Annotated in this window: 105 protein-coding genes and 10 pseudogenes (2 of these 115 running past the window's edge); 56 read left to right on the top strand and 59 right to left on the bottom strand. The window is 60.0% G+C overall.

All coding sequences use genetic code 11. The features are described 5' to 3' along the window. Positions 1-1,171, top strand: partial view of an HlyD family type I secretion periplasmic adaptor subunit gene (locus tag FHX09_RS06490; protein ID WP_132588948.1) — the 3' portion only. The gene continues 137 nt to the left of window position 1, outside the view; the window shows 1,171 of its 1,308 coding nt (coding positions 138-1,308); its start codon lies off the left edge, out of view; its stop codon occupies positions 1,169-1,171. 58 nt (positions 1,172-1,229) lie between these two features. After that, a complete protein-coding gene (locus FHX09_RS06485) occupies positions 1,230-2,666 on the top strand; it encodes a family 16 glycosylhydrolase (protein ID WP_184449544.1) in 1,437 nt (478 codons plus the stop codon). A 69-nt stretch (positions 2,667-2,735) separates the two neighbouring features. Here FHX09_RS06485 and FHX09_RS06480 read toward each other — a convergent pair whose 3' ends face one another. Continuing rightward, positions 2,736-3,512 carry a FadR/GntR family transcriptional regulator gene (locus FHX09_RS06480; protein WP_246699395.1) on the bottom strand — a complete coding sequence of 259 codons (777 nt, stop codon included), beginning with the start codon at positions 3,510-3,512 and terminating at the stop codon, positions 2,736-2,738. A gap of 244 nt (positions 3,513-3,756) precedes the next feature. Between FHX09_RS06480 and kduI the strand changes: the two genes are divergently transcribed. Genes kduI through kduD form a run of 3 tightly spaced genes read left to right on the top strand, consistent with a single transcriptional unit; the run spans position 3,757 to position 5,707 of the window. Further along, positions 3,757-4,599, top strand: coding sequence for a 5-dehydro-4-deoxy-D-glucuronate isomerase (gene kduI, locus FHX09_RS06475; protein ID WP_184449540.1), 843 nt, complete (start codon positions 3,757-3,759; stop codon positions 4,597-4,599). 9 nt (positions 4,600-4,608) lie between these two features. After that, a complete protein-coding gene (locus tag FHX09_RS06470; protein WP_184449539.1) occupies positions 4,609-4,947 on the top strand; it encodes a cupin domain-containing protein in 339 nt (112 codons plus the stop codon). Between the two features lie 7 nt (positions 4,948-4,954). After that, complete coding sequence (gene kduD, locus FHX09_RS06465) at positions 4,955-5,707, top strand: 2-dehydro-3-deoxy-D-gluconate 5-dehydrogenase KduD (protein ID WP_184449537.1); 753 nt, start codon at positions 4,955-4,957, stop codon at positions 5,705-5,707. Between the two features lie 299 nt (positions 5,708-6,006). On the opposite strand, the gene FHX09_RS06460 is transcribed toward kduD, so the two are convergent. Continuing rightward, the gene (locus FHX09_RS06460) at positions 6,007-6,339 is read right to left on the bottom strand and encodes a HipA domain-containing protein (protein ID WP_348649158.1); all 333 of its coding nucleotides are present in this window, start codon (positions 6,337-6,339) and stop codon (positions 6,007-6,009) included. A gap of 135 nt (positions 6,340-6,474) precedes the next feature. After that, positions 6,475-6,765 (bottom strand): response regulator, encoded by a 291-nt coding sequence (locus tag FHX09_RS06455; RefSeq protein WP_244423782.1) that lies wholly within the window; start codon positions 6,763-6,765, stop codon positions 6,475-6,477. A 391-nt stretch (positions 6,766-7,156) separates the two neighbouring features. Between FHX09_RS06455 and FHX09_RS06450 the strand changes: the two genes are divergently transcribed. Both FHX09_RS06450 and FHX09_RS06445 read left to right on the top strand, forming a co-directional pair. Further along, on the top strand, positions 7,157-7,933 hold the full coding sequence (locus FHX09_RS06450) for a hypothetical protein (protein ID WP_132588953.1): 777 nt from the start codon (positions 7,157-7,159) through the stop codon (positions 7,931-7,933). Continuing rightward, positions 7,930-8,571: an RES family NAD+ phosphorylase gene (locus FHX09_RS06445; protein WP_184449536.1), complete on the top strand. Its 642-nt coding sequence runs from the start codon at positions 7,930-7,932 to the stop codon at positions 8,569-8,571. Before FHX09_RS06450 ends, FHX09_RS06445 begins: the two co-directional genes overlap by 4 nt. A 111-nt stretch (positions 8,572-8,682) precedes the next feature. On the opposite strand, the gene FHX09_RS06440 is transcribed toward FHX09_RS06445, so the two are convergent. Continuing rightward, positions 8,683-9,636 carry a sulfonate ABC transporter substrate-binding protein gene (locus tag FHX09_RS06440; RefSeq protein ID WP_007797228.1) on the bottom strand — a complete coding sequence of 318 codons (954 nt, stop codon included), beginning with the start codon at positions 9,634-9,636 and terminating at the stop codon, positions 8,683-8,685. A 562-nt stretch (positions 9,637-10,198) separates the two neighbouring features. Next, positions 10,199-11,524 (bottom strand): FAD-binding oxidoreductase, encoded by a 1,326-nt coding sequence (locus tag FHX09_RS06435; RefSeq protein ID WP_132588956.1) that lies wholly within the window; start codon positions 11,522-11,524, stop codon positions 10,199-10,201. A gap of 234 nt (positions 11,525-11,758) precedes the next feature. Here FHX09_RS06435 and FHX09_RS06430 point away from each other — a divergent pair, with 234 nt between their 5' ends. Beyond that, positions 11,759-12,235: an Lrp/AsnC family transcriptional regulator gene (locus FHX09_RS06430; protein WP_007797235.1), complete on the top strand. Its 477-nt coding sequence runs from the start codon at positions 11,759-11,761 to the stop codon at positions 12,233-12,235. 68 nt (positions 12,236-12,303) lie between these two features. Here the strand turns inward: FHX09_RS06430 and FHX09_RS06425 are convergent, their stop codons facing one another. From FHX09_RS06425 to FHX09_RS06395, 7 genes are all read right to left on the bottom strand, one after another. Next, positions 12,304-13,959 carry an ABC transporter ATP-binding protein gene (locus tag FHX09_RS06425; protein ID WP_184449534.1) on the bottom strand — a complete coding sequence of 552 codons (1,656 nt, stop codon included), beginning with the start codon at positions 13,957-13,959 and terminating at the stop codon, positions 12,304-12,306. After that, on the bottom strand, positions 13,959-14,822 hold the full coding sequence (locus FHX09_RS06420) for an ABC transporter permease (protein WP_007797239.1): 864 nt from the start codon (positions 14,820-14,822) through the stop codon (positions 13,959-13,961). Before FHX09_RS06420 ends, FHX09_RS06425 begins: the two co-directional genes overlap by 1 nt. Further along, positions 14,819-15,769 carry an ABC transporter permease gene (locus FHX09_RS06415; RefSeq protein WP_184449532.1) on the bottom strand — a complete coding sequence of 317 codons (951 nt, stop codon included), beginning with the start codon at positions 15,767-15,769 and terminating at the stop codon, positions 14,819-14,821. The genes FHX09_RS06420 and FHX09_RS06415 overlap by 4 nt, the downstream gene beginning before the upstream one ends. A gap of 86 nt (positions 15,770-15,855) precedes the next feature. Continuing rightward, positions 15,856-17,466 carry an ABC transporter substrate-binding protein gene (locus tag FHX09_RS06410; RefSeq protein WP_184449531.1) on the bottom strand — a complete coding sequence of 537 codons (1,611 nt, stop codon included), beginning with the start codon at positions 17,464-17,466 and terminating at the stop codon, positions 15,856-15,858. 70 nt (positions 17,467-17,536) lie between these two features. Continuing rightward, positions 17,537-18,250 carry an HAD-IA family hydrolase gene (locus tag FHX09_RS06405; protein ID WP_132588960.1) on the bottom strand — a complete coding sequence of 238 codons (714 nt, stop codon included), beginning with the start codon at positions 18,248-18,250 and terminating at the stop codon, positions 17,537-17,539. Between the two features lie 239 nt (positions 18,251-18,489). Then, positions 18,490-19,866, bottom strand: a complete 1,377-nt coding sequence (locus FHX09_RS06400; protein ID WP_132588961.1) for an aspartate aminotransferase family protein — start codon at positions 19,864-19,866, stop codon at positions 18,490-18,492. A 13-nt stretch (positions 19,867-19,879) separates the two neighbouring features. Continuing rightward, a complete protein-coding gene (locus FHX09_RS06395; protein WP_132588962.1) occupies positions 19,880-20,716 on the bottom strand; it encodes a GNAT family N-acetyltransferase in 837 nt (278 codons plus the stop codon). 317 nt (positions 20,717-21,033) lie between these two features. Between FHX09_RS06395 and FHX09_RS06390 the strand changes: the two genes are divergently transcribed. Together FHX09_RS06390 and FHX09_RS06385 are read left to right on the top strand one after the other, a co-directional pair. Next, positions 21,034-21,702 carry a haloacid dehalogenase type II gene (locus FHX09_RS06390; RefSeq protein ID WP_132588963.1) on the top strand — a complete coding sequence of 223 codons (669 nt, stop codon included), beginning with the start codon at positions 21,034-21,036 and terminating at the stop codon, positions 21,700-21,702. Positions 21,703-21,717: 15 nt separating this feature from the next. Beyond that, on the top strand, positions 21,718-22,992 hold the full coding sequence (locus tag FHX09_RS06385) for an FAD-binding oxidoreductase (RefSeq protein ID WP_184449529.1): 1,275 nt from the start codon (positions 21,718-21,720) through the stop codon (positions 22,990-22,992). A gap of 334 nt (positions 22,993-23,326) precedes the next feature. Here the strand turns inward: FHX09_RS06385 and FHX09_RS06380 are convergent, their stop codons facing one another. The 6 genes from FHX09_RS06380 to argE form a co-directional block, all read right to left on the bottom strand. After that, positions 23,327-24,781 carry an NAD-dependent succinate-semialdehyde dehydrogenase gene (locus tag FHX09_RS06380; RefSeq protein WP_184449528.1) on the bottom strand — a complete coding sequence of 485 codons (1,455 nt, stop codon included), beginning with the start codon at positions 24,779-24,781 and terminating at the stop codon, positions 23,327-23,329. Positions 24,782-24,799: 18 nt separating this feature from the next. Further along, on the bottom strand, positions 24,800-25,843 hold the full coding sequence (locus FHX09_RS06375; protein WP_184449526.1) for a tartrate dehydrogenase: 1,044 nt from the start codon (positions 25,841-25,843) through the stop codon (positions 24,800-24,802). 8 nt (positions 25,844-25,851) lie between these two features. Beyond that, positions 25,852-27,315: an aldehyde dehydrogenase family protein gene (locus FHX09_RS06370; RefSeq protein WP_184449524.1), complete on the bottom strand. Its 1,464-nt coding sequence runs from the start codon at positions 27,313-27,315 to the stop codon at positions 25,852-25,854. A gap of 349 nt (positions 27,316-27,664) precedes the next feature. Beyond that, positions 27,665-28,018, bottom strand: a complete 354-nt coding sequence (locus FHX09_RS06365; RefSeq protein WP_057249992.1) for a cupin domain-containing protein — start codon at positions 28,016-28,018, stop codon at positions 27,665-27,667. 26 nt (positions 28,019-28,044) lie between these two features. Then, positions 28,045-28,968 carry a glyoxylate/hydroxypyruvate reductase A gene (locus FHX09_RS06360; protein ID WP_184449523.1) on the bottom strand — a complete coding sequence of 308 codons (924 nt, stop codon included), beginning with the start codon at positions 28,966-28,968 and terminating at the stop codon, positions 28,045-28,047. A gap of 19 nt (positions 28,969-28,987) precedes the next feature. Next, positions 28,988-30,112, bottom strand: coding sequence for an acetylornithine deacetylase (argE, locus tag FHX09_RS06355; RefSeq protein WP_184449521.1), 1,125 nt, complete (start codon positions 30,110-30,112; stop codon positions 28,988-28,990). Between the two features lie 238 nt (positions 30,113-30,350). On the opposite strand from argE, the gene FHX09_RS06350 reads away from it, so the two are divergent. Then, positions 30,351-31,244, top strand: coding sequence for a GNAT family N-acetyltransferase (locus FHX09_RS06350; RefSeq protein WP_184449520.1), 894 nt, complete (start codon positions 30,351-30,353; stop codon positions 31,242-31,244). 435 nt (positions 31,245-31,679) lie between these two features. Further along, a complete protein-coding gene (locus FHX09_RS06345) occupies positions 31,680-32,051 on the top strand; it encodes a hypothetical protein (RefSeq protein WP_007797316.1) in 372 nt (123 codons plus the stop codon). Positions 32,052-32,322: 271 nt separating this feature from the next. Here FHX09_RS06345 and dut read toward each other — a convergent pair whose 3' ends face one another. Next, positions 32,323-32,589 carry a dUTP diphosphatase gene (gene dut / locus FHX09_RS06340; RefSeq protein ID WP_246699394.1) on the bottom strand — a complete coding sequence of 89 codons (267 nt, stop codon included), beginning with the start codon at positions 32,587-32,589 and terminating at the stop codon, positions 32,323-32,325. Between the two features lie 643 nt (positions 32,590-33,232). Between dut and FHX09_RS06335 the strand changes: the two genes are divergently transcribed. Together FHX09_RS06335 and FHX09_RS06330 are read left to right on the top strand one after the other, a co-directional pair. Then, entirely contained in the window at positions 33,233-34,201 is a 969-nt protein-coding gene (locus FHX09_RS06335) for a DMT family transporter (protein ID WP_184449517.1), read from the top strand. A gap of 401 nt (positions 34,202-34,602) precedes the next feature. Beyond that, positions 34,603-36,384, top strand: a complete 1,782-nt coding sequence (locus FHX09_RS06330; RefSeq protein WP_184449515.1) for an adenylate/guanylate cyclase domain-containing protein — start codon at positions 34,603-34,605, stop codon at positions 36,382-36,384. Between the two features lie 130 nt (positions 36,385-36,514). Here the strand turns inward: FHX09_RS06330 and FHX09_RS06325 are convergent. Then, positions 36,515-37,194, bottom strand: a pseudogene (locus FHX09_RS06325) (peroxiredoxin-like family protein). Positions 37,195-38,084: 890 nt separating this feature from the next. Between FHX09_RS06325 and FHX09_RS06320 the strand changes: the two are divergent. The 3 genes from FHX09_RS06320 (at position 38,085) to FHX09_RS06310 (ending at position 39,648) form a co-directional block, all read left to right on the top strand. Then, entirely contained in the window at positions 38,085-38,441 is a 357-nt protein-coding gene (locus FHX09_RS06320) for a metalloregulator ArsR/SmtB family transcription factor (RefSeq protein WP_007797290.1), read from the top strand. Then, complete coding sequence (locus FHX09_RS06315; RefSeq protein WP_184449513.1) at positions 38,425-38,928, top strand: SRPBCC family protein; 504 nt, start codon at positions 38,425-38,427, stop codon at positions 38,926-38,928. Before FHX09_RS06320 ends, FHX09_RS06315 begins: the two co-directional genes overlap by 17 nt. A gap of 210 nt (positions 38,929-39,138) precedes the next feature. Then, positions 39,139-39,648: a nucleoside kinase gene (locus tag FHX09_RS06310; RefSeq protein WP_132589073.1), complete on the top strand. Its 510-nt coding sequence runs from the start codon at positions 39,139-39,141 to the stop codon at positions 39,646-39,648. Positions 39,649-39,885: 237 nt separating this feature from the next. On the opposite strand, the pseudogene FHX09_RS06305 reads toward FHX09_RS06310, so the two are convergent. After that, a pseudogene (locus tag FHX09_RS06305) lies at positions 39,886-40,517 on the bottom strand (tyrosine-type recombinase/integrase). Positions 40,518-40,855: 338 nt separating this feature from the next. Here FHX09_RS06305 and FHX09_RS06300 point away from each other — a divergent pair. From FHX09_RS06300 to FHX09_RS06295, 3 genes are all read left to right on the top strand, one after another. After that, positions 40,856-42,628 (top strand): adenylate/guanylate cyclase domain-containing protein, encoded by a 1,773-nt coding sequence (locus FHX09_RS06300; RefSeq protein WP_184449511.1) that lies wholly within the window; start codon positions 40,856-40,858, stop codon positions 42,626-42,628. A 9-nt stretch (positions 42,629-42,637) separates the two neighbouring features. Beyond that, on the top strand, positions 42,638-42,889 hold the full coding sequence (locus FHX09_RS29435; protein ID WP_210301513.1) for a hypothetical protein: 252 nt from the start codon (positions 42,638-42,640) through the stop codon (positions 42,887-42,889). Positions 42,890-43,234: 345 nt separating this feature from the next. Then, positions 43,235-43,774, top strand: coding sequence for a DUF3800 domain-containing protein (locus FHX09_RS06295; RefSeq protein ID WP_184449509.1), 540 nt, complete (start codon positions 43,235-43,237; stop codon positions 43,772-43,774). Positions 43,775-44,005: 231 nt separating this feature from the next. Here FHX09_RS06295 and FHX09_RS06290 read toward each other — a convergent pair whose 3' ends face one another. After that, a complete protein-coding gene (locus FHX09_RS06290; RefSeq protein ID WP_184449507.1) occupies positions 44,006-44,287 on the bottom strand; it encodes a hypothetical protein in 282 nt (93 codons plus the stop codon). Positions 44,288-44,459: 172 nt separating this feature from the next. Then, positions 44,460-45,569, bottom strand: coding sequence for a sulfite oxidase (locus tag FHX09_RS06285; protein ID WP_184449505.1), 1,110 nt, complete (start codon positions 45,567-45,569; stop codon positions 44,460-44,462). A 637-nt stretch (positions 45,570-46,206) separates the two neighbouring features. Here FHX09_RS06285 and FHX09_RS06280 point away from each other — a divergent pair. Both FHX09_RS06280 and FHX09_RS06275 read left to right on the top strand, forming a co-directional pair. After that, positions 46,207-47,202, top strand: a complete 996-nt coding sequence (locus tag FHX09_RS06280; protein ID WP_184449503.1) for an ornithine cyclodeaminase family protein — start codon at positions 46,207-46,209, stop codon at positions 47,200-47,202. Then, positions 47,199-48,176 carry a threonine/serine dehydratase gene (locus FHX09_RS06275; RefSeq protein WP_184449501.1) on the top strand — a complete coding sequence of 326 codons (978 nt, stop codon included), beginning with the start codon at positions 47,199-47,201 and terminating at the stop codon, positions 48,174-48,176. The genes FHX09_RS06280 and FHX09_RS06275 overlap by 4 nt, the downstream gene beginning before the upstream one ends. Before the next feature lie 823 nt (positions 48,177-48,999). On the opposite strand, the pseudogene FHX09_RS06270 reads toward FHX09_RS06275, so the two are convergent. Beyond that, positions 49,000-49,354, bottom strand: a pseudogene (locus FHX09_RS06270) (chromate transporter); the annotation flags it as partial. A 160-nt stretch (positions 49,355-49,514) separates the two neighbouring features. On the opposite strand from FHX09_RS06270, the gene FHX09_RS06265 reads away from it, so the two are divergent. Together FHX09_RS06265 and FHX09_RS06260 are read left to right on the top strand one after the other, a co-directional pair. Next, complete coding sequence (locus FHX09_RS06265) at positions 49,515-49,796, top strand: GYD domain-containing protein (protein WP_245505422.1); 282 nt, start codon at positions 49,515-49,517, stop codon at positions 49,794-49,796. 116 nt (positions 49,797-49,912) lie between these two features. Next, a pseudogene (locus FHX09_RS06260) lies at positions 49,913-50,011 on the top strand (DUF2277 domain-containing protein); the annotation flags it as partial. Positions 50,012-50,241: 230 nt separating this feature from the next. On the opposite strand, the gene FHX09_RS06255 reads toward FHX09_RS06260, so the two are convergent. Then, a complete protein-coding gene (locus FHX09_RS06255; RefSeq protein ID WP_132588981.1) occupies positions 50,242-50,640 on the bottom strand; it encodes a RidA family protein in 399 nt (132 codons plus the stop codon). 155 nt (positions 50,641-50,795) lie between these two features. Between FHX09_RS06255 and FHX09_RS06250 the strand changes: the two genes are divergently transcribed. The 3 genes and pseudogenes from FHX09_RS06250 to FHX09_RS29670 all read left to right on the top strand — a co-directional run. Continuing rightward, positions 50,796-51,389 (top strand): TetR/AcrR family transcriptional regulator, encoded by a 594-nt coding sequence (locus tag FHX09_RS06250; RefSeq protein WP_132588982.1) that lies wholly within the window; start codon positions 50,796-50,798, stop codon positions 51,387-51,389. Positions 51,390-51,503: 114 nt separating this feature from the next. Continuing rightward, positions 51,504-51,845: pseudogene (locus FHX09_RS06245) on the top strand (pyridoxamine 5'-phosphate oxidase family protein); the annotation flags it as partial. A gap of 19 nt (positions 51,846-51,864) precedes the next feature. Next, positions 51,865-51,951, top strand: a pseudogene (locus FHX09_RS29670) (alpha/beta hydrolase); the annotation flags it as partial. Between the two features lie 469 nt (positions 51,952-52,420). Here the strand turns inward: FHX09_RS29670 and FHX09_RS06240 are convergent. Beyond that, positions 52,421-52,786, bottom strand: a complete 366-nt coding sequence (locus FHX09_RS06240; RefSeq protein ID WP_132588983.1) for a hypothetical protein — start codon at positions 52,784-52,786, stop codon at positions 52,421-52,423. A 211-nt stretch (positions 52,787-52,997) separates the two neighbouring features. Between FHX09_RS06240 and FHX09_RS06235 the strand changes: the two are divergent. Continuing rightward, a pseudogene (locus FHX09_RS06235) lies at positions 52,998-54,346 on the top strand (IS1182 family transposase). A gap of 165 nt (positions 54,347-54,511) precedes the next feature. On the opposite strand, the gene FHX09_RS06230 reads toward FHX09_RS06235, so the two are convergent. Then, positions 54,512-54,856 carry a helix-turn-helix domain-containing protein gene (locus FHX09_RS06230; RefSeq protein WP_132588984.1) on the bottom strand — a complete coding sequence of 115 codons (345 nt, stop codon included), beginning with the start codon at positions 54,854-54,856 and terminating at the stop codon, positions 54,512-54,514. Positions 54,857-54,964: 108 nt separating this feature from the next. Between FHX09_RS06230 and FHX09_RS06225 the strand changes: the two genes are divergently transcribed. Further along, positions 54,965-55,711 carry a glucose 1-dehydrogenase gene (locus FHX09_RS06225; protein ID WP_007797323.1) on the top strand — a complete coding sequence of 249 codons (747 nt, stop codon included), beginning with the start codon at positions 54,965-54,967 and terminating at the stop codon, positions 55,709-55,711. A gap of 214 nt (positions 55,712-55,925) precedes the next feature. On the opposite strand, the gene FHX09_RS06220 is transcribed toward FHX09_RS06225, so the two are convergent. From FHX09_RS06220 to FHX09_RS06200, 5 genes are all read right to left on the bottom strand, one after another. Beyond that, positions 55,926-56,723, bottom strand: coding sequence for an ABC transporter ATP-binding protein (locus FHX09_RS06220; RefSeq protein WP_132588985.1), 798 nt, complete (start codon positions 56,721-56,723; stop codon positions 55,926-55,928). 11 nt (positions 56,724-56,734) lie between these two features. Continuing rightward, entirely contained in the window at positions 56,735-57,628 is an 894-nt protein-coding gene (ntrB, locus tag FHX09_RS06215) for a nitrate ABC transporter permease (protein WP_132588986.1), read from the bottom strand. Positions 57,629-57,687: 59 nt separating this feature from the next. Beyond that, positions 57,688-59,001: a CmpA/NrtA family ABC transporter substrate-binding protein gene (locus FHX09_RS06210; protein ID WP_132588987.1), complete on the bottom strand. Its 1,314-nt coding sequence runs from the start codon at positions 58,999-59,001 to the stop codon at positions 57,688-57,690. 353 nt (positions 59,002-59,354) lie between these two features. Then, positions 59,355-60,395 (bottom strand): DUF3095 family protein, encoded by a 1,041-nt coding sequence (locus FHX09_RS06205; RefSeq protein ID WP_132588988.1) that lies wholly within the window; start codon positions 60,393-60,395, stop codon positions 59,355-59,357. A gap of 67 nt (positions 60,396-60,462) precedes the next feature. Beyond that, on the bottom strand, positions 60,463-60,858 hold the full coding sequence (locus tag FHX09_RS06200) for an Ohr family peroxiredoxin (RefSeq protein ID WP_132588989.1): 396 nt from the start codon (positions 60,856-60,858) through the stop codon (positions 60,463-60,465). Between the two features lie 228 nt (positions 60,859-61,086). Between FHX09_RS06200 and FHX09_RS06195 the strand changes: the two genes are divergently transcribed. The 6 genes and pseudogenes from FHX09_RS06195 to FHX09_RS06170 all read left to right on the top strand — a co-directional run bounded on the left by FHX09_RS06195 (position 61,087) and on the right by FHX09_RS06170 (position 66,603). Continuing rightward, positions 61,087-62,394 carry an epoxide hydrolase family protein gene (locus FHX09_RS06195; protein WP_132588990.1) on the top strand — a complete coding sequence of 436 codons (1,308 nt, stop codon included), beginning with the start codon at positions 61,087-61,089 and terminating at the stop codon, positions 62,392-62,394. A 54-nt stretch (positions 62,395-62,448) separates the two neighbouring features. Further along, positions 62,449-62,856 carry an Ohr family peroxiredoxin gene (locus FHX09_RS06190; protein WP_132588991.1) on the top strand — a complete coding sequence of 136 codons (408 nt, stop codon included), beginning with the start codon at positions 62,449-62,451 and terminating at the stop codon, positions 62,854-62,856. 96 nt (positions 62,857-62,952) lie between these two features. Then, positions 62,953-65,823 carry a winged helix-turn-helix domain-containing protein gene (locus FHX09_RS06185; RefSeq protein WP_132588992.1) on the top strand — a complete coding sequence of 957 codons (2,871 nt, stop codon included), beginning with the start codon at positions 62,953-62,955 and terminating at the stop codon, positions 65,821-65,823. A gap of 42 nt (positions 65,824-65,865) precedes the next feature. Beyond that, positions 65,866-66,212: pseudogene (locus tag FHX09_RS29665) on the top strand (DUF6428 family protein); the annotation flags it as partial. Then, positions 66,137-66,358, top strand: coding sequence for a hypothetical protein (locus tag FHX09_RS06175; RefSeq protein ID WP_132588994.1), 222 nt, complete (start codon positions 66,137-66,139; stop codon positions 66,356-66,358). The pseudogene FHX09_RS29665 and the gene FHX09_RS06175, both read left to right, overlap by 76 nt. Before the next feature lie 74 nt (positions 66,359-66,432). After that, positions 66,433-66,603, top strand: a complete 171-nt coding sequence (locus tag FHX09_RS06170; protein WP_165933055.1) for a hypothetical protein — start codon at positions 66,433-66,435, stop codon at positions 66,601-66,603. A 90-nt stretch (positions 66,604-66,693) separates the two neighbouring features. Here the strand turns inward: FHX09_RS06170 and FHX09_RS06165 are convergent, their stop codons facing one another. The 4 genes from FHX09_RS06165 to FHX09_RS06150 all read right to left on the bottom strand — a co-directional run bounded on the left by FHX09_RS06165 (position 66,694) and on the right by FHX09_RS06150 (position 70,990). Continuing rightward, positions 66,694-67,926 carry an alpha/beta hydrolase gene (locus FHX09_RS06165; RefSeq protein WP_183719367.1) on the bottom strand — a complete coding sequence of 411 codons (1,233 nt, stop codon included), beginning with the start codon at positions 67,924-67,926 and terminating at the stop codon, positions 66,694-66,696. Between the two features lie 124 nt (positions 67,927-68,050). Then, positions 68,051-68,263 carry a hypothetical protein gene (locus tag FHX09_RS06160; protein ID WP_007797336.1) on the bottom strand — a complete coding sequence of 71 codons (213 nt, stop codon included), beginning with the start codon at positions 68,261-68,263 and terminating at the stop codon, positions 68,051-68,053. Next, positions 68,260-69,066 (bottom strand): DUF2092 domain-containing protein, encoded by an 807-nt coding sequence (locus FHX09_RS06155; protein WP_132588996.1) that lies wholly within the window; start codon positions 69,064-69,066, stop codon positions 68,260-68,262. Before FHX09_RS06155 ends, FHX09_RS06160 begins: the two co-directional genes overlap by 4 nt. A 121-nt stretch (positions 69,067-69,187) precedes the next feature. Next, positions 69,188-70,990: an adenylate cyclase gene (locus FHX09_RS06150; protein WP_132588997.1), complete on the bottom strand. Its 1,803-nt coding sequence runs from the start codon at positions 70,988-70,990 to the stop codon at positions 69,188-69,190. A 338-nt stretch (positions 70,991-71,328) separates the two neighbouring features. Between FHX09_RS06150 and FHX09_RS06145 the strand changes: the two genes are divergently transcribed. The 11 genes and pseudogenes from FHX09_RS06145 to FHX09_RS06095 all read left to right on the top strand — a co-directional run. Then, a complete protein-coding gene (locus tag FHX09_RS06145) occupies positions 71,329-72,954 on the top strand; it encodes a DUF1254 domain-containing protein (RefSeq protein WP_184449499.1) in 1,626 nt (541 codons plus the stop codon). A gap of 56 nt (positions 72,955-73,010) precedes the next feature. After that, entirely contained in the window at positions 73,011-75,254 is a 2,244-nt protein-coding gene (locus FHX09_RS06140; protein WP_246699401.1) for a DUF3604 domain-containing protein, read from the top strand. Between the two features lie 79 nt (positions 75,255-75,333). After that, entirely contained in the window at positions 75,334-76,521 is a 1,188-nt protein-coding gene (locus tag FHX09_RS06135) for a hypothetical protein (protein ID WP_132588998.1), read from the top strand. A gap of 14 nt (positions 76,522-76,535) precedes the next feature. Beyond that, positions 76,536-77,507: a peptidylprolyl isomerase gene (locus FHX09_RS06130; RefSeq protein ID WP_132588999.1), complete on the top strand. Its 972-nt coding sequence runs from the start codon at positions 76,536-76,538 to the stop codon at positions 77,505-77,507. Then, the gene (locus FHX09_RS06125; RefSeq protein WP_184449497.1) at positions 77,504-78,529 is read left to right on the top strand and encodes a HupE/UreJ family protein; all 1,026 of its coding nucleotides are present in this window, start codon (positions 77,504-77,506) and stop codon (positions 78,527-78,529) included. Before FHX09_RS06130 ends, FHX09_RS06125 begins: the two co-directional genes overlap by 4 nt. A gap of 116 nt (positions 78,530-78,645) precedes the next feature. Continuing rightward, positions 78,646-78,915 carry a hypothetical protein gene (locus tag FHX09_RS06120; RefSeq protein WP_132589001.1) on the top strand — a complete coding sequence of 90 codons (270 nt, stop codon included), beginning with the start codon at positions 78,646-78,648 and terminating at the stop codon, positions 78,913-78,915. Between the two features lie 60 nt (positions 78,916-78,975). Then, entirely contained in the window at positions 78,976-79,404 is a 429-nt protein-coding gene (locus FHX09_RS06115; protein WP_184449493.1) for a cysteine rich repeat-containing protein, read from the top strand. A gap of 27 nt (positions 79,405-79,431) precedes the next feature. After that, on the top strand, positions 79,432-80,001 hold the full coding sequence (locus tag FHX09_RS06110) for an OmpA family protein (protein ID WP_132589077.1): 570 nt from the start codon (positions 79,432-79,434) through the stop codon (positions 79,999-80,001). Positions 80,002-80,032: 31 nt separating this feature from the next. After that, entirely contained in the window at positions 80,033-80,725 is a 693-nt protein-coding gene (locus tag FHX09_RS06105; protein ID WP_184449491.1) for a hypothetical protein, read from the top strand. 96 nt (positions 80,726-80,821) lie between these two features. Beyond that, on the top strand, positions 80,822-81,331 hold the full coding sequence (locus FHX09_RS06100; RefSeq protein ID WP_007797373.1) for an ion channel: 510 nt from the start codon (positions 80,822-80,824) through the stop codon (positions 81,329-81,331). A 134-nt stretch (positions 81,332-81,465) separates the two neighbouring features. Further along, a pseudogene (locus FHX09_RS06095) lies at positions 81,466-81,597 on the top strand (IS110 family transposase); the annotation flags it as partial. Between the two features lie 238 nt (positions 81,598-81,835). Here the strand turns inward: FHX09_RS06095 and FHX09_RS06090 are convergent. The 14 genes from FHX09_RS06090 to FHX09_RS06025 form a co-directional block, all read right to left on the bottom strand. After that, complete coding sequence (locus tag FHX09_RS06090; RefSeq protein WP_184449489.1) at positions 81,836-83,458, bottom strand: DUF1254 domain-containing protein; 1,623 nt, start codon at positions 83,456-83,458, stop codon at positions 81,836-81,838. A gap of 878 nt (positions 83,459-84,336) precedes the next feature. Beyond that, positions 84,337-85,329 carry a dihydroxyacetone kinase subunit DhaK gene (locus tag FHX09_RS06085; RefSeq protein ID WP_184449487.1) on the bottom strand — a complete coding sequence of 331 codons (993 nt, stop codon included), beginning with the start codon at positions 85,327-85,329 and terminating at the stop codon, positions 84,337-84,339. 59 nt (positions 85,330-85,388) lie between these two features. Beyond that, the gene (locus FHX09_RS06080; RefSeq protein ID WP_007797384.1) at positions 85,389-85,799 is read right to left on the bottom strand and encodes a hypothetical protein; all 411 of its coding nucleotides are present in this window, start codon (positions 85,797-85,799) and stop codon (positions 85,389-85,391) included. Between the two features lies 1 nt (position 85,800). Beyond that, complete coding sequence (locus FHX09_RS06075) at positions 85,801-87,381, bottom strand: putative PEP-binding protein (RefSeq protein ID WP_132589007.1); 1,581 nt, start codon at positions 87,379-87,381, stop codon at positions 85,801-85,803. Continuing rightward, positions 87,365-87,709, bottom strand: a complete 345-nt coding sequence (locus tag FHX09_RS06070) for an HPr family phosphocarrier protein (protein WP_132589008.1) — start codon at positions 87,707-87,709, stop codon at positions 87,365-87,367. The genes FHX09_RS06075 and FHX09_RS06070 overlap by 17 nt, the downstream gene beginning before the upstream one ends. Next, the gene (gene dhaM / locus FHX09_RS06065; RefSeq protein ID WP_132589009.1) at positions 87,709-88,107 is read right to left on the bottom strand and encodes a dihydroxyacetone kinase phosphoryl donor subunit DhaM; all 399 of its coding nucleotides are present in this window, start codon (positions 88,105-88,107) and stop codon (positions 87,709-87,711) included. Before dhaM ends, FHX09_RS06070 begins: the two co-directional genes overlap by 1 nt. Beyond that, the gene (dhaL, locus tag FHX09_RS06060; RefSeq protein WP_132589010.1) at positions 88,104-88,718 is read right to left on the bottom strand and encodes a dihydroxyacetone kinase subunit DhaL; all 615 of its coding nucleotides are present in this window, start codon (positions 88,716-88,718) and stop codon (positions 88,104-88,106) included. The genes dhaM and dhaL overlap by 4 nt, the downstream gene beginning before the upstream one ends. 26 nt (positions 88,719-88,744) lie before the next feature. Next, a complete protein-coding gene (locus FHX09_RS06055) occupies positions 88,745-90,385 on the bottom strand; it encodes a dihydroxyacetone kinase subunit DhaK (RefSeq protein WP_132589011.1) in 1,641 nt (546 codons plus the stop codon). A gap of 48 nt (positions 90,386-90,433) precedes the next feature. Continuing rightward, positions 90,434-91,441, bottom strand: a complete 1,008-nt coding sequence (locus FHX09_RS06050) for an ABC transporter ATP-binding protein (protein ID WP_132589012.1) — start codon at positions 91,439-91,441, stop codon at positions 90,434-90,436. Further along, positions 91,434-92,531, bottom strand: coding sequence for an ABC transporter ATP-binding protein (locus tag FHX09_RS06045; protein ID WP_132589013.1), 1,098 nt, complete (start codon positions 92,529-92,531; stop codon positions 91,434-91,436). The genes FHX09_RS06050 and FHX09_RS06045 overlap by 8 nt, the downstream gene beginning before the upstream one ends. Before the next feature lie 3 nt (positions 92,532-92,534). Next, the gene (locus FHX09_RS06040; protein ID WP_132589014.1) at positions 92,535-92,747 is read right to left on the bottom strand and encodes a hypothetical protein; all 213 of its coding nucleotides are present in this window, start codon (positions 92,745-92,747) and stop codon (positions 92,535-92,537) included. Continuing rightward, positions 92,744-93,697 (bottom strand): carbohydrate ABC transporter permease, encoded by a 954-nt coding sequence (locus FHX09_RS06035; RefSeq protein ID WP_132589015.1) that lies wholly within the window; start codon positions 93,695-93,697, stop codon positions 92,744-92,746. Before FHX09_RS06035 ends, FHX09_RS06040 begins: the two co-directional genes overlap by 4 nt. Continuing rightward, complete coding sequence (locus FHX09_RS06030; protein WP_184449615.1) at positions 93,694-94,662, bottom strand: sugar ABC transporter permease; 969 nt, start codon at positions 94,660-94,662, stop codon at positions 93,694-93,696. The genes FHX09_RS06035 and FHX09_RS06030 overlap by 4 nt, the downstream gene beginning before the upstream one ends. Positions 94,663-94,763: 101 nt before the next feature. After that, a complete protein-coding gene (locus tag FHX09_RS06025; RefSeq protein WP_132589017.1) occupies positions 94,764-96,089 on the bottom strand; it encodes an ABC transporter substrate-binding protein in 1,326 nt (441 codons plus the stop codon). A gap of 261 nt (positions 96,090-96,350) precedes the next feature. On the opposite strand from FHX09_RS06025, the pseudogene FHX09_RS29660 reads away from it, so the two are divergent. The 4 genes and pseudogenes from FHX09_RS29660 to FHX09_RS06005 form a co-directional block, all read left to right on the top strand. Continuing rightward, positions 96,351-96,542 (top strand): annotated as a pseudogene (locus FHX09_RS29660) (GntR family transcriptional regulator); the annotation flags it as partial. A gap of 91 nt (positions 96,543-96,633) precedes the next feature. Then, positions 96,634-96,897 carry a PbsX family transcriptional regulator gene (locus FHX09_RS06015; RefSeq protein WP_132589018.1) on the top strand — a complete coding sequence of 88 codons (264 nt, stop codon included), beginning with the start codon at positions 96,634-96,636 and terminating at the stop codon, positions 96,895-96,897. Then, positions 96,897-97,259, top strand: coding sequence for a type II toxin-antitoxin system PemK/MazF family toxin (locus FHX09_RS06010; RefSeq protein WP_132589019.1), 363 nt, complete (start codon positions 96,897-96,899; stop codon positions 97,257-97,259). Before FHX09_RS06015 ends, FHX09_RS06010 begins: the two co-directional genes overlap by 1 nt. A 119-nt stretch (positions 97,260-97,378) precedes the next feature. Then, the gene (locus FHX09_RS06005) at positions 97,379-97,768 is read left to right on the top strand and encodes a RidA family protein (RefSeq protein WP_132589020.1); all 390 of its coding nucleotides are present in this window, start codon (positions 97,379-97,381) and stop codon (positions 97,766-97,768) included. 18 nt (positions 97,769-97,786) lie between these two features. On the opposite strand, the gene FHX09_RS06000 is transcribed toward FHX09_RS06005, so the two are convergent. The 6 genes from FHX09_RS06000 to FHX09_RS05975 form a co-directional block, all read right to left on the bottom strand. Further along, on the bottom strand, positions 97,787-98,368 hold the full coding sequence (locus tag FHX09_RS06000) for an NAD(P)H-dependent oxidoreductase (protein WP_007788723.1): 582 nt from the start codon (positions 98,366-98,368) through the stop codon (positions 97,787-97,789). Continuing rightward, entirely contained in the window at positions 98,365-99,774 is a 1,410-nt protein-coding gene (locus FHX09_RS05995) for an FAD-binding oxidoreductase (protein WP_132589021.1), read from the bottom strand. The genes FHX09_RS06000 and FHX09_RS05995 overlap by 4 nt, the downstream gene beginning before the upstream one ends. Position 99,775: 1 nt before the next feature. Then, positions 99,776-101,089: a cytosine deaminase gene (locus tag FHX09_RS05990; protein ID WP_184449485.1), complete on the bottom strand. Its 1,314-nt coding sequence runs from the start codon at positions 101,087-101,089 to the stop codon at positions 99,776-99,778. Continuing rightward, on the bottom strand, positions 101,089-101,934 hold the full coding sequence (locus FHX09_RS05985) for an ABC transporter permease (protein ID WP_132589023.1): 846 nt from the start codon (positions 101,932-101,934) through the stop codon (positions 101,089-101,091). The genes FHX09_RS05990 and FHX09_RS05985 overlap by 1 nt, the downstream gene beginning before the upstream one ends. Continuing rightward, the gene (locus tag FHX09_RS05980; protein ID WP_132589024.1) at positions 101,931-102,761 is read right to left on the bottom strand and encodes an ABC transporter ATP-binding protein; all 831 of its coding nucleotides are present in this window, start codon (positions 102,759-102,761) and stop codon (positions 101,931-101,933) included. Before FHX09_RS05980 ends, FHX09_RS05985 begins: the two co-directional genes overlap by 4 nt. Positions 102,762-102,826: 65 nt before the next feature. Next, positions 102,827-103,837 carry an ABC transporter substrate-binding protein gene (locus tag FHX09_RS05975; protein WP_132589025.1) on the bottom strand — a complete coding sequence of 337 codons (1,011 nt, stop codon included), beginning with the start codon at positions 103,835-103,837 and terminating at the stop codon, positions 102,827-102,829. 185 nt (positions 103,838-104,022) lie between these two features. Between FHX09_RS05975 and FHX09_RS05970 the strand changes: the two genes are divergently transcribed. Next, a complete protein-coding gene (locus FHX09_RS05970) occupies positions 104,023-104,973 on the top strand; it encodes a LysR family transcriptional regulator (RefSeq protein ID WP_184449483.1) in 951 nt (316 codons plus the stop codon). Positions 104,974-104,976: 3 nt separating this feature from the next. On the opposite strand, the gene FHX09_RS05965 is transcribed toward FHX09_RS05970, so the two are convergent. Next, positions 104,977-105,774 (bottom strand): creatininase family protein, encoded by a 798-nt coding sequence (locus FHX09_RS05965; RefSeq protein WP_132589027.1) that lies wholly within the window; start codon positions 105,772-105,774, stop codon positions 104,977-104,979. 579 nt (positions 105,775-106,353) lie between these two features. On the opposite strand from FHX09_RS05965, the gene FHX09_RS05960 reads away from it, so the two are divergent. Then, complete coding sequence (locus tag FHX09_RS05960; RefSeq protein WP_132589028.1) at positions 106,354-106,764, top strand: cupin domain-containing protein; 411 nt, start codon at positions 106,354-106,356, stop codon at positions 106,762-106,764. 107 nt (positions 106,765-106,871) lie between these two features. Then, complete coding sequence (locus FHX09_RS05955) at positions 106,872-107,630, top strand: SDR family oxidoreductase (protein WP_184449481.1); 759 nt, start codon at positions 106,872-106,874, stop codon at positions 107,628-107,630. A gap of 173 nt (positions 107,631-107,803) precedes the next feature. On the opposite strand, the gene FHX09_RS05950 is transcribed toward FHX09_RS05955, so the two are convergent. After that, entirely contained in the window at positions 107,804-108,289 is a 486-nt protein-coding gene (locus FHX09_RS05950; RefSeq protein WP_132589030.1) for an adenosine-specific kinase, read from the bottom strand. Between the two features lie 278 nt (positions 108,290-108,567). Beyond that, positions 108,568-109,518 carry a LysR family transcriptional regulator gene (locus tag FHX09_RS05945; protein WP_132589031.1) on the bottom strand — a complete coding sequence of 317 codons (951 nt, stop codon included), beginning with the start codon at positions 109,516-109,518 and terminating at the stop codon, positions 108,568-108,570. 96 nt (positions 109,519-109,614) lie between these two features. On the opposite strand from FHX09_RS05945, the gene FHX09_RS05940 reads away from it, so the two are divergent. The 3 genes in view from FHX09_RS05940 to FHX09_RS05930 are tightly spaced (at most 32 nt apart) and all read left to right on the top strand, a layout consistent with a single transcriptional unit that may run on beyond the window. After that, positions 109,615-110,490 carry a dioxygenase gene (locus FHX09_RS05940; protein ID WP_184449479.1) on the top strand — a complete coding sequence of 292 codons (876 nt, stop codon included), beginning with the start codon at positions 109,615-109,617 and terminating at the stop codon, positions 110,488-110,490. Then, on the top strand, positions 110,487-111,548 hold the full coding sequence (locus FHX09_RS05935) for a maleylacetate reductase (RefSeq protein WP_184449477.1): 1,062 nt from the start codon (positions 110,487-110,489) through the stop codon (positions 111,546-111,548). The genes FHX09_RS05940 and FHX09_RS05935 overlap by 4 nt, the downstream gene beginning before the upstream one ends. A gap of 32 nt (positions 111,549-111,580) precedes the next feature. Continuing rightward, positions 111,581-112,734 carry the 5' portion of an ABC transporter substrate-binding protein gene (locus tag FHX09_RS05930; protein WP_132589034.1) on the top strand. It continues 130 nt past the right edge of the window, so 1,154 of the gene's 1,284 nt are visible here — the first part of the coding sequence; the start codon lies at positions 111,581-111,583; the stop codon falls past the right edge of the window.

The following is a 112,734-nucleotide window of genomic DNA, read 5'->3' as shown; positions in this document are numbered from 1 at the left end:
TCAGGGAGCACTTGTCGTCGACAGCTACGTCAAGCCGGTGCAGCACCAGAAAGGCGGCACCGTGGGGAAGGTCTTCGTCCGCAACGGTGATCGCGTCACGGCTGGCCAGATCCTCGTTCATCTCGACGACACGCAGACGAAGGCGAACCTTGCGATCATATCGCGACGGCTGAGAGAGCTTGCGGCGCGATCCGCCAGGCTTGCAGCAGAGCGCGACGGCCATGATGCCATCGCATTTCCGGCAGTCGTCAGCGGCACAGATGCTGCTCAGGCTGCCGCCCTTACGAGCGCCGAGCAGCGATTGTTCGATGACCGCCGCGCATCGCTTCGCGGACGCACGGCGCAACTGCGCGAGCGCGTGCGCCAGCTTGAGCAACAGGCCGAAGGTCTGACAGCGCAGCAGGACGGCAAGCGCCGTGCGATCGGCATCATCGACAAGGAACTCGCAAGCCTTGAGCCGCTGCTTCGACAGGGAGCCATTCCGGCAACACGGGTCTATGCCTTGCAACGTGATGCGGCCGATTTGACAGGAGAGGCCGGGAGCCTCGTTGCCTCGACAGCCGAAATCAACGGCAAGATCGCCGAAACAGAGCTGCAGATTATCCAGGTGGGCGACGACCATCGAAGCGAAGTGTCCGAGCAGCTCAGGCAGGCCGAGGGCGACAGTGGTGAATATGCCGAGCGCCGCATTGCGATAGAGGATGAGCTGCGACACGTCGACCTCAGGGCGCCGCAAGACGGCATCGTCCACCAGCTCGCCGTCCATGCGCCGGGGGCCGTGATTTCGCCCGGCGAGGCCATCATGCAGATCGTGCCCGATCATGATGTGCTCACGCCCGAACTGAAGCTGTCGCCACAGGATGTCGACCAGGTTGCTGTTGGCAAGGAAGTCGGCCTGCGGTTCTCTGCGTTCAGCTACAGCACCACGCCGGAACTGAGGGGACGCGTTGCGTCGATATCCGCTGACCTGACGACGGACACACATTCTGGTCAATCCTACTACACGCTTCGGGTCGCGGTGCCCGAGAGCGAATGGCAAAGGCTTGGCGCGCTGGCACCGGTTGCCGGAATGCCCGTCGAAGCCTTCATCGAGACGGGCGAGCGCACAGCACTCGGCTATCTTGCAAAGCCGTTCACGGACCAGCTGGCCCGTGCATTTCGGGAGGAATAGTTGCAGCCATGGGAGAAGCAAGACCCTTGAGACCTATCAAAACCCGAAGGAGTTGATAATGGCAAAGTCGATACAAAACGCCGTCGGCCTACCGCTGTTTTACAGTGGCGCCTCGACCGCATGGTTTTCCGCGACCGGCTCCGGCCCCGTGCTGAACGGAACGTCCGGTAACGATTCAATATGGGGTGACAGCTCCGTCAACGTGACCATGCACGGCGGAACCGGCGATGACATCTACTATCTCTATTCCAGCATAAATCGCGCGGTGGAGGCGCCTGGAGCAGGGATCGACACGATCAACACCTGGATGAGCTACACGCTGCCTGAGAATTTCGAGAACCTGACTGTGACCGGCAACGGGCGCTATGCTTTCGGCAACGCGCAGGACAATATCATCTCCGGAGCCTCGGGAAGCCAAACGATCGACGGCGGCGCCGGCAATGACGTGCTGATCGGGGGAGGCGGGGCCGATACATTCCTCTTCACTCGGGGCAACGGAAGCGACCTGATCGTCGATTTCAGCAGCGACGATACCGTGCGGCTGAACAGCTATGGGCTTTCGTCGTTCCAGCAGGTCCTGGCTCATACCGTTCAGGAGGGCGCCAATCTGCGGCTCGATCTCGGCGGCGGCGAGAGCCTCGTCATCGCCAATACCGTGGCGTCGGATCTGCAGGCGAGCCAATTCCAATTGACGCTCGACCGTTCTCACCTGGCGCTGACCTTCGACGACGAGTTCAACAGCCTGTCTTTACGCAGCGGAGATCAAGGGACATGGGATGCGAAATTCTGGTGGGCGCCAGAACGCGGCAGTCCGCTGACGGGCAATGGTGAGCTTCAATGGTACATCAACCCGTCCTACGCGCCGACCGCAGCGGCAAATCCGTTCTCAGTGAGTAACGGCGTATTGACGATTTCAGCGGAACCAGCCTCGCAGGCGATCCAGTCGCAGATCAACGGCTACGACTACACATCCGGTCTGCTGAACACGCATTCATCCTTCGCCCAGACCTATGGCTACTTCGAAATCCGTGCCGATATGCCGACAGAGCAGGGCGTTTGGCCTGCCTTCTGGCTGCTTCCGGAGGACGGATCCTGGCCGCCAGAACTCGATGTCGTCGAGATGCGCGGGCAGGACCCGAACACTGTCAATGTCACGGTACACAGCGACCACAGCGGTGCGCATACGATGACGTCCTTTCCTGTCAAAGTGGCGAGCACTCAAGGCTTCCACAACTATGGCGTCCTCTGGGACGAGGATCACATCACCTGGTACTTCGACGATGTCGCCGTTGCGCAGACGGACACACCCGAGGACATGCACGATCCCATGTACATGCTGGTCAATCTTGCTGTCGGCGGCCCCGCTGGAACGCCATCGAACGGTCTGGCAAATGGATCGGAAATGCACATCGACTATATCAGGGCGTATGCTCTTGCGGATAGTTCAGTGCACGCAGCCACGGAAGCCAGTGCGGGCAACGATTGGCACATTTGATGGATGCAGACCGTATCGTAGGGTCATGATGAGGCCAGTCGACCCGGACCGATTGAACGCCGTTATCCGTTAGGTCGCCTCGACAACGCCTTGATATCGCGTTCGCCGATCCCGCAGGCGTTCGCGATATCGTTCCTGGCTTGCCGAGAGATGAGCGCGCATGGCATCGCGCGCACCAGCAGCATCGCCTGCAGAAATTGCGTTCAGTATTGCGAGATGCTCTCTCTGCAATCCGGCCTGATAGTTATACGAGAGCACATCTTCGGTGGCATAGGGCGAATTGACGTCGCACGGGATGGTACGCTCGCCGAGCGCGTCGAGAACTTCGACATAGAAAGGATTGTTGGTTGCCTCTGCAATGGAACGGTGGAAGGCGAAGTCAGCCTGGCCCGTCGGTTTGCCAAGTTGCAGGAGGCGATCGAATTCGAAAAAACTCTCCTGGATCTGCGCTTCCTGCGACGCATTTCTGCGGGTTGCGGCCAGCGCCGCACTTTCGGCCTCGAGCGCGATGCGAACTTCAAGCACGTTCAGCGCGTGCGATATATTGCTTGATCTATCCTGCCTCAAGATCGGACTGGACGACTGATGGCCGATCACGAAGGTGCCGGCGCCCTGCCTCGTTTCCAGCAATCCATCGGCGACGAGGGCGGCGATTGCTTCGCGAATGACGGTTCTGCTGACATCGAAGGTTCCGGCGAGCTGGGTCTCTGTCGGCAACTTCTGGCCAAGGGAGACCTGGCCCGAAAGGAAATCCTGGCGAAGAGAACCGGCAATCCGTTCGGAGAGCTTCTGCCGTCGGGATGAATTGAGATCGACCGGAGGGGGCGCGGTGTTCAAGGGCGTCATCATGTCCGTGAAAGATGCTTGAGCATATCGCGAGCGGCTCGTTGAGACAACTATGCCAGAAGTCATCATACAAAAATTGCAGCAACAAGGATTTTGTCCGGCTAATAATCAAATTTAATAAGGAAAAGCAATAATTCAGTGCGGTATTTCCCGCGTCTGTTGCTGATGCAATTGAAGGGTGTGTGTTGCCACACTGTGATCAATATGTATGATGACTTGAAATAAGAGGTTCTGGGAGGGCATGATGGGCCACACCGATTTTACCAACCGCTTCGCGATCGACCCGAAGACGGCGGCAAGGTTCAACACGGCCGAGCTGCGCGAGAATTTCCTCTTGCCGCCGCTGTTTGCGCCCGGGCGCATTCAGCTGCACTACACCAACTACGACCGCATGATCGTCGGCGGCGCGATGCCGACGTCTGCCCCGCTGGCACTGGAAACGATCAAGCCTACCGGAACCGACGCGCTACTTGCCCGGCGTGAGCTGATCGCGGTCAACATTGGTGGTGCGGGTATCGTTGTCGTCGACGGCGAGGAGTTTCAGGCCGGCGCCCGCGACATGGTCTATGCCGGGATGGGGAGTTTGGTAACGTTCCGTTCCGTTTCGGCCGAACAGCCGGCGAAGTTCTACCTTCTGAGTGCGCCGGCGCATGTCCGTCACGCCTCGAAACGCATCGGTATATCCGATGCCAAGCGTATCGACCTTGGCTCTCAGGCGACCAGCAATGAGCGCTCGATCTTCCAGTTCATCCATCCGCAGGGCGCCAGGACCTGCCAGCTCGTCGTCGGCATGACGACGCTTGCGGCGGGCTCGGTGTGGAACACCATGCCCTGCCACGTGCATGACCGGCGCATGGAGGCCTATCTCTACTTCGATCTGCCGGAAAAGGCCCGCGTCCTGCATCTGATGGGCGAGCCTGAGGAGACACGCCATCTCATCGTCAAGAACGAGGAGGCCATTCTGGCGCCCGGCTGGTCGATCCATTCCGGGGCCGGCACATCGAGCTATGCGTTCATCTGGGCAATGGCCGGCGACAATGTCGACTACACCGATGTCGATCTCATCGCCATCGAAGATCTGAAGTGAGGACGGACGATGACAGCGAGTGATCTTTTCGTATCGGCCGAGGGTACCGAGTGGATCAGCCCGGAGCCGGGCGTAAGCCGCCGTATCATGGCCTATCTGCCGGAGATGATGATGGTGGAGGTTGCCTTCGAGAAGGATGCCATCGGCGCGCAGCACTCGCATCCGCATATCCAGGCAAGCTACGTGGCGCAAGGCAGTTTCGAGGTGACGATCGATGGCCGCACCGAAACCCTCTATCAGGGTGGAAGCTTCATCGTGCCTCCCAACCTGGTGCATGGGGTCAAGGCGCTGGAAGAGGGTCGGCTGATCGATACCTTCACGCCGCATCGCGCCGAATTTCTGACGTGAGGCTGTCATGACCATGTTCGACCTTTCCGGCCAGGTGGCGGTGGTCACCGGTGCCAATACCGGCCTTGGCCAGGCGATCGCGGTCGCGCTGGCCACCGCCGGCGCTTCAATCGTTGCCGTCGGCCGCTCGGCGATGGACGAAACCGAAGCCGCGGTTCGCAAGACCGGCGCAGGCTTTCACGCCATCAAGGCCGATCTCGGTTTTATCGAGCCCGTCAAGGCAATCGTCGACGAAACGGTTGCGACCTTCGGCAAGCTCGACATCCTGGTCAACAATGCCGGCATCATCCGTCGGGCCGATGCCATCGACTTCACGGAAGCCGATTGGGATGCGGTCATGGACATCAACCTGAAGAGCGTCTTCTTCCTGTCGCAGGCTGCTGCCCGGCATATGCTGGAAAGAGGCAGCGGCAAGATCATCAACATCGCCTCGCTGTTGTCCTTCCAGGGCGGCATCCGCATTCCCTCCTACACGGCCTCAAAGAGCGGACTTGCCGGATTGACGAGATTGCTGGCCTGCGAATGGGCCGGCAAGGGCATCAACGTCAATGCCATTGCGCCGGGCTATTTCGTGACCAACAACACCACTGCCCTGCGCGAGGATGCGGACCGCAGCGCCGCCATCCTTGCCCGCATCCCGGCTGGCCACTGGGGCGACCCCGCACAACTCGGCGGCGCAGCGGTCTTCCTGGCATCACAGGCATCCGATTATATCCACGGCATCGTCCTGCCAGTCGATGGCGGATGGCTGGCGCGGTAACGGTTCAGTGTCCGCTCCACCAACGAGGCAGCTCTCTTCAACCGCGTCACGAACCGCCCTGCTGACGAGGATCGAGGTTTTCTAGTCACGGGTTCGGGCCCTCCAGCCGCGAGCCGATGTTTACCCGTGTCGCCGATGGCGGTGTATTGCCGACGGGTCCCGGCGCCCACACTGCCAGCAACGGCCGGGGACGTTTCGTAGTCGTTGCCCACAAAGGATCGATTGCAATTGCTCAAGACCGTCGAGCAGGGTCTGTTGGCCGCTGTCACCTGCGCGCATTGAAGGGGCGTCCACCCCCTTCAATAGCTGGCGCCCCCGGTTCCGAAGACGTAAGCCAGAGACGCTTCCCTGGAGACGGTCAGCAGGTGCTGCATACCTGCACTTCTTCCTTCGCCCGCGACATCAGCGCTGTGTTCTCCTCCTGGCCCTGAGGAGAAGGTGAGATCGTAAGTAGGAGAGAGTGTCCAGAAAGGGTGGTTCTTTGCGTGGTCGTCTTGGTTTCGAGCATACACGTCGAAGACCATGCGCTGAAATATTTGAAGGACTTCGGAACTGTCGCGGGTCATCATGAGCGTCAGCTTGTGGAGTTGTTCGTAGTTCAGCGACGCTTCCCGATGGCTGGCGTGCATCAAGTACGCGCATGCGTTCCCCCAGAAAGTACGATGGTTCGGGACGAACGGTGACACCGCACGCGAAGCTCGCGCAGGCTCTCTCAGGCGCAGAAACTCCTGAGTGAAATGGGCGATGGTCGCAATGTTTGTGCCATTTCAACACCCCAGCAAGAACCTGAAGCACTTGATCGCCTCGGCGCTATTGTACGGTTTCTTCAGAAAACGGCACCGTTCGGGCAACGAGGACTGCCGCAAGCTCACGACGGCGGACGTAATGACAATGGCGAGTTCGGGCCATTGCCGGTGGATCCTCACGGCGAGATTTACACCATCTACGTTGCCCGGCATGTTTATCGCCGTGAAGACCAAGTCGATGTCGTTCCGGCGATCCAGGATGCGCAAAGCTTCCTCGCCGCCGGCGGCATCCACGGCCGCCAGACCGGCCATTTCGATCGCCCGCCGCATCGCTGCTCGCAGTTCGGCGCTGGCCTCGACAACCAGAACCGTGGGGAGCGTTTTCGACTGGAGAGCTACTTGGGACATGGTCGATATCCTTGCTCAGATAACGAACTAAAGCACGAATGTTGCGATGCAGCAATACGTATGCGCAAGAACTTGCGCCGCCTGAGTGGTATAAAATAAAATCTGAAGACCCGAGTCTGGTTCCTTTCGCATTGCGGCGTGTAATGCCATCCGCAGGAGAACGGCTGCGCCGTTTTCGACCGCGTGCGGCAACTTTGCCACGACCCACGGGCTCCATCCTGGCCGGCCACTTGATATCGACGCGGCGTGACATAAGTGATATAGAGGATTTATCACTAAACTCATGAGGCTCCCAATGCAGCCACTGTTCGACCATGCCATACTGATAGATGACCTGGCTTCACCGGCGATCGCCAGCAAGGATACAAGCGCTGTCCAGGCGAAACTATCGGCTGCGATTTTTGAGGCCCTCGGTTCTTTGCGGAAAGGCAAGACTTTGAGGGTCGGAGGAACTGAGCAAGAGCTACAGCGGTTCGCCAATGCGGTGGCCGAAATCGCATTCGGCGACTCCGTCATTCTGCGTCTCCACCGGAATTTATCCGGGGCCGGCAAGGAGTCGGTAAAAACTTTCGCTGACGCACTGGTCCGGGTAAGCGGGTCGGTCGAAGAGAATCGACTGGAAGCAGCAATAGGCAAACTAGCGGAAGTGCTTTTGCCGGACGAACTCGAAGATGCGCGCGGCGTGCTTGCGGCAGACAATCTTGCGTTACGTGATCGCTTTGTCCAGGAGTTGCCTCAACTAAATAGTATCGATGTTGGAAAGCAGTCTGGATCCAGCGCAAAGAACAGTTACGCAACAGCAGCGCGCTGGAAGAAGAATGGCGAAATCATTTCCGTTCAGCATCGAGGCTCTGAGTTTTTCCCGGCGTTTCAGTTCCAGGACGGCCGACCGCACCCAACCATAAAGCAGGTTCTGGCGGCGCTTCCTCAATCCATGACAGCCTGGCAGAAGGCGTTGTGGTTGGTGTCTTCGAACGGCTGGCTGGAAGATGCCGCACCTATCGATCTCCTCGACAATGCCGACGCCCTGGTGGCTGCAGCGAAGAAGGAACATGAGGAGGTTATTGGGTGAGGGGGAACAGTGTTCCTCCTCCACCGGCTGCATTCGCGACCGTCAATGTCGCGACGATCAGCGCTGGATCGGTACTTCATCGGACACACTCATCTGCGTTTCGTCCGGGTCAGTTCAATCCGTGCCTCGGGCAACCGACAAGATTTGCGCCATTCGCAGACGTGACTGGCACATGTGTTCCATCGCTTTATGCGGCGACCAGCCGGGAGGCTGCCGCGTTCGAGAGCATATTTCATGATATTGCTCCTACCGCGCGATTTAAAACCACTCGCTTAAGCACGGTCAAATCGCGGAGCGTCAGCAGAATCGTTCCAAATAAAGACCTCCCTGTCGTCAATCTTTATTCCCCGGACCTCAAAGCCTGGGGTATCGCCCGCACGAATTTGATAGAGACACCAAAGTCGACCTATCTGAAAACAGTCTTGTGGGCGCAGGCGCTTCACAGAGCGTATCCGGATATCAAAGGCATGATCTGGACGTCGCGCCAATGCGATCCGGAGAGCTGCCTGGTCTTTTTTGGAGATCGTGTCCGAGAGAGCGACTTTGATGTCTTGGATTGTATCGATGTTGCTACAAATCCCAACCTTCTTCTGGAGCTGAGAGGCTGGGGTAAGCGCGCAGGAATTACGATTATCTGACGGTCGTCTCTCAGCTGGCGGCCTTCAACCTTTTTCCGAAAGGCTGCGACTCCCGACAGAAGCGGAACTCTTTTATCCATCGGTCGACGTGATACGTGCAGCCGCCGGGTATCAGGCCTTGCCCTTGCGGACAACGTCGGCAATCGTCACCTTCTTGGGAATAAGCTTGAGTTTGAAAAAGGTGTCGGCGATGTCTTGCTGCTGCGCGACGACAGAGTCATCAAGGTTCTTGACCCCGTAGGATTGACGCTCGAGCGCCTTGACGAGGACAGGTTCAGGGATGCCAACCGATGGGGATAGCTCTGCAGCCGCAGCCGTCGTGTCGGACTTGGTCCATTCGTCAATCTCAGAAATGGCGTCGATCAAGACATCGATCGCCTGGGCGTGGCCGTCGACCAGCGTCCTGGTGCCGAGATAGAACTGGTGATTGGGAACGATACCCTCGCCGTTTCTGAGCTCTCGCGCTTCGATCGCCACTTCCGCAGCTGCCTGGAAGGGATCCCAGATGACCCATGCGTCCACCGCGCCCTTTTCGAAGGCTGCGCGACCGTCGGCCGGGGCGAGGAAGGATGACGTCACATCCTCATAGGACAAGCCAGCTTCTTCGAGCGCCTTGACGAGCAGGTAATGCACGTTCGAGCCCTTGTTGAAGGCGACCTTCTTGCCCTTCAGGTCCGCAACAGACTTTATGGGGCTATCCTTCGGGACAAGTATGGCCTCGCCGCGCGGGGCGGGCGGCTCGTGTGCGATGTAGACCAGCGGAGCGTTCGCGGCCTGGGCGAAGATCGGCGGCGTTTCGCCTGTCGATCCGAAATCGACAGCACCAGCATTCAGAGCCTCGAGGAGCTGGGGACCGCCCGGAAACTCGGTCCATTCAACCTTGTAGTCGATGGATTCAAGTTTCTTCTCCAGCGTCCCTTTGCCCTTGAGAAGCACCAGAGTCCCATATTTCTGGTAGCCGATACGTACGACCTTGTCAGCAGCGCCAGCCAGTCGAACATGCGTCAAAGGTGTCGCGATGGCACCTGCCACCACCGCAGTGAAAGCTCGTCTTGTGATTTTCATCATACCCTCCGGAATAAGACGACGCCAAATTAAAGTGTCTCTACATTTTTACTAGAATATACGTACTCCCGCGTCCGCTTTTCCGGGATTCACTTTTTGTTCTGTCCCGACAGCGAGCAAAAAGTACTCGCCTCATGCTGATCCGGATTTTGACGCAGGGGCCGCTTGACCATGGTGTCAAAGTCCAGGCCGTCACCGGCACTGGAAACGCGCCTTGATCACAGCATCCAAGAAGCTTTGCTTCACGGCGGCCATCCGAAATTAGTCCGTTGGTTCTTTGCTACAGGCGCAGAATGAGCAAAAGCCCTGCCAGGCCGGAAGCTGATCGATCGGCGCGCGGTTCTCGAGCCGTTCGCTCCCCACCCGATGATCTGTGCGATACCAGTCCCGGCAATACATTCCTCCAGCATCTATTTGGGTTCTATGAACCTCACGAGGCCGCTGGCCGACCGTCACGTGCTATCGCGCCAAAGGCGCCATTCGTGGCCTGCCGCCAGGACTGGATCGTCGCAGTCGGGCCCGACTTCAGCATCTTCGCTACGGCACCTCGGGCCTCGCCTCCCTAGAACTCGGCGACCTTACCCCAGGCAGATTTTCGGAAGCGGTCCGGATGGTAGGCGCGGGGGTCGACGATTGGCTCGTCACCAGTGACGATGTCGGCGATCAGGTGACCGGCGCCGGGACCAATGCCGAAGCCATGCCCGCTGAAGCCGGCGGCGAGGATGAACCCCGGTATGGCGGCGATTTCGCCAATGCCGGGCACACCATCCGGCGTGCTGTCGATATACCCCGCCCATGCGGCCGTGATGCTGGTGTTCTTCAGGTCGGGCAGGAGGTCGAGCGCGCGCGAATGGGTGAGGCGAATAGTGTCCTTATCGACGGCAGGATCAAGGATGCGCATGCGCTCCATTGGCGTCGGGGCATCGAGGCGCCAGTGAGTCAGGCTCTCGTGACCGGAGCGGAAGCCTTCGAGGCCGCCGGGTGCAAGGCTGCGCCAGCGCCGAGCGAACATCGGCAGAAACTGCGGCGCGAAACGCAATTGCTGCGGCGTCGGATCGACACGGCCGCGGCCGCTGATGGCGAGCGTGTAGCCGCCGTCCCCGCGACGCGTCACCGAAACGGCGGCCGTATGCAGCGCATCCGGAAGGCTGATGGCGCCTGGCGAGACGGCAAGAATCGACGAGCGGACCGACGCCTGGGGAAAGCGGATGCCGAGCTGCCGGCAGAAGGAGGAGGCCCAGGCGCCGCCGGCAAGGATCGCCGTCTTCGTGCGGATGGTGCCATGCTCGGTGACAACACCGGAAAGGCGACCGCCTTCTGTCTGTATGCCGCGGGCGGCGCAGGACTGATGCACGGTGCCACCAAGCTTGAGGATCGCACGCGCGACCGCGGGTGCTGCACTTGCCGGATCGGCGGTGCCGTCGGTCGGCGAAAAGACGCCCCCCTTCCATGGCTTTCCGGTGGCGCCGCCGCGTTCGCTCGCCTCGGCACTGTCGAGCATATGCGTTGTGACGCCGAGTGTGCGGGCAAAGTCGCGCCACCGGGCCCAGCCGGCCAGTTCCTCTTCACTATTGCTGAGGTAGAACAACCCGCAGCGTCGGAAGCCGGTGTCCTCGCCGCTCTCGGCGGAAAAACGCTCCCAAAGATCGAGGCTCTTCGTCGCCATTGGCAATTCGCGGGCGTCACGGTTCTGCTGGCGGCACCATCCCCAGTTGCGGCTCGACTGCTCCGCGCCGATCCGGCCCTTCTCGACGACGGCTACCTTCAATCCGCGGCGGGCAAGATAGTAGGCCGCAAACACGCCGACAATGCCGCCGCCGATGACGACGGCATCGGCGGCTTCGGGCAACTGCGGCGTTGTGTCGATGAATTTCAGCGGTGCGGGCATGGCGTGACCTCCGTTACCAGCACAGTCTAGCGGCTATTACGCAATGGCGTTGCTGGACTGCGGCTGGCGCGCAGCAGAAGATTCCGTCTTGCGGGAGCAATGCCGCCCTTTCTGCTTTGACCCGTTGTGCCAAACGAATTCGACACGTCTCTCCAGTGTGTTAAGGTCATCATTGGGAAAGTCGCAGCACAATCTGCTGTCCCGTTGGCCACTTCAGCAAGGGGAAAGGGCGTCATGAAACTCGACCGCATCGATATCAAAATTCTGTACGAACTGCAGAAGAATGGCCGCATCACCAATGTCGAACTCGCCGAACTGGTCAACCTGTCGCCGAGCCCCTGCCTCATGCGGGTGAAGAAGCTGCAGTCGGAGGGCTATATTGAGGGTTATTCGGCACAAATCAACGTCGGCAAGTTGGGGCAGACCCTGACGGTCTTCACCGAGATCACATTGAAGAACCACCGGCAGATCGACTTTGCCCGCTTCCTTGCAGCGATCGAGAAGGTTGACCACGTGATCGAATGCCATCTGGTGTCCGGCGGCTACGATTATCTGCTGAAATTCGTCACGGCCGGGATCGGCGAATACCAGACGATCATGGAGCGCCTCACCGACATGGACGTCGGCATCGACAAGTATTTCAGTTTCGTCGTCTTGAAGTCGCCGATCGTCAAGGTGCACATGCCACTGACCAGCCTGTTTCGGATGTAGGATCTTCAAATCGGTTTGCGCCGGGTTGCGCAGCCGGGGCTTGCGATTTGGCCCGCTCCTGCGGCGCCTCAGCGCCGGCAATAGGCTCGCACGAGCTCCGGATCCTGTTCGAGCCCATCGAGCCACGTGGGATCGAGCCTCGGCACCGACGAGAAGAGCAACTGCGAATAGGGATGCTCAGGTGTCTTGACCTTCGCCGGCGTGATTTCCTCTACCTTTCTACCGCCATACATCACGACGATCTCGTCGCAGATGGCCTCCACCACGGAGAGGTCATGGCTGATGAAGATGTAGGAAAGACCGAGCTCGCGCTGCAATTCCTTGAGGAGATCGATGACAGCGGCCGCGACCACCGTGTCCAATGCAGAGGTGATCTCGTCGCATAGGATCAGCTTCGGCTCGGCGGCGAGTGCGCGGGCGAAGTTGACGCGCTGCTTCTGGCCGCCCGAGAGCTCCCCTGGGCGGCGATGGCGCAGGTTGCGCGGCAGGCGCACCATGTCGAGCAGCTCGTCGATGCGTGCACTGCGCGCCTTGGCATTCATGCCGTGATAGAAGCTAAGCGGCCGGGCTAAGATGTCCTCGACGGATTTCGCCGGATTAAGCGCCGTATCGGCATATTGGAAGACGATCTGCATTTCGCGCAGTTCATCGCGCGAGCGCGCGCGGGCGCTGCGCCCGAGTTCCTTGCCGTCGAAGACGATCTTGCCGACAGCGGCCGGCAGTATGCCGGCGATGGTGCGCGCGAGCGTCGACTTGCCGCAACCCGACTCGCCGATGATACCGAGGTTGCGCCCCTTCTCCACCTTGAGACTGACATGCTCGACGGCGCGCACGAGAGGCAGGCCGTCGGCCTGGGCCTGGCCGTAGCCCGCGACGAGATTTTCGATTTCGAGCAACGGGGCCGAACCACTCTGTGCCGCGCCCAGAGCGCCACGGGGTTTGGGCTCAAAAGCGGCGAGCAGCTCCCGCGTGTAGGGGTGCTTCGCGCCGTCGAGGATCTCTTTGGTGGTGCCGATCTCCTTGGTCTCTCCACCCTTCAAGACGACGATGCGGTCGGCGATCTGGGCGACCACGGCGAGGTCGTGCGAGACATAAACGCCGGCGATGCCGCCCTTCTTCATGACTGACTTGAAGGCGCGCAGCACCTCGATCTGTGTCGTCACGTCGAGCGCCGTCGTCGGCTCGTCGAAGATGACGAGCTTCGGGTCGCCGATCAGCGCCATGGCGGCCGAAAGGCGCTGCAACTGGCCACCGGAAACCTGGTGCGGATAGCGGCTGCCGATCGTTTCCGGCTCAGGCAGTGACAACGCCATGAAAAGCTCGACAGCGCGGAGGCGCGCCTCGTCGGCCGACATAAGCCCATGAATTTTGGTGACCTCGATGACCTGGTCCATGATCGTGGCGGCCGGGTTGAATGCGGCGGCGGCTGATTGCGGAACATAGGTGACCTCGGTGCCGCGCACCCTGGCGCGCTGCTTTTCGCTCAGCGTCACCATATCCTTTCCGGCGACGGAGACGCTGCCGCCGGAGATGCGACAGCCGGGGCGGGCATGGCCCATCAGCGTGAGCGCGATCGTCGTCTTGCCGGAGCCGCTTTCGCCGATCAGTGCCACGATCTCGCCCTCGGCAATGTCGAAGCTGACGCCGTTGATGATCTCGACGCGCCGGCCGGAATCGGTGGTGGCTTCGACCTTCAGGTCGCGGATTTCTACGAGATTGACCATCATTCGCTCCGATCGCGGATCTTCTTTGGCAGGTTATCGATCAACAGGTTGACGCTGATGGTGAGGCTGGCGATCGCAAAGGAGGGAGCCATCACCGCCGGTGCGCCAAAGGGCAGGCCGCCGATATTCTCACGCACGAGAGCCCCCCAGTCGGCGTAAGGCGGCTGGACGCCAAGGCCGAGGAAGGAGAGGCCGGAGAGCAGGAGAACGATGAAGACGAAGCGGATGCCGAGGTCGGCAAGTACCGGCCCGACGATGTTCGGCAGGATTTCCGAGCGGATGAGATAGAGGGTGCTTTCGCCGCGGATGCGGGCGACGGTGATGAAATCCATCGCGTTGATATTGACGGCAAGCGCGCGGGCGAAACGGTACGCGCCGGGGATATAGATCACCGACAGCGTCAGGATCAGCACGGGAATGGAGGAGCCGACGGCAGCGACGACCACAAGGCCGAACAGCTTGCTCGGGATCGAGTTGAGGGCGTCGAGGAGGCGGCTCAGGACCGTGTCGAGCCAGCCGCCGGCGACGGCTGCGATCATGCCGAGCATCACGCCGCTGAAGCAGGCGATCGTAACTGCCGCAAGCGAGATGCCGACCGTGTAGCGGCCGCCCATCAGGATTCGCGAGAGCATGTCGCGGCCGAGATAGTCGGAGCCGAGCCAGAAGTCGCGGCTCATCGGGCCGAAGTAATCGAGGTCGACAATCTCGCCAACAGGGTAGGGGATGATCAGCGGCGCGAATATCGCGATCAACACCCAAAAAAGGATGACCGAGAGACCGACCATGCCGATGATGTTGAAGCGATAGCCGAGCCGGGTTCCGGAAATCCGGTCGGACTTGGTCTCAGAACTGGTCATTGTCATCGGAGCCTCGGATTGGAAAGGATGGCTATGATATCGGCGGCCGTGATCAGGAGCAGGTAGCCGAGGCAGAAGATCATCGCGCAGCTCTGGATCAGCGGCAGGTCGCGCGTGGCGACGGCATCGACCATCAGCTTGGCAATACCTGGATAGTTGAAGATCGTCTCGACAATGATGACGCCGCCCAGCAGGTATGAGAGCGAAAGCGCGACCGCGTTGACAATCGGGCCCAGAGCGTTCGGCAGCGCATGCCGAAATACAATGCGCGGCCGCGAGGCGCCCTTGAGCAACGCCATCTCCACGTAAGGCGTGTTGAGGGTCTCGATCAACGCTGCCCGGGTCATACGGATCATTTGCGCCGAGATGACGAAGGTAAGGGTGATTACCGGCATGGCATAGATGCGCAGGAGGCCTGTCAGCGACGTGACTTCGTTGGCGAAGGAGAGCGCCGGCAGCCATTTCAGGTAGACGGCGAAGATCAACACCGCAGAGGTCGCTATCATGAATTCGGGCACGGAGATGACGCCGATCGTCAACACGGTGACGGCGCGGTCGTACAGCGAGCCACGTAGCATCGCCGCGGTGATGCCGAGCGTCAGCGCGATCGGCACGGAAAAGAGCGCGGTGATGCCCGCGAGCTGCAGCGTGTTGATGAAACGCCCCCCGATCAGTTTGGCGACCGGCATCTCATTGGCATAGGAGGTGCCGAGGTCGCCCTGCAGCAAACCAACGATCCAGCGCAGGAAACGGAAGATCGCCGGGTCGTCGAGATGCATGGCCTTGCGCAGACCTTCGACTGCTTCCGGCGTGGCAGCCTGGCCAAGCAGGATAGTCGCTGTGTCTCCCGGCAAGAGCGTCGTGGCGAAGAACACGGCGAAGGAGACGATCACCAGCGTAATGAAGGCGATGAGCAATCTGCTCAACACGAGTGATAGGACATGGTTGTTCACGCGCGTTCCCTTTCGGTATTCGAGATTTCAAACCAAAAGGACCAGGGCTGCAGCGGTGCGGCTGCAACCCCGACCGTTCGCTTTCATCAGGCTTCGAGCCAGACATATTCCGCGAAGGCATAACCCATCTGGCCGCCAAGCGGGTTGGCTTCCAAGCCCTTGAGCTTGGCGGTGATCGCGTCGACATTGGAGATATAGGCCGGAATGATGGTGCCGGCTTCGTTTGCGACCATCACCTGCATCTCGTTATAGATCGCTTTGCGCTTCTCCTGGTCGAGTGAGCCGCGCGCCTCGATCAGCATCTTGTCGAATTTCTCCGATTTGTACTGGCTTTCGTTCCACGGCGCATCCGAAGTATAGAGCAGCGAGAACAGGATGTCCGGTGTCGGACGTGGGTTGATGTTGCCAAAATGGACCGGCGCCTTGAGCCAATAATTGTCCCAATAGCCGTCGGCCGGAACGCGTTGAACGTCGAGCTTCAGTCCGATTTCGGCCGCGGACGCCTGGATGATCATTGCCATATCGATCGAGGAGTTTGCCGCCTCGGAAGCAATCACAGGGATCGACTGGCCAAGGACACCGGCCTTCTCGAAATGGAACTTCGCCTTCTCCGGATCGAACGCCCGCGGCTTCAGGTCCGCATTGTGGTAGAAGTTTGCCGGGGAAACCGGCTGGTCGTTGCCGATTTCGCCGAGGCCGCGGAGCGCCGATTTGACGATCTGCTCGCGGTTGACGAGGGACTTCATTCCCTCGACGAAGTCCCGCTTGCTGCCAGGCTCCAAGTCCATGCGTATGTTGAGATTGGTGTAGTTGCCGGAGGTCGTTTTCGAGAGCACGAAGCCGTCGCCTTGGGCCTCGACCAGGCGCATCGAGCGCGGGTTGATCGTAGCGGCGAGATGGATGTCGCCCGAGAGCAGTGCGTTGACGCGCGAGCTGTCGTCGCTGATTGCGAAGTACTCGAAGGAATCGACGTTCGGGCCGGACTTCCAATAGTTCTTGTTCTTGATGCCGATCGAGCGCACGCCGGGCTCAAAGAGCTCTCTGACGAATGGGCCGGTGCCGTTGCCCTTGGAAAAATCCGTCGTGCCATCGGCGACGATCATGAAGTGGTGCATCGACAAGATGGTCGGCAGGTCGGCGTTCGGATTTGCGAGTGTGATCTCGACCGTCTGCTTGTCCACGGCCTTGAAGCCTGTCATCTGCGCGGCGATCTTCGCGACCTTCGAACCGACGGAGGGATCGAGATGGCGTTTCAACGAGAAGACCACGTCGTCGGCGGTCAACGGCTTGCCGTCGTGGAAGGTGACGCCGCTCCTCAGTTTGACCGTCCAGGTCTTCGCATCCTTGGACTCGATAGCCTCGGCGAGCTCCATCTGCGGGCTCCCGCTCTTATCGAGGAAGGTGAGACGGTTGTAGAAGGAGCAGCAGCGCACATAGTCGGTGGAGAGCGATGCCTTGGCCGGGTCGAGCGTGTCTGCGGTCGAGGACGACCAGCCGGCCGCTTTGAGTGCGCCGCCGGAGACCGGCGTTGAGGCAACCGCGTTGGAGGCGCGGCCGAGCACTAGACTGCCGGCAGAGAGGGCGGCGCCACCGGCGAGCATCATCTGCAGCAGTTCACGGCGCGTTGCTCCGCGGCGGATGGCGTTTTCGACCATGGCGTCGTCGGATCTGGTCCAATTGGTGATCTTGTCGTTCATGTCATTCCCCTTTTCGTCTGTTGGCGGGCTGCCCGTCTTCCGCGGGCTTAGACCCAATCCGGTGAACTGGTCAGCTACGTGCGACGGCCACGGCATCGGCAAGGCCGGCCATGGAGGTGAAGTGGTAGTCGGGTTCGGTGAACTCGGCCGGCTCTATAGTGCCGCCGTAACCTTTCTGCGCGTGGCGCCGCTCGATCCAGCAGTTGGTCAGCCCAAGCTTCCGCGAAATGCCGATGTCGTGGTACTGGCTCTGAGCGACATGCAGGACGTCGTCCTTCGAATTGCCTTGCGAGCCGATGAAGTCGAAGACCTTGTCAAAGAAGGCGGGGTCAGGTTTTTCGGTACCGGTATCGTCGGCGGTGAATGCGGCGTAGAAGGGATCGCCCAGTTCCTTGGCGAAGAAATCGAACGCCCAGCGGCGCGCATTGGTCATAGCGACAAGCCGGTAATTCTTCGCAAGGCGCGCCAGCGCTTCGGCGCTGTCTCCGAAGGCCCTCCAGTTCGCGGCGGAGTCCCTGAGACGCTCGCCATATTTCCGCTCAGTCGGAAGGCCGAGCTTCGGCGCGATGTCAAGATAGACACGCACCAGATCGTCCGGAAAGAGGTCGGCGCCCTTGGAGTAGCGCGCCGCGCGGTAGAGGCTGAGCGCCTCCTCGCCATCGATGGCGACACTGGCCTCGGCGGCGATGCCGGCGAGGCAATCCTTGAGGCCGCCCTCGAAGTCGATCAGCGTGCCGACGACGTCGAAGGTCATGTATTTGAATTCGGGAAGGCTCTTATGCACATCGATTCCCCAGTTTTTTCGCGTTCCAGGCCGGAACGCCGACTTCAAGAAGAATATTCTGTTCCCGTCGGCGGGATGTTTTCCCCGCTCTTGCTGGAAAGGCCGCATATACCGGGATCCGGCCGCTTCCTTGATTTGAGTTTGGCAGTTGTGCCGCGCCGGAGTCTCCGAAAAGGCACCGTGGCGCGGCACAAAATTTCGAATATGGCGGTTCCGCGCTATATAGCGTCAGTCGTCCATCAGGCCCTCAAAGCCTGGCGAACATCCGGGTCTTTCAAGGTCTCGTCCAATGTCTGGCGGGTGCGCTCGACAATCGCGTCGATCTCCGTCGCAGTGCAGCACAGCGGCGGCGCATAGCCGAGCACGCCATTGGCGAAGGCGCGGATGACGAGACCGTTTTCCCAGGCACGGTCGAAGATGCGGCGCGCCGGCTCCGCGGCCGCCGGCAAAGGGGTCTTCCTCGACTTGTCGACGACGAGCTCGACGGCGGCCAGCATGCCGCGGCCGCGCACATCGCCAACAAGGGGATGGTCCCTCAGGCTTTCGAGACCTTCCATCAGCCGCGCACCGGCCGTGACGCCGTTTTCCAAGAGGCCGTTCTCGTAGAGCTTCAGCACCTCGAGACCGACAGCGGCGCTGACCGGATGCGCGGAATAGGTATAGCCGTGGCCGACGGCGGAAGCGCCGGCGCCGTCGGCAATCGTCTGATAAACGTGATCGGACATAAAGACCGCGCCCATCGGGACGTAACCAGACGTCAGCCCCTTCGCGACAGTCATGAAGTCCGGCACGATCTCGTCCTCGGTTGACGCAAAGAGCGGTCCGGTGCGGCCGAAGCCGGTGATCACCTCGTCTGCAACGAAGAGGATGCCGAGCTCGCGGCAGAGTTCGCGCATCGCCTTCATCCAGCCCTTGGGTGGCACCAGCACGCCGCCCGAGCCCTGGATAGGCTCCGCATAGAAGGCGGCGACACGCTCGGGGCCGATCTCCTCGACCTTGCGCCGCAGGGCGGCTAGCGAGGCCTCGATGATCGCCGAAGGGCTCTCTCCCACCGGATTGCGATAGGCATAGTGAGACGGAATTTTGTGCTGCCAGTCGAAGGGAATGCCGAAGCCAGCATGAAAGGCCGGCAGCGCGGTCAGGCCGGCGCCGACCGTCGATGAGCCGTGATAGCCTTGCTCCATCGAAATGAACTGATCGCGTTGCGGCTCGCCCCGGGCAATCCAATAATAGCGGATGAAGCGGATCGTGCTGTCGACGGCGTCGGAGCCGCCGAGCGTAAAATAGACGTGGTTGAGATCGCCCGGCGCGCGCTCGGCGAGTTCGGTGGCGAGGCGGATCGCGGGCTCGGAGCCGAACCCGAAATAGGCGGTCGCATAGGGAAGCTCGCGCATCTGGCGGGCGGCCGCTTCGACGATCGCTTCGTGGCCATAGCCGGCATTGACGCACCAAAGGCCGGCAAAGCCGTCGATCAGTTGCTTGCCCGAAGCATCGGTGACCGTCGCGCCTTTCGCCGAGGCGAGCACGCGCACGCCGAGTTTTTCATGGCCGCGATAGGAGGCGACCGGATGGATGAGGTGGGCGCGATCGAGTTCGATGAGGGAATTGCTGTACATGACGATCTCCGGATCAGCCGAGCGCCTGATTGACGAGGGCGAAGGTGGTAGCGGCCGGGTCGGCGGCGCGGTGGATCGGGGGCTTCATCATGGCGATACCCCCGCTGACATGGGCTAGACCCTGGCCGGCAAGCCAGAGAGAAAGGCCCGCCTCGGCAGTGGTATCGAGCCTGATGAACAGGCCGGTTCGCGTGGAAATGAAGTGGGCCACGAGCGCCTTGGCGTCTTCGAGACCTTCGGCGACGACGGGCCCGATGGCCTCGCCGCGGCCGAAGGGGCGGATGGCGCCGAACCCGCAAACGCGCCCGTCCCGGCGGATCACTGCAAAGTTGCCGACCTTCCCGAGATAGGCGATCATCCCTTCACGGTCGGCGCCGAAAGCGAGGCGGTCGAGCGCGACGATCGCTTCGATGTCGCCAGCGGCCGCCTGTTCGGTATGCCCAGGCTCGGCGATTGCTCCGACGATGCCTTGATGCTGCAAAACGCGACCCGTCTCGCGGAAGCCGAGCCTTTCGTATAGCGGCAGGCCCTCAGTCGTTGCCACGAGTCTGAGCGGACGATCGGCCGCTAGCCGCAACGCGGCGTCCATCAGCTTGCGACCGAGGCCGCGGCCGCGCATCGCCTCGTCGACGATAACCATGTTGATCGTCGCACAGTCCGACTTGTAAGGGGTGACGAGTACAGTGCCGACGACCCGGTCGCCCTCAATCGCGACGACGCCTTTGCTCAGGGTCAGCGCCATCTGCCAATCTTCAAGGCGATGCGGCCAGCCGGCCTGCCGGGAGAGCTTGACGGCGGCTTCCAGATGCTCAGGCCCGAAGGCGGCAATATCGATCTGACTTGTCTGCATGGCATTTCCTTCATTGTCTGCCCGCAAGTCTGAAGGAGTGCCGGCCGGCAGATCGTCTGAAGGCATTGGCTCGCGCGGTATCTTATAGCTTTGCACCTACCGGTCGCCGCATCTTATGCTGGCAGGCAAGAGCGCTGGGGGGGCGCCGGGGCGGAAGACACCATTGACGACCAGCAGGCCGCACAACCTTCTGCCAAAGCCGGCTCTCGATACGATAGATTCTGCTTCGAACGCGGCCAAATCAGGCGAAGCGATGGGAGGCGCAGAGTCTATGATCCTTACAGAATACCTGGTCCCGTTCTTTCAAGGATACGCACATGACGACATTCCGTCCGAAATACATCACCTTTGACTGCTACGGCACGCTTACGAACTTCCAGATGGCGGAAGCGGCCCGCGACCTCTATCGGGAGCAGCTCGACGAGGCGCGCATGGCTGAATTCATCAAGAATTTCGCGGCCTACCGCCTGGACGAGATTCTGGGCGCCTGGAAGCCCTATGCCGAGGTGGTGCACAATTCGCTGGAACGGACCTGCAAGCGCAACGGCATTCAGTTCCGCGATGAAGCAGCGAAGGTGGTCTACGAGCGCGTGCCGACATGGGGGCCGCATGCGGACGTGCCGGCGGGGCTTGCCAAGGTCGCCAAGGAGATCCCACTGGTGATCCTGTCGAATGCAATGAATTCGCAGATCATGTCGAATGTCGAAAAGCTTGGCGCACCCTTCCATGCGGTCTACACCGCCGAACAGGCGCAGGCCTACAAGCCTCGCTTCAAGGCTTTCGAATACATGCTCGACATGCTGGCCTGCGGCCCCGAGGACATCCTCCACTGCTCGTCCTCCTTCCGCTACGACCTGATGTCGGCGCACGACCTCGGCATCAAGAACAAAGTCTGGGTCAATCGCGGTCACGAGCCCGCCAATCCCTATTACGGCTATGTCGAGATCGCCGACATCTCCGGCCTGCCGGGCGTCGTCGGTCTTTAGAAAAGGCGGTGCGCCATGAAGTTCCTGTCCTACTGGCATGATACGGCCCCGGCCTTTGCCGGAGCTGCGCAAGGCCCGGTCGATGGCCATTACGACGTCGCCGTGATCGGCGGCGGCTTCACTGGCCTCAGTGCGGCCCGGCAGCTCGCCAGGGCGGGGGCGAAGGTCGTCGTTCTGGAGGCGGAGAAGGTCGGCTGGGGCGCCTCCGGCCGCAATGGCGGACACTTGAATAACGGGCTCGCCCATAGCTATCTCGCGGCCAAGGCGGAACTCGGCAGGGAGCGGGCGATTGCGCTCTACAAGGCGTTCGACGATTCAGTCGACACGATCGAGGCACTGATCACCGAAGAAGGTATCGACTGCAACTTCCGCCGCGCCGGTAAAGTGAAGCTTGCCTCGAAGCCTCAGCATTTCGAGGCGATCGCCCGCAACTTCGAGGCGGTCAACGCGGAGGTCGATCCCGAAACGGCGCTTCTCAGCGCCGAGGATCTGAAGCAGGAGGTCGGCTCGCCCTTCTTCGGGGCAATGCTCTCGAAGAAGAGCGCGATGATGCATATGGGGCGGTATGTCGTCGGCCTCGCCGAAGCGGCCACGCGCCATGGCGCCATGGTTTTCGAGAGCGCGGCGGTCACCGAGCATCGGCAGGCGGGCGGCCGGCACACATTGAAGACCTCCCGCGGCAGCGTCACCGCCGATGCGGTTCTTGTCGCCACCGGCGCCTACACGCCTTCGCTCTTTGGTTATTTCCGCCGCCGCATCATCGCCGTCGGCAGCTTCATCATCGCCACCCGATCGCTGACAGGCGCGGAGATCGCGGCGACAATGCCGGGTAGCCGCACCTGCGTCACGTCGATGAACATCGGTAACTATTTCAGGCTCTCGCCCGACAACCGTCTGATCTTCGGCGGCCGCGCGCGCTTCTCGGCGACGTCCGACCAGCGCTCGGACGCAAAAAGCGGCGCGATCCTCAAGGCGAGCCTTACCGCGATCTTTCCGCAACTCGCCAATGTCGAGATCGACTACTGCTGGGGCGGCCTCGTCGACATGACCAAGGACCGATTCCCCCGCGCCGGCTATCAAGACGGCGTTTGGTACGCCATGGGCTATTCCGGCCACGGGGCGCAGCTTTCGACGCATCTCGGCATGATTATGGCGGACGCAATTCTCGACCGGCCGGACCGCAACCCGCTGAAGGGTCTCGAATGGCCGGCCGTGCCGGGACATTTCGGCAAGCCCTGGTTCCTGCCGCTCGTCGGCATGTATTACAAGATGCTGGACACGATCCAGTAGACGACGCGGGGGTAGGAAGAAGGGCGCGGACCGGACAGGGGCGCGCCCTTCTTTGTTTGGATGATCTAGCCCGGCGTGCCGCGTCAAGTGTGCAGCGTCTTGCCAAAGAGCTGAAGCGCCTCGCGCGTTTGAGAGCGGGACGAAGAAACACGCCGGCTTTTCGCGCGCATCCCGCCCTACTCCTGGAACCGATCACGTCTTAGGCTTCGATTAGACCCAAGACCGTCGTGACCAACCTACAGCGCGTCGCGTTCAATCGAATCACGCGCCGTGGATCCCTTGTTTGTGCATGTCGTTGTCCCAAAAGCCGCGGCACACTTTTGGGCAACATGCATTAATCCAGTCCGCCGATGTGGAAGCTCTTCATCTCGAGATATTCCTCAATACCGACCTGGGCGCCCTCGCGGCCCAGGCCGGATTGCTTGACGCCGCCGAAGGGGGCGACTTCGGTGGAGATGGCGCCGGTGTTGAGGCCGACCATACCGAATTCCAGCGCTTCCGCCACACGCCACGAACGTTTCAGGCTCTCAGTGTAGAAATAGGCGGCCAAGCCGAAGGGCGTGCCGTTGGCGATGGCGATTGCCTCCTCCTCCGTCTCGAAGCGGAAGAGCGGTGCGACGGGGCCGAAGGTCTCTTCGCTGGCAAGCAGCATCTCGGTGGTGGCGCCCGTGAGCAAGATCGGGGGCCTATATTGTCTCCCCTCCGGCACCGACCTGCCGCGCGCCGCAAGCTTCGCACCCTTGGCAAGCGCGTCCTCGACATGGCGGTCGATCTTGTCGATCGCCGCCTCATTGATCATCGGTCCGATCGCGATGCCGGGTTCCGTCCCGGGGCCAACCTTCATTGCGTTAACGCGTGCGCCGAGCTTCTCTGCAAAGGCGTCATAGACGCCGGCCTGCACCAGGATGCGGTTCGCACAGACGCAGGTCTGGCCACCATTGCGGAACTTGGACGCGATCGCGCCCTCGACCGCCAGTTCAAGGTCGGCATCGTCGAAGACGATGAAGGGGGCATTCCCGCCGAGCTCGAGCGAGAGGCGCTTGACGCTGTCGGCCGCGCCTCTCATCAAGAGAGAGCCGACACGCGTCGAGCCCGTAAAGGAGATCTTGCGCACTGTTTCGTTCGCCATGAACTCGTTGCCGATTGCGGTCGGCATGCCGGTGACGATGTTGATCACACCTGCGGGAATGCCGGCGCGCTCTGCCAGAACACCGAGGGCGAGCGCTGAAAAGGGCGTGAACTCCGAGGGCTTGATCACCACCGTGCAGCCGGCCGCCAAGGCAGGTGCCACTTTGCGGGTAATCATTGCGTTCGGGAAGTTCCACGGCGTCACGATCGCGCAGACGCCGACCGCCTCTTTCAGAACGACGATGCGCCGATCGGCCGTCGGAGAAGGAATGGTGTGGCCGCCGATGCGACGCGCCTCCTCGGCGAACCATTTGACAAACGAAGCGCCGTAACGGATCTCGATGCGCGCCTCGTCGAGCGGCTTGCCTTGTTCCATTGTCAAGAGCAGAGCCAAATCCTCGAGGCTTTCGATCATCAGCGCATACCAGCGCTCAAGTAATGCGGCCCGTTCGGCATGCGTCTTCTTCTTCCATGGTCCGAAGGCGGCATTGGCGGCTTCGATGGCGGCGCGCGTTTCCTCTTCGCCCATGTCGGGAATCGTGCCGAAACGCATCCGACTGGCGGGGTCGAAAACGTCGACGGTCTTACCCGAGGCTGCGCCCAGCCAGGCTCCGTCGATGAAGCCCTCTTGCCGGAAAAGTTCCTTGTCGTTCAACATCATATTCTGCTCCTCTAAAGATCAGCCGAGCGCGGCAAGGATCGCCGCGGTGATAGTTTCTGTCTTGTCCTTACCGGGCACGGTGCCGATGCCCCGGGCAGTGGTCCTTTCGAGCGCGCTCATGACGGTTCGAGCGGCTTCCTTTTCTTCGAGATGCTCCAGCATCATCGCGCCGGACCATATGGCGGCGACGGGGTTGGCGATGCCGAGATGGGCGATGTCGGGTGCGGAGCCGTGTACCGGCTCGAACATCGACGGTGCGCTTCGATCAGGGTTGATGTTGGCGGAAGCCGCAAACCCGAGCCCGCCCTGGATCGCGGCACCGAGATCAGTCAGGATGTCGCCGAAGAGGTTCGAGGCGACGACGACGTCGAGGCCGTCTGGCGCCATCACCATGCGGGCGGCCATGGCGTCGATGTGGTAGCTCGTCGCCTCGACATCCGCGTATTCGGCGGCGAGCTCTCGCGTAATCTCGTCCCAGAACACCATGGAGTATTTCTGGGCGTTGGATTTTGTCACCGAAGCGAGCTTGCCGCGGCGTTGTCGCGCCTGCTCGAAGCCGAAGCGCAGGATCCGTTCGACGCCCGTGCGGGTGAAGATCGAGGTCTCGACCGCGACCTCATCGACCGTTTCCTGATGCACGCGGCCGCCGGCGCCGGAATATTCGCCTTCGGTATTCTCGCGGATGCAGAGGATGTCGAAATTTTCCGCCTTCAACGGACCCTGGACACCCGGCAGCAGCCGGTGCGGGCGGATATTGGCATATTGCACGAAAGCCTTGCGGATCGGCAGGAGCAAGCCGTGGAGTGAGACGGAATCTGGCACTTCCGCGGGCCAGCCGACGGCGCCGAGTAGGATTGCATCGAAGCGGCGCAAGATTTCTATGCCGTCCGTCGGCATCATCGCGCCCGTTTCCTTGTAAAAGGCGCAGGACCAGCGAAAGGGCGTGCCGGTGAGCGAGAAGCGGGAATGCCTGGCGACGGTCGAAAGAACCTGCCAGGCAGCATCCATTACGTCCTGGCCAATGCCGTCGCCGGGAATGAGTGCGATCGAATAGGATTTCATGGAGGCTCCTAGAGGTTGATGAGAACGCTCTTGCACTTGCGGTTGGCCTGGTAGGCCTCGCGTCCGAGGTCCTTGCCGACGCCAGAGCGCTTGTAGCCGCCGGTCGGCAGGATGTGGTCGCGCGAGCGGCTATAGCGGTTGACCCAAATCGTGCCGGCCTGCAGCAGTCGCGTCAGCCGCAGCGCGCGCGACAGGTCGCGGGTGAAGAGGCCCGCAGCCAGGCCGTAGGTCGGGTGGTCGGCGAGAGCCAGCGCCTCCTCTTCGTCGGCGAAGCTCTGCATGGTCAGGACCGGACCGAAGATTTCTTCGGTAATCGCTGGCGAGGAACTGTCGCGCACGGCCATCAACGTCGGCTGATAGAAATAGCCCGACGCATCCATTGGGGCGCCCCCGAACAGGCATTCGCCGCCGGCTGCAACGGCAGCCTCGACGATGCCGTGGATACGGTTCAACTGGCGCTTCGAGATGATCGGCGAGTATTCGCTTGCCTCATCCCAGGTCGGACCCGGCTTCGCCGCCTTCATGCGCGTGATGATCGCCTCGGCGAGCGGCGCAGCAACGCTTTCTTCCACGATCAGGCGGGAGCCGGCGATGCAGGCTTGGCCAGCGTTAGACATCATGCTCTGGGCGATTGCCGCCGCCGCCTTGTCGAGATCGGCATCGGCGAAGACCAGTTGCGGGCTCTTCCCGCCGAGTTCAAGCGTCATGGGCTTGACCCCGGTGCGGGCGATATTGGCCATGATGGCAGAACCGGCGCTGGTCGAGCCGGTGAAGCTTACCTTGGCGATGTCCGGATGGCCGGTGAGGGCAGTGCCGGTCACCGGACCGTCGCCCAGCACGATATTAATGAGACCGGCCGGCAGGCCGGCGCGGACCCCGAGCTCGGCAAGGTAGACGGTCGAAAATGGCGTCATTTCGGAGGGTTTCAAGACGACGGCATTGCCGGCGGCAAGGGCGGGACCGAGCTTCCAAGCGGCCATCGAAACGGGGAAATTCCACGGCGTGATGGCGCCGACGACGCCATAGGGCTCGGTCATGATCATGCCGAGATTGTTGTCATCAGTCGGCACGAGGTCGCTGCCTTCCTTGTCGGCGAATTCTGCGAAAAAGCGGATCTGTTCGGCGCTTACGGCTATGTCGCCGGCGATCAGGTGCCCGACCGGGCGTGTCGAGGAAAGCGCCTCGAGCTTAGCGAGGGTTTCCGCCTCCCTTTCGATCAGGTCGGCCCAACGCTGCAGCACGACTGTGCGCTCGCGCGGACGCACGCCGCCCCAGTTGCTCGCCTTCAGCGCGTTCTTGGCGGTTTCGACGGCGCGATCGACGAGAGCTTCGTCTGCGAGTGGACAGTCCGCATAGGCCTTGCCGTCGGACGGACGATGCATGTCGATATCGCCCTCGGCAGGGATCAGCCGATCGCCGATGAAGTGCCCGAGGGGCAGGGGAAGAGTGTCGGGGTCAAAGCTGAGAGTCATAGTGGGTCCTCGGATAAGCTCATGCGAGCCTACCGGGAGAACGCGAGCAGCATGCATCGAGTGGCGATGCGCCGACGGCGGAAAATTACGTTTTTAGTGACGAGACAGCGAAATCTTCGGTGGCTGAGATGGGCCGTCGGTGACGTGTCGGCGATGCGCCGGAGCAATCCGACAGGGGCACGAGAAAGCGATTGCCAGGCTGGAGCAGCGACGACACGCCAGAAAGCCGCGAGCGTGTCGGAGGGCGAGGATGCCGGTTGCCGGCAAGTTTCCGCCGAAACCAGTTCGCGCGCAATCCGTGGGAGATAGGCCTGTATCAAGGGCCTCGATCGGATCGCGCGGCCGGGCACTACATGACCGTTACGTAGATCTTACGTACGGTCTCGATCGTCTTCCAGACACCGACAAACCCCGGCTTCATGACGAAGCTGTCACCGGCTTTGTAGACGACCGGCCTGCCGCCTTCCGGCGTGAGCTCGACGACACCGGAGAGGATGTGGCAGAACTCGAAAGTCTCGCCCTTAATCGAGCGCGTCTCTCCGGGGGTTGCCTCCCAGACGCCTGTATGGATCATCTCTCCCCGTGCGACGTCTTGAGCCCAGGTCTTGAAGGAGGGACTGCCCGAGATCAGGCGTTCGGGAAGCGGACCGGACTCGCGCGGCGGGAAAGAGGGATTGGTGTCGATGTTCTTCAAAAGGGACATGGGTTTCCTTTCCTAGGATTGAGAGCTTAATAGCCGCGGCCGCGATCGATGAGCCCGATGGGATCAAGTCCGCCTCGATGACGCTTGATGTTCTCGATCACGGCCTCGGCGGCTGTTTCCGGTTGGGTGACACTTGCTATGTGCGGCGTCAGCAGGATTTTCGGGTGGCTCCAAAAGGGATGACCCGTTGGCAGCGGTTCGGGATCAGTGACGTCGATGACAGCACCGGAGAGATGGCCTCGATCGAGCGCCCCGATCAGTGCTTCATGATCGAGCTGCGGCCCGCGGCCGACATGAACAAGTGCCGCGCCTGCCGGGAGCTTGGCGAAAAGGACGGAATCGAGGAAACCGCGTGTCTCGTCAGTCAGGGGCAGGAGACAGATCACAATGTCCGTGGAGCCGAGCAGCGCATGCAGTCCGTCTTTGCCATTGAGGCATCTGACGCCCTCAATTTCGTGCGGGCTACGGCTCCAGCCGGAAAGGGGAAAGCCGAAAGGCTTCAGCCGCTCCAGGACGGCGGTGGCGAGCATGCCGAGGCCAAGCACGCCGACGCGGCGTTGGGCCGCCTGGATCTGTGTGATGGCCTGCCACGATTGCCGCCGCTGCTGGTCGAGATAGGCGGGTAGATTGCGGTGCAGCGCGAGCACGGCAAGTGTCACATATTCCTGCATCATCCGGACGATGCCGTCCTCGACCATGCGCACGACCTTCACATGGGGCGGCACGGCCTCGATGCGGAACTGGTCGACGCCGGCGCCGATCGAGAAGAGGATTTCGAGATTGCGATAGCGCGAGAGATTTTCGGGAACCGTCCAGGTGATCAGGTAGCGCACCGCATCCGGATCGGCCGCCGCCGCATCGGTGGCGAAAGGAACGTCCGGAAGCTCACGCGAAAAAGCTTCGGCGAAAATCGCACCGCGTTTTGCGTCGGAATTGAAGAGGAAGGTCATCGCGCGTCTCCTTCTTGTCTCAGGCGCGGCAACATTCGCCGAGCCGCTCGATCATCGCCTGGCAGGCCAGGAGCTCATCAACGAGGATGAATTCGTCGGGCTTGTGGGCGCGGCTGATCTCGCCGGGGCCGCAGATGATCGCGTCGATGCCAGCCCGTTGGAAAAGTCCCGCCTCGGTGCCGTAGCTGACCGCCGCGAGAGACTCGAGACCGGTCAATTCTTCCAGCAGCCGCGCAAGCGGCGCATCAGGGCCGAGCGAAAGTGCCGGATAGGAGCTCAGTTCCTGCCATTCCACTTCGAAGCCGCGTTCCGACAGCGCCTCGGCGGCCTCTCGCATCGGCGCGAGCAGTTCCGCCGGATCGACGCCGGAAATCGCCCGCGCCTCGAACTCGGCCTCGCAGGTGTCCGGGATGATGTTGACCGCCTGGCCGCCCTTCACCGTGCCGATCTGCAGAGAGGAGTAGGGCGGCTCGAAAACATGCTCGAAAGGACCACTGGCCAGTCGGTCGGCTTCGCCGATCGCCCGTGCGAAGACGCTTGCAATGGCATGGATGGCATTCAGTCCCATCTCGGGCCTCGACGAATGGCCGGAACGACCCTTGACCGTAAGTCTGGCGGCGGCCTTGCCCTTGTGGGCGCGGATCGCATGCAAGCTGCTCGGCTCGCCGATGATCGCGCCGAGCGGCGTTGCGCAGAGTTCCGGCAGGCGCGCGATCATATGTGGCACACCGCGGCAGCCAGCCTCCTCGTCATAGGAGAAGGCGAGGTGCAGCGGTCGGCGCAGGTGCATGTCGGCGAGCTTTGGCGCGACGGCGAGGGCAGCGGCCAAGAAACCCTTCATGTCGGTGGCGCCCCGCCCATAGAGTCGGCCCGCCTCTTGACGCAGACGGAAGGGATCGCCCGTCCAGCCGCTTTCGGTCGCCGGAACGACGTCCATGTGACCCGAAAGAATATAACCCGGCACCTCTTTCGGACCGATCGTGGCGAACAGGTTAGACCGATCGCCCTCCGGCCCCGGAAGCAGGGTGGCGGCGATGCCGTGGTTTTGCAGATAGCTGCGGGTCCACGCAACGATGTCCGTATTAGGGGTGCTGACGACGGAGGGGAAGCCGACGAGCTTTTCGAGGATTTCCACTGCCTGCATTCTTGTCCTCATCCCGTTTCGCTGGGTCGGCGCCGTCGATCATGCCCAGTACTTTAGAAGCCTATCCAGGCTTTACATGCCGAAAGCGCGTCGGATTTGGATGATTGTTGTGCGTCAGGCGGCCTCTCAAGTGAATTGTATCGAGTGCACCGTCCTAGTCTAAGGGATACAATTTTGGCCGCGGCCCGGTTGGAAATCGGGACGAGAGCAAGACGACGGCAGGGGCGGGAGGCAAGAAGTGGACGCATCGACATCCGAATCCAAAGTCATCGACAGTTACGAAATGCGCATAGCCGGGATCGAGAGCGCCGATCTCGAGCAACTGCACGCCCTGTCGGTTTCCGTCGGATGGCCGCTTCGCGCCGAGGACCTGCAGCTCCTGCGCGAGGTCGGCCGCGGCTATGTGGCGCTTGATGAAATCGGCAGGCTGACAGGTTCGGCCATGTGGTTCCCGCAAGGTGACGACTTCGCGACCATCGGCATGGTGATCACGTCCCCGCGGCTGCAGACAAACGGCACCGCACGGTGGCTCATGGAGCACGTGCTTTCGGATTGCCGGGGACGCAATCTCAGGCTCAATGCGACGAGGGCTGCCCACCGTCTTTATCATTCGCTCGGTTTCCAGCCCGTGCTGACGATATACCAATGCCAGGGCATTGTCCGCCGCCCGATCGACTCGACTACGCAAACGGAGCAACCTGAGGTCCGGCGACTGGAGGGGGAGAACCTTGCCGCTGTCGTCGAGCTGGATGCAGGGGCATTCGGTGTTTCGAGGGCGGCGCTGATCGGCAAGCTCTTTGCACAATCCATAGGCTACGGCTTGGTTCGCGACGGTCGGCTGTGCGCTTTCGCGCTTTGCCGTCCGTTTGGCAGGGGGCATGTCATTGGCCCGGTCGTGGCAGAAACTGATGCGGACGCCATCGCAGTTGTCCGGCCGCATGTCGCGGCCCACGAAAACCAGTTTCTGCGCCTCGATACACCAGTCGAGTCCGGCACTTTCGCCACATTCCTCTCGCAATCCGGTCTGACCGTCTTCGACACAGTGCTCGCAATGTCCCGGCGGGGCAAAGGCGACGCGGCCGTAGTACCAGGACCGAACCTGTACGGGCTGGCGAGCCACGCGCTTGGCTGAGCCTTTACGGCTTCTGCAATGGCAAGATCACACGCGTTCAAGCCTCTCCAGACGGCGCGGAAGCAGGCTCCCTCTGATTGAAGATAACGGGGCGGTACGAACCGTAATATTCACGCGCAGGCGCGCGAAGGTCCACTTTTGTGGCCCAGTACCGGGCATCCCAGACGCTTTCGGTGATTGGCGGCTTAGGGGCCGATGGACGACCGTCCGCTGCCAGGTCACCTAATACGAAAAGCGGACATATGAGCTCTTGCACCGAGGTCTGGGATCGGCCCTTTTCCGGACATACACTCACGCATTCTTCGGGGAACAAAATTGACCCTGGCCTGTCGTGTCGTCCCCCATGGGCGGAACCGCTTTCATAGTTGGGCGTTTTTGTCAGTTAGATCGGATATCGCTGGCATTCCGCCGGCACTGCCGAATGGGAGAAAAATCATGAGAACGATATTGATCGCGATAGGTGCGTTAACTGCTTTAACCGGGTCTGCTTTTGCGGCCGAGCCGGCCAAGATGGTCGAGACGAAAATGGGCAAGGTCCTGGCCACTGAAAAAGGCATGGTGCTTTACACCTTCGACAAAGATACAAAAGGCAAATCCAACTGCGATAGCGATTGCCTGAAGAAGTGGCCGGCGTTCCACGCTGGAGCCAAGGCCAAGGCGGAAGGCGAATGGTCTCTAGTCAAAGCTGCGGATGGCAAAGAGATGTGGGCCTATGAGGGCAAGCCGCTTTACACCTATGTCGAGGATAAGAAAGCCGGTGAAGCCAACGGCGATGGCGTTGGAGGAGTGTGGCACGTGGCCAAATAGGTCACCGGCGACGGTTCGAATGGGCGGTCGTCGGATCGCCCTGAACCCCAAGACCAACTTCTGGAACGACCTATCTCTCTCTGTGGCTTCGCCGACAAACCCACCTGTCCGATGACCGCTGGCAATCATTGTGATCGACTGAATTGTGCAACAGCAACGATTGGAAGCGTCTCATTAAAATCCGCTGGCGATTGGTGGCTGACTGCGCGATCCGTGTTTCAATGACCGCAATGTGCCGAAAGCGATCATTGGTGCCATCGAAAGCGATATCCTAAATCCCCGTGCTGCCGAGGTCCCTATCTCCGCGAGGTGCCTCCGAAATCTCCGACAAAGATTGAAACTCCGCCTCCACGAAAGGGGCAATGACCAACTGGGCAATGCGGTCACCGGAACGGACGCTGAAGGGCGCGTTGGAAGTGTTGAATAGGATCACCTTGAGCTCGCCCCGGTAGTCGCTGTCGATCGTGCCGGGTGAGTTCAGGACTATGATTCCATGTTCCGCCGCCAGCCCCGAGCGAGATCGGATCTGAGCTTCCATGCCCAAAGGCAACTCGAGCGCGATCGCGGGATGACCTCGCGGGTTCCTGGCGCCGCTCGATGGCCGGGCCATCGAAGGCAGCGAAGACGTCCGCGCCGGCTGCCCCAGAGGTCTGATACTCTAGAAGTCTGGCTCGATCGGTCAACAGCAGAACCTTGACACGGGACCTATCGGTCATGGTGTGCTCTTCTCCGGTCGGAAGTCACCGCACATCAATGGGCTTCGACAGTTATGCCACGATAGGCACCGACAGGAAAAACTCGCTATTATGTAGGACCAACCTCCGCAATTATGTAGGACCGCCCACCAGACTCTGATTTCGTGACCAGATAATCTGAAAGCGTAGCTTTTAGAGAGTGTTACGGATGCGGTCTCTCGCTGACGACTGCTTTCGGGCCCGTTGCTGACATCGTTGAATAATCGCGGGTTCCCGTTGACGCCGAGGATGCAAAACCGAGGCACGGCTATCCGATGGACGAGCATCGAGAGGGTGGTTCTCATTTTCACCGAGTACCGGCGAGGGCTCGCGGCGGGTAAATTCCGCTCATTCAGCTGTGGGCTCTCTTGGTTGCCAACCGACGATGTCGGGGGTCAAAGCGATCAAGGAGCGGCGTCAGCGATGCACTTCAAAAGGGTGACCACTATGGACAGGCTTTTCTATGTTGGTGTGTTGGCCGCTCTCTTTGCGGCTTTTGCCTTTTCGCTTAACTTCGTTGTGCCCTTCATAATCGGTGACTATTCCACCTTCGATTTTGCCCTCATCCGTCATGTTGTCTCAGCTTTCGTAGGACTTTGCGTCCTATCATTGGAGAAGCGCGTGGTGCGACATCTCACGCTCCGGAACTGTCTGTCGGCTATCTGGCTCGCCTTCATCGGATATGTCGGCTACTTCCTGACCGTGACGGGAGCGGCCATCTATGCCGGTCCGGTAATCGCTCCAGCCTTTCTCGGCCTAGTACCAATCGTACTGATGGTCATTGGTAATCAACGTCAGGGATCGCTGCCGTGGCGAACCCTTATGATGCCTCTCGCGCTGGTGCTGGTCGGCCTGGTTCTCGTCAATGGTACGGCATTCACGGCCGAAGGATTGAACTCGGTCCGATCATTGTGGGTTGGCGTGCCGCTAGCGCTTGCTGCCGTCGGACTTTGGGTCTGGTTCGCCCTTGCCAATCAGGCTGCACTCGCCGCTCGACCAAAAATGCCTTCCGGTGTTTGGTCGGCGTTGATACTGGTGGGGGGCGGCGTCCTGATGCTGGCGTTCTATCCTGTCGGGGCTGCAATGGGCCTCTTCCGTCTTCCAACGATAGGCTTCGGCTGGAGCACTGCGGGCAACCTATATGTTTGGGGTACAACTTTCGCGCTGTTGGCAACTGTGTGCGGCGTTTGGGCTTGGAACATTGCGTCACGAAGCCTGCCGGTTGCATTAGCCGCGCAATTGATCGTCTCGGAAACAGCCTTTGGGGTAATCGGAGGGCTTATCGTGCATGCGCGTTGGCCAACTCCGATTGAAGGCACTGGCGTCGTAGTTCTGATCGCCGGCGTTGTTCTGTCAGTGCGCATTTTCTATGATTCCCAGGTCACATCGGGAAAGGCATTGCTTGCGCACGAGTGATACAGTGGATGCAGGAACGAATAACAGGCGCTAGTGTCGAGTTTCAACCAAGTTCAGCGCAATGACCGCAGTTGGCGCTTTGCGGAAGAAGACCCGCCTTCTCCAACGACAGGCCGACGGCAATGGTCATTCCCCGTGACCATCGCGATCATCTGAGCGATCTCCGTAACGTGGTCGAACTTGACAACCTTGCAGGCAGCGTCGAACTGCCAGAGGTGACCATAATGGGGAACGAATAGTTCTTGCCCCGCGCTGTCGCCTCAAAATCGATGAGCACGAAGAGACCTTGTCACCGCCGTGGAACAACGGATGCGGTTGTTCGACGCGATTGGCGCGTCCCCGTTAGTCGGAGTGGCCCTGTCCGGGCTGTGGTGGTAGGCTAGAGTGTGGGAGGCGCGCCCATGAGCGAGGCCCGAAAGATCGCAGCGATCCTAGTGTCGGATGTGGTCGGTTACAGCCGGCTCGCCGGCGCGGACGAGGATCGTATCCTGGCGCGGCTGCGGGCTTTGCGCAGCGATCTCATCGACCCTACGATCGCCGTGTATCACGGCCGCGTGGTCAAGCGCACCGGCGACGGCAGTCTTGTAGAATTCCGCAGCGTTGTCGATGCCGTGCGTTGCGCCATCGAGGTGCAGAACAGCATGATCGAGCGGAATGCCGGCCTACCGGCTGAGCGGCGGATTGAGTTCCGCGTCGGCATCCATCTGGGCGATGTCGTCGAAGAAAGCGACGGCGATCTTATGGGTGATGGCGTCAATATCGCTGCCCGCCTGCAAGGAATTTGCGATCCCGGCGGCATCTGCCTCTCCGAACAGGCGTACTGGCAGGTCAAGGCAAGGCTTGATCTCGCAATCAACGATCGCGGCGACGTGCAGCTCAAGAACATCAACGAGCCGGTCCACGTCTATTCGCTGCTGGTCGGTATCCCCACCCAGGCGAAGCCTGCAACGCCAGCGGACGGCGCAGGACCGGAAAAGTCTTCGACGCGGCTCGCGCTGCCCGACAAACCCTCGATCGCGGTCCTGCCGTTCCAGAACATGAGCGGTGACCCCGAGCAGGAGTATTTTGCCGACGGCATGGTGGAAGACATCATCACTGGGCTGTCGCGGATCAAATGGCTGTTCGTGATCGCGCGGAACTCGAGCTTTGTCTATAAGGGAAAGGCCGTGGATGTCCGGCAGGTTGGGCGCGAGCTTGGCGTGCGCTATGTGTTGGAGGGCGGTGTGCGCAACGCGGGCAACCGATTGCGCATCACTGCCCAGCTTGTCGAAGCTGAGACCGGAGCGCATCTGTGGGCCGATAGATACGACGGCGCGCGGGAGGACGTCTTCGACCTACAGGACCAGATCACTGAAAAGGTGGTGGGTATCGTCGAGCCGAGCCTGCAGCGATCGGAGATCGAGCGTGCTCGGCAAAAGCGCCCTGAAAACCTTGACGCCTATGACCTCTATCTGCGCGCCGTCCCCCACATGGCAACGGTGATGCCCGCCGACGCCAAGGTCGCAGCCGGGCTTCTGGAGGATGCGTTAGGCCTGGACCCGAACTACGCCGCCGCCCATGCGCGCCTTGCCTGGTGCCACGAGATCTTCTTCACGCGGGGCGGCTTCGACGAGGCCGACAAGGTCGCCGGGATCGGGCACGCACGCTCCGTGATTGCGAGCGGCACCGACGACGCGGCGGCATTGGCCATCGCCGCCTTTGCGATCTTTATGCTGGGCAAGGATCAGGAAGCGGCGTTGAACGCAGCCGAGCGCGCCCTGTGTTTGAATTCCTCCTGCGCTACCGCGCTCTATTTCGGCTCCGTCCTCTACGCCTTTGCCGGTCTACCCGCCAAGGCGAGCTCCAATGCCGAACGCGCGCTAAGGCTCAGCCCGTTCGATCCGATGGCCTATGCGGCGCATTTGGCGCTCGGAACAGCTGCTATCCAGCAGGAGCGATACGACGAGGCGGTAGCGCATTGCGCGAGGGCCGCTCAGGCAAATCCCCGGTTCAGTACGCTTTATTTCTTTCAGGCTGCTGCGTTGGCGCTCGCTGGCCGCCAGGAGGAAGCACGGCCGGCCGTGCAGCGATTGCTCGAACTGGAGCCAGGGTTTCGGCTCCGCGTGTTCTTCGAACTGGGGATGGTGCGGGCAATCGCCGACAGGTTTGCGGACGGGGCGCGCATGCTGGGCTTGCCGGAGTAGCCGGCTTCAGCGGAAAGTTCACCGGAAGGGCAAGTCGCTCCGAGATGGCGTCAATCCTCACCATTAGCCGTCAAAGTCATTCCTGCCCGATGACGTGATACACGCCTGACAAACGTTAGAAGCTACGCCTTCAGTGTCGGAGGCTACCGGCAGCGGCGAGCATCTCCGCCGCGTTTGGAAGATGCAGAGGCTGTTCGGCCCGTCGCGCGCTTCAATTTGCACCCAGCGAACGATGCCGTCGGCGTCGATGAGGAAGTGCCCGACAAGCTGTGTGGGGTGGCTTGCGAAGATGGCATGATCAACTTCATTAAGCTCGAAGCCGTCCTTGGCGTTGAGCAAGGCATTGGCCGTCATCGGATGTAGCGCTTCCGGCAATTCGCCCGTCGGGTTAATGCGAGCGGCCTCGAATTGCTCCATGCTTGCCCGATAGGGCCATACAGGCTGTTCGTGGCTGCCTTCGGGCAGGAAGTTGCCGCGCGGCACGCCGAAGGCCCGGTGCGTGGAGCAATCCTGGTCACATAGGAGCACGGCCGGCGTCGGCCGGTGCCCGAAATATATGCGGGCGCGCTCCACCGGCGTGTTGATCACGGCAACAGTTTCCACCCCCGCGGCGCGCAGGGCAGGCTGTAGGCCACCGAGCTGTCCCACCTGGCGCCGGCAGAACGGGCAGTGCAACCCGCGGAAGAAGGCAATCAGAAACGGGTGACCGTGGAGGCTGGCGAGCGAAACCGTTCCTTTTTGATTTGCCGACGGAAGTGAGAAGGCGGGCGCGTATTCCCCTGGTTGCAGCGGGCGTATCGGGTCTCCCATGGCATCTGTCCTTTGCTAGGCGTTCAGGTGAATGCTGGGCTTGATCTAAGTCCGACACCTATCACGCCACGGCACCACTCGCTATGTTCACGGAGCAAATCAGCGGCCGGTGGGAACCTTCAGAAGTCTTGCGACGGCGGCATGCCCACCGCCCAAACCGGCCACCGACCAACAAAGAACTGCGTAAAAATCACATGAGTTTTTTTAACGCGCTATAATTTTCTGTCGATTACTCTTTGCCGGGAGTTGTGTTCTAGGTGGCGATTGTGATGAGGACGGCCTTCCAAATAAAGTTGCAAGCACGGCCGTTGGGATGAACGCAAGTTGGCGACTGATCTCATTGCACATCCTGCTATGGACGGCGCTCGCTTTAGCTGCGTACAACACCGCAGGAGCCTATAAGTTCGCGAGTTGCTGGCACATCCTCCTTATTTATATTCCGCCTCTCAATATCCTGTTCCTGCTGTTTGCCATCTATAGCTTAGCGGTTCTGTTATCGTCCGTTTCTCGTCCGTCGATGCGTGCACAGCCACGTTTTTTAGGAGCGTGTCACGGGACGATACTCATAGTGGGAATGGTAGGATGTAACTTAGCCGCTGTGTCGGCAGCCGGTCAGGTAAACTGCCTTTAGGACCGATGACTGCAATTGGCGCGAAGCTGCCCCTAGAAAATCGCGCCTCCGTGTCGGCGTTGGGGCCGTTAGCCGGCGGACTGCTTTCGAAGAGCAGGCGTTGAAAGCTGACATTCGTTCATTAGCGGCTCGAAGGTCCGCTTTTGGCCCCGCAGCAGACGATTTTTTGCTGCCGCCGCCGCGGTGCATGACCTCGGATGACCGGTCTACGGCATGGAAGCTTGCGCTTCCTGCGCGAGCAGGTTATACACTGAACTAGATGGTTCAGTATTTAAGTCCTCCCCTCGATCTCTCGTTTGCGGCGCTGTCCGATGCGACGCGCCGCGGGATCATCGATCAGCTTGGGCGAGGGGACGCGTCGATCACCAGTCTCGCGGATAAGTTCCAGATGACACTGACCGGCATGAAGAAGCACGTCCAGGTTCTCGAGCGGGCGGGGCTCGTCGTCACGCAGAAGGTCGGACGGGTGAGAACCTGCAAGCTTGGGAAACACGGCCTCAAGGCGGAGGCCGAGTGGATCGAGGCGCATCGCAAGCTCTTCGAGGCCCGCTTCGAAGCATTGGACGAAATCATCAGCGAGATGAAACAGGAGGGAAGCGATGACACAGCAAGTTAACAGTGCAGGTGGTGCAAAGAACCGCACGTCCGTCGAGCGCAGAGGGGATCGCGAACTCGTCGTAACGCGGACATTCAATGCGCCGCCGAGCACGGTCTACAGGGCGTGGAGCCAGCCCGAGCTGTTCCAGCGCTGGTGGGTGCCAAAATCGGTGTCCGGCGTTTCGCTCGTATCGTGCGATATGGACGTCCGTACCGGCGGCAAATATCGGCTGGAATTCGGCGCCGGCGGTCCGGACACCATGGCCTTCTATGGCAAATATCTCGAGGTGGTGCCGAACGAGCGCATCGTCTGGACCAACGACGAGGTCGAAGAGGGCGCGATCACGACCGTGACCTTCGAGGACCAAGGCGGGAGGACACTAGTGAATTTCCACGAAGTCTATCCGTCCAAGGAGGCGCTTGAGGAAGCACTACAGGGCTCGGCGGCCGCATTGCCGGAGCAGTTGGAGCAGCTCGACGAATTGCTTTCCAGCATAGGCGAGTAGCGCGGGTCGGGAAACTCGCCTCGAGGGAACGTCTGCTCTTGGCAAGTGACCCACCGGCCGTTCTGGCCGGAGCGGGCGCGCCTATCCGTCAGACATTCGCCGCTAATTCGAAAAGTACCGAAAGCTACCTTGATCAGGTCAGTTCGTTGGCGGAGCGTTCCCAGGTAGAGTGTCTTCTCACCAGATTGACGGCCATGATAAACGGTGCCTATGGGAATCAAGAACTATCTGATCGAAGGCGGTTCCGGCACTGGAAAAACGTCTGTCGCCACCGAACTGGAGCGGCGGGGCTACCATGTCGTCCATGGTGACCGGGTCTTGGCCTATGTCGGCGACCCCGAGACAGGCCAGGCACTCGCAGGACCGCCCAAGGGCGCAGACCGCATCGTTTGGCGATACGCGCACTGGATCTGGCCGGTCGACAAGGTCCGGGCTATTGCTGCCGACACCACCCATCCTGCCACCTTCCTCTGTGGCGGCTCGCGCAATTTCCACAAATTCCTGGACCTATTCGACAAGGTTTTCGTGCTCGACATCGACGTTGAGACGTTGAACAGACGATTAGATGGGCGGCCGAATGAGCCGGGCTTCGAGCCGGCCGAGCGGGCGCTGGTACTCCGCTACCATCATACCCGGGAATATCTTCCCGTCGGCATCAATATCGACACGGCGGGTACCGTTCCAAGTGTCGTCGACGATATCCTCGCTCAACTCCCCTGAAGCCCTGAAAGTATTGTGAATGGGATGGGAAGCGCTCGATTATTGCGGGAAAGACGCTGGCCGCCTGAACGGCTCACTTGCGGCATTGTCGTTTTCGTAGCCGACCGGCAGCTTTCAGAACGACAAACCGGGCGTCTTAACGCCGTCCTTAGGGCGTATAGCGGCTCGGTCGCAATTTTTGGAATTGAGAAAGTTTCGTTGACACGTGCAGCCCACTGTGCGCGGGGCCGCACACGCTCAGATCTCGGTGTGCTCAGCTAGTTCCAGTGCATCCTCAATGTCCACGCCGAGGTACTTGACCGTATTTTCGATCTTGGTGTGCCCCAACAGGATTTGGATCGCGCGAAGATTGCCTGTCGCCTTGTCGATCATTGCGGCCTTCGTGCGCCGAAGCGAGTGCGTGCCGTCGTCTTCGCGTCGTAGGCCAATTGCGGTCACCCATTCATCGACCAATCGGGCATACTGGCAAGTACTCAGATGATCAGTGTGGTCGACTCGACTGGGAAAGGCGTAATCGTCAACTGTTTCACCTCGCCGTTTAAGCCATGTAAGCAAACTTGCCCTCACCTCCGCCGTGATTTCGAACTGAACCGGACGGCCGGTCTTTTGCTGGACGACCATGGCTCGAGTTCGAATTTCCGTTCCTGTCACGAGACTCCCGATTTTCATTTTCACGAGATCGCAACCACGCAGCTTACTGTCGATTGCGAGATCAAACAGCGCACGATCTCTCAGGCGCCCCTCCCTATCAAGGAAGAAGCGGATCGCCCAAATCTGGCGCTGTTTCAGCGGCTTCTTGACATCGACCTTTCGGCCGGCGTTCCACGGCGGACGCCCAGGGCGGTAGGATCGTATTGTGCAATACCCATTTCAGTTCTCCTTCGGCCAACATTGGCCGTTAGGAGAACGCATGGGCGCAAGGATCGAGGGCCGAAAGCGGACCGGCAACTTCGGGCTGCGGATCTTCAAAGAGCGGACATTCGGGTGGGCGCGGACTTCGTCGTGACCTGATCCTGAGTGGGCTTTCGGAACGACCGCGTCGAACGGCCGGGAGCCTGACAGAGCAGTCGTTGCGTGGGCTACACCTCGGCTGCGTCCACATGAGCCACGGCCGACTCGATCTCAACTAAGATCGCTCTGAGCAGCGGCTCAAAGTTCTTTCTTGCCTTCTTTCTCCCTGCTATCGTGGAAGTGAGGAGACGGCGCCATGAGCGAGACCCGAAAGCTGGCTGCAATCCTGGCCGCGGACGTGGTTGGGTACAGCCGGCTTGCCGGCGCCGACGAGGACCGCATCCTGGCAAGGTTGCGGGCACTGCGCAGCGACCTCATCGATCCGACGATCGCCGTGCACCATGGCCGGGTGGTGAAGCGAACCGGCGATGGTACCTTGGTCGAGTTCCGCAGCGTGGTGGACGCCGTGCGCTGCGCCATTGAGGTGCAGAACGGTATGGTGGAGCGTAATGACGGCGTGCCGCAGGACCGTCGCATCGAATTCCGGATCGGTATCCATTTGGGCGACGTGGTCGAGGAAAGCGACGGCGATCTGATGGGCGACGGCGTCAACATCGCCTCGCGATTAGAGGGCGTCGCCGCGGCGGGCGCGATCTGCCTGTCCGAGGATGCCTATCGCCAAGTCAAGGCGAGGCTCGACCTCTCGGTCAGCGATCTCGGCAACACGCAACTCAAGAACATCGCCGAGCCGATCCGGGTCTATTCACTGCAAGTCGGCAGCGCCGGGACCAAGGCAGCCCCGAGCTCGGAAACGCCGACGAGCCAACCGGCGACGGCAGTGTCACCGAAGCTGTCGATCGCCGTCCTACCCTTCGCCAACATGAGCGGTGACGCTGAACAGGACTACTTCGCCGACGGCATCTCGGAAGACATCATTACGGCGCTATCGAAGCTGTCGCAGCTCTTCGTCATCGCCCGCAATTCGTCGTTTACTTTCAAGGGCAAGAACGTCCATGTGCAGGAGGTGGGCACGAAGCTCGGCGTGCGGCATGTACTTGAGGGCAGCGTACGCAAATCGGGGAACAGGGTACGCATCACCGCGCAGCTCATCGACGCGACCACCGGCGGGCATCTATGGGCGGAGAGGTTCGATCGCGAGCTCACCGACATATTCGCGGTTCAGGACGATGTCACGCAGCAGATCGTCGCCGCGCTGGCGGTCAACCTGACAGAGGGCGATCGGAAAAGACTGGTGCCGGGGCAGACCCGGCACCCTGAGGCGTATGACTGCTTCTTGCGCGGCCGGGAGCTGTGGCACCGGCTGACGAAGCAAACGAACAGCGACGCCCGCGACCTTTTGCAACGTGCCGTTGAACTTGACCCGAGGTTCGCCTCGGCGCACGCCTTCCTCGCCCTTACCCACGGGCTCGACTACCTCAACCGGTGGAGCGCGTCGCCGCAGCGCTCTATCGAGCAAGCCGAAGAGGCTGCGACGCTCGCGGTAGCGCGGGACGATAGCGATCCCGTGGCGCACTGGGCACTGAGTGTGGTCAAGCTTTACTCGCGACAGCACGATAGAGCCATCAGCGAGGCCGAACGCGCGATAGTCCTCAATCCGAACTTCGCCGAAGGGCAGGTTAGTCTCGGCGAGGTACTAATCTATTCAGGCAGATCCGAGGAGGCACTCGCCTATTTCGATCGGGCGAGGGTCCTGAACCCATACTTTCCGGATGTCGTTCTCCACTTTCAGGCCTTGGCCTTGTTTCAACTGCGAAGATACGAAGAGGCCGTCGAACTGTTGCTGCAGCGCGTGAGCCGCAACCCCGTCACCGATGTCTCGCGCGCGCTTCTGGCCGCTTGTTACGGGCACCTCGGCCGTTTCGAAGAGGCTCGCGCGAGGTGGCAGGAGGTGCTGCGCGTCAACCCCGACTACTCATTGGAATACCGTCGCAAAGTCTTGCCCTTCAAGAACCCCGCCGATTTCGAGCTTGTCTTGGAGGGGCTACGCAATGCCGGGGTCGTACAATGACGGGTGAATATGTCCGATCTCGATCCTGTTGCGCGTGGGAGTGAGGGAACCGCTTTTCGCTGGTTTAAGGGGCTGCCTGTGACTCCTCCGCTGATCAACCGTGTTGGCGATCAGATCGGTATCCATGGCGGCAATCACAGGTACCACCTCGCGCACTACTATAGGACCGACAGGATGCCCTTCTTGGTGCTGAACGAAGATCTGCCTGCTGTGCTTGACCTTCTGCCGACCGCCGTCGTTAGGATTGAACCAGCCGCCTGACTGCCGCCAGCTTCGTGCGACATTCCTCACCGACCGCCGCAAGCCTGACCAGGTACTGAGCGACATCTAGGTGGATGATGAAATGGTAAGTGAGCAAGATTATGTTTTCGCGGGTACCAGTAGTCGAGTAGAACGAATCCTATCGACTGCCACGAGAGATTGCCTTGCCTGTCACCTTGAACCTCTACCTCGACAGTTCCGGAACTAGACATCCCACCCCACAAGGTCGGGAAGAAAGCGGCGCACGGGTACGACTGGTTCGCACTCGGTGGAATCCTGGTTCGAAGTGACGAAGAGGACCACGCCCGAGACCTTCACGCAAAGTTCTGTGAGAAATGGGAAATCATGGCGCCCTTGCACTCGTCGGAAATCAGATCGCAGAACGAGAACTTCGATTTCCTGCGAGGCTGGGAGAAGGACAAGCTGGGAGCATTCTACGAGGAACTTTACATTCTGATGCGAGAGGCGCCCGTGGTCGGTATCGCGTGCACTGTCGACCGTCCCGGATACTGTGGACGATACCTCGAGCAGTACAAGCAGAATCCTTGGATGCTCTGCAAAACCGCATTCACTGTCGTCGTCGAACGCGCCGCGAAATACGCTATCGCCCAAGGCATGAAGCTGCGCGTGCATCCTGAGCGCTGCAACAAGGCTGAAGATGCGAACCTGGAGGGCTACTACAAGGCTCTAAAGGCGGAGGGAATGCCGTTCGCTAAGGACAATTCCGATAAGTACGGCCCCTTGACCCCCGAGCAGTTGACCCAGACGCTCTACGAGTTCAAGACCAAGCAGAAGACTTCGCCGATGGCGCAACTGGCGGATCTGTATCTATGGCCGATCTGCATGGGCGGCATCACGCCAGCAATCGTCCTTACCAGCGCCTGACCGACGACGGAAAGCTGATTGACTGCCATATCAAGGAAGACGAGCGGCCGATGCTCGGATCCAAATATAGCTGCTTTGAGAATGTCGAACGGAAGGCCTAAAAACTCAAAAAGCCTCCGACGTTTCCATCGAGGCTTTTGGGCGACCGCAAAGGCGATCTCGTGGGCCAGGCCCAACCGAATAGCTATCGTACCCCATGATTTGTTGCAAGGAATTTTTCGTTAAACCGAATTATCCTGACGGCGGTCCGAACGCTACATTCGTCGAAATCATGTACGAACCGGCATCGCTCTTTCCCTCGTAACCTATCACCAAGCCGCCGTTGTTGTCGACATCCCCCCGCGCGATGAAGTCCACGGTCACCGTCCGCGTGACTGCCGCTTCGTCGATGAGAAGCTCGATCAAAATGAGAGGAATTCCTGTCGCAAAACCCGTGTGTAAGCGACCGAGTTTTGCAATCGTCTGATGTCTGCATCGGGCCGCGAAGTAGACGTCGGACACCACTTTGTGCATGGCCGCATTCGTTTTTCACGCGCAAACGACCCCAAGTTGGAAATAATTTCCGCTTTGCGCCCGCATAATGGGTCATCGAGCCACCCGTCGCTGTTGCTGCAAAGCGGACATGACGCAGTGACAATTCGGGTCGCAGTTGCGCCAAAAGCCGCCATTCCGCCCATGCGGGTGATTAGATCACGAATTCCTCCTCGTACGTCTGTGGCTCGGGAACGACCGTAACCTCCACCGGAACGATCCAATTGGCCACGTAGCTCTCGCAGTCGGAACGCTGGAAGTCGGGCTGCACGCACCCCGCCCCATCGATCGCGCGACATCGCAGTATATATCGCCCCACTTCTTCAGGGGTCCACATGTACTCCCACAAGCGCCATGCAAAGGGACGTTCTGTTTCGAGGAGCCTTCCCTCGCGCCAGCCCCTGCCATCCCCGGTGCAGACCTGCACCTGCCGGATAACAGCCTCTCCGCTCCAGGCGGCTCCGAAAATCCGGTACGGTTGGCCGACGATGAGATGCGCCCCCTGTACGGGACGCGCGATCTGCGCTTTGACCTCCATTTCCGCAAGGGGGACCAGCCTGGGTTCCCCGAGGCTGCGCTCCCAACGGAAATAGTCGCGCGCCTGCCAGTAGCCAAGGAACGGTTGCTCCACAACCGTGATATGCGTGATCCACTTGACCCAAGCCATGCCGAACCAGCCACCCACGACCGCGCGTAGCGGGTAGCCGTGATCGCGCGTCAACGGCTTCTCGTTCATCGAATAGGCAAGGATCGTGCTGTGAGCGATGGCCTTCTCAAGTGGTAAACTGCGCGCAAAAGCGATGGGGCCGGGAGAAGCCGTTTTCTTGTTCGTGTCGACGACGCCGCTGTCGGCGCCTGCGAGCAGAACCTCACATGCGGTTCGCTTAACGCCCGCCATTTCCAAAATCTCGCGCAGAAGAACACCTGTCCACACGGCATTGCCGACGGCTCCGTTCTGCCACTGCAACCCCTCTTTCGGCGGCACATAGTAGACGCGTCCGTTCCCTGCGCACTCGACGACGGCGGTGAAAGTCGTGCTCCGCATCGCCTTGATGCTGTCGAGGTCAAGTTCGATCGGCCGCTCCACCGCCCCGCCAACGCGCAATCTCCAGTCTCGCGCATCGAGGTCCGGCGACGGGAAATGGTTTCGCACGAAGAACAGCTCGGTTGGGATCAGCCAATCGGAGAGCGACGCAAACGGAAACTCGATGTTCTGTGGGGATTTCTGTCGAACTATTAGACTGGGTTGCTGTGGTGTCGGCATCGTCCTCGTCTCCCCTGCACAACAGCGGCTCTCGGTGGCGCGGATTCCGGTTCGATCACACCGCCCCTCGCAGTGCGTCTGTCGCATTCCGCCTTCGGGCCCCATTCTAGCACATACCGCACGTTCCTCGGATCGACCTCGAACGGCAGCAAAGGGGGCGACGGCGGTCTTGACCGCTTTGCGCCCTCATTTCGGACTTACACGGTCTTGGATGCACGCCTGAAAGCGGACGCTATGGTTTTAGATTTCCAAGGTCAGCAAGGCGGACTTCAAGACGTTCGGATTCGTGGCTGGTAGGGACGAGTTCGACCCAACGCGGCCCAATCCTGCACGCGATGCGGGAAGGCTGCAATGCGTTGTGAAAAGCGGTCACGTGCGCCTATCGTTTCTGGCGCCGTTCCCTGCAAGCGCCGTCTAGCCTTTGAACTTATCCTCGATGGCGAAGCCTACGCGCTGACGCCCGAGCTCGGACAGACGCCTGCCGCAACTCTCTGCCAAAGCCCCTATGCGATTCAAAACAATCTGCTTCAGGTCGCGGAGAATGCGGCCACTAGTCTCCCCGCTCTGCCACTATGGTGTTTGCGGTACAGCCGTGCTTTGCCGATGCATCCCATGAATTCACAGACAGAGGTCATGCATGAAAACGCTGCTCCTTAAGAAGGATGAAGTAAGACGGCTAATCGGCATGACGGAAGTCATCGGCGCGGTGGAAGAGGCTTACAGGGCCTTCAGCAGCGATCAGGTGGAACAACCTGATTATATAGGTCTACATCTCCCATCGCCTCGTGGGGAAATCGACTTCAAGCTTGGTTACTACAAGATCAATGAAGTGATCTCCATGAAAGCATCTTCTGGAGGGTTCATTAATAACCCGACAGCACACGGCGTGCCGAGTGGCATGGGCACCATTCTTCTGTTTGATGCCAGGAGCTGTGCCTTGATTTGCATCATGGATGGAAGCTTGATCACTGGCCTCAGAACGGGGGCGGCTGGAGCCGTCTCCGTCAAAGCCCTGGCGAGGAAGAACGCCAGGACGATCGCATCGATCGGCACAGGAAATCAGGCAAGAATGCAAATCCGGGCAATCAACGAGATCATGAAGATCGAAGAGATCCACGCATGGGACAGGAACCCGGATACGCTTTCCAAATACAAGACCGATATCGAAAGCGAATTTGGCATTGCCGTCATCGTCGCAAGCTCCAAAAAAGAAGCCGTTGAGCAGGCCGATATCTTGATTACGACGACCCGCGGGAAAGGGTCGCTTGTGGAAGCGGATTGGGTAAGGCCCGGTACACACATCGTTGCCATCGGCACAGATCAACGCGGCAAACAGGAACTGGATCCGGAGCTCTTCAGGAACGCGAAAATCATCGTCGACTCGATCTCGCAATGCACAGAAAAGGGCGAGACCTGGCACCCGCTGAATAGAAGCATCATCGCCAAAGACGACATCCATGGCGAAATCGGCGAGGTATTGTTGGGTAGGAAGCCGGGACGAGAAAGTGATGACGAAATCACGATTTTCGATGCCACGGGGATGGCCATACAAGACAATACGACCGCCAGCAAAATTTATCGCAACGCCATAGCCAATAATATCGGCACTTACTTCCAGTTTTTTGAGGAATGACCATGCGCAACTACCCCACCATTCAGGACATCCGTGGAGCTCAGGAACGGCTGAAACCGCACATCAGACATACGCCGTTATTGCGTGCAGAAAAAGTAGAGAAAGCCGCTGGTTGTCAGCTATATCTCAAACCGGAAACCCTGCAGATCACTGGCGCATTCAAAATTCGCGGCGCCCTGAACAAGGCTCTCTCGCTCTCGAGAGAAGAGATCGCAAACGGCATTATTGCGACGTCGTCAGGCAATCATGCCCAAGGACTTGCTTATGCCGCCAGGATGCTGGGCGTAAAAGCGATATTGGTCCTTCCGGTCACCACGCCCAAAATCAAGATCGAAAACACAAAAGCCCTCGGGGCAGAAGTCATTCTTTTCGATGGCGACACCGCCGCCAGATGGAAACGAGTGTATGAAATCGCTGAAGAAAACAAATACGCGGCTGTTCACGCTTTTGAGGACCCGATCGTGATGGCCGGTCAGGGAACGATCGGGTGTGAAATACTGGAGGACCTGGACGATGTAGATGCGGTCATCGTTCCCGTAGGCGGCGGAGGCCTAATCTCGGGAATCGCTACCGCCATCAAAGAAACGAAACCATCGGTGCGCGTTATCGGGGCAGAGCCTGCCTTGACACCGAAGTATTTTCACAGCCGGATCAACAAGGAGCGCACATCGCTTCCCTTGAAGAACACCATTGCGGATGGCTTGAGGATAAGCGTTCCGGGTCAAAACCCGTATCCGATTATCGAAAAATATGTGGACGAGATTGTTCTTGTTGAAGACGAGCACATCATCGCGGGAATGCGTGCTCTTGCCAAGGATGCGAAATTGATCGCTGAACCAGCCGCTTCGATTGGCGTCGGAGCACTGTTGGCGGGCATCATAGACGTCAAGCCCGATGAAAAAGTCTGTGCGGTGTTGTCCGGCGGGAACTGGGATCTACGCGACCTTGCCGAGATATACAATGTAGCGGGATAATCAGTTCCAGCTTCGGTCAGTTCACCACCCCGATCGCAAGCATCTGCCGGTCCCGAATGCGGCCCGAACGCGTCATTCGCCAATCAAGCTTGGCGACGACCGCTCTCCACCCACCGGAGACGGAACCGGAAAGATCGACCCGCTGCGTATACAAAGCAGCTTGAGCGACAGGTTAGAAATGCAATCCTCCTCCATACCGAAAATCCCGCCTCCGCCCTGGACATGCTTGTATCCTCCCAGTGCGATGCGGCTGCGGGCTTGACCGAGTCCTTTTCACGTTTCTGCGAAGAGAATCCAGGTTTCCGCGTTGTTGAGGGGACATTCTCGAAAGTGCCTCAGGCGATCGCTGTGCATCGGAGGTGCGTTCACGCTTCAACCTTCCTGCCGGACTTCATCCAGCAGTACTGCAGTGCCGGTAAGCCGAGCAATGAAGCAGTTGGCGGGACATGCGAGGGAGCCAGGTCGAGGGGACGCGACACGTTAACCCCCGAATATCAATTGGAATCCTCTTCCCTCTCAAGCGTTCCGACTCGGAAGCTCATGTTCGTTGAACTTTTGGGTACGATGTCGAGCAACTCTTATTCCTAAGGGTTGGCGGTGGCCGTGCCCTGGATCATGGGCGTGTGCTTCGTGGTGCTGGCGCAGCAAGTCCTTGCCGTAGTCGTTGCCATTCGGCGTCCTGACGACCGCGCGGATGTGCCCGCGCGTCGGCCACGCCCCGCCGCCACCGCGAGCTAGTACGGGCCGGCACGAATGGCCGAAAGGTCCCGCTTAGCGGCCGATTCGCTCATTCGCTCGAACTTCCGCAATCCACCCAAAGCAGTCAACGTGGAAGCACGATGCCACCCATCGCCATCGAGAGCACAACAATCCACGGCGGAGCCTTCCAGACAGCCAACACGATGAACCCTGTCAACGCGAGCGCAAAATCGTCTGAATTGAGCACCGCGACGCTGGTCCACACGGGGCTATAAAGAGCCGCGCCGAGAATGCCGACTACGGCAGCGTTCGCGCCACGCATGGCGGCTTGAGCCATCGGGCGCTTCCGTAGGCTGTCCCAGAACGGCAACGCGCCCAAGAGCAGCAAGAATCCAGGCAGAAAGATCGCGACTAAGCAGATCACTGCGCCAAGCAGGTCATCGGGGGCAGGTCCCCATGACAGCGCCAAGATAGGCGGCGACCAATCTAGCGCTCTGCGGTCCGACGCTCGTCTAACGCCAAGTTTTTTGAGATAGTGAGTATTCGGCAGATCACCCGATCTGCCCAATTATCGAGGGAGGATGTCCTATGCCACTTTTCGTAACCACAGGGTGCTATACAGCCACGTCAGCGAAGGGAATGATTGACAATCCATCGAACCGAGAAAAGGCGGCCCGTGGCATCATGGAAGCAGCGGGCGGGAAACTGCATTCTTTCTACGTCACGACCGGCGAAACCGACTGGATGGCGATCACGGAATTCGACGATGGTGCTGACCTGATCCCCGCACTTCTCGTCGTCAGCGCATCGGGAGGCGTATCGAATGTCAAAACCGTGCGAGCCTACACGGGCGCGGAATTCAAGGCTGCGCAAGAGAAGGCGGGCACAATCGCATCTTCCTACAAGCCCCCGGTAAAATAAGCAGACCACTGGTTGAAACATCTCTGGCAGCGGATCGAACCTCCGCTGCCAGAAACGATGTGTTGGCGCGCAATGAGGCCGCGTTCGAGCGCGGTCACTTCGATCGCGGCATGCCTCGCGAGCTGCTCGATTCGCTGGAGACCTCTCAACCTCCTCGCGATCGCGAGGAGGTAGCGGTAAAGGCGCGCGCGAGAACGGCGATCCGGTTCGCGTAAGAGAGTCCGTCACGCACAGGAGATCTCAGTCAGGTCTCAAGTTGGCGCATTTCAGCCTTGGGCCATCGTCTACGGTCGACCCAAAGCCGTCATCTGCGGTAACCCGATAGACGTCTTGATTGAGCCCGAAGCGGTCATCGAGCTTTCGCAAACTCCATCGCAAGAGCCCTCTTCTGGAGAGCGCTCGTGCGACAGAACATGGCGATTTTCTCACTGGGGGCGTGGCGATGTCACGTACTCGCCGGAATACGGGCGATGACCTTTATCTCAAAGTCGAAGCCGGCGAGCCAGTTTACGCCGACCGCAGTCCAATTCGGGTAGGGTGGCTTGCTGAAAATCTGTTGCTTGACAGCCATGATCGTTCCGAACTGGTTTTCAGGGTCAGTGTGGAAGGTGGTTACGTCCACGATATCATCCATTGTGCAGCCCGCTGCGCTCAGCGTGGCCTTGAGGTTTTCAAAGGCCAGCCGCACTTGCCGTTCGAAATCTGGTTCGGGTGTTCCATCGGAACGGCTGCCGACCTGACCGGACACAAACAGAAGATCACCGGATCGGATAGCGGCGGAATAGCCGTGTTCCTCGTAAAGGGTGTGCCTGTTGGCAGGAAAGATTGCTTCGCGTTGGGTCATTCTGATCTCTCTTTATTGTTGACAGCAGCTGATGGGCGCGGAGCAACGCTTCACAAGTCGCGCCATATTTCATATACGGTAGGTATGTGGAATATTCTGTATACGTGCCGTATGTCAAGTTTAATATACGGCTCGTACGTGAAATTGAGGATGGAATGGGGAAAAGACGCAGCGAAACGATGCAGGAAAACCGCGTCAAGTTGATAGCGGCTGCGCGGAAGGCTTTTGCGGAAAAGGGGTACTCCGCAGCATCAATGGACGAGCTGACGGCTGACGTCGGTCTGACACGGGGTGCGCTTTACCACAACTTCGGAGACAAGCGCGGGCTCCTGGCGGCGGTCGTCGATCAGATTGACATGGAAATGGCGGCGCGCGCTAAGGAGATCGGGGCTCGGGCGGGTAATGATTGGCAGGGTCTGCTCGCCGAGGGTGCGGCCTATATCGAGATGGCGCTTAATCCAGAAGTCCAACGCATCGTTCTGCTCGACGGACCTGCGGTGTTAGGCGATCCCTCGCAGTGGCCCAGCCAGAACAGTTGTCTACAGGTGACCAAGAGCACTGTGGAGCGCCTTATCGCACAAGGCGTCCTCAAGCCGCTTGACGCAGAGGCGGCGGCCCGGTTGCTGAGCGGCGCGGCTCTCAATGCTGCTCTCTGGATCGCCGCGAGCGAAAACCCGCAGAGTGTGCTGCCGAAGGCGGTCGAGGCTTTTCGTTTCATGGCGGCAGGTCTGCTTTTGGAGCCTTTGTGATCTACTAAAGGCCATAGTCGAGCGTTCAGACCAGACTTTGGCTTCGCCGAATGCTCAAGTGAAGCTGCAGCCTTCAAGACCGCGGGGGGCTCGCCAGTGTCTCGGAGACCGGGTGGCTGGCCCTATATCCAGTACCGTGGTGGCCCCGCGGGCTTTCTCACCACCGTCGATGCATCGACGCTGGCGTTCGCGGATTTTCGCGGTAACCGGCAATACATCACTACGGGTAATGTGCGGGCGAATGACCGCGTCTCGTTGTTCCTGATGGACTATACGCACCGGCAGCGTCTGAAGATCTTTGGTCACATGCGCATCATCGATGCCGCAGACGATCCGGTGTTGGCGAAGAAGCTGACCGTTCCCGACTACCCCGCTCGCGTGGAACGCCTCGTCCTCATCGCGGTGGAGGCGTTCGACTGGAACTGCCCGCAGCACATCACGCCGCGCTTCACATAGGCTGAGCTAGAGCGTTGGCGATTGGGATAACCAGATGCTGTTCTTCCTCGGTATAGGCTTCGAGTTCATTGCCCACGACCGGAAGGGTCGTGGCCGCTCAAGTAGGAGACACATGCCGAAATGGCGGCTTTAAAGCGTCGCGGCACGAAAGCCGCTGGTCCGCTTGCGGCCCCTAAGCGGACTAAATGGGCGGCGCTTCTCTAATCGGCGGGCGCTTACGGTCCGCTGGTTTCGTTATTTCTTCTTCTCTTGATCGTGATGCCACTTGATGGCGAAGAACATGCCCGTGCCTAACACGAGAAGCTTGAGCGGAAAGAAGACTATAGGGAACCAATCCCACATTTCGGATATTTCCAGGCTATTACTTGACACTCTATCGTGAGGGAGCACTACCTCAAAACTGCTGCATACAACATCAGCCATGTTGACGCAGATGAGATCATAACATTCCCATCACACGTCATGAGTGGGCTTGCCCCATGTTTCCCGACAGGTTGTTTAACCTAACAAGCTGGTGACCGCTTCTGGCGCGAAGTCGCCACCTTCTCATGACCGCGTCTGGTCCGATGCCTTCATCAGTTGTAGTCGGGGAAGGTCACTCGCTTATCGTCTGGCGCGTCCGCCCACGCGCGATAGGCCTCGTAGGTCACCGCACCGGACGCGATCCCCTTGATCATGCGACGGCACACCTCGGTCGTGGCCTTCTCTGCCGACATTCCGCTATCGCGCTCCAGTTCTGCCCTTGCTTGCTCGGTCATTGCCGCCAGTCCACGCTCGGAACACCCTTGAATAATTCGGGAGTGCGCTTCCGGCCGCTTACGAATTAGTGAAGCGTTGTGTTCGAAGGTTTCTCTGTTCCACGGACCGCCATCGGCCCTAACTGGAGACGAAATTGTAAGTGCAATAATGAAAGCCGTGACCAACTGAATTCGATACTGCATTCCGGCACCCTGTCTTAGGTTGTGCCGCCGAAGCAAAGCAGTTTTTACGTGTTAATGCAACTCGTTTGCGTGAACTCAGATGGCCGCTTCTGGCGGCGCAGAGCGGTCAATTGCGAATGACCGCAATCGGCCGATTGTGTTGAAAAACTCCGGTGTTGCCTACATCGCAAATAGCTGGTTCACTTCGAATATCTGAAGTGGAGCGAAGCAGATGCTGAGACCGAGGCAAGTCGATCAGGCGGCGTTATTTTATGAGTTTACACTCGAAAGTCATATCCCCGCAGATCATATGCTTCGTTCGATCGACCGCTTCATTGATCTGTCGTCAGTTCGGGGAGAGCTGGCGGGTTTTTACAGTCACACGGGTCGGCCATCGGTCGATCCGGAGCTGATGATCCGCATGCTGTTCGTCGGCTATTGCTTTGGCATCCGTTCGGAACGTCGGTTATGCGAGGAGGTCCATTTGAACTTGGCCTACCGCTGGTTCTGTCGTCTCGGTCTTGATGGCCGGGTACCGGATCATTCGACCTTTTCGAAGAATCGTCACGGGCGCTTCAGGGAGAGCGATCTCTTTCGACGCGTGTTCGAGATGGTTGTGTCTCGCTGCATGGAAGAAGGGTTCGTTGGCGGTGAAGGCTTTGCCGTGGATGGCAGTCTCATCAAGGCAGATGCCAATCGCCAGAGCGGCATTGAAGGAGCCACCTGGACAGTACCGGAAAAGGCCAATCGTGCGGTCAAAGAATACGTCGCAGCCTTGGATGACGCAGCGTTCGGCTCCGCGACTGCAGTTACACCGAAGTTCATCTCGCCTGTCGACCCCGCAGCGCGTTGGACCGCCGCCAACGGTGGCGCAGCCTTCTTTGCCTATACTGCCAACTACATGATCGATCTCGACCACGCGATCATCGTCGATGTCGAGGCTTCAACCGCCGTTCGTCAGGCAGAGGTGACTGCCGCCAAGTGTATGATTGAGCGCACAAAGGAGGCGTTCGACCTTTATCCGGCCAGGCTCGCCGCCGACACTGGATATGGCTCGGCAGAGATGCTCGGTTGGCTGGTGCACGAGCAGGCATCGAGCCACATATTCCGGTCTTCGACAAGTCGGGCAGAACAGATGGCACATTCTCTCGCAAGGACTTCGCCTGGGATCGGCAGCACGACGTTTACCGCTGCCCTGCAGACAAGGTGTTGACCACCAGCGGCACAGTCGTCAACGACAACCAGCTCCTGTATCGCGCCAGCAAATACGACTGCCAGGTCTGCGAACTCAAAGCGGGATGCTGCCCAAAGGAACCGGCACGCAAGGTTCCGCGATCGATTCACGAGGGTGCGCGAGATATGGCTCGCGATATCGCCAAGACCGAAGCCTATGCGATGTCGCGGCGACAGAGGAAGAAGATCGAGATGTTGTTTGCCCATCTCAAGCGTATTCTCAAGCTGGATCGATTGCGATTAAGAGGGCCGAATGGCGCAAGGGATGAATTCCATCTCGCAGCCACAGCCCAAAACCTCAGAAAGCTCGCCAAACTGATCCCGATGCCGGAACCCAGACCGGCATAACGGCGACGAACCCTCTCAAAACCGGCCTGCTCATCTATCGCCTCAAGGTATCGGCCGAGAACGCGCCGACTTTTTCAACGAAATCGGCCCAAAGCGGTCGCTATGACGCTCGAAAGATATCACCAAACTCAGGAGGGACAGCTCGCCCAACGGGTCATATAGCTGTCAATCCGCCTTCGCCTCTCCGGGAAGCCATCCGTAAGCACTCAGAATGGCCATGGCGAGACCTGGAAAGCGTTCATCCAATTCCGAGCAGCGCGAATGGTTATGCATTTCCACGCCCTGACGCTCGCAGCGGATAAGGCCGGCCTCGCGCAGCACTTTGATGTGGTTTGATAGCGATGACTTGGGGATTACGCGCTCGCGCATGTTGGCAAGCGCAGCGCACGTCCCGCCGGAGCCGCCGCCCGCAATTTGCGCAAATATCGCCGCACGTTCCGGATCGGAGAGGGCATGCAGGATCGCTTCAGGCCGTACGTCCTCGATTGCTGGATGAAAGAGCGGTCTCATGATTTTTTGTATATGGGGACTTGAAACCAAGATCAACACTTCCGAACTTCCGAACTATGGAACAATGCCGCCAATTCCGACGGCACTCCGAGTTGAAAGGAATTCGCCATGGGTAAGCTCGCTGGAAAAGTTGCCGTCGTGACGGGGGGCTCCAAAGGGATCGGTGCCGCGATTGCCAAGGCACTCGCATCGGAAGGTGCACAGGTGGTGGTGAACTACGCTTCGAGTAAGGCGGGGGCGGACGCGGTGGTCCAGACGATCACTGAGGCCGGTGGCAAAGCCATCGCGGTCCAGGGCGACGTTTCGAAGGCCGAACAGGCGCAGGGACTGGTGGACGCTGCGGTCAAGGAATTCGGCCAGCTCGACGTGCTGGTCAACAACTCCGGGGTCTACGAATTCGCGCCGATCGAGCAGGTGACCGAGGAACAGTATCGTCGCATGTTCGACGTGAACGTTCTGGGCGTTCTGCTGAGCACCCAAGCCGCGCTCAAGCATCTCGGTGAGGGCGGCAGCGTCATCAACATCTCGTCGGCGGCGACCAGTCTGGCTCCGCCAGCCTCCAGCGTCTACACCGGGACCAAGGGCGCATTGGACAGCATCACCAGCGTGCTTGCCAATGAGCTGGGCCCGCGCAAAATCCGGGTCAACGCGATCCTTCCGGGCATCGTCGAGACCGAGGGTACCCACACCGCGGGGTTCATCGGCTCGGATTTCGAGCGCAGCGCAGTGACCCAGACTCCGCTCGGCCGCATCGGCCAGCCGGACGACATTGCTGGGGTCGCTGTCTTCCTCGCTTCCGACGATGCCCGCTGGCTGACCGGCGAGCGATTGGTCGCCAGCGGCGGTTTTCGCTAATGATCCGTCGTTGTGGTGCGTGCTCCTTAACGGGCGCACGCACAACGCCTCGCCGGATCTCGTCATCTCGCCTACCAAGATGGTTTACGTGACGATCCTGCGTTCGCGCATATTCTCGCGAAATCCAGATAATGCGGTGGCTGGAGACAGCGCTCGGGATTGCCACGAAGCGATGCTCGGAATGCCCGGGCGCAGCCAATTCGTTTGGCGCTACCTACTCTGCAGCTTCGATGAAACGGTGGCGTTCGTAGAGGAACTTCAGCACGGCTTCGCGGCATTTGAGGTATGTCCGGTCGGAGGCGAGTTCGATGCGATTGCGGGGACGGAATATGGTCACATCGAGCACTTCGCCGATGCGGGCCGCCGGGCCATTGGTCATCATCACGATGCGATCGGATAGGAGCACTGCTTCATCGACATCATGGGTAATCATCACCATCGTGTTGCCAAGCCGGGCGTGGATTTCCATCACCGCGTCCTGAAGATGCGCGCGGGTTAGCGCATCGAGCGCGCCGAAGGGCTCGTCGAGCAGCAGGATCTTCGGCTCCATTGAAAGCGCGCGGGCAATCCCGACGCGCTGTTTCATACCCCCGGAAATTTCTGAAGGCCGCTTGTCCTTGGCATGCGCCATCTGCACAAGGTCAAGGTTGGCCATGACCCAATCATGCCGCTCGGCCTTGCTCTTTGTTCTGTTGAAGAGTTTGGAGACGGCGAGGTTCACGTTCTCGTAGACCGTCAGCCACGGCAGAAGTGAGTGGTTCTGGAAGACGACGGCGCGTTCCGGGCCAGGTTCGTTGACCTCGCGGTTTTCAAGAAGCACGGCGCCCGCTGAAACCGGGGTCAGGCCGGCAATGAGGTTGAGCAGAGTGGACTTGCCGCAGCCCGAATGGCCGATGATCGAGACGAATTCGCCCTCGGAAATCGTCAGGTTGATGTCCTTCAGGACCTCGGCGCGCACGCCGCCCCGATCGAAATGTTTGTCGATATGGTCGAGCTTCAGATATGCGTTCATCAGTGCGTTCCTCAGTTGGCCATGGCGCCGCGGGTGATAAGTTTGCCGAGCGCGGCCACCAGCTTGTCGAGGGCGAAGCCGACGACGCCGATATAGGCGAGCGCGACGATGATGTCTGGAAGGCGCGACGAGTTCCACGCGTCCCAGATGAAGAAGCCGATACCGACGCCGCCAGTCAGCATTTCGGCCGCGACGATGGCGAGCCAGGAGAGACCGACGCCGATCCTGAGGCCGGTGAAGATGTAGGGGGCTGCCGAAGGCAGCATGATCTTGAAGAAAAATTCGAATTGGTTGAGGCGCAGCACCTCGGCGACGTTGCGGTAGTCCTGCGGGATGTTGCGTACGCCGACGGCGGTATTGATAATCACCGGCCAGATCGAGGTGATGAAGATAACGAAGATTGCCGAAGGGTTGGAATCCTGGAAGGCTGCGAGCGACAGCGGCAGCCAGGCAAGCGGCGGAACCGTACGCAGCACCTGGAAGATCGGATCGAGGCCACGCATCGCCCAGATCGACTGGCCGATGATCGCACCGATGATGACGCCGGCGACCGCCGCAAGCCCAAAGCCATAAACCACGCGTTGCAGCGAAACGAGCACGCGCCAGCCGAGCCCGATATCCTGGGAGCCGTAGTTGAAGAACGGATAGGCGATAAGGTCATAGCTATCCTGCCAGACCTGATGCGGCGAGGGCAAAGACGCATCCGTCGATGAACAGAGCACCTGCCAGACGAGAAGAATGAGTGTCAGCACGACGGCTGGCGGAACGACATTGCGAAGTGCGGCCAATCCCGCACGACGAACGTCGATCCGCGATCCATGCTTGCCGGAAAATGGCAGAACCGTTGCCGCCGGCTTGGCAGAGGCGGCCATTGAGGGGTTTTCTTTATTTGCCAGGGCGGACATCAACGCGCTCCTCACGTGAATGAAAGGCCGGCGCGCCCGTTGCGCGCCGGAGGTGGGTGTCAGGAGGCAGCCTTGATCGAAAGGCTGTCGAGATAGGCAAAGGGATTTTCAGGGTCGAAGACCTTGCCGTCGAAAAAGGTCTCCTTGCCGCGGGATGACGATGCGGGAATGTCGGCTGCAGCGACGCCGAGATCCTTGGCGGCCTCGCGCCAGATGTCTTCGCGGTTCACCTGGTTGACCAGCGCCTTGATGTCGGTATTCGCAGGCAGATTTCCCCAGCGGATGTTTTCGGTCATGAACCAGGTATCGTGGCTCTTGAAGGGGTAGGAGGCGCCGTCTTTCCAGAACTTCATATAAAGGTCAGTGGCCTTGACCTCACGGCTGTTGCCATAATTGATGTCGCCCTTGAGGCGGCCGAGCACATCCTTCGTCGGGACGTTGAACCACTGGCGCTTGCCGAGGATATCTGCCATCTCCGCCTTGTTGTCCATGCTCTCGCACCACTGCTGAGCCTCCATGACAGCCATCAGCAGGGCCTTGGCAGCGTTGGGATTCTTTTCAATCCAGTCGGCACGGAGCCCGAGCGCCTTTTCGGGATGACCCTTCCAGAGTTCGCCGGTGGTGGCTGCGGTGAAGCCGATGCCCTGGTTGACGAGCTGCTCATTCCACGGTTCGCCTACACAGAAGACGTCCATGTTGCCGACCTTCATGTTGGCAACCATCTGCGGCGGCGGCACGACGATGGTCGAAACGTCCTTGTTCGGATCGATGCCACCGGCGGCGAGCCAGTAACGGATCCAAAGGTCGTGGGTGCCGCCCGGGAACGTCATGGCGGCTTTGACTTCCTTGCCTTCCGCCTTCTTTCTCTCGAAGGCGGCCTTCAGTTTGGAGGCATCGAGCTGAACGCCGGTTTCGGCATATTCCTTGGAGACGGAAATGCCCTGGCTGTCGAGATTGAGCCGGGCCAGAATCGCCATCGGTACCGGCTTATTGTTCTGCGTCACCTTGCCGGTATGCATGAGATATGGGAGCGGCGAAAGGATGTGAGCGCCATCGATGCCGTTTGCGGCACCGCCCAGCACCAGATTGTCGCGCGTCGCACCCCAGGATGCTTGTTTTGCGACATCCGTTTCCGGAAGGCCATGCTTGTCGAAGAAGCCCTTTTCCTTGGCGATGATCAGCGGAGCGGAATCCGTAAGAGCGATAAAGCCCAGCTTGACACCTTTCACTTCAGGGCCTGCCCCGGCTGCGAAGGCGCCGGACGGGAAGGCAGTCTTGACGGCGCCGATGAGGGCAGCCGTTGCAGTCATCTTGAGCATGCTGCGGCGGGTCATGCCGGTTGTCGAAATCCCAGTCGTCGAAATCTTTGTCATGCGCAGGTTCCCTCTGCTGGCTGAATTTGGACACAAAAAAACGCCGCCGGAAATTGCGTTCGCGGGATCGGATGATCCCGGACCTCAAAAACCTTGCGACGTCGGTGTCGTTTGCAGGCGCTTATGCCGCGCCTGTCTGCGCCGGTCGCCGTTGACCGGGGCGTCTTGAGACGTGCAATCAGCGTGCCAGTTCTAAGACTAACGGGTAACAGCATGAAACAAGAGGAGAAATCGGATAATTCCGCTGATGTGCATTTTTTATGCATATTTAAATTATGCGGACATTTTGTGCAATTGCCTGCTGCGACCGCTGTCGTAAGAGCGCTTATTGTGCAGTGCACACGAAGCGATTTTTAGCGCTGCTTCAGGGCGACAGGGGTGCTCTTTTGTGCCTCAAGCAGTGAGGCGGCGGCCGTATATCCACCGCCCATTCCGTCCAGAAAGTGCAAATGGGACCCTCGCGCGTCGAGGGGGACGAGGCAGGTCATGATTGCGTGAGATTGGCGATGTAGGCCGAAGTAGACTTCGCCTCGTTCTTTTGCCGAACTCAGGAGCGCTACGACCTTCTTCGTTTGCTCCAGCGTACAGTCCACGGTCAAGCGAAGGACGTCGTCGTATCTGCGGTAGTCCGAATTCAAAACGACATCTGCCCATCCCTTGCCGCCGAGATAATCAGCAACATCGTCGGTGATCACGACGTCATCGGGAACAGGGCGTGATGAGCCGTCCGCTACGCCGAGCACAGTTAGCAACTGTCTTGCCAGTATGGTGAAGGAGTCTGGCGTCGCGTGATCCTGTGGCTCCACAAGAAGCGAGAGGATATCACCACGTTGGCTTGGGATTGGTGCCCACTCGCAGGTCAACCCTTTCAGATCAGGCGCTGTGTATTCCTCACAAGGAGAAAGCGCATAATTTCCTGCCTTGATCTCCCGGTCAGCCCAGTCAAGGCCCCCACCGGCGAACATGGCATAGGTGGCTGTTTCCGACGCGGCGAAATGCGCGACTTTCACGTCCCATCCGGCAGCGCGTAAATCACCCACGGCCACAAGACCGATCCTGAGGTTGAGTTGCAGTTGATCTCGAGCGTAGCCCGCGACACGCCGAAGGACGCCGACCGCGGTTCTCTTTGCACCGGGATCGAAGGCAAATGCTGCGCCGTCGCCACGAAACACGAATGGAAAGTCGAAGTTGCCAAAGGCATTGCCAATCGCCGCTATGGCCGAAGCGCCCGCGTAGTTGACATCCTTGTGTTGGCCCCGGGCGATAGCCGAGGTTGAATCGACGACGTCGGTAATCCCAACCATCCAGTCGTCCGGTAGCGGTATGTAGAGAGTCGTGTCCAGCAATTCGGCAAAATCGCCGCTGGCTTTGAGCTGTCGGAATGCCTTGTCCATTGAAGCCTCCCACCTTTAAAGGTTACCCGGCTGGCCAGCCATCTTAGCAAGCCAGCCGGGCTTCGGTTCACATAAGGGTCGTCACGACATCTACCTTGCCGTGCGTTGCCTTCGAGTACGGGCAGATGTTGTGGGCGTCATCCAGCAGCGCCGTTGCGACCGCAGGGTCGACACCAGGGACGCTTACGTTGAGGCGAGCACTGAGGAAGTACGCGCCATCCTCGAGATTCAAGTCGATCTCGGCGTCGACCGCGACTCCTTCCGGAAGCTTGATGTGTTTCTGCGACGCGGCATACTCGATAGCGCCCATGTAGCAGGCGGACCAGGCGGCACCGAACAGGTTTTCTGCTGCCGGATGTGGCTGCTTCATCTTGATGTCCAGATGGCCATCGCTGCTGCGTGCGCCGCCGTCGCGGCCGTTTGTGTTGTGGGTCTTACCGGTGAAAAGAACCTTGTGTGTCATGGCGAAACTCCTCTGTGTTGGTTGAGTGTCTGCACCGTTGTGCTGCCAACAGAGGTACTGCCGCACGACCGAAATCGCACGTTAGGCGTTGTTAGACGTTGATTGACGCGGCCCTCCAACAAACAAGGACTAACAACGCCTAACGTGAGCGTCGGACCTCCTCGGCGTAGCTTTTGGGGCAGCACAACGGTGCAGACTCTCAATCGCCATTTCTCGAGGAGAGAGACCATGATCACCACCAGAACCGAAGTTATCGACGTGAATCGACGCCGGCTTTTGGGTGCCGCCGCAACCGGCGTCGCCGCACTCGGCATCGCAAACCTGTTCGCCGGCCGCTCTATTGCAGCGAGCGATCCCGAAGCGATCCGCCCGTACCGGGTCAACCTTCCAGAAGCTGATCTTGACGACCTACGTTATCGGCTGGCCCATACCCGCTTGCCGGAGAAAGAAACGGTGAGCGACTTCTCGCAAGGGGTGCCGCTGAAGACCATCAAGCAGGTCTTGCGCCACTGGCAGAATGAGTATGATTGGCGCAAGGTCGAAGCCCGGATCAATGCCGTACCGAACTTCATCACGGAGATCGACGGCCTGGATATCCACTTCATCCACGTTCGTTCGAAGCACGAGAACGCTTTGCCGCTGATCGTGACGCATGGTTGGCCAGGCTCCATCATCGAGCAATTGAAGATTATCGGCCCCCTAACCGACCCGACTGCATATGGCGGTGAAGCTTCCGATGCCTTCCATGTGGTCATCCCGTCCATGCCCGGATACGGCTTCTCGGGCAAGCCCGACGCCACAGGCTGGGGGCCGGAACGGATTGCAAGGGCATGGGTCACCCTGATGCGGCGGCTTGGATACAAGAACTTCGTCGCCCAGGGCGGTGACTGGGGTGCGGTCGTCACCGACATGATCGGCGTTCAGGCCCCGCCAGAGCTGCTGGGCATTCATACGAACATGCCGGGGGCCATTCCGGAGGAGATCAATAACGCCTCCTTTGCCGGCGCTCCTGTTCCGGATGGCTTGTCAGACGAGGAGCGTAGTTCCTACGACCAGCTCGTCTTCTTCTACAAGCACGTCTATTACGCCTTCCTGATGGGAACGCGGCCGCAGACGCTAACCGGATTGGCCGATTCACCGATCGCGCTTGCGACCTACATGCTCGACCACGACGCCCGTAGCCTCGAACTCATCGCGCGTTCCTTTGATGGCCAGAAGGAAGGCCTCAGTCCCGACGACGTGCTCGACAACGTCACGCTGTTCTGGCTGACCAATACGGGCGTATCAGCCGCTCGTCTCTATTGGGAAAACAAGCTTGCCTTCTTCGCGCCCAAGGGCGTCAAAGTACCCGTCGCAGTGAGTGTGTTCCCGGACGAGCTGTACCAGACACCGCGCAAGTGGGCTGAAGCCGCCTATCCCAACCTCATCCACTACAACAAAGTGGAAAAGGGCGGCCATTTCGCAGCCTGGGAGCAGCCCAAGCTGTTTGTCGATGAAGTGCGGGCCGGGTTCCGCAGTCTGCGTAAATCTGGCTGACCTTTGTCGGGCGCGCGCACCTGCGCGCGCCCGCTCCTTCAACAGGGTACGACCATGCAACATGTGCACACTGCCAGGACAGAGACAATTGGCAGCCGAGAGAATGGGTTCGCGCGCAGCTCGGACGGCGCTCTCGACATTAGACTATCAAATCCCGCTGGTGATCGGCTGGGCACGAACCCGGAGCAACTTGTCGCGATCGCCTGGTCCGCGAGTTTCGCAAGTTCGATGAAACATGTCGCCAACCTCCGGCAAATCAAGCTCCATTCGGACGTCAGGATATACGCCAACGTAGATTTATCGTCAGACGATAAGGGATATGTCGTCGGTATCCGCTTGGATATCTACCTCCCAGGAGTGGATCGCGAAATTGCATCGCTCTTAATCGAAGCGGCTCGACTTGAGTGCCCATATTGTCGAGCGACCCGGGGTAACATCCATGCCTATTACAATCTCGTTTGATTGCCCGTGTGGGTAAACCGGATGTTGAGCCACAATGGCGTCGAAGAAGACGTTGGAGTATAACGAGCGCGGTGGAGGTGATCAGGGGGAAATGCCATGCTGCGGGCTGATGGGGATACAGCAGGTGACCTGTCCTTCGGCCCCTTCTGTTTGAATGTGGGCCGGCGGCTTCTCGCTAAGGAAGGGGTTCCAGTCGAGCTTGGCGCGCGGGCTTTGGACCTCTTGATCGCGCTTGTATCCACTCCCAACACCCTCTTGAGCAAAACCGATCTGATGTCCCGGATTTGGCCGGATGTTGTCGTTGAAGAGGGCAATCTGCGCTTCCACATGACCGGGTTGCGCAAAGCCCTCGGCGACGGGCAGGATGGAGCGCGTTACATCACCACGATCCCCGGCCGTGGCTACTGCTTCGTTGCCCCGATCTCGGGCTCGTACCCTGCGCTGGGCCCCGGTGGTGACGCAGTGAAATTCAGGCATGCTAATCTTCCCAACCGCTTGGAACGCATGGTGGGACGTGAGAGCGATATACTTGACCTCTCCGAGAGGGTGTCGAGATTTCCTGTCGTTTCCATCGTGGGAGGTGGAGGCGTCGGGAAGACTACCGTGGCAATAGCATTGGCCAATCAACTGTCGGGAGCGTTCGATGGTGCCGCGGTGCTTGCTGATTTCGGAACGCTAAGCGATCCATCGCTCGTTTCGCCCGCCCTCGCGTCCATGCTCGGAATACCTGTCGGCTCCGATGACGTGCGACCCAGTTTGCTCGCCTACCTCAGAGATAAGCGTATCCTTCTTGTGTTCGATACCTGCGAGCACGTGGTGGATACCGTGGCAGACCTTGCAGCGAGCATAATCGACGCCGCGCCGCAGGTCCGCATTTTGGTCACGAGCCGCGAAGCCCTCAGGATCGAGGGTGAAAGCATCTACAAGCTGGACACGCTGGCCTGCGCTCCGATCGATCCGGAAATGACTGCCGAAAAAATTCTTTCCTATCCGGCTTCCCAGATGTTCGCCGAGCGCATCGCCGCGAGCGGAGTGCCGTTGTCCCTCACGGACGACGATGCTCGCATCATTGCGGCGATTTGCAGAAAACTCGATGGCATGGCGCTTGCGCTGGAGCTGGCTGCGAGACGGGTCGAGGCCTATGGCCTCTCCCAGACGGCTGCCCTACTCGACCAGCATCTTGCCCTGGCGTGGGTTGGATCGCGCAACGCGCCGCAACGTCAGAAGACCCTGCAGGCGACCCTTGACTGGAGTTTCGGGCTGCTGTCCGACCTGGATCGAACCGTTCTTCGGAGACTGGCTATCTTTGTTGGCGATTTCACCCTTGATGCCGCCTGGGAGGTGATCGCAACACCGTCCCTTGACCGACCGGCACTCTTTGGTGCTATCGACAGTCTTGTTGCGAAGTCTCTGCTGAGCGCGAATTCGTTCGGCGCGATGATGCGCTATCGATTGCTGGATACCACGCGCGCCTACGCATTGAAGAGCCATACCGAAGATGATCGTGCCGACCTGGCTGCGAGCCACGCCTCGTACTACCGACGTTGGTTGGAGCAGTTTGGTCCGGATTGGCCAACGCTCTCAAGCGGCCCCGAGCGGCTGCCCTATTTCCTTGGCATCAACAACGTCCGGGCCGCCTTAGAATGGTCCTTCGGCGACAACGGCAACACCGAAGTCGGCATCGGTCTGGCCGCAGCCGCGGTTCCAGTATTTCAGGCAATGTCGCTCTTTCCGGAATGCGAGCGCTGGTCCGAGCGCGCGCTTTCTGCAATGGGCGACCATTCTCGGGAAACCCGTGAGGAGATGCATCTACAGGCTGGCCTCGGAATCTCGCGCATGTATCTCCACGGCGGTCGTGACACGCTCCCTGCGCTCATCAGGGGTCTGGAGATTGCCGAAGGTCGAGGAGATGCGGTCGATCAGCTAAAGGTCCTCGGCCCATTGAACATGTTTCATCTACGAACGGGAGACTTCAAATCGGCGCTCCAGTGTGCCTATCGCTGTTCTTCCGTCGCTGAGGCGACCGAAGAGCCGTCCGCGATTTCGCTTGGGCACTTCTTTCTGGGCAATTCATTGCACTTCAGCGGCGAACTCAGCCGCGCCAGGCTCGAACTGGAGGCTGCGTTAGCAAGCGATCCGCTTTCCAGCCGCGCGCCAGGAAGTTATGTCGGTTTCCGAGGACACGGGCTCGCAGGCGGAATACTTGCCAGGAATCTGTGGCTTCAAGGCTTCCCTGACCAAGCCGCCGTCCGGGCACGGCAAGCGATCAAGGAAGCGGCTGAGGCAGATCATTCGTTGACACTTTGCATCGCGCTGCTCGGTGGCATCGCCGTTTTCCTCTGGCGCGGCGACCTAGAGAGTGCGCAAGAGCACATTGATTGGCTGAATTCGCGTGCCGGGCTGCACTCCCTGTCGCCATACGTGTCAGTAGCGAGAGGCTTTGAGGCGGAAATAACTATCCGCCGGGGAGACCCCAGCGCAGGCGTCGACAGCCTCCGTCGATGCATTGAACGGCTGCATGCCTCCACCTATGAGGTCTTCACCACCATGCTTGAAATCTCGCTGATAAACGGATTAGCGGCGCTCGGCAAAGTCGATGAAGGGTTGGAGCGGGTCGAGGCAGCTATCCAATCGGTCGAAACCAAAGGGGATTTCTGTTACGGGCCGGAACTTCTGCGAATAAAGGGGAGCCTTTTGGGATCGGTTTCCCCTTCTGACGAGGCACGCCGTTGCATTGAAGGTGCCATTGCCGCCAGTCGAAAAATGTGCGCACGCAGTTGGGAACTGCGCGCCTCGCGCGATCTCGTTTCATTTGAAGCGGACTTGGGTAAGAAAAAGGAAGCCGCAAAGGCTCTTCGGCTAGTACTTGATGAGTTCGCCGAGGGCCACGACACTGACGATCTGCGGGCAGCCAAAGACATAACGATGCACAACGGTGATGTGTCGATCGTTATCGAGGCATCATGAGGTGACGGAACTCGGGGTGTTCTATAGAGGAAACGATGTCGGTCTGAAATCTTCGTGCAACTCTGGGATATCGACGAGGATGGTCGATCCCAATGTCAGCCAAAGAGTTCGCCGCGATCATCCGCAAGGTATCCGAACGCGTCGGCCTCGACGGGTCGGCGAAGCTGACGTTCGAAGTCAGCAACGGCGTCGCGCCGATGCAGCTCTTCAGCGCGACTGCGCCGATCGAAGCCAACGGTGCGCTCCGGGTTGGTCTGATGCCGCGCGCGGCAGATTGCAAACCGCGGGATCGTTGCTGGCGCAATAGGCACATTTGTCCCCGCGCTCTACGGCAGACGCCGACTTCAGCCAGGTTTTCGAGGCTGCCGCGCTCCAAGGGAAAACGCTGAGCAAGAGTTCGGTGGAAGCCATCATCGCCGATAAACTGATTCCCGACGACGAACCGCTCTTGATCGCCGACCTCGTCACGCCCGGTGACCTGCCGGTAGGGCTATTGGGCGTGGGCCGACGCTGCGCTCCGCCCGAGTGCCAGTAAGGTCGCCGCGTTGCTGTTCATTGATGCCGTCTCCATTGAACCAGGGCGTGTCTCACGCAGGCGTCCACCTAGACGTGAAACGCGACACTGATGATCGCACCCTGCTCGACGGCGTCGAAGAGGAAACCGTCGTTGTTGTCGTTCACGCCCACCGCCCGGTAGCCGCTGAAGACGCGACACCAAAACCCGCGCACACGATGGCGGCCCGTAAGACCAAAACCCGCGTGTATTCCCGCTATTCCTGAGACGGAATCGCCGTCTCGCTGTCCCGATCGAACAATGCCAGCAAAAGCTGGTCCTGCCCATGTCTGTTGCAGTAGCTTCTGTCCGCAAAATCAACGTTTGCAGCTCGGCGTCGGTCTGGTCTGATCGCAGTTGGTCGTGGCCGGCTGTGCGCTGCTCGAGCCTGCCAGGGTTCCGACATGGGTGGCATAGTTGTCGCGAGTGTCCTGGTCGACCACAGCAACCGGCGCGGCGAGAACCAGGCCGGCAACGTTCCCAGCGGCCGTCGCAGCCCCGCTGGTCGCCACTAAAATCTGGTCGCCAAGTCCGACGTGACTGTCAGTCAACGTCTGCCCGTCGGAGATACGCTGGCCAATGAGCTGCACGATCTCAGGCGACTCCGCGAATTTGCCGTGGTTCATGCTGTCGCCGGATTTGATCTTGGTGAGGTCGATCACCATGATCTTGTTGTCCTCGAGCTCCTTCTTATACGGGGCCTGCTCCGGATCGATGGCACCAAGCCGGGAGACGTCGCCCCAGACCCGGCGCGAGAAAGCCAGTGCCTTGTCATCACGTGAGACAAACAGCGTGAACTGCGGGTGCTGCTTGCCCATATCCGCGATCTGCTGGCGGAAGACATCGACGTCAACGTCAGGGGCCGCGAGCATGACGTTCTTGAACTTCTCCGGTAGGCGGCCGTTGCGAATGGCCATCTGGCGCAAGGATTCCAGCGCCAGCCAGTTGCCCATCGAATGCGCGAGGATCGAGACCTCCTTCACCTCGGGGTCTTTCGCAAGATACTGGAAGAGTGTCTCCAATGCGTTGCGGGTGTAGTTGGTGCTTTCGCGGTCATAGCCGTAGGCAAGCAGACTGCCGCGCGAGGGCCATGTCACCAGGACGGGGGCGCTATGGACGCCGGAGTCATGGACGATCTGCGCGAAGCGGTAGACGGCATCCTCGAACCTGTTGTTGAAGCCGTGGATGAAGACAAGGACGCTGCCGTCGGGCGCCTTTTTGACGCTCGTGCTCAGCCATTTCTTGGCTTCGTCGATGTTGAGATCGTTGGCCTTCACGGTCGCGAAATCCGTCGCCGGATTGGACGGCAATCTCTTCGGCCAGGCGACCTGCCCTTTCTTGCGAAGTTTGTTGGGCGGAATGGAGATCGTCATGTCGGCGAAGGCCGGGGCCAGCGCACGTTCTCCGTTGAACATCTCACCTGGAACGGTCGACCGGGTGCGGGTCGTCGCGATCAGCATGTCGACCTTCGGCGATTGCGGAGACGTGTCGGCCACGGGTGTCAGCACATCTTTGGGATGTCCTCCGCATCCGGGTAGTGCCACGATCATTGAACATACAAGAAACCAACGAAGCCAACTCTTGTGAGCCGATGCCGACGCTACGCTACTTTGACTGCCCACAGATCGCCCTCATCAAAAAAATGCTGACCGACAGACCCTCGATCGCCTCGTCCTAGCAGTAGTAGACGCCCACCGCGCAGCGCCTGACCGTGCGCCGTGCCACTCCGGCGACGCTGACCGGCGTCAGCGGCCGGCCGATCCGGGCTTCGGCCGGTGTTACGATGCCGTCTGGCACAGGAATTGAAAACTTCTCGGCGACCTCAAGCCCGGAAATTCCAACGGCCGCGGCAATCAGGAGAACTCTCACGCGTCTGAACAGGGTCATTGCTTGGCTCCTTTTGCGAGGTGGTCGGGAAGCTCGTCGGTGTCCTTGAGCTTCGACAGATCGACCTTCTTGGCGTCCGTGGTGTTTTTGAACGTGTAGTCTGCCGCCACGATGTCGGTGTCCGTCTTCCAGTCGCTGATCTGGATGCTGTATTGCGGCCCCTGATCGACCTGCGTCGCGGTGATCACATACCTGCAGGGGTAGGGATGTTCGCCCTGAGCGATCCAAATCTGCCAGTCGACCTCCTTGGCGCGGAAGGCGAGGTGGTCGCACTCGGTGCCGCCGATGACGCCGCTGCCGAGATCCTTCACGTCCGTCACGCCGTCCATCAACGTGCCGTAGACGTCGGGCAACAGGAGGTCGGCACCGGGAACAGGCCGATGCAGCTTGTCTCGCATCTCGTCGACCAGGTGAGCAATGGTTCCGGGCACCTCGGCCTGCGCATAGAGATTGGCGTCCTTGCCGAAAACGGTCGCCGTCTTGCCGTCGAAGACCATCTCGACGTTGGCGAAACCGCCGTGCCGGGTGATGCGGAGCTTGTCCGGTCGGCCGATTTCCACCTTGCCGGAACTTGCCAGCAGGATCTTTTGATGCTCGGGGGTGACGACTTCCAAGTTGGTGTCGTAGGCGAAGGAGATGGCCTTCTGGGAGGCGAGATAGTCGGACATCGCCTTCACCAACTTCTTGGCGTCGGCTTCGTCGGCACGGGTTGCCGACAAGGATCCCGAAACGATCATGGCGAGCGCCCCGGCCGCGAGTGCGATCGCCAACCGATGCTGAGATCTTCCTGATGGTCTGGTCATCGACGCATGCCCTCCCGAGTTGATCCTTGCAATCCGGCGAACTCTACAGTCGGACGACGGAAAACGCCCGTAACATCTGGTAGCATCTGTGCCGTTGCCCCAGACACTGGCCGCGCGCCAGTCAACGTGGCACAAGCACGGACGAACTGTGAACCGGCAGCAGCATCGATTCCCGTACTTCGTCCGATGCCGGCAGGCCCGCCTTCCTTAGATCGGCAATCAGTCTCGCGCGGTCGCCTGGCTGGAAGTTTCTGGCCTTCAGTTCGGCCACGACATTGGGTACGAAATCCGGTCTCATCTCGTTGAAGCACATAGCCTCGCGGCGCGCTTCGTCCATCATCCCGGCATTGACATAGATCACCGCGGCGACCGCATGGAAGAAAGGAAACTTCTGGAGATCCGCCTGCTTGATTTCGATGACCGAGGTCTTGTCGTCGTTCAGCATGTAGGCGGCGAGCGCGCGCGTGCCGTGGTAGTAGCCGCCGCCGCCGGGGTTAAGGGCAAGTGCGCGGTCGAGCAGCGCCGCGCCACGCTCCCATTCGCCACTCATCGCGACGCGGGTGCCAAATTCTCCGAGCAGTTCCGTGTCGTTCGGGTTGGTCGCCAACGCCTGTTCGCCCACATGCAGTGCTTCGGCAACCTCCTGCTTGAAGAACAACGCGGTCATCAACGCCTGATGGGCACGGGTATTGCCCGCATCCAGTTGTACGGCACGACGGGCGGCCTGCAAGCTACGATCGATCGCCGGCGTCGCGTTGGTACTCGGATTGAACTGGAACCGGTCCTCGTCAAGATAGATGATGGAGAGCATCGCCCATGCGGTGGCAAAGGTCGGGTACCGGGCGACGGCGCTCTCAAGGCAGTCCCGCACTCGACGATGCCGGACGGCGCTCAATTCCGCACGGTATCCATAGAAGCTTAGCGTGCAGCCATAGACACCGAGATCCTCAGGGGGCGGATTGGTTGCGTCCGACTGAGCCATGATGCCGTAGGGCTGGGCCACTGCTGTCGCCACCTTGTTGGCTACGTCCGACTGGATACTGAACAGATCGCCACTCTTGATGTCGTCGTCGTAAGTCTGCGACCAGAGGATTTCGCTCGTCGCGGTGTCAAGCAGGCGCGCGGTCACACGAACGCGGTCGTCCGAAACGCGAACGCCGCCCACAAGAAGGAAGCGGGCACCGAGCTCGTCCCGGACTTGGGACGCCTCGACTTCCGATGGCAGGGAGGTGGACGTTTCGCGGCCAAAGACCCTGATTTCCTTGAAGCGAGGAAGCGCTGTCAGAAGCTCCTCCGTCAAGCCGGAGGTGTAGAGCGCCGCCTTCGGGCCATCCCCGAGGTTGGCGAACGGCGCGACGACGAGCGTCGGACCTTCCGACTGGGCCTTTAGAGACTTCGGCAAACCTGGCAGCAGATAAGCAGACAGCACGAGCGCGGTCACCACGACGCAGAGCATCAGCGCGGCTCCCACGCCTATCGGCATCAGCTTGCGCCATTGCGCGCGCGGTCGGGACAAGCCTGGATCGTCGGGGTTCGGTGAAGCATCGTTCCACACGAAGGACGGAACGTATCCGCCCTTGGGCATGTCTATTCGAATCGGATCATTCTGTCCGGCCACCAGGTAGTAACGCTCCAGCGCCCGCCGCAGGCGTCCAGCCTCGATGCGAACGACGGGATCGTCCTGCTTGAAGCCTTCCGAGCGCTTGAACACTTCCACGGCGATCGAATAGCCCTTGATCCGATCTCCACGCCCGGAAAGCACCTCGTCCGTCACATAGGTAAGGAATGCGGCGCTGCGGCCAACACCGGGGAATTCCGGACTGTTGACGACGCGCGCTAGCTGGTCGCGAATATCGTCCAGGGTGGGAGGAGGGCGCGGCGATGATGGCGCAGCGACGCGCCCATCTGGCAATTCATTCTGCACGACTTTCTCCTCACCCGCTCTTGAGGGACGCCTGTACCAGAAATTATATGAAGCATTTCGAATGCAACCTACTGCAGAAATCGATCGTCGTCCACGCACATACTGCACACGACGCAAGCTATTGTTGCACCGTGGGTTAATATCGTGAGTCCCAAAGAAGACGTCGACAAGATCATGCAGTAAGCGCGGAGCCACCCCAAGACTACCCCGTATGTTACTGTTACATACTTGCGCTTTTACGATGCCCGGTCAGGATCCCGAGTTGAGAATTGCTCGGTGTCCCATGCCCTCAGGGCAGAGCTCCGCTGAATGATAGGTCTACCGATCGAGGGAACATCATGACGGCGCAAAAAAGAACGGTCTCGCTACTAGCAGTTGCCTTGGCCATGTCGGCTTTGGGCACCTTGGCATTCGCCCAGAACGCGTTCGAAGTCCCGAAAGCGATAACGACCCCCGACAAGGTCGAGACGCGGATCGGCACGCTAGACTTCAAGGACGGCGCTCCTACTGCGGAGACCGCCCAGAAGATCTATGACACGCTCGACTTCACGCGCGGCCTCGACGCCTTCCTCAATAGCTATGGCGGCGCATCCGCGATCGCGCTCGAACGCGGGTTCCAAAGCATCGGCGCGAAGGACAACGACGTCGTCATCTTTCCCGAACTGATGGATTCCAAGTCGCTGTTCCTCACGGCCAATGCGGACACGGTCTACTACCTCGCCGTCATCGATCTTTCCAAGGGGCCGGTTGTCATCGAACAGCCGCCGAAGGGGCTCGGCACCATCAACGACATGTGGTTCCAGTGGATCATCGATATCGGCTTTCCCGGCCCGGATCGCGGCGAAGGCGGAAGATATCTGCTGATCCCGCCGGGCTACGATGGTCCGCTTCCGGACAGCGGTTTCCATGTGGCGCACTCCAGGACATTGCGTGCGCTGTACGCTGCCCGCGCCTTCTTGACGGAAAATGATCCGAAGCCGACCGTCGACCTGATCAAGAAGACCTTGAAGATCTACCCCTATACGCCCGGCGGCTTCGGAACGAGCATAGCGACGGCCCTCGAAGGCAAGGTCAGGCTCGAAGCCAATCCACCGGTTCCCGAAACAAATTTCATCGATGCCAGCGGCAAGGCCTTCAATACGATCCCGCCAAACGACGTCTCGTTTTTCGAGATGATCAATGACAACATCCAGGCGGAGCCAGCCGACTCCTACAATCCCGAGCTGGCCGGACAACTGGCGGCGATCGGGATCGCCAAAGGCAAGGAGTTCAAGCCGAACGAGCGGATGAAGAAGATCCTCGTGGACGCTGCGGCGGTCGGAAACGCCTCCGGGCGCGTGCTCAACTGGCGGCCGAAGGATTCCCTCGGATGGACCTACTATGAGGACTCGTCCTGGGCCAACATGCTGTGGGAGGGTGGGGCGAACTTCGAGACGCCGCCGCCGATGCTCACCAAGGACGGTTTGTTCGATCCGCTTCCGCCGACTGGCGCGCGCACGCTCGACTCCAAGACGGCCTTCTACTACGGCTACACCCTGGACTCCCCCGGTATGATCATGCGACTGCCGCGCGTCGGTTCGCAGTACCTCATGGGCTTCCTGGACGGTGAGAAGAAGGCCCTCGACGGCGGCAAGACCTACAAGGTAACGCTGCCCAAGGGCATACCGGCGGCGGCCTTCTGGTCGTTCACGGTCTACGACAACCAGACCCGCTCCATGCTCGACACGCCCCAACGATATCCCCGTGCGGGCAGCCAGACCTATCCGTCTCCCGCGGCGCAAGCAGCCGCGGATGGCTCCACGATGATCTATTTCGGCCCCGATCAGCCGAAGGACGTCAAACGTGGCAACTGGATACAGACGGTTCCTGGCAAGGGATGGTTCACGCTCTTGCGGCTCTACAGCCCGCTCGAACCTTTCTTCACGAAGGAATGGCGTCCAACCGAAATCGAACAAGTCCGCTGAGATCTACGTGACCCCGCGAGGGTCACCCGGTCTCGTTTGATAAAGGATTGCTAATGATGCGCAGATCGAACCAAGTTATTCTGTTGCTCTCGTCAACGATCCTGACGCTCTCCGTCACTGCGGTGTGCGCACAGGAAAGGCAGGCCTATTTCGGCGAAACCCACGTCCACACCGGATGGTCGTTCGACGCCTACATTTTCGGCAACACCAAGAGCACGCCAGCCGATGCGTACAGGTATGCCAAGGGCGAGACCATCAAGCATCCGCTCGGATACGACATCAAGATCGAGACGCCACTCGACTGGATGGGCGTCACGGATCACTCCGAATATGTAGGGACCGTCGCGCTTGCCAACTCGCCCGGTTCCGCGATCAGCAAGCTTCCGATCGCGCAAAAACTAATCGTGAAGGACCCGGCCGATATCACGCGCATCTACCTCTGGCTCGGAGGTACGATTGTCGACAAGAAGCCGATCGAGGAACTCATTTCGCCTGAAGTGGCTGGTTCCATCTGGAAGCAGAACATCGACATGGCCGATCAGGCAAACGAGCCAGGCAAGTTCACGGCCTTCTGCTCCTATGAGTGGACTTCGACGCCGAACAACCGGAATATGCATCGCAATGTGTTCTTCCGGGATTGTGCCAAGGTTCCGCACGCACCTTACAGCTCGATTGATTCAAGCGATCCGTCGGATCTTTGGAATTGGATGGACGACCAGCGAAAAGCGGGCAACGATCTTCTGGCGATCTCGCATAACGCAAATCTCTCCGACGGCCACATGTTTCCGACCGACGTCGATGAGAAGGGCCGTCCCATCGATGCCGCCTGGGCGACGTCGCGTGATCGCAACGAGCGTCTGAGCGAAATCAAGCAGATCAAGGGCGCGTCGGAGACCCATCCGGTTCTTTCGCCCAATGACGAGTTTGCCAATTTCGAAATCCTGACCTACCTGCTCGGCGATCCCGCCGGCCGCTTCCCGACCGTTTCCGGCAGCTATATCAGGCAGGCCCTCAAGGACGGCCTGTCCATGATGGAGGCGCGCGGCTTCAACCCCTACAAGACCGGCTTCGTCGGCGGATCGGATTCCCACAATACGGGCGTGCCCTATCGCCAGGACAATTTCTACGGCGGCCATGCACGCAATGACGGCGATATCAAGCAGCGCATGTCCGGCTACGTCTTCGCCGGTATGGACGTCAGACTTGAAAACCCTGCTGGCCTGACCGGAGTCTGGGCCGAGGAAAACACCCGCGCCTCGCTGTTTGATGCCATGCAGCGCAAGGAAACATTCGCCACGAGCGGTCCGCACATCAAGGTACGGTTCTTCGGTGGGGCCAACACGCCTGATGTCGCCAAGCCGGACTGGGTGAAGAGCGCCTATGCAGGCGGGGTGCCGATGGGCGGCGATCTGCCTCCGCTCGGTGAAGCCAAAGCGCCGTCCTTTGCCGTCTGGGCCGTGAAGGACCCGACCTCGGGCAATCTCGACCGCATCCAGATCGTCAAGGGCTGGTCGAAGCATGGCCAGAGTTTCGAGAAGGTTTACGATGTCGCCTGGGCTGGCAATCGGGCACCGGATGAATTCACCGGCATCGTTCCGCCGATCGGCAGCACCGTGAACATCTCAGACGCCAGCTATACCAACACCATCGGTTCGGTGGAACTGAAGGGATCCTGGACGGATCCGGAATTCGACCCGAGCCTTGACGCATTTTATTATCTCCGCACCCTGGAGATACCGACGCCACGCTGGACCACGATCCAGGCGAAGGAACTTGGAGTCGCGCCTCCGGAGAATGTCGCGGCGACGATCCAGGAGCGGGCATGGAGTTCGCCGATCTGGTATACGCCGACCCAAGAGCTGCGGGCGGCCGCCGAAAAGGGTACCACCGTTGCCGACCTGAAGCAGCAGGGCGCTACGGCGCTTGATACCGCAGCACTCACCGACCTCATCGTCGGCAAGTCGAGCTGGGTTCGCAACAATGTCACCGGCGAGGTCTTCAGCATCACATGGACCACCTCGGGCCAGCGCCTCGTCGGCAACATCAACGGCTCGATCCCCAAGCCCAGCGAAATCGGCGACGTATTGCATGGAGGCCTGACCGGGTCGGGCACCGCCTACGCCATCAAGGATGGGGCCATCGTCACCACCCTCAACAACGCCCCATACGAAGCGACCGTCTACAAGCTCGGCGACAAATATTACGCTGCCCGCAGCAACGAGTTCGGCTACGCGAACTACGAAGTCGTCCCGACACCGCAGACGCTGGATCCCTTGACCCAGCAGAAAGCGCCTTTCTGAGCCACGAGCATCATGAACCGCGCGCCGACCGAAGTCGGCCACGGTTCGGTGGTCGGACCCATGTAATGGAGACTGCCCAATGGCAACGACGTTACTATCCAGACATGCGTCCGTCCGGCTGCTTCTGGCCATCGGCATGCTGATCTTGACATTCGCCGGGAACGCCCACGCCTGTGCCATTTGCTTCTCGGGGCTGGTCGTCACACCGGGACAGAAGCTCGACGCCGCAGATGAGGCCGTGCTCGCCGTTCCATTGGATGGCCAAGGACAGTTTCGCATCGTCGACGTCGTAAAGGGAGATGGAACGGTCGGCGACGTCGTTGTGCAGCCCGGACTGTCGACCCCGATCGCAGACGCGGTTATGTCGGTCGACGGTCTGACTGTCGGCGACGGGGAGGCGACGAAGCCCGACGAGAAGCCCTTGCTGCTCCTCCACGACAAGGTTTCCGAGAAGTGGACCAGCCTTGGCGCAATGCCTGTCCAATATGCCGGATGGCTGCGGCAGCTCGCGCAGACTAAACACAGCGCAGAGACGCCGAAGCGGATTTGGCCACAACTGACGCTCACTTCGTCATATCTGACCGACGCCGAATGGCACGAGCGCATTGACGTCGTCGCGCCGCAACTCGAAAGCGGCGAACCACTGGTCGCGGAAATTGCCTTTGGCGAACTGTCGCGGGCGCCGTACGGCGTCACCCGGCTCCTCAAGCCTCAGCTTGACGCTGCCAAGCTCGCAACCTGGACCAATGATCCGAAACTCGCGTCACGACGTGCCGCATACACCGTGCTGCTGGGCATTGCGGGCGGCCCCGATACCGCCACCGCGCTCGAACAGGACGTAGCTACGGCCCTGAAGACACGGGACGCGACCAACCTTTCTGCCATGCTCGCTGCCGATCTGGAATTGCGCGGGACGAGCCGTGTCGACTGGCTGGAGACGACGTTCTTCGCCGATCGCCGGCGGACACTCCAGGAAATCCAGGCGGCCCTGCTTGCCCTCAGTGTCCACGGCGGAGCGGACGGGGCCGTTCCGCGCCAGCGGGTGATCGAGGCCTATCGCTACTTCATCAAGGCGCGCAGTCCGATGGCCGGCTTCGTCGCCATGGAACTGGCCGATTGGGAGGCGTGGGATGCGACAGCGGACTACGTCGCCATCATCAGGTCGAAGGCTGTCAAGGATCCGGCCGAGCAGTTCGCAATCCTCAGCTATCTCCAGCGCAGTCCGCTGACCACCGCCCAGGCGGCCTTGCGTGCATTTGCCGATTAACAGGAACAGGTCTCATGAAACTGATGCCGATAGCGCCAGAAGCCTCTGCGGTTTTCGATGTCCCGAAAAACAAGGGGTACCGCTTCCTCAGCGAACCGCTCCTGCACTTCGTCGTCGTTGGCGTGGTTCTGTTCGGTGCCTACCGCCTGCTCGCGCCCGCGCCGGAGGAGGTCGTCGACCAGCAGACAATCAATCTGACCAAGGACGACGTCCGTCAACTGGCGGTGACATGGCTGGCCCAGGGGCGGCCGACACCGACGCCGGACGAGATGCGCAGTCTCATGGATCAGAAGGTCACCGAAGAGATCCTGTTTCGCGAAGCGGTCTCCCTCGGGCTCGACCGCGACGACGAGATCATCAAGCGAAGGCTGGCGCAGAAAATGGACTTCCTGGCCGCCGACCTGGCGACGCTGGACGAACCAGACAACGCTCAACTCAAGGAATGGTATTCAAAGCACTCGGACCGCTTCGCGCTCTCGCCGCACCTGAGCTTCCGTCATCTGTACTTCTCGTCCGACAAGCATAGCCAAGCCGCCCGCGAGGCTGCCGCAGCCGCTATCCCGGCCGTCTCGGGCAAACCTGCCAACTCGCCGGAAGTCGCGTCGGTCGCGGATCCGTTCATGTTCCGGAACTACTATGGGGACGCCACGCCCGAGCAGATGGCCAGGGAGTTCGGACCGGGCTTTGCCAAAGCCCTCTTCACACTGACGCCGGGTTCGTGGCAAGGGCCAGTGCAATCCGGCTATGGCTGGCATCTCATCTGGGTCGATTCCATCGAGCCGGGCCGCGTTCCCGCCTTCGAGGAAGTTGCACCTGCTGTCAAATCGGCATGGCTCGACGAACGCTACGAAGAGGTGAAGAACAACGCCCTGAAGGAGATGCGCTCGCGCTATTTCGTGAACCTGCCGACCGTTACCGCCGAGGACCTGCAGGGCTTGGAAGTTCCAGCCGGAGCCAGCGCCCAGATCGAGTTGTCCGCACAATGAGCGCCCGGATGAAGTTACTGACCTCCCCCTGCCGCCTGCTCTTTGGTGTCGTCGTTGCCCTGTTGGTGCTCGTCTCGAACGCGCTCGCCCACGAGATCCGGCCCGCATACCTACAGATCGATGAGATGGGCGCAAACCGTTACAAGGTCGTCTGGCGGACGCCCATGCTGTCAGGCATGCGCCTCCCAGTCGCCCTGCGGTTCCCGGGCAGCGTTCGCGACGCGACGGCGCCCGCGCAGCGTGATCTTCCAGATTCTCTTGTCGAGACGCGCGTGATCGAGACGGATGCCGGCGGTCTTGCGGGCAAGCGTGTGGAATTCGTCGGTCTGCAGGCAACGATCACAGATGTGCTCGTACGGGTCCACATGCTGGATGGAGCGGTTACGACAACGATGATCCATCCTTCGCAGCCGTGGGTCGACGTCGCCTCGCGACCTGGACGCCTCGACGTGGCGAAGACATTCGTCACGCATGGCATCGAACACATACTGTTCGGTTACGACCACTTGCTCTTTGTCCTTGCGCTGATGTTCATCGCGCGAAGCTGGCGGGCGCTGCTGTTGACGGTGACGGCGTTCACCGCGGCGCATTCCATCACGCTGACGCTTGCAACCCTCGGGTTCGTTCACGTGCCCGGACCGCCCGTCGAAGCGGCGATCGCCTTCAGCATCCTGCTGCTCGCCTGCGAGATCATTCGTATCCAGAAGGGCCAGACAAGCCTGACGGCGCAACGACCCTGGATGGTGGCCTTCGCCTTTGGGCTGCTGCATGGGCTGGGCTTTGCAGGAGCGCTGTCCGAGTTGGCCCTTCCGGCCGGAGACATTCCGTTCGCGCTGCTGTTTTTCAATGTGGGCGTCGAGATTGGGCAGTTGATGTTCATCGCCGCGGTGATCGGACTGATCGCGCTGGCAAGGCTGGCGAGATATCCGGCGTGGCTTGGCCGCCATGCCTTTGCCACGGCGACCTACGCGATCGGAGCAATGTCGGCATTCTGGTTCGTCGAGCGCGTGGCTGCGTTTTGAGTCCACTCCAAGCACTGTGCGAGCGTTTATTACCTTCAGTGACCGCCCAATAGGAGAGATTTGCATCAGCATGAGATCGCCTGTTGTGAGGCGACATACGCGAACGGACAAACCGGATGGGGAACGGTGTTGAATTCGTGAAGAGCTCATTCAAGGAGCACGCCAAAGTTATCGAGGAACTCGCCGCCCGCGACGAAGGGTTTTGCGACATGTGCGATGACTTTCTGACTGCGCATGACGAGAAACTGCAGTGGGAGCGATCGTCCGCTCCGGAGCGTGACGAGCGCATCGGCGAGTACGAGGAGCTCATCGAGGGTCTCCGGATCGAGATCGAACAGGCCGTCAATCAAGCCGCCGTCTCCCCGCTCAAACGGCCACGGCGATAAAGCCGACCCCGCATACGACGGAAATGACCACTTCAGATCAATCGCTCCAGGATAGGAACAATGATGAGAGACAGAGTTGGTATCTTCGCAGGGGTGGCGCTCGCTGCCTTCCTCTCCATGACGGCCGTTAGCAAGGCAGATACGATCAGCTACGCCGATGCGGTGACGACGCTCGCCAAGGCGTGCGGCGCCGACATCAAGAAGTTCTGCAATGGCGAGAACCTCGGCAAGGGCCGCATCCAGGCCTGTCTCGAGAAGAACGCATCCAAGGTTTCCCCAACGTGTACCTCGACGCTCGCGAGCGTCATGTCGTCGATCGCCCAGCGCCAGGAGGCGCAGGCGTCGGTGTTCAAGGTCTGCCAGCATGACATCTCCCAGTACTGCAACGGCGTGAAGGGCGACGGGAACATTCTGTCCTGCCTCGTCGAGACGAAGCGCGTCGACAACAGGGAATGCAACCAAGCAATTACCGACGCCGGATGGCGGTGAACCATGACCGGAAAGAGGGAAAACAACATGATCGCTCACGGCCTTCGCATTTCAATGGCACTCGGCCTGCTTCTGGCTCCGAGCATTGCTTCGGCCCAGCAGCTCGACAACAGTCAGATCATGAGCACGCTTGGACAGGTGAAGTCTGCAGCACCTGCCGTCGATGTTGCTCTGCTGGTGGAAGAAGCAAACGCCAACGTCGGCAAAGGCGTTGCAGCGCTGCCCAACTGGAACAAGCTGTCGGAGCTCTCGCAGTTGATCGTCGAGATCGATTTTGAAAACAACTCGACGGCAATCGAGCCGAAATCCTACCGCACCGTCGGGCTGATCGCGGATGCCCTGCATCATCCGGATCTGTTCCGCTACAAGTTCCTCATTGTCGGGCATTCCAGTGCGACAGGAAGTGCCAAGCACAATCTCGAACTCAGCCAGAAGCGCGCCGACGCAATCAACGAAGCGCTGTCGACCACCTTCGCAGTTTCGCCAGATCGCTTGTTCTCGGTCGGTGCCGGCGAGGAATGGCCGATCGATCCGGGCCACCCGGAGGCGGCAGACAACCGACGTGTTCAACTGATCAATCTGGGACTGTTGAAATAACGCCACTCAGTGGAAAAACGGGAGGAAGCAGATGCTCAAAATCTCCGATATGTTCATGATCGCAATCGCAGCAGGCCTTCTATCGTCGACGCCGGTTCTCGCGCAGGACGCCATCTCGGCACCTGCGCAGAAGGCCATCGGCGCGACCAAGTCAAAAATGGTGCCGTCGCTGGCCGTCCTCAATTCCGCAGGCGCAAAGCTTGAGAACGGCAAGCTGACGATGAGCGGCATCTCGGCGGTGTCTATCGTGTTTGCCGACCGCCCGGTACGCTCTGCAGGTCATGTCTTAACTTCCGAGTTCATCAAGCAATGGGATGAAGGCCCGGACAGTTTCGCCAAGGATCCGCCCAATGCGACGATTTCGGTCCTGAGCGGCAAGGGCGATACCGTCGCCGATGCCGTCGTCGTCCTGAAGACGCCGAAGCTCGAAGGCGGAAACCTGACCTTTGAGGTCGCCGTCCTAGAAGGCGATCTCGCCCGTGCCGACGGTCCTGCATCGCTGTTCATCGACTGGTTTGCGGCCCGCGGTCCTTACGGGGGCGTTGCCGTCGGAGGCGCTGGTTTCCGTGCTCCGGTCTGGCGTGGCGGTTGGTACGCACATCCTGGCGCATATTACGGAGCCGGCGTTGTCGCAGGAGCGGCAATCGGTGCCGCGGTCGCTGAGGATCGTCGCTACTACCCGCCTCCGGCATGCGGATATTACCCCTATCCTCCCTGCTACTAGCGCCAGGGTGCAGCAACATGCCCGTGCTGGTGTCGGCCCCGTGGGAGGCTCTCAAAACGCCTCCCACCGCAGGTGACAAGACTGAGGACCTCGCGATTGGACCATCTAACGAACCCGAACCCCGTTCTGGAAATTCTCGTCGGCACCGTGTTTCTGATCGTGGTCATCTTCGTGCATGGCGTGGGTATCCGAAGCATCGGCCTTCAGTTCAGCAAGTCTTGGGCACACGTCACCAGCGCCACGCCGCATTGGCGGCTGAACGTGATGCTGGCAGTGACGATCGCTGCGCTGGCGATCTTGCATTTCGCAGAAACACTGATCTGGGCGGTACCACTCTATGTCAGGGAGATCATCCCCTCGATGCGCGACAGCTACTACTACGTCTTGGAGAGCTACACGACGCTCGGAGAGGGCAACGTCAGCCTGCCGGATCGATGGCGGCTCCTAGGGCCGATCATCGGCATGTCGGGGCTGTTCACTTTCGGCTGGACCGGAAGTGTTCTGGTCAGCATCATGACCGACTTCGGAAAGTTCGACCGACTGCAGGCGAGACGAGAACGCGTGGAAGAGGACAAGGGGGAGCCAGAAGGCCGACCTCCGCGTTAATGCTGCTACTCGAAAATGCGGAACTATGCAGATCCTATGAGGAGCGTGGATAGCGATCAGCGCTGTGGCAACGTGAGGTCGCTTAACCACAAACACCCTACCTTGGAGGAAGCATGCCCGTTGCAGCTCACCGATCCGAAGCACCCGATGGCGAAGCGCTGGTGCGGGCGCTGCTCGCCCATCAGCGGGGCGAGTAGCGGGTATGTGCGATGGTCCGGGTGCCGGCGCCCGAGGAAGAGGACCGCCGCCGCTTCTCGCGTGAGCGCAATGACAATTTGGGGGCCAAGGAGACGCGGCCTGGGCCCGAAGCTGCCCAGGGACCGACGATCGGCAAGGACCGCAATGGATTGGGAAACGATTACGAGGCCGCCTGGGTCGCGAAACACGTTTATTCGACTAAATTAAGTTTTGGTCCCGCAAACAGCCGTTCGAAATCGAGGATGGACGAAAACGGCCAAGAGGTGGTCGCGTCCCTGACGCGATGCTATCGCGTTTGCTCGCTGATTACTTAACGACTTCGACCTCGCTCGGCCGCCAGGTCTTGGCGAAAAACGGTTCAAGCGGGCTGTAGAGCCGCAGGCACGGGATAAAACCCTTTCCGGGTATCGTTTGAATCCAATTGCCTCGTTTGACATTCGCTGGCTGCGTCGGGCCGAAGAAGATTGTCGTCGTGCCGTCGGTGTCCGCTTCTGCGGCGGGTGACGGAAAGCTTTGGCTGCCCGCGCGTGGGTAGCGCTGCGGCGTGTCGAGCATCGAGCGCGTCATGTTGTCATAGAGCGTGAACGACCAGAAGTTCGCCTGGGGGATGTCCTTCGGCAAGGTAACCTTGTAGGTCTTGCCGCCGTCGAAGGGCTCCTTATCTGCGTCGACCATCGTCCACAGGTACGTCGAACCAATGCCGGGTAGACGCATGGCCATTGCGGGCGTGATCCCGGTGACGCCATAGAAGAAGTCCGTTCGCGCATCGAGCGTGCGATAACCGGTCGGCGGGTAAGGCTTTACGCCTTCGGTTGTAATCAGCGGAACCGGCGTCTCGAACTCGTAACCGACCTCGAACAGCATGTTCTGCCACCCCGAGCCGGGGTAGTAGTACAAAGTTGAATCGCGAGGAGCCATAAACAGGGTGCGCGAAGTGGCATTGGCGAGCGCCAGCGCTTCGGTGAGAATCTTCTTCATCCGCGCATCCGGCGCGAAGGGTTTGCCCTTGATGATGCCGATGGCGGCGATCGGTCCCATCAACTCGGGATCGAGCGACCCTGCAGGCTGCTGCTGCACGACCTCGTTGAGCATCTCGTAATAGCTGAAGTCATTCGGCGGGACGGTGTTCATCACCTTGCCGGTACCTTCGTGGAACACGGTCGGCGGCGGCGGCGTGACTTTTCCAAGCTCAGCCTTGCCGCTCAAAAAGTCGGCAATGGGGGTGCCGACGCCGCCGGCCTCGTAGGGATAGACCTTGGTGAATTTTCTGACCGTTTCGGCCACGGGCTTGGGATGGTTGTTCTCCAGGAACGAGCGAGCGAACCATATGACGATGCTGGTCCGGGCGCGGGCGATAGTGAAGCCATCGGGCAGGGGACCATCGTAGCCGGGTGGCAGAATGAGGTATTTCCCGCCCTCGCCGCGATCAGCCCCAGGCAGCCCGATGTCGATGACCCAACGGAACCAGTAGTCATCGATGGCACCAAGCGCCTTGGGTGGCACCTCGAGCACCATGGGACCCTTGGTCAGGTCGAGCATGCCCATGTAATAGACGGTGTCGGCATTGGCCGTCAGGAAGAGCGACTTGGCGTCCATCAGCTCGGAAAAGACAAGGACTTCGTTATCCTTGACACCGGCGCTCAGAAAGCCCTTGTGGAGTGCGTGTATGCTGACCCCTTGCAAGGTGTTTACAAACGCCTCGAAAGCGTGCGTGAAGTCCAGATTGTCATAGACCTTGGCGATGGTCTCCTTGCTCGGCATGCCGTCCTTGAAGTCGAGCGTGCCAATGCGCGTCTCGACTTTGTCCGGCGTGGTGATCGCCGGGGGAACTTCAGCAGCAGTCTGGGCGGAGGCTATGCTTGCGCCATTGAGACCAGTTGTCACGAGGAGAAGAGCCAGAAAGGAAAGCCTGCTTGCTGTCGATGCCATTTCATTCCCTCCACAATAATTTTTCTACTTGGAACGGACTGCGCATGCGCGTTTCACGCCACAACAACACGGGCGCAAACCTATACCTTTCGCACAGTATTGCCGGCCGAAGCTAACACTCAGCTTGCCCGCAGAACGTGCAGCGCGATCTTCCCACGGCATCGAGAAATGGCAAGTACGTTACAGTAACATACGGCTGCCACCGAACTTCGCTTGCCTCCTGCGCACGGCCCTAGGGTCGTTAGTGAGAGTTTGCGGGGATCAGCGGAACTTCTGCTTTGGGTCGAGACGCGATCTTCGCGGGTACACGGGCAAAGAACCGGAAGTGACGAAAAAGGTGCCGCGCGAATTATCAAGATCCGCTCGGTGGCATTTGCTCGATAATCTCTCGAAAATGTTGGAAATGACGGCACTTAACCTCGTGGGATGCCTACGGTTCAAACGGAAAGGAACGACTTGATAGCTGGCATGCGCCGCGTTTCTCATTCCATTTTCCGTGAGGGCGGCACGGAAGTGTCGCCTTAACCTGGACAAGGCTGCGGAAAGGTCCCGGGAGAACCTGCTTATGCCGCGATAGACAAGCCTATTTCGCGCCAGTTTGCCGTGGCGGCGTTACGACGTTGGCACTATTGGAAGCGGTCATGTGGCCGCGTGGAGATAAGACAGTTTGGCGATCGGTCCATGGCTTGAAACGAAACGCATGCTGCCGCAGGCAGCCTCGAGCTCAAGCCACTGCCGCGCGAACATCCATCCTCGCAGCTTGATCTCTCTATGGTCTCAAAAGCCAGGCACGTTCATCGCTTTCTGGTCGTGACACCTGGAAGGTGGAACTGATGGGCGGTCTGAGATTGCACGGAGGCGCTTGGCTGTGCCGATACCTAGCAGCCCCAGCGCAACGCAGCGGTTGCAAGGGGCGAATCCCATAGAGAAAACTCCTCGTCCGTAAGGAAAGCAAGCGTGATGGAAAGGCCCTGCATGTCGAGCGAGGTGGCATAGGTGCCAACCAGCGAGCGCTCGATCCGCACGCCGTGCTCCTCCATGATGCGCAGCGCGGAGTTGTAGGCAAGGTAGAGTTCGGCGGGTGGCGTGCCGCCAAGCCCGTTGACGAGGAGCAATGCTTTGTCCGTGCTTCGGCTGATGTCGTAAAAGATCGCCTCGCTCAGATGGCCGATGATGGTGTCGGCGTCAGAGAAGAGCTCTCTTGAATGGCCAGGCTCCCCGTGAATGCCGACGCCCATTTCTATCTCGTTCGGCCCAAGCGTGAACGTCGTGCGCTGCGTGTGTGGCACCGCCACACCCGTCAGTGCGACGCCCATCGACCGGATGCGCGAGGAGAGGCTGTCGCCAATGGCCTTCAGTTCGGCGAGGGACTGGCCCTGCTCGGCGGCGCCTCCCAGAAGCCTTTCCGTGATAAGCGTGCCGGCAACGCCGCGTCGACCGCGACCGTCGCCGGCCCTCGTCGTTTCGATGTCGTCGCTGGCAAGTACCATTTCAATTTTATGCCGGCCCGCCGCCATCTCCGCCGCCATTTCGAAGTTCATGACGTCGCCATCATAGTTCTTGACGAGCAGCAGGCATCCGGCGCCAGTGTCTGCTTCCTCTATCGCGCTGACGATCTGGTCCGGCGTCGGAGATGTGAAGATATGCCCGACGCAAGCGGCATCAAGCATGCCGCGACCGACGAAGCCGATATGCATCGGCTCATGACCGGCGCCGCCGCCGGAGATGATCGCGACCTTGCCGGGAACCAGGTGGCGGCGGCGTATGCATTTGCGGTCGGCGCCGAACACAACGAACTCCTCATGGGCGCGCACAAAGCCTTCGACGCTTTCGGCGACCATGGTCTCGGCTGTGTTCATGAACTTCTTCATCAAGCCCCTCCCAAGGCGATGATCGTGTCAGACTTGTCGTATGTGCCACAAGGGTTTGCTCAATCCGGCGGCCCGGAAATTGCGGCAATCTTCTGCACCAGATCGGCGATTGCTTCCTCCAGCAGCCGGTTGCGCCGCTCGTCGCCGAAATCAGGCACCATCAGTGAAAGGTGCCTCAGTTTTTCTAAGGCGCCAAGCTCCGGCAGTTTGCCCGGATGTGCGGCCTGGTAGGCGTCCAGAAAGCGCTCCTGTTCGGCGGCGCTGAAATGGCACACCCGGAAGATCGTCGCGAGATGCCGGGCAGGAAGAGGCGTCGCATAGGTCGGGCTTGTTATCTGCGTGACAAAGCTGCGATGCTTGCCGAGTTCCGTGGCCAGTCGCTGACGTGTTCCCGAAGGTCGGTTGTCGATGATCTGCGCCAGAATGGACTTATAGGCGATAATGGCGTCTTCGGTGTCTTCGCGCGCCATCTTATTCTCCGGCTGCCTTTGTCCCATCGGCGTTCAGACCGACGATTGCCGATCTTATCGCGGGAAGTCGAGCTGGCGCCACGGAAAAATGCCTGATGCCCGCGGCAAGCAGATCCGCGGTCCGGGAGGGGTCTGCGGCCATATCGCCGCAGATGCTAAGTGGCTTGCCGCCGGCAAGCTTGACAGCCTGGGTCAGCAGGCGCAGCAAGGCCGGCACTGCCTGGGCTTGGTACAGGGCGAAGTCGGCGTCCTCGCGTGGCGAAGCAACGAGGTATTGCGCGAGGTCGTTCGTACCGAACGAGAAGAAGTCCGCGCTTTCGAACGCATCCAGCATGAGCGCTGCGGCCGGGACCTCGACCATCATTCCGATCGGGGGAATGCGATTGAGCACGCCGCGGCGGGCAAGTTCGCTGGATTCTTCGCGATAGATCTGCCTGATGTCTTCGACTTCGGATGGGACCGTCACCATCGGCAGCATGATGCGAAGATTGCCGAAGACGGCTGCGCGCAAGAGTGCACGGGCTTGAACACGCGCAATCTCCGGCCGGGCAAGGAGAAGGCGGATGCCGCGCAGTGAGGACATCTCGGTGAGGCCGGAGAGCGGCTTGTCGCCGCCTATATCCAGCATGCGAATGGTTACCGACCGGCCGTCGGCCCAATCCAGGAGGCGACGGTAGATCGCGAATTGCTTTTCTTCGTTTGCAGCATCGCCGAGCGACATCACCGCGAATTCCGAGCGCATCAACCCGATGCCGGCGGTTGTCGCAGCCGGGATCGCATCGACGTCATCGGGCGCGTTGACGTTGATGGACAACAGTACCTGCAAACCGTCGGCCGTGCGCAGATTTCCGTTGTCGACTGTCGACACGGTGCTTGTCACGGGATGGTCGAATTGGGCCGGCGTTACCATCTCCTTGGCTGTCTGAAGGATGACGAGGCCTGAATCGCCATCAACCCCTATGTGTTGTCCTCCCTCTGTCGCGAAACGGCCGGCGCCAATAACCATCGGGACAGACCGGGATCTGGCAAGCAGGGCGACATGGCCGACCGCGCTGCCGGCATAAAGAGCGATACCGCCACCTGCCGACCAGTCATGTGCGAGGAAGCGACTGGGCTCCATGTCTTTTCCGACATAGATGGATCCGGCCGGAAAGTCGTCGACCGGCGTTCCAGTGAGGACCGACAGGACGCGATTCTTGATGTCGAGAATGTCGACGGCACGCGCCCGCAATTGGTCTTCGGCTGAGCACTCCAGTTCGCGGATGTATCCGTCGAGTGTCCCGACCCAGGCGAACGCCACGTTTTCGCCCTGATCGATGCGCGCGTCGGCCATCTCCGCTAACGTCGGATCTTGCAGCACTTCGATCTGAAACTCGATGATATCGCGGCTCTCGGGGTCTGTCCCGGTCGCAAGGTCCTGTAGTTCGCGGATGGCTGTGTTGATCGCGTCGGCGAGCTCGGCATGGTCAGAAACGCTTGATGGCAGTGACGCGGCAGCGGCGAGCGGCTCCGCGATATAGGCCGGCCCGGATGCGACGCCCGGAGACGCGCCTGTTGCTTTCAACCTAAGCGGTGCGGCCATGCTTCTTTTCCTCATCGAAGTTGCGCTCGATGAGGTCCTTCAATGCCTGGATTGCCTCTTCTGCGAGGATTCCGTCGGCGCGGATTTTCAGTATCGATCCCTTGCGGATCCTGGCGCCCATGATCTTGATGATGCTCTTGCCATTCAGCCAGACGTCGCTGCCATTGACCGCAACTTCGATCGAGCAGGGGAACGACTTTGCCAGTCGCGTGAATGTCACGGAAGGCCGGGCGTGTAATCCCACGCCGTGCTTCACTTCGACCTCCGTCTGGCAACTGGCGTGCACCTGTTCGGCCTCCCGGTTTCCTATGCGCAATCCGCCGCTCATCAGGGGGACAGCTCCTCTGCCGTCGCTACGACCTTGGCCAGCGATGCTCCGCCGGAGGCCTCCGCAGCGGCGATGACGGCGCCTTCCACCACTGGCGCATTGCAAATCAAGACGAGCTTGGCGCGCGGCAACCCCAGCATTTCGATGGCCATCTCGCTGTTGGTTTCGGCTCCGCCAAGATCGACGAAGACCGCGACACCTGCCTCTGACCAGGCCTCCTCGATGGCCTTCAGGATACCGCGGGCATCCGTGCCGAGTTCGCCTTGACTGTTGCCGCCCGACCAGGCGAGCGGCACGCTGTCGCCGACCATCTGCCGGACCATGTCGGCCGTGCCCCGCGCGACCAGCGCAGAGTGGGAGACGATCACGATCCCGACGTTTGGGGTCTTCACACTCATGCCGGGCGGTACTCCTCAAGGTAGCGGCAAATAGCGGTTGTCAGCAGAGCGCAGCTCGAGGCGCCCGGATCGACGTGGCCAATCGAACGCTCTCCGAGGTAGGATGCGCGGCCACGCATGGCCTTCATGGCGGCGGTAAGTGCGGCGGAAAGTTCTGCCTGCCGGACGATATCCGTCAATGGCGAACGGTGCGCAAGTGCATCCTGGACCGGATACAGCACGTCGAGGAGGGTCTTGTCTCCTGCGTGCGAACGGCCGCGGCGGGCAACGGCATCGATGGCCTGCTTCAACGCAGCGGAAAAATCCTGCTCCTGATCCGATTTGCGTAGCTCGCGCCCCATCTCCATCAGCAACGTTCCGTAGAGTGGACCGGCAGCGCCCCCTATGTTCATCACCAGTGTCAGACCGATTTTCTCCAGCGCGTCGGGCAAGGGGAGGCACGCGACCGTGGCCTCTTCGGCGCTAACTGCTTCACAGCCGCGCCGCATGTTGGTTCCGTGATCGCCGTCACCGATTGCGCGATCCAGGGCGCACAGATGATCGCTGTTTGCCGCAATCGTCGCACGGCAAGCTTCAATCAATCCCGCAAGGAGAACTGGTTCTGCCTGCATCTGTTGCCTCCCAGCACCGCGCCAGCTCATGCCAGCGCTGCGACCACTTCGAATACGTTTGCCACAGCGACAGCTCCCGGATCCGGCACGCCCTCCAGATCCCTCTCGCCGACGTAAGAGGCGCGGCCCGCCTTTGCCTTTCGCATTGCCTTTGTCGACTCGGCACCGGCTGCCGCAACCTTTGCTGCTCCGGCGACATTACCTGATGTTAAAACAGCAAGCGCCGGAGCCAGTGCGTCGACCATTGTACGGTCGCCGACACTGGCTCCGCCATAGAACGTCATCCGATCGAGCCCGGCAAGCAGGGCAGCAGCGATATCAGCCTTTTCCGCCATGGCCTTGGATGCGGCCGTGAAGAAGATCGAGAGCAGCACGCCGCTCGATCCGCCCATGCTGGTGCTCAAGATCTCACCGACCGAGGCCATCAAGGCGGCGGGATCCTTCAGCGGCAGCGTGTCGATGCGCGAAAGAATACTGCGCGCGCCGGTCGCCACGGTGGAGCCCGTATCGCCATCGCCAACGCGGCTATCCAGGCGGTTCAGCTCGCTCTCGAGCGAAATCAGGTGCTCGCACACCGTCGTCAGAAAACGGCGATTGTGCTTGTCGTCACTGGCCGATGTCGCTCCGTTCCGCATGGACGGTCTTTGCGGCGCCGTAACGATGGCAATTTCGTGCCGTTCGGTGGCGGGCGGCCAGGCATGCGGCGCGACGGCGGCCTTCAGCGCAGCGTCGCGGTCAGCGTCCAGCCGGATCAGTGACAGGGAAAAGCCGTTCATGTTGAGTGCGGTCATCATCGGGGCCGGCCCAATGATCAGCCGAACGCGGCCGGCGATCGGTGACGATAGCACCGCATTGGCGATGACGCCCATTTCAAGCGGCGGCACAGCGCCGAGGTTGTTGATCAACAGCGCATGATCTCCTGTGTCACCGACCTTGCCGGCCAGCCGTTCGGTCATCGTCAAAACGAGGTCGGCAACAGGTTGCAGGGAAATGCGCTCGACACCGGGTTCGCCGTGGATGCCAAGTCCGAGCTCCCCTTCGTCGGCGCCAAGCCGATCTTCATGTGCCTGACCGGGCACGCTGCAGGTCGAAAGCGACATGCCGAGGGAAACGATGTCGCGCGCCGCTGCCGCCGCCTGTGCGGTGACCGTCTTCAGGTCGGCTCCGGCTTCGGCGTGATAACCGGCGATCTTGTGCACAAACAGCGTTCCGGCAACGCCGCGAGGCTGGTTGATGCCGGGGATCGCGATATCGTCGGCAACGATCACCATCTCGACAGCGAAGCCTTCGGCACGCGCCTTTTCGGCGGCGAGGCCAAAGTTCAGCCGGTCGCCCGTATAGTTCTTGACGATGAGCAGTGCACCCTTGGGCCCGGCCACGGCGCGGATTGCTGTCAGCACGGCATCGACACTGGGCGAGGCAAAGATCTCGCCGGATACGGCCGCGGTGAGCATGCCTTTGCCGACGAAGCCGGCATGCGAGGGCTCGTGTCCGGCTCCGCCGCCAGAGATGATTGCGACCTTCGATTTATCCCAGTCCGCGCGCAGGATCACCTTGATATCGGGGAAGGTATCCAGACGGGCAAGACGGCCCGCACTGCTTGTCAGGAGCAGGCCATCGAGGGCTTCGGTGACAATTGTTTCCCGGCGATTGAAGAAATGTTTCATGGAGAAAGACCCGTCTTTTATGCCAGTGCGGTTGTTTCGTTCGGTTGCTTATCCAAGGCGCTGGCCGCTGGCGTCGAAATAGAGCGGATCGCGTAGCGTCAGGCTCACCCGATCCCCCGGCCGGATCGCGAGATATGGATCGGCAAGTGTGACGAGCTTGTGGTCGCGGACCTTAATGTGAAGATGGTTCTGGTCGCCCAGGTGTTCGATCCAGTCGATCTTCGCATTGGCGTTCTGATCGATGATGATATCGAGATGCTCGGTTCGCGCGCCGATCGTCTTCGTTCCCGGTGGCGGATTGGCGCCAGGAAGAAGATCAGTTGGCAAGAGGTTGATGTGCGGCTGGCCAAGCCGCGCAGCGACATGAAGACTGGCGGGATTGCCGTAGATTTCGCGGGGCGTTCCGACCTGCAAGAGCCTTCCTTCCGCAACGATGCCGATCCGATCCGCCATGGTCATGGCTTCGACCTGGTCGTGGGTTACATAGAGCAGGGTCGAACCGAGCTCCTTCTGGATGCGCTTCAGTTCCAGGCGAAGTTCCGCGCGCAGTTTCGCATCGAGTGATGAGAGCGGTTCGTCCATCAGATAGATGGCGGGTTGGCGCACGAGCGCCCGGCCGATCGCAACGCGCTGCATTTCGCCGCCCGACAGACGCGTCGAACGGTTCTCCAGCTTGTGGTCGATCCTGACCATGCGGGCAATTTCCCGCACGCGGCGGTCGATCTCTTCGCTTGCGAGCTTGCGCACCGGCGCGCGCAGCGGAAAGGCAAGGTTGTCGTAAACCGTCATATGCGGATAGAGCGAATATTGCTGGAAGACGAATGCGACGTCCCTGTCGGCCGGAGCTTCGCCTGCGACGTTGCGGCCGCCGATCTCGATGCGGCCGCTGTCGGGGCGCTCCAGGCCGGCAATGAGGCGCAGCGTCGTCGTCTTGCCAGCACCGGTCGGCCCAAGCAGGACGACGAACTCGCCGTCGCGGATGGAGAGGTTGAGATCAGCGAGGGCCGGTGTCTCACCGAAGCGCTTGTTGAGGCCTTTGAGAACGACGTCAGCCATGCCGTGCCTCCGAGTAGAGTGCCGAAGCGATGGCGCGGCCTGACGTGCAGTCGAACAGTGCGAGCTTGGCCGGGTTGAACTCAAGACCAACCGTCTCGCCGATGCGGAAATTGCGGTTTGCCGGAACGCGGGCCTTGATGACGCCGCTCGACGTCTCGATTGCCACAACCTGATTGGTCCCGAGATATTCGCTGCCGTAGACTGCGCCGCGCAAAGGAGAGGTATCGCTGAAGCGAATATGTTCGGGCCTGACGCCGAGCGCCAATTCGGCTTCGGCCAGGTCCTGGTGCACTTCAGGAACGGTGACGTCGACGCCGTGAAGTGAGACCGATTGCGCGCCGGTCTGAAGGCCGGAGGTGAAGCGCATGAAATTCATCGGCGGCGAGCCTATGAAATCCGCGACATACATGGTGGCTGGCTTGCTGTAGATTTCCTGTGGCGTGCCGAATTGCTCGATGACACCATGGTTCATGACTGCGATCTTGTCGGCCATTGCCATCGCCTCGTGCTGATCATGCGTCACGTAAACCGTCGTCGCATGGATGCGGTTATGCAGTTCGCGCAGTTCGTGAACCATGACTTCGCGGAATTCCGCGTCGAGCGTGCCAAGCGGCTCGTCCATCAGGAAGCATTTCGGGCGGCGCACGATCGCGCGCCCGAGAGCCACGCGCTGGCGGTCACCGCCGGCAAGTCCGGAGACGGATCGCTCAAGGATATGATCGATCTGCAGCAACCGCGCGGTTTCCTCGACACGCTTGCGGATCTCAGCCTTCCGCATGCCTTGCGAGAGCAGGGGAAAGCCGATGTTCTTGCGCACGTTCATATGCGGATAGAGCGCAAAAAGCTGGAACACGAAGGCTATGTCGCGGGCACTGGCGCGATTGAAGGTGACGTCTTCGCCGTCAAGATAAATCTTGCCGCTGGTCGGCAGTTCAAGTCCGGCAATCATGCGAAGTGTCGTCGTCTTGCCGCAGCCGGACGGTCCGAGCAGCGCCAGGAACTCGCCGTCATGAATGATGAAGCTTGAATCCTCGACGGCGACGAAGCTGCCGAACTGCTTGCGGAGGTTTTCGATCCTGATGTCTGCCATGGCTCACTCCGGAAACTTCGAGACGATGATGAACATGGCCGTGCCCGCGAGCAACGTCACCAGCGAGTAGGTGTAAAGCACCAGCAGGAATGGCTGGAAGAGCATCAGGAAGCCGATGGCGATCAACGCGGTCGCAATGTTCTCCATCGGCCCGCGGCGCAGGAAGAAGGGGCGCTTCGGGCGCAATGGGCGCGGGGTGTCGGTAAGATGGGTCATTTGCGGACCGCTCCGAAGGTGATGCCACGCAAGAGCTGCTTGCGCAGGAGAATGGTAAAGACGAGGATCGGGATCAGGAAGATCGTTGTTCCCGCAGCGACAGCGGGCCAATCCTGACCGCCTTCGCCGATGATGGTCGGGATAAACGGCGGCGCCGTCTGGGCTTCGCCCGAGGTCAGCAGTGCTGCGAAGGCATACTCGTTCCAGGCAAAGATGAGGCAGAAAATCGCGGTGGCGGCGATGCCGGTGGTTGCCTGCGGCAGGACAACTTTCCAGAAGGCCTGCAGCCGGGTGTAGCCGTCGATCATTGCGGCTTCCTCGTATTCGCGCGGGATCTCGTCGATGAAGCCTTTGAGCAACCAGACGGCGAGCGAAACGTTGACCGCCGTGTAAAGCAGGATCATGCCAAGCGCTGTGTCGGAAAGGCCAAGCTCGCGGTACATGAGATAGATCGGGATTGCGACGGCAATGGGCGGCATCATGCGCGTCGACAGGATGAAGAACAGAAGGTCGTCGGCAAGCGGCACCCTGAAACGGGAGAAACCGTAGGCGGCCAGCGTCCCCAACGATACGGCCAGAAACGTCGAGCCGAAGGCAATCACCAGAGAATTGGCAAAACGCGGCAGGAAATTCGAGGAGCCGGCGATCACCATATTTCGCTTACGGGTCACCTCATCGCAGGTACCGGTCGGTGCGGGCAGGGAGGCGATGTATTCCGGCGTCTGGCGTGTTCTCGTCGTCAGAAGGTTGCAATAGCCTTCCAGCGTCGGCGTGAAGACGATCTTCGGAGGATAGCTGATGGAGTCCGGCGGAGATTTGATGCTGGTCAGGAAAATCCAGACGAGCGGGATCATCGTGATCAGGGCGTAGAGGATCACGATGGCGCCGGCGATGCGCTTGCTGGCCAGGCTCGGTTCAACGACCGAATGGGCTGAGGTAACCGAGCTCATCTTTGCTTCACCTTGTTGAGCGCTTTGACGTAAATATTCGCAAGACCGAACACGGCCACGAAGAGGATGATGGCGAAGGCCGACGCACGGCCCGTTGCCCAGCTCTCAAAGGCGGCCCGCTTCAAGGTGATGGAGGCGACCTCAGTGGTCGAGCCTGGGCCGCCACCCGTCAATAGTGTGACCATGTCGAACATCTTGAAATTCTCGATGCCGCGAAACAGCACGGCGAGCATGATGAAGGGCAGGGCCATCGGCACGGTGATCGACCAGAATTGCCGCCATGCGGAGGCGCGGTCGACCTCTGCCGCCTCATAGATATAGTCAGGGATCGAGCGCAAACCTGCCAGGCAGATCAGCATGACATACGGCGTCCACATCCAGGTATCGACGATGATGATCGCCCAGGGCGCCAGTGAGACGCTGCCGAGCATCTGGATGTCGGCCGTCGGGATGCCGGTGACGAGGGAAACGGCGTAGGCGAAAAGACCGATCTGCGGCTCATAGAGAAAGCGCCAGAAGTTGCCGACGACGGCCGGAGACAGCATCATCGGGATCAGGATCAGCGTCGTCCAGAACGCGTGGCTGCGAAACTTGCGGTCGATAAGATAAGCGAGCGTAAAGCCGATCACCGTTTGAAGCAGAATTGTCCAGAACACGAAGTGTGCCGTCGTCTGCATGGCCTGCCAGATATCGGGGTCGGTGAGGACGCGCTCGTAATTGCTCAGTCCGACGTTCTGGACCGGCGCATTTGGACGGTTGGCCCGGTAGTTCGTGAACGAGAGATAAATCGCCCAGATGAGCGGGAAGATGTTGATGGCGAGAAGCAGGACGATGGTGGGGGCGATAAACACCCAGGCGATGGCTCGATCGGATAGTCCGCGGACACGGTGAACGACCGATGTTGGCGTCGCCCTTGCAGTCGCGTCTGCTGCCTTCTCGACGATGGAGGAAGAGGAAATGTTCAACATGTCACCTGGTCTTTTCGTATGTGAGACAGGTGGCGGCCCGGCAGTCTTGGCGATCCGGGCCGCCATTCTGGCAAGAATGTTGTACGTCCAGCCGGACACTAGATCTTGCCGTCGTCCTTGAAGACCTCGGTCCAATCCTTCACCAGGCCATCAAGCGCGTCTTGAGCCGTGCCGTTGCCGGCCACCACATAGTTATGAACGCGCTTCTGCATGTCCTGGAGGAGGGTTGCGTAGCTCGGCTCTGCCCAGAAATCCTTGACGATTGCCATGGAGTCCAAGAACGCCTGAGCATAGGGCTGGCTGGACGCGAAGTCCGGGGCGTTCACGACCGATTTCAGGCAGGAGTAGCCGCCAAGTTGCCACCATTTGGCCTGGACTTCAGGCTGGGCGAACCACTTGATGTACTGAAGGGCGGCGTCCTTCTTGTCGGAGTAGGAGACGACCGAGATGCCCTGTCCGCCGAGCTGAGCGAAGTGTTTCTTTTCAGCGGGGTTTGGGAAGAAGCCGATCTTGTCGCCGCCGACCTTCTCGTCCTTGTAGAGGCCCGGCCAAGTGAAGGCGAAGTTCATCTGCATGGCGACCTGGCCGGATTTGAAGGCGTCGGCTGACTCAACCATGTAGACGTTGGAGCTGCCAGGCGGCGTGCAGCAATCATAAAGCGCCTTGTAGAATTCCAGACCTTTCACCGCATCGGGCGAATTGACGAAGCCTTCCATTTCATAGGGTTTGTCCGGGTTGTCGTACAGAAAACCCCAGTCGTAGAGCACGTTCGTCACGCCCATCGTGATGCCTTCGGAGCCGCGCTCGGTGTAGATCGAAGCGCCGTAGACGGTCTTGCCATCGATTTCCCGCTTCTGGAAGAACTCGGCGATCTGCTTCAGTTCGTCGTAGGTCTTCGGCGCGGCGAGATCCCGGCCATATTTTTCCTTGAATTCCTTTTGCAACTCCGGCCGCTCGAACCAGTCCTTGCGGTAGGTCCAGCCGACGACGTCGCCCATCGCAGGCAGCGCCCAGTAGTTCGGCGTATTCTTCGGCCATTCGGAATAGCCCACGACCGTCGCTGGCACGAAGTCATCCATCTTGATGCCTTCCTTGTCGAAGAAGTCGTTGAGCTTGACGTAGTGGCCGTTCTCAGCCGAGCCGCCGATCCACTGGCTGTCGCCGATGATGAGGTCGCAGAGTTTTCCGTGGGAGTTCAGTTCGTTGAGGAAGCGATCCGCGTAGCTCGTCCAGGGCACGAACTCGAACTTCATGTCCGTACCGGTCTTGGCGGTGAAATCTTTCGAGAGCTCGACAAGTGCGTTCGCCGGGTCCCAAGCCGCCCAGCAGAGTGTCAGTTGGTCGGCTTTTGCGAGATTGGGCAGCGCTGACGACATGATGAATGCCGAGGCCAGCCCGAGAAGGGCTTTCGATTTCGTTTGCATACGTTCCTCCCAGAACCAAGGCCGGCTCCCCGCCGGCCGCGCAAGTCCACCCATTTCAGAGAATGCCTACATGAACTCCTCAACTCTCATGTTTAGCAATATGTTTAGTAATAGCTATTTTTATAAACATTGCAAGTGACAATCGTTGCTGCGCTGCACATCAGTACAGGACAGACTTCGAAGTCTCCTGGACACCGATCCGGGAAGCGCTGCGCGAAGTCGGCGCCATGGCGCGGTTGACCGTGAGCCGACGCAGACCCTGCACGATTGGTGCCGTTGCGTTGCGCGCAATTCAGCTTGCCGGGCGCCTTGCCCGATCCTATGATGAACACAACGACTGACGAGCACAACGACATCGTAATGGCGATCATGCGGGGGGATGGTGCGGCAGCTAGCCAGGCCGCGTATTCCCACGTTGCGATCGTTAGCGATGCCGGTATCGTTTTTGCATCAACCAAAAACGTCGTGGCGAGAAACTCCACCCCAGCCCCTTGTCCAGCTCAACGAATGTGCTATTTATGTAGCACAAACGAGAGGTGCCTAGATGACCAACACAGCAAAGATTCGCCGCCAGGGCGGCGCGACTGTATTTAGCATTCCTCCCGCGCTATTGAAAATGCTCGGAGTTGAAGTTGGCGCGGAGTTGACCTTGGTCGTTAATAATGGGGCTCTTGTTGCAACGCCGACTAAGACGAAGAAGAGATATACGTTGGCCGAGCTGCTTGAAGGGGCAGACGAAATGGCTGCGCTGAACAAGAAGGCTGCCTCCTGGAATGCTAGCTCGCCTGTCGGTAACGAAGTGTTCTGATGGTTCGTAGCAACGTTCCGAAGCGTGGTGACGTCTTTCTCGTCGATCTAAATCCAGTCGTAGGGAACGAAATGAAGGATGATCATCGATGCGTCGTCGTGATCAGCCCTCGTGAAATTAACGTCGTTGGAATGTGCCTCACCGTCCCTATTACCACGGGAGGTGCGTTCACTCGCAAAGCTGGGCTGGCTGTCAATATCTCAGGTCACAAGACGACCGGGGTCGCTCTTTGCAATCAAGTGAGAGCACTCGACATCATGGAGCGTGTGAGACTTAAAACCGCTCGGCTTGTTGACACGCTGGACGCGCCCACGACCGACGAGATCGTTGCCAGAGTGGTCAGCATAATTGATCCCGCTTAACCGTGTCATCGACGGTTCGAAGGACGCGCTGTGATCCGGTGGCATTTGGTACATTCTGCAACAAGGATTGATTCCTATCCGTTCCGGGATTGCAACATTTTGTTTCGCATGGATTTTTTATGAAAAACGCATTCAATCCGCCATCGGTCCGCAAGCCCTTCGGGAACTATAATCATGGCCTGCTCGTGCCCCCAGGCGCGTCGCTTCTCGTCACCTCAGGTCAACTCGGGATCGGCGTTGATGATACGATCCCCGATGATGCGACCGCTCAGGCCGAGCTTTGTTTCGAGGCGATCGATGCGATCCTGAAAGAGGCGGGCATGACCTTCGCGGACGTCATACGCATCTCTGGCTTCGTCACAAGGAGGGAAGACTTCCCGGCCTATATGGCGGTGCGCGATCGCTATACGCTTGACCCCAAACCGGTTTCGACGCTCATCATCGTCGGCGGGTTTACGCGGCCGGAGTTTCTGGTCGAAGTCGAGGTAACGGCAGCCAAGGTCGTTTGATCGGAGTGGGTTGTCGTATCAGAACCGCTCCATCGCGGTCTTCACTTTGCTGAGAAAAGCCGCCCGCGTCTGATCGGTGCAGTTGTTCATGTCGTAATGCGCCAGAAAGGTCACCGGTCTCATTGGATTGATCTGCGCACGCAGCACGCGCTTGACGATCTTCTTTGGGGGATCGCCGGCAACAAAAGCCCGGAAAGGCGTTGCGCCATAGGTCAGCACTGCACCGAGCTTGCGGATATGGCGCAGTCGCGATTCCACCTTGCCGTTGACGAGTTCGAAGGAAACGCCAGGTAGCCAGACGCGATCGAAATAGCCCTTCAGGATTGCGGGGAAGCCGAAGTTCCAGACCGGTGTGACGATCACCAGCCCCTGCGCTAGCTTCAGCCGATCGACATGATCCTTCACCAGCTCCGTATTCTGGGGGTAGTCGTGGTAAACCATTCTGTCACGGCGGGAGAGCACGGGGTCGAAGTTCTCCGCGTAGAGATTGCAGTCATCGACCTCGTGTCCTGCCGTCTTCAAGCTTTCCAACGTTTGCTGGTAGAGCGCGTTGCCATAGCTTGACTCCACCGGATGCGAATGAAGGATGAGAACTCTCATGTGGCCTCCATCACGGCGGCAAGTCCAGGGAACAGGTAGTTCTCGCCCGATGAGAAGTCGAAGTTCGGATTCTCCCAGGCGATCATCTTGCCGGGATTGAGCAGCCCCTGCGGATCCGTCTCATGCTTGAAGGCAAGCTGAACCTTGTCCGTCTGCTTCATGCCGCCTTCCTCCAGCGTGTAGCGATGCGGGTTGAAGATCGGGCAACCATGGTCCTGATGGATCTTGATGATCTCCTCCAGCCGCTCCTCGGTCGTGTAGCGCACCAAGGGGAGACCGGAGCACTGGATCTGACCGTCGAACTTGATGAATTCGAGATGGCCGGGCACCTCGTCGCCGAAGATTTCGACCATCTTGGCAACCTTCGCCACATGGTCCGGCCCGGGGTATTGGACCTGCAAGTAGGTAAAGGCCGGATCGACCTTCAGCGCTCGCAGCGTCGTATGGTTCCACGCGAGTTCATAGGCATGTGGAATGCCCTTCATGCTCTCGACCTTGTCGGAACGGAAAATGATCTCGCCCTTCTGGGCCGCGGTAAAGGCGTTAAACGCATCCATCGAGTGCGGGGCGACCATCAGCACCACAACCGACTGGCCCTGGCGAATGTAGGATTTATGACGGGCAAAGTAATCGTGTGGAATCGGTGCCGCGATCGGTGCGATTTCCTTGACGAGAATGCCGTTGCATTTTGCAAGAGCATCCGAGTAGCGCACTGCCGCCATGAAGTCGTCGTAGCCGACCAGCACGTCGACCCAATCGTATGCTGGTGCAAGCGGCATCTCGATTTCCGTGATGATGCCGTTGGTGCCGTAGGCGTGGCTGACCTTCTGCAGATCCCAACCGGTGAGATCGAGCACCCGCGGCTCTTTCTCCATGGTGACGACGCGCAGCCGGATGATGTTGCCGATATCGCGAAGTCCACCCCAGGTGATCGACCCGACGCCGCCCGAACCGCCGGCAATGAAACCGCCGATCGTTGCCGTCTGCGCTGTCGAGGGATGAAAGCGAAGTTCCTGGCCTGAATGGGCCTTGGTCTGCTTGTCGAGTTGGGCAATTACAATGCCGGGCTCGCAGATCACCCGGCCAGGATGGATCTCCTTGATCTTGTCCATGGCGGCAAGGTTGAGCACGATCCCACCGGAGAGCGGCATGGCCTGACCGTAATTGCCGGTGCCGGCGCCCCGTGGCGTTACCGGAACACCATGCGCGAAGGCGACTTTGAGGGTCTGGATCACCTCGGCTTCGTTCTTGGGTGTCACGACAAGATCGGCGGTAACGCCATCGAGCTGCGCCTTCAGGATCGGCGAGTACCAGTAGAAATCGCGGCTCTTCTGGCGCACCAGCGCCGGATTGTCCTCGACGGCGATGCCTTCGAGTTCCTTTTTGATCCTTTGATAATCCGGCATGTCAGGCTCCAACGACGCTATCGAGTTCACGGTAATCCGGCAGGCTGCGGTCGATGACCTTGCCGCGGCGAAGCACAACGCGGTCAGACTGCGGACGGGAAAGAAATTCGCTCCAGCGACGGGCACTGAAGAGGACGAGATCGGCAGGCCTGCCGGCACCGATGCGGCCCATATCAGAGTGTCCGACAATGTCGGCGGGCGAGGTGGTTACGACGCGTGCGGCCGTATCGAGCGGATGGTCGAGGTGAAGAATGCGCACGGCTTCGCGGAACACCTCGACCGCATCGAGGTCGCCATAGGCGTAGAACGGATCACGCGTATTGTCGGATGCGACTGCCGTGGCGACACCGGCAGCTGCCAGCTCCTTGAACAGCGTCACGCCCCGCCAGCGGGGCGTGCGGTTGGGATAGCGATCCTGCAGGTAGGCATTGCACATCGGCAGCGAGATGATCGAGATGCCGGCTTTGGCGACCAGCTCTACGGTGCGCTTAGCGATCCCATCGTCTTGTCTTGCAAGCGAGCAGCAGTGGCCGGCCGTCACCTTGCCGGCGAACCGGTTCCGCAAAACGGCCTCGGCGATCGCCTTCAAGGTCTCCGCACCGGGGTCATCCGTCTCGTCGACATGAAGATCGACGTCGAGGCCGTTCTGCGCGGCCGCATGAAGGAGCGTATCAAGCTGCCACGCGAGGTTCGGCCCCATCTTGGTGACGCCGCCGATCAGGCTGCCGGAATTGCGCACGACCGCGACGAGATCGGCGAAGTAGGCCTCGTCCAGCATATCGTCCATCGCAAAGAGGGCGACAGCCTGCAGTGTGATCTTGTCCTTCCAGGATTCCCGCATCTCGGAAAAGACGTCGAAGGACACGCGATGCTGAGGGGAGGCCGAATCCAGGTGCGTGCGGATCAGGCTCGTGCCGTGCGCGTAGGCAGACCGAAGTGAGAATTCCATTCGTTTGCGCACATCATCAGCCGACCAATGCGCCTCGCGATCGGCACCGACCGCCTGCAGCGCACCCATGAATGTTCCATCCGGATTGCTGCTGCGTCCCCAGATATGCCCCTTGTCGAGGTGCGTGTGGACATCGGCAAAGCATGGCCAGACCATCCCCTCACGCAAGTCGGATTTTGCGAATTCCGGTGGCGCACTGCCGGCCGGCAGGATCATCGAAACAAGACCGTTTTCGATGACGATATCGGCTCGCACAAGGCCTTCATTGGCTGGCGCATCAAAGCCTTCGACGGCAGCGGCGGGCAGCGTCGCATTGCTCAGCACGAAGCGACCGGCGTTCGGAGGCGACATGAAGGAGTATGTCATCAGTTTTCCCGCTTGAGGCTGCTCTCATGCCAGCGATGCAGGCTGAGCCAGGAGATGAAGGAGGTGACCGCGAAGATCGCCACTCCAAGCAGCGAGAGCATCAGCAGGGCGGCGAAGAGACGGGGGATGTTCATGCGGTACTGTGCTTCCAGAAGGCGGAAGGCAAGGCCGGAGCCGGCACCGGCCGAACCCGCAGCAAACTCGGCAACGACGGCGGCAATCAGCGCCAGACCTCCACCGATGCGCAGACCCGTCATGAAATAGGGCTGTGCCGCCGGCAGCTTGAGGTAGAGCAGCGTCTGCCAGCGGGAGGCACCATAGAGCTCGAACAGGTTGATCAGATTATGATCCACGCTCTTCAGGCCCTGCACCATGTTGGAAAGGATCGGGAAGAAGGCGACGAGAAAGGCGCAGATGAGCAGCGCCACCTGTGTCGACGGTGCATAGATCAGGATCAGCGGCGAGATCGCGACAATGGGCGTGACCTGCAGGATGACGGCCAGCGGGTAAAAGGCGATCTCGATCCACCGTGACTGCACGAGGAAGATGGCAAAGCCGACCCCGCCGACGAGCGCCAGCATCAGTGACATGAAGGTGATTTTCGTTGTTACCCAGAGCGCGGGCGCAAGCGTTGCCCAGTCGCTGACGAAGGCGGAGGCCACCGCGCCTGGGCCAGGAAGAATGTAAGGTGCCACGCCGGAAAGCTTGACGTACAGCCCCCAGACGAGGACGAGGACTGCGACGGTTACGAACGGCACCACAATCCGCAGCGCAAGTTCGCGCCGCTTTGCCGTCATCGGAGTTGACAATGATGGCGCCGGCTGATCGGCAATATCCGTGCTCATCCATTCTCCTTTGCGGCATTGATGGCCCCGATCAGCGAGCGCGACACGGTCTCGCAAGCCTGGCGATACTCCTCGGACGTCCGGTAATAGGCGTCCCGCTTAAGGCTGGTGACAAGCGGCAGATCGGCATGGACCCGTCCCGGCCGCGCCTTCATGACAACGATGCGGTTCGAGAGATAGGCGGACTCGAACACCGAGTGGGTGACGAAAATCACCGTGATGCCCGTCTCCTTCCACAGGCGCAGCACGTCGTCGTTCAGTTTCTGGCGCGTGATCTCGTCGAGGGCCGCAAACGGCTCGTCCATCAGCAACAGCTTCGGCTTGGTGACCAATGCACGCGCGATGGATACGCGCATCTTCATGCCGCCGGAGAGCTCGCGCGGATAGGCTTCGGCAAAGTCCTGCAGACCGACCGTCGTCAGGGCCTTCATGATCTCTTCGCGCGCTGCAGCCTTCGAGATACCGCGAAGTTTCAGCGGAAGATGGACATTGCCGAACACATTCTTCCACGGCATCAGCGTCGGTTCTTGAAAGACGAAGCTGATATCGCCTTCCGGCAGACCTTTTGCGTTGATGCGGGAACTTGGCCAGTCGATGGTCCCGGAAGAGATGTCGCCAAGGCCTGCGATAATGCGCAGTGCCGTCGATTTGCCGCACCCGGAAGGTCCGAGCAGGCTGATGAATTCGCCGCCTTCGACCGTCAATGACATGCCCGACAAGGCAACCGTGCCGCTGGAGAAGACCTTTGAGACCGATTGCATCGAGACAAGCGGTCTCCTGCGCGCGTCCTTGTTCACCGGGATCTTTGCTGAGGCTTCTAGAGGCATCGCCTGTCTCTTTTCATGAGGGGTCCGGCTTTGCCGCCGGGAGCGGCAAACCAATGCGGCGTCCCTTACTTCTTCAGAGCCATGCCGACACCCTTGCAGACGTATTTCGTGGTGTATGCCTTGGTGTAGTCCGTCTCGGCCTTGAGAACCTTGATGCCGACCATCTCGGCGAAGAACTTCTTGTAGTGCGCATCGGTGATGCAGCCGATCCCCTTGTCGAGGGCTTCACCGGATTCGACGATGCCGTACTCCTTCATCTTGGCGATCGAATAGGCGATCTGGCCATCCGTCATTTCCGGATTGTCCTTCTTGATCAGCGCGTTTGCCTTGGTGTTGTCGCCGTAGAGGTAGTTGTACCAGCCCTCGATCGAAGCATCGACAAAGCGCTGCACGACATCCGATTTGCTGTCGACCATCGACTGCGTCGTGGTGATCATCGTCGAGTAGGGGGAATAGCCGCTGTCGGCGAGCAAGAATACTTTCGGCTCCCAGCCGGTCTGCTTCTGAATTTCATAAGGTTCGGAGGTGAGGTAACCCTGCTGGCCGGATTCCTTGTCGGCGAGGAATGGGCCGGGGTTGAAATTGTATGGCTTGTATTGCTCGTCCTTGAAGCCCTTGTAGTTCGCCTTCATCCACTCGAAGTAGGTCAGATAGCCGTCCTTGCCGAGAAACAGCGTCTTCAGCTTGGCAAGGTCTTCGAATTTCTCGATGCCGGCGTCCGGATGAGCGATCAAAACCTGCGGATCCTTCTGGAAGATCGCTGCGACGTCGACGAGCGGAATGCCCTGTTCGACGGCCGAGAGTTCGCCCTGCGGGCCGCCCATGTAAAAGTCGATCTTGCCGGAGATCAGCAATGCGCTGTTTGCCGCGTTCGGGCCACCCTGTACGATGGTGACATCCAGCCCGTGCTTGGCATAAGTGCCATCGGCCACTGCCTGATAAAAGCCGCCATGCTCGGCCTGCGCAAGCCAATTGGTGCCGTAGCTGACCTTGTCGAGCGCCAAACTTGGAGCTGCGAGCATGCATCCAAGTCCAAATGCTGCGGTAAATGCGATGTTATTCAAAGTCTTGGACATGATCGGCGTTCCCCTTCGTGAGCCGTTCGGACGGCTCTTCGGCGTCCGATTTTCTTCATTTGAGCGATTGCTTTGCTGTTTGAAAAGCATCAAAATTCGTGCGCAACGATGCCTTTTTGGCATCTCATCGCGGGCCTGTGCCTAATTTGTGCGTGGCGCTTAAAATTGATGCAACGAGGGGTCGGATGCTGCATTCCAGGAAGCTGCTCTACATCAACGAGATCGCCCGCACGGGCTCGATCCGCAAGGCCGCGGCGCGCTTGAACGTCGCGTCATCTGCAATCAATAGGCAGATTCTGGCTCTCGAGGCGGAAATCGGCGCACCACTGTTTGAACGATTGCCGCGGGGACTGCGACTGACGGCGGCAGGCGAACTATGCATCGAACATATTCGAGAGGTTCTGAAAAACTACGACCGGCTGGAGGGGCGGATCAAAAGCCTGAAGATGCAGCAGGCCGGCAAGGTCCGATTGGTGACGACCGTCGGTCTTGCCTCAGGGCCGCTTGCGGAGATCATCGCACGGTTCCAATTGGAGCATCCGCGCGTCTATTTTCAGATCAGGAACGATGCAGGCACGACGACGATCAATCCCGTGCTCTCAGGTGATGTCGATATCGGCCTCGGCTTCAATATTGCGCCAACACCGGGGATCCGGACGCTCGGCAACTTCGACATCCCGATCGGTGTCGTGCTGCCGCCCGGACATCGCCTCATCGGTCAGGGGCCGATCAGCCTGGGCGACATCGTCCAGGAACGACTGGTTCTCGCGCAGCCGGGCACCAGTCTTCGGGATGTCATCAACCTTGCGCTTGCGCGGCTTGATGTCTCCGTCGAGCCGGTACTGGAGAGCAATGCGTCGGAGATGCTGAAGAAGCTCGTCAAATGCGGCGCGGGGCTGACCCTGCTCAATCCGCTCGACGTCATCACCGAATGCCGCGCCGGCGAACTTGTTTTCCGGCCGATTGCCGAGCCTCATGGTCGACATCAGCCGATGAAACTCTTTGCCCGCGCTCGCGCGCCGCTCGATGCGGCGACCAGCCTGTTTGTCGAATATCTGTTGGCCGAGCTTGCCGGTCTTGTTCAGGAGTTGCAGTCCAAGGGACACATTTCTCCAGACAGGTCGTCGGCCGCCTGAGATCTAGCGTGAGAAGAGATTTGTGAGCGGATAGCGCTTCAGATCATTCAGGAGTTCGATGAAGCCCAGCACCTGATGGCGGCAGATCGCCGCCCCTTTCTCGGCCGTGCCACGCGACGCGTCGCCCACGACGCCGGCGGGATTGAGGTCATGTGCGATCCAGGCCAGCGAGTGCGGCGGAAGCGGCTGGATGAACTTCGACTGCTCGCGCATCCATTCGGCCTTGGACACGAAGTTCTCTGCCTTGTCCATGCGGACGAGATCCGGCCTGAAATGCAGCATCAAGGATGTTTCGACCTCTCCGCCGTGGATGCCATATCGGGATTCGTGATCGCTGATCATGCCGTGCGGATGTCCAAAACGGCCCCATTGGGTCGACACGACGGCCATCTGGTGGCGCACGCGTAACTCGCGTGCAACAATGCTCATGATGTCAACATTGCCGCCGTGCGAATTGACGATCACCATCTTGCGGATCCCGGCTTCGGCAACCTTGGCGCCTATTGCCGTCCAAACCGGGATCAGCAGTTCGGCAGGCAACGAAAGCGTGCCCGGTCCATAAATATGCTCGTTTGCCTTACCGACTTCCTGTGTCGGCAGCACCAGGATATCGAGGTCATCGGGCCGTTGACGGCGAAGCTCGCCCAGCATGCCGTTGGCGATCGAAACGTCGGTCGCGATCGGTAGGTGAGGCCCGTGCTGTTCGGTCGAGGCGATCGGCAAAATGGCGATGGTCGTGTCGGCCGAAAGCCCGGCAAAGTCATGGGTGTTGAGCTCGTTCCAATAGAATGGCGTCGCCATTGCCGTGCGTTCCCTTCGTTGAGGTTTCCTCAGGGACTAGGGAATTATGCGACATGCGAAAAGCATCAATTTGCGTGCGCGCCGCTGCCTTTTTGCGATATAGCAGAAGTCCAGGAGCTCAGGGCGGATCAACAGATTTTAGGGTCTTCGCCAACGTGTGTGGTGATCGAGCATATGGACCGGCAACGATGATGGTCCCGTAGCGCCAGGAGCGGCGCGTGGGCGGCAGGCTGGACCAACCGATTTACGTTCATACCGTGTCTTCCTGATGCTTCTGAAATGAGGGTGGCATTGACCACCTTATTTTTGTTTATATGTATGCGCTCATGTAATTCAATCGGGCGCTAGATGACCTCTGCGAAAGGGGAACTGGTGCAGGTGGCAGCAGTCTTCGAAGAGCCCCAGGGAGTGGTGATTAGCCGCATCTTGTCGAAACTCGCCGGAACGGTGTTGGGCACATCTTGAACCGCAGACCGATGCAGTCGGTCCGGCAAACCTTCGTACATCCATTGCACCCAATGCCCGACGCAGGCGATCCGCTCCGGTCGCAGTCAATGACGTCACAGAAGGAGGAATGCCATGGGAAGGCTCGCAAGTGGCTTACTTTGTGCAGCGCTGATGGCTGTGCCTGCCGCAGCTGCGGATAAACCCCACAATGCCAAGGTTTCTGTCGTGTTCGACCATGCGCTTCCGAACGTGCCGGGAAAAAGCATGCGCGTTGTGCTGGTCGAATATGGTCCGGGAGGCTCCAATCCGTCCCACACGCACGCCAAAAGTGCCTTTATCTACGCGACCGTGATCGAAGGCATGATCAAGAGCCAGATCAACGATGGCGAGGTCAAGGTCTACAACACTGGCGAAAACTGGATCGAAGTACCCGGTGATCACCATCGCGTCAGCGCGAATGCCAGCGAAGCTAAACCTGCAAAGATCCTTGCCGTCTTCGTCGTCGATACGGACGAGACGAAGCTGACGATTCCAGACAAGTAAGCAGTTGCCGTGGGGTGGCAGAGGCGAAGGCAGGTGCCTTTTGCCACTGCCTCAACCGCAAAACCTGAGATGTCCTAGGTGGATATCCAATCTCAAGGGGTAGAACCATGAGAATCGTGATCATCGGAGGCACGGGCCTCATTGGAACGAAAGTTGCGGAGCGTCTGCGCAAGCAGGGGCACGATGTAGCGCAGTCATCCCCTTCAACCGGGGTCAACACGCTCACGGGCGAAGGACTCGAGGGCGTACTTGCTGGTGCAAGCGTCGTACTCGACGTCACAAACTCGCCGTCATTTGAGCCGAGCGCCGTTCTTTCGTTCTTCCAAACGTCGACCACGAACCTGCTCAAGGCGGAACGCGCGGCCCAAGTTCGCCACCATGTTGCGCTTTCTATCGTTGGCATCGAGAGATCACCTGAGAACGGTTACTTCCGGGCCAAGGTCGCTCAGGAAGACCTTATCAAGAAGGGCGGCATCCCTTACACGATCGTCCGGTCCGCCCAGTTCCTGGAGTTCTTGGGGGGCATCGCCGATAGCGCGACTGTCGATGGGACGGTCCACGTATCGCATGGCGCGTTCCAGCCAATCGCTGCGGACGATGTTGCAGACTTTGTCGCTGAGGCGGCAGCCGGTACGCCCGAGAACCGAACCATCGAAATCGCAGGGCCCGAGAAGAAGCCGATGAGCGATTTCGTCAAGGGCTACCTCGCCGCTGTCGGTGATGAGCGAACGGTCGTGGTCGACCCACAGGCCAGGTACTTCGGCGCGCTTGTCGATGACCAGTCCTTGGTTCCTCTCGGATCCGCCAAGCTTGGCAAGCTGGACTTCAAGACCTGGTTTGCACAGCGCCCACAGGCCGCTGCCTGATCTGACTCGGCTTGGCGGCATTCGGCCGCCAAGCCAGCTTTTTGAAAGCGGGGGATTGCGGCAACGCGCCGTAGCGCGGGGTCATCGCGGGCGCTTCGTGAATCCGGACGTCTGGATCATGAGCTTGACGATATTGTCCAGGCTGGCCTGTCGACTTCGGCTTCATCCAGCCACTACAGCTTGTAGCCGATCTGACGCAGCAGCTCTTTCCGCCACGCAATATCGGCGTCGGTTTCGACACCCAGCGGTGAGGCGCCGTCCACCACACCGAGCACGCCGCGGCCAAGCTCCGTTTGTGCGACGATCACCTGGGTCGGGTTGGCCGTCGCGCAGAAAATGCGGCAGACCTCTGGCACCGCACGTACCGCAGCCAGCACGTTGACGGGAAAGAATCCGTCCCCCAGGAAGATCAGGAAAGTGTGGCCAGCGCCAATCGCCAATGCGTTGTCGCGTGCGAGTGCGATCACTGCTTCGTCATTACCCGACCAACGCACCAGCCGCTTACCAGAGGCCTCGCAGAAGGCCAGCCCGAAGCGAATGCCAGGAACCGCGCCCACCAGCGCCTCGTGGAGATCTTCCACAGTCTTGATGAAATGCGACTGGCCAAAAATGAAGTTGGAGGCGTCCGGCTTGACGATGGGCACCACGGCAAGTTCCATGGCTGCGCTCCTTCAAGGTAGGTAACGCAGTGGTAGGTAGGCGGACGAACCGCGATTTCAAGCGGCCTGCTAACGCATGTCGCTGAGGTTACCAAGTGCAGGGCCCAGCCGGACTTGCGCATCGTGCTGCCTGGCAGCAATTGGAGCGACACCAAAAAGATGCTCTCGTCGAAAAAACCAGCACTGGAGCAACATACTGGAAGCCGCTCCCGCAATGGTGATCTGAGTTGCTGAGAACGCCTGACAGTTGGCGCGCCGCCTGGCGGTAGCGGTACCTGCTACCGCCCCCAAACCACCGCTTCCTCGTGCCTCTTGATCAGGTGCCTCAGGCTTTCGAAACCGGAGCGGATATGCTGCGCGAACTGATCGACTGCCGGAGATCGGGCGGAATCGGCGCGCGTGAGTATTGCCAGAGCCCGTTCCGGATGCGGGATGGTCAGCGGCAATGCGGTGATCGATTTCTCCTTCCGCAAGGCGAAAACCACGCTATGGGGTATCACCGTGAGAGCATCCGCCGCCTTGAGATAGTTGATGACACTCATCAGCGAGCCGCCGGAATAACGGATCTTGATTTCCGTTGCGCCGAAGGAGAGCAACAGGGCGCGAAGATCGGCGAGCAGCGGGCTGCCCGGCGGAGGTGCTACCCAGGGATAGTCGAGAAGCTGGCTTGGTTGCGGCCGACGCTTGAGCAGCAGTGGATGCGTGACCCTGCAGGCAATCACGTTGCGTCCCGGAAGGATCTGTTGGAACTCCAAGCCGGAACCCTCATCCAGAATGTCGATCGGGCAGATCGCAAGGTCGATCTGGTCGGCCTTCAAGGCGGCGCGAAGATCCGGGAAGTAGCCGTAGCTTTGATCGATCCGAACATCAGGATGTGTACTCTGAAACTCGGCGCACAACCCTGCGATCAGTGCATCCATGAAGAAGGGCGTGCCTCCGACGCGCACGACGCCGCTCTTGCCGACGCGGAAGCTTTCCACGAGGTCCGACGCCTTGCGGGATGCTGCCAGCATGACCAGCCCTTGCTCAGCCAATGACAGGCCAAGCGACGTGGGTTGAAGCGGTCTGCGTCCTTTGATGAACAATGGCTCGCCGAGACGCATTTCAAGCATCGACAGGGTGCGCGAGACAGCGGGCTGTGCGAGACCAAGGAGGGCCGCTCCCTCGGTCACTCCGCCGGTCTTGACCACAGCGGCGAGCTGGATCAGGTGTCGTTCATCTATCTTCATAACGATCTGTTATATTAAAGCTGAATCAAATCATCAATCGACTGCGACAGGCCTGCTAGCTTGCCATTACCAACGATGCGGTTTTGGGAGAGACGCATGCCGCCGGCAGCCGATGCGCTTATTTTCAGTGAGGCCACTTCCTCGGACGTGTTTGCTGAGCGTATGCCCTCTGGCAAGGGCGGCCAGTTGCCCCGCCTGATGGCGGCGGTCGCCAAGCACGCGCATGAGCTGATCAAGGAATTCCGGCCCACCCAGGATGATTGGCGCAGGGTGATCGCGTTTTTGACGGAAGTCGGCCATGCCTCCGATGAACGCCGTCAGGAGTGGGTGTTGCTCTCCGACCTGATTGGCGCGTCGGCCCTCGTGGAAGAGATCAATTCGCGGCGCCCGAAAGGCGCAACGCCGAACACCATTCGCGGGCCATTCTTTCGCAGCGATGTGCCGGAGCGCGCGCAGGGCAGTTCGATTTCGCTTGATGGAGTGGGAGAGCCGCTTTGCGTCTCGGCCCGGATCGTCGACCTGGACGGACGCCCGATCCCGTCGGCCGAGCTCATCACCTGGCAGGCCAATGCTCAGGGCTTTTATGAGAACCAGCAGCCGGACCTGCAGCCCGAGCACAACCTGCGTGGTCTTTTTCGCGCCGACGCCGACGGAAGCGTTGACTACCGCACGGTCATGCCGAAGGGATACAGCGTGCCCGACGATGGCCCTGTCGGGCATTTGCTGGCAGCGGCGGGCTATCCTTTGCATCGGCCGGCGCATCTGCATTTTGTGGTCCGCGCGGTCGGTTTCGAGACGATCACCACGCATGTCTATGATCGAAACGATCCGCATCTCCACGAGGACGCGCTGTTTGGCGTCAAACCCGAATTGGTCCGCGACTTTCGCCCCGTGAGCGGAGATGTCTCGCAAATGCGGCAGGTGGATTTCACGTTCGTGATGGTGCGGGCAAGACCGGAGAAAGCACGATGAGCCTGTCGTTCCACTATGCCGGCAGCCCGGCCCATATCGTCTTCGGCGAAGGGGCTAGCCAAGAGGCGGCAAACTGGATCGCGAAGATCGGTTGCCGGAGAGCCTTGGTTCTTTCCACGCCACACCAGAAGAGTGACGCCGAGGCACTGGCTGCGAAGATCGGGCCGCTGGCTGTCGGCGTATTCAGCGGCGCCGTCATGCACACGCCTGTCGACGTCACCGAGACGGCAATGAAGGTGGTTGGGGAAAGCCGAGCCGATTGCGTCGTGTCGCTCGGCGGCGGCTCGACGACGGGTCTTGGCAAGGCCATCGCTTATCGCACGGACCTGCCGCAGATCGTCATTCCGACGACCTATGCAGGCTCGGAGGTCACGCCGATCCTTGGTCAGACCGAGGGCGGTCGCAAGACGACAGTGAAGGGTGCGAAAATCCTTCCCGAGGTGGTGATCTACGATGCGACGCTGACAACGGGCCTTCCGGTTGGCTTGTCTGTGACCTCGGGCCTGAACGCCATGGCCCATGCCGTCGAAGCGCTTTACGCTGAGGACCGCAATCCGATCTCGACCCTCATGGCCGTCGAAGGCTTGCGTGCCTTCCGGTCGGCACTTCCGCAAATCCTGGCGACGCCTGGCGACCTAAATGCGCGGGCAGGCGGTCTTTATGGTGCCTGGCTCTGCGGCACAGTCCTGGGCACGGTCGGCATGGCGTTGCACCACAAGATTTGCCACACGCTCGGCGGCACCTTCGACACGCCGCATGCCGAAACGCATGCGATCATGCTGCCGCACACGGCCGCCTTCAATGGGATGGCGGTGCCCGAGCTTCTTCAGCCTGTGGCAGAGATTTTCAAAGGTTCGATCGGCGGGGGGCTTTGGGACTTCGCGAAGTCGATCGGTGCGCCACTTTCGCTGCGTGATCTAGGCCTCACGGAAGCCGACCTCGACAAGGCAAGCCGGATCGCGGTCGAGAACCCCTATTGGAACCCGCGATCGATCGATCGGCAATCGATCCGCGCATTGCTGCAACAGGCCTGGGAGGGCCGCCGGCCGGAGAATTAGTCGTCACACAAGGGGAATGGGAGGAAAATGAGATGACAACCAGACGCGAATTCCTGAAACAGACGGCAGCCACCGGCGTGCTTGCTGCCGCATCCGGGCTGGCTTTGCCGGCGCTGGCACAGAAAAGCTCGATCAAGCTCGGCTATGTCAGTCCGCAAACCGGACCGCTTGCCGCCTTCGGCGAGGCCGACAAGTTCGTCATCGAGAACTTTCTTGCGACGACCAGGAAGATGGGCCTCGACTATGAGGTTGTCGTCAAGGACAGCCAGTCCAATCCCAATCGTGCCGCAGAGGTCACCAAGGAACTGATCGTGACCGATGAGGTAAACCTGGTCCTCGTTTCCTCGACACCGGAAACCACCAACCCGGTGTCGACGACCTGCGAAGCCGAAGAAATGCCCTGCATTTCGACGGTTGCGCCGTGGCAGCCATGGTTCATCGGCCAACAGGCAAATCCCGGCGACCCGAACTCCTGGAAACCATTCAATTTCGCCTATCATTTCTTTTGGGGGCTCGAGGACATCATTGCCGTCTTTACCGGCATGTGGGGCCAGGTCGAGACCAACAAGAAGGTCGGCGGGCTGTTCCCCAACGACGGGGATGGCAATGCTTGGGGAGACAAGGTTGTCGGTTTCCCGCCTGCACTCGAGAAGCTCGGCTATACGCTGACCGATCCTGGCCGCTTCCAGAACCTTTCGGATGACTTCTCCGCGCAGATCAACGCCTTCAAGCAGGTGAACGCCGAAATCGTCACCGGTGTCGTTATCCCACCGGATCTTACGACCTTCTGGAACCAGGCAAAGCAGCAAGGCTTCAAACCAAAGGTTGCCTCGGTCGGCAAGGCGCTGCTGTTCCCGCAAACGGTGGAATCGCTCGGCGATGCCGGCCACAATCTTTCAACCGAAGTCTGGTGGACGCCAAGCCACCCCTTCAAATCGTCGCTGACGGGTGAGACTGCCGCGCAGGTTGCTGAGGCCTTCACCAAGGCAACGGACCGGCCCTGGACACAGCCGATCGGGTTCGCGCATGCGCTGTTCGAGCTGGCCGTGGATGTCATGAAACGTGCTGACGATCCAAGTGACGGCGAGGCTGTTGCCAAGGTCATCGGCGAAACAAGGCTCGACACGCTCGTTGGCCCGATCGCCTGGGGCAACGAGAAACTGCCGCCCTTTGCGCAGAAGAACGT

The organism is Rhizobium sp. BK538, from assembly GCF_014197575.1.
Taxonomy (GTDB): domain Bacteria; phylum Pseudomonadota; class Alphaproteobacteria; order Rhizobiales; family Rhizobiaceae; genus Rhizobium.
The sequence above is the reverse complement of the archived record's forward strand: the minus strand, read 5'-3'. Positions and strand labels throughout refer to the sequence as shown.

What these genes read in the sequence shown, in the direction of transcription:
- FHX09_RS06485 (WP_184449544.1), top strand. Translation starts at nt 1,230, where the DNA reads ATGGCAAAGTCGATACAAAACGCCGTCGGCCTACCGCTGTTTTACAGT.
- FHX09_RS06480 (WP_246699395.1), bottom strand. Translation starts at nt 3,512, where the DNA reads ATGACGCCCTTGAACACCGCGCCCCCTCCGGTCGATCTCAATTCATCC.
- kduI (WP_184449540.1), top strand. Translation starts at nt 3,757, where the DNA reads ATGGGCCACACCGATTTTACCAACCGCTTCGCGATCGACCCGAAGACG.
- FHX09_RS06470 (WP_184449539.1), top strand. Translation starts at nt 4,609, where the DNA reads ATGACAGCGAGTGATCTTTTCGTATCGGCCGAGGGTACCGAGTGGATC.
- kduD (WP_184449537.1), top strand. Translation starts at nt 4,955, where the DNA reads ATGACCATGTTCGACCTTTCCGGCCAGGTGGCGGTGGTCACCGGTGCC.
- FHX09_RS06455 (WP_244423782.1), bottom strand. Translation starts at nt 6,765, where the DNA reads ATGGCCGGTCTGGCGGCCGTGGATGCCGCCGGCGGCGAGGAAGCTTTG.
- FHX09_RS06450 (WP_132588953.1), top strand. Translation starts at nt 7,157, where the DNA reads ATGCAGCCACTGTTCGACCATGCCATACTGATAGATGACCTGGCTTCA.
- FHX09_RS06440 (WP_007797228.1), bottom strand. Translation starts at nt 9,636, where the DNA reads ATGAAAATCACAAGACGAGCTTTCACTGCGGTGGTGGCAGGTGCCATC.
- FHX09_RS06435 (WP_132588956.1), bottom strand. Translation starts at nt 11,524, where the DNA reads ATGCCCGCACCGCTGAAATTCATCGACACAACGCCGCAGTTGCCCGAA.
- FHX09_RS06430 (WP_007797235.1), top strand. Translation starts at nt 11,759, where the DNA reads ATGAAACTCGACCGCATCGATATCAAAATTCTGTACGAACTGCAGAAG.
- FHX09_RS06425 (WP_184449534.1), bottom strand. Translation starts at nt 13,959, where the DNA reads ATGGTCAATCTCGTAGAAATCCGCGACCTGAAGGTCGAAGCCACCACC.
- FHX09_RS06420 (WP_007797239.1), bottom strand. Translation starts at nt 14,822, where the DNA reads ATGACAATGACCAGTTCTGAGACCAAGTCCGACCGGATTTCCGGAACC.
- FHX09_RS06410 (WP_184449531.1), bottom strand. Translation starts at nt 17,466, where the DNA reads ATGAACGACAAGATCACCAATTGGACCAGATCCGACGACGCCATGGTC.
- FHX09_RS06400 (WP_132588961.1), bottom strand. Translation starts at nt 19,866, where the DNA reads ATGTACAGCAATTCCCTCATCGAACTCGATCGCGCCCACCTCATCCAT.
- FHX09_RS06395 (WP_132588962.1), bottom strand. Translation starts at nt 20,716, where the DNA reads ATGCAGACAAGTCAGATCGATATTGCCGCCTTCGGGCCTGAGCATCTG.
- FHX09_RS06390 (WP_132588963.1), top strand. Translation starts at nt 21,034, where the DNA reads ATGACGACATTCCGTCCGAAATACATCACCTTTGACTGCTACGGCACG.
- FHX09_RS06385 (WP_184449529.1), top strand. Translation starts at nt 21,718, where the DNA reads ATGAAGTTCCTGTCCTACTGGCATGATACGGCCCCGGCCTTTGCCGGA.
- FHX09_RS06380 (WP_184449528.1), bottom strand. Translation starts at nt 24,781, where the DNA reads ATGATGTTGAACGACAAGGAACTTTTCCGGCAAGAGGGCTTCATCGAC.
- FHX09_RS06375 (WP_184449526.1), bottom strand. Translation starts at nt 25,843, where the DNA reads ATGAAATCCTATTCGATCGCACTCATTCCCGGCGACGGCATTGGCCAG.
- FHX09_RS06370 (WP_184449524.1), bottom strand. Translation starts at nt 27,315, where the DNA reads ATGACTCTCAGCTTTGACCCCGACACTCTTCCCCTGCCCCTCGGGCAC.
- FHX09_RS06365 (WP_057249992.1), bottom strand. Translation starts at nt 28,018, where the DNA reads ATGTCCCTTTTGAAGAACATCGACACCAATCCCTCTTTCCCGCCGCGC.
- FHX09_RS06360 (WP_184449523.1), bottom strand. Translation starts at nt 28,968, where the DNA reads ATGACCTTCCTCTTCAATTCCGACGCAAAACGCGGTGCGATTTTCGCC.
- argE (WP_184449521.1), bottom strand. Translation starts at nt 30,112, where the DNA reads ATGCAGGCAGTGGAAATCCTCGAAAAGCTCGTCGGCTTCCCCTCCGTC.
- FHX09_RS06345 (WP_007797316.1), top strand. Translation starts at nt 31,680, where the DNA reads ATGAGAACGATATTGATCGCGATAGGTGCGTTAACTGCTTTAACCGGG.
- dut (WP_246699394.1), bottom strand. Translation starts at nt 32,589, where the DNA reads ATGGAAGCTCAGATCCGATCTCGCTCGGGGCTGGCGGCGGAACATGGA.
- FHX09_RS06335 (WP_184449517.1), top strand. Translation starts at nt 33,233, where the DNA reads ATGGACAGGCTTTTCTATGTTGGTGTGTTGGCCGCTCTCTTTGCGGCT.
- FHX09_RS06330 (WP_184449515.1), top strand. Translation starts at nt 34,603, where the DNA reads ATGAGCGAGGCCCGAAAGATCGCAGCGATCCTAGTGTCGGATGTGGTC.
- FHX09_RS06320 (WP_007797290.1), top strand. Translation starts at nt 38,085, where the DNA reads ATGGTTCAGTATTTAAGTCCTCCCCTCGATCTCTCGTTTGCGGCGCTG.
- FHX09_RS06315 (WP_184449513.1), top strand. Translation starts at nt 38,425, where the DNA reads ATGACACAGCAAGTTAACAGTGCAGGTGGTGCAAAGAACCGCACGTCC.
- FHX09_RS06310 (WP_132589073.1), top strand. Translation starts at nt 39,139, where the DNA reads ATGGGAATCAAGAACTATCTGATCGAAGGCGGTTCCGGCACTGGAAAA.
- FHX09_RS06300 (WP_184449511.1), top strand. Translation starts at nt 40,856, where the DNA reads ATGAGCGAGACCCGAAAGCTGGCTGCAATCCTGGCCGCGGACGTGGTT.
- FHX09_RS29435 (WP_210301513.1), top strand. Translation starts at nt 42,638, where the DNA reads ATGTCCGATCTCGATCCTGTTGCGCGTGGGAGTGAGGGAACCGCTTTT.
- FHX09_RS06295 (WP_184449509.1), top strand. Translation starts at nt 43,235, where the DNA reads ATGGCGCCCTTGCACTCGTCGGAAATCAGATCGCAGAACGAGAACTTC.
- FHX09_RS06290 (WP_184449507.1), bottom strand. Translation starts at nt 44,287, where the DNA reads ATGCACAAAGTGGTGTCCGACGTCTACTTCGCGGCCCGATGCAGACAT.
- FHX09_RS06285 (WP_184449505.1), bottom strand. Translation starts at nt 45,569, where the DNA reads ATGCCGACACCACAGCAACCCAGTCTAATAGTTCGACAGAAATCCCCA.
- FHX09_RS06280 (WP_184449503.1), top strand. Translation starts at nt 46,207, where the DNA reads ATGAAAACGCTGCTCCTTAAGAAGGATGAAGTAAGACGGCTAATCGGC.
- FHX09_RS06275 (WP_184449501.1), top strand. Translation starts at nt 47,199, where the DNA reads ATGACCATGCGCAACTACCCCACCATTCAGGACATCCGTGGAGCTCAG.
- FHX09_RS06265 (WP_245505422.1), top strand. Translation starts at nt 49,515, where the DNA reads ATGATTGACAATCCATCGAACCGAGAAAAGGCGGCCCGTGGCATCATG.
- FHX09_RS06255 (WP_132588981.1), bottom strand. Translation starts at nt 50,640, where the DNA reads ATGACCCAACGCGAAGCAATCTTTCCTGCCAACAGGCACACCCTTTAC.
- FHX09_RS06250 (WP_132588982.1), top strand. Translation starts at nt 50,796, where the DNA reads ATGGGGAAAAGACGCAGCGAAACGATGCAGGAAAACCGCGTCAAGTTG.
- FHX09_RS06240 (WP_132588983.1), bottom strand. Translation starts at nt 52,786, where the DNA reads ATGCAGTATCGAATTCAGTTGGTCACGGCTTTCATTATTGCACTTACA.
- FHX09_RS06230 (WP_132588984.1), bottom strand. Translation starts at nt 54,856, where the DNA reads ATGAGACCGCTCTTTCATCCAGCAATCGAGGACGTACGGCCTGAAGCG.
- FHX09_RS06225 (WP_007797323.1), top strand. Translation starts at nt 54,965, where the DNA reads ATGGGTAAGCTCGCTGGAAAAGTTGCCGTCGTGACGGGGGGCTCCAAA.
- FHX09_RS06220 (WP_132588985.1), bottom strand. Translation starts at nt 56,723, where the DNA reads ATGAACGCATATCTGAAGCTCGACCATATCGACAAACATTTCGATCGG.
- ntrB (WP_132588986.1), bottom strand. Translation starts at nt 57,628, where the DNA reads ATGTCCGCCCTGGCAAATAAAGAAAACCCCTCAATGGCCGCCTCTGCC.
- FHX09_RS06210 (WP_132588987.1), bottom strand. Translation starts at nt 59,001, where the DNA reads ATGACAAAGATTTCGACGACTGGGATTTCGACAACCGGCATGACCCGC.
- FHX09_RS06205 (WP_132588988.1), bottom strand. Translation starts at nt 60,395, where the DNA reads ATGGACAAGGCATTCCGACAGCTCAAAGCCAGCGGCGATTTTGCCGAA.
- FHX09_RS06200 (WP_132588989.1), bottom strand. Translation starts at nt 60,858, where the DNA reads ATGACACACAAGGTTCTTTTCACCGGTAAGACCCACAACACAAACGGC.
- FHX09_RS06195 (WP_132588990.1), top strand. Translation starts at nt 61,087, where the DNA reads ATGATCACCACCAGAACCGAAGTTATCGACGTGAATCGACGCCGGCTT.
- FHX09_RS06190 (WP_132588991.1), top strand. Translation starts at nt 62,449, where the DNA reads ATGCAACATGTGCACACTGCCAGGACAGAGACAATTGGCAGCCGAGAG.
- FHX09_RS06185 (WP_132588992.1), top strand. Translation starts at nt 62,953, where the DNA reads ATGCTGCGGGCTGATGGGGATACAGCAGGTGACCTGTCCTTCGGCCCC.
- FHX09_RS06165 (WP_183719367.1), bottom strand. Translation starts at nt 67,926, where the DNA reads ATGATCGTGGCACTACCCGGATGCGGAGGACATCCCAAAGATGTGCTG.
- FHX09_RS06160 (WP_007797336.1), bottom strand. Translation starts at nt 68,263, where the DNA reads ATGACCCTGTTCAGACGCGTGAGAGTTCTCCTGATTGCCGCGGCCGTT.
- FHX09_RS06155 (WP_132588996.1), bottom strand. Translation starts at nt 69,066, where the DNA reads ATGACCAGACCATCAGGAAGATCTCAGCATCGGTTGGCGATCGCACTC.
- FHX09_RS06145 (WP_184449499.1), top strand. Translation starts at nt 71,329, where the DNA reads ATGACGGCGCAAAAAAGAACGGTCTCGCTACTAGCAGTTGCCTTGGCC.
- FHX09_RS06140 (WP_246699401.1), top strand. Translation starts at nt 73,011, where the DNA reads ATGCGCAGATCGAACCAAGTTATTCTGTTGCTCTCGTCAACGATCCTG.
- FHX09_RS06135 (WP_132588998.1), top strand. Translation starts at nt 75,334, where the DNA reads ATGGCAACGACGTTACTATCCAGACATGCGTCCGTCCGGCTGCTTCTG.
- FHX09_RS06130 (WP_132588999.1), top strand. Translation starts at nt 76,536, where the DNA reads ATGAAACTGATGCCGATAGCGCCAGAAGCCTCTGCGGTTTTCGATGTC.
- FHX09_RS06125 (WP_184449497.1), top strand. Translation starts at nt 77,504, where the DNA reads ATGAGCGCCCGGATGAAGTTACTGACCTCCCCCTGCCGCCTGCTCTTT.
- FHX09_RS06120 (WP_132589001.1), top strand. Translation starts at nt 78,646, where the DNA reads ATGGGGAACGGTGTTGAATTCGTGAAGAGCTCATTCAAGGAGCACGCC.
- FHX09_RS06115 (WP_184449493.1), top strand. Translation starts at nt 78,976, where the DNA reads ATGATGAGAGACAGAGTTGGTATCTTCGCAGGGGTGGCGCTCGCTGCC.
- FHX09_RS06110 (WP_132589077.1), top strand. Translation starts at nt 79,432, where the DNA reads ATGATCGCTCACGGCCTTCGCATTTCAATGGCACTCGGCCTGCTTCTG.
- FHX09_RS06105 (WP_184449491.1), top strand. Translation starts at nt 80,033, where the DNA reads ATGCTCAAAATCTCCGATATGTTCATGATCGCAATCGCAGCAGGCCTT.
- FHX09_RS06090 (WP_184449489.1), bottom strand. Translation starts at nt 83,458, where the DNA reads ATGGCATCGACAGCAAGCAGGCTTTCCTTTCTGGCTCTTCTCCTCGTG.
- FHX09_RS06085 (WP_184449487.1), bottom strand. Translation starts at nt 85,329, where the DNA reads ATGAAGAAGTTCATGAACACAGCCGAGACCATGGTCGCCGAAAGCGTC.
- FHX09_RS06080 (WP_007797384.1), bottom strand. Translation starts at nt 85,799, where the DNA reads ATGGCGCGCGAAGACACCGAAGACGCCATTATCGCCTATAAGTCCATT.
- FHX09_RS06075 (WP_132589007.1), bottom strand. Translation starts at nt 87,381, where the DNA reads ATGGCCGCACCGCTTAGGTTGAAAGCAACAGGCGCGTCTCCGGGCGTC.
- FHX09_RS06070 (WP_132589008.1), bottom strand. Translation starts at nt 87,709, where the DNA reads ATGAGCGGCGGATTGCGCATAGGAAACCGGGAGGCCGAACAGGTGCAC.
- dhaM (WP_132589009.1), bottom strand. Translation starts at nt 88,107, where the DNA reads ATGAGTGTGAAGACCCCAAACGTCGGGATCGTGATCGTCTCCCACTCT.
- dhaL (WP_132589010.1), bottom strand. Translation starts at nt 88,718, where the DNA reads ATGCAGGCAGAACCAGTTCTCCTTGCGGGATTGATTGAAGCTTGCCGT.
- FHX09_RS06055 (WP_132589011.1), bottom strand. Translation starts at nt 90,385, where the DNA reads ATGAAACATTTCTTCAATCGCCGGGAAACAATTGTCACCGAAGCCCTC.
- FHX09_RS06050 (WP_132589012.1), bottom strand. Translation starts at nt 91,441, where the DNA reads ATGGCTGACGTCGTTCTCAAAGGCCTCAACAAGCGCTTCGGTGAGACA.
- FHX09_RS06045 (WP_132589013.1), bottom strand. Translation starts at nt 92,531, where the DNA reads ATGGCAGACATCAGGATCGAAAACCTCCGCAAGCAGTTCGGCAGCTTC.
- FHX09_RS06040 (WP_132589014.1), bottom strand. Translation starts at nt 92,747, where the DNA reads ATGACCCATCTTACCGACACCCCGCGCCCATTGCGCCCGAAGCGCCCC.
- FHX09_RS06035 (WP_132589015.1), bottom strand. Translation starts at nt 93,697, where the DNA reads ATGAGCTCGGTTACCTCAGCCCATTCGGTCGTTGAACCGAGCCTGGCC.
- FHX09_RS06025 (WP_132589017.1), bottom strand. Translation starts at nt 96,089, where the DNA reads ATGCAAACGAAATCGAAAGCCCTTCTCGGGCTGGCCTCGGCATTCATC.
- FHX09_RS06015 (WP_132589018.1), top strand. Translation starts at nt 96,634, where the DNA reads ATGACCAACACAGCAAAGATTCGCCGCCAGGGCGGCGCGACTGTATTT.
- FHX09_RS06010 (WP_132589019.1), top strand. Translation starts at nt 96,897, where the DNA reads ATGGTTCGTAGCAACGTTCCGAAGCGTGGTGACGTCTTTCTCGTCGAT.
- FHX09_RS06005 (WP_132589020.1), top strand. Translation starts at nt 97,379, where the DNA reads ATGAAAAACGCATTCAATCCGCCATCGGTCCGCAAGCCCTTCGGGAAC.
- FHX09_RS06000 (WP_007788723.1), bottom strand. Translation starts at nt 98,368, where the DNA reads ATGAGAGTTCTCATCCTTCATTCGCATCCGGTGGAGTCAAGCTATGGC.
- FHX09_RS05995 (WP_132589021.1), bottom strand. Translation starts at nt 99,774, where the DNA reads ATGCCGGATTATCAAAGGATCAAAAAGGAACTCGAAGGCATCGCCGTC.
- FHX09_RS05990 (WP_184449485.1), bottom strand. Translation starts at nt 101,089, where the DNA reads ATGACATACTCCTTCATGTCGCCTCCGAACGCCGGTCGCTTCGTGCTG.
- FHX09_RS05985 (WP_132589023.1), bottom strand. Translation starts at nt 101,934, where the DNA reads ATGAGCACGGATATTGCCGATCAGCCGGCGCCATCATTGTCAACTCCG.
- FHX09_RS05980 (WP_132589024.1), bottom strand. Translation starts at nt 102,761, where the DNA reads ATGCCTCTAGAAGCCTCAGCAAAGATCCCGGTGAACAAGGACGCGCGC.
- FHX09_RS05975 (WP_132589025.1), bottom strand. Translation starts at nt 103,837, where the DNA reads ATGTCCAAGACTTTGAATAACATCGCATTTACCGCAGCATTTGGACTT.
- FHX09_RS05970 (WP_184449483.1), top strand. Translation starts at nt 104,023, where the DNA reads ATGCTGCATTCCAGGAAGCTGCTCTACATCAACGAGATCGCCCGCACG.
- FHX09_RS05965 (WP_132589027.1), bottom strand. Translation starts at nt 105,774, where the DNA reads ATGGCGACGCCATTCTATTGGAACGAGCTCAACACCCATGACTTTGCC.
- FHX09_RS05960 (WP_132589028.1), top strand. Translation starts at nt 106,354, where the DNA reads ATGGGAAGGCTCGCAAGTGGCTTACTTTGTGCAGCGCTGATGGCTGTG.
- FHX09_RS05955 (WP_184449481.1), top strand. Translation starts at nt 106,872, where the DNA reads ATGAGAATCGTGATCATCGGAGGCACGGGCCTCATTGGAACGAAAGTT.
- FHX09_RS05950 (WP_132589030.1), bottom strand. Translation starts at nt 108,289, where the DNA reads ATGGAACTTGCCGTGGTGCCCATCGTCAAGCCGGACGCCTCCAACTTC.
- FHX09_RS05945 (WP_132589031.1), bottom strand. Translation starts at nt 109,518, where the DNA reads ATGAAGATAGATGAACGACACCTGATCCAGCTCGCCGCTGTGGTCAAG.
- FHX09_RS05940 (WP_184449479.1), top strand. Translation starts at nt 109,615, where the DNA reads ATGCCGCCGGCAGCCGATGCGCTTATTTTCAGTGAGGCCACTTCCTCG.
- FHX09_RS05935 (WP_184449477.1), top strand. Translation starts at nt 110,487, where the DNA reads ATGAGCCTGTCGTTCCACTATGCCGGCAGCCCGGCCCATATCGTCTTC.